General features: G+C 68.4%; 96 protein-coding genes and 1 pseudogene (2 of these 97 running past the window's edge). 31 read left to right on the top strand and 66 right to left on the bottom strand.

Annotated features, from left to right (window positions below; all coding sequences use genetic code 11):
* The 4 genes from thiS to FZ025_RS14415 all read left to right on the top strand — a co-directional run.
* On the top strand, positions 1 to 48 hold the 3' end of the coding sequence (thiS, locus tag FZ025_RS14430) for a sulfur carrier protein ThiS (protein WP_046981659.1). Its footprint begins 153 nt before the window's first position; the window shows 48 of its 201 coding nt (coding positions 154-201); its start codon lies beyond the left edge, outside the window; it ends in the stop codon at positions 46 to 48.
* A gap of 67 nt (positions 49 to 115) precedes the next feature.
* A complete protein-coding gene (locus FZ025_RS14425) occupies positions 116 to 910 on the top strand; it encodes a thiazole synthase (RefSeq protein ID WP_046981658.1) in 795 nt (264 codons plus the stop codon).
* 8 nt (positions 911 to 918) lie between these two features.
* Positions 919 to 1,704 carry a tRNA (guanosine(46)-N7)-methyltransferase TrmB gene (trmB, locus tag FZ025_RS14420; protein WP_046981654.1) on the top strand — a complete coding sequence of 262 codons (786 nt, stop codon included), beginning with the start codon at positions 919 to 921 and terminating at the stop codon, positions 1,702 to 1,704.
* Positions 1,705 to 1,769: 65 nt separating this feature from the next.
* Positions 1,770 to 3,638, top strand: a complete 1,869-nt coding sequence (locus tag FZ025_RS14415) for an SLC13 family permease (RefSeq protein WP_104558263.1) — start codon at positions 1,770 to 1,772, stop codon at positions 3,636 to 3,638.
* A 20-nt stretch (positions 3,639 to 3,658) separates the two neighbouring features.
* On the opposite strand, the gene FZ025_RS14410 is transcribed toward FZ025_RS14415, so the two are convergent.
* Complete coding sequence (locus tag FZ025_RS14410) at positions 3,659 to 4,003, bottom strand: Rieske (2Fe-2S) protein (RefSeq protein ID WP_104558262.1); 345 nt, start codon at positions 4,001 to 4,003, stop codon at positions 3,659 to 3,661.
* A gap of 198 nt (positions 4,004 to 4,201) precedes the next feature.
* Between FZ025_RS14410 and FZ025_RS14405 the strand changes: the two genes are divergently transcribed.
* From FZ025_RS14405 to FZ025_RS14385, 5 genes are all read left to right on the top strand, one after another.
* Positions 4,202 to 4,477, top strand: a complete 276-nt coding sequence (locus FZ025_RS14405; RefSeq protein WP_104558261.1) for a hypothetical protein — start codon at positions 4,202 to 4,204, stop codon at positions 4,475 to 4,477.
* A gap of 120 nt (positions 4,478 to 4,597) precedes the next feature.
* Positions 4,598 to 5,305 (top strand): fumarylacetoacetate hydrolase family protein, encoded by a 708-nt coding sequence (locus FZ025_RS14400; protein ID WP_046977908.1) that lies wholly within the window; start codon positions 4,598 to 4,600, stop codon positions 5,303 to 5,305.
* 128 nt (positions 5,306 to 5,433) lie between these two features.
* Positions 5,434 to 5,853: a large-conductance mechanosensitive channel protein MscL gene (mscL, locus tag FZ025_RS14395; protein WP_046977907.1), complete on the top strand. Its 420-nt coding sequence runs from the start codon at positions 5,434 to 5,436 to the stop codon at positions 5,851 to 5,853.
* Positions 5,854 to 5,914: 61 nt separating this feature from the next.
* The gene (locus tag FZ025_RS14390; protein ID WP_046977906.1) at positions 5,915 to 7,327 is read left to right on the top strand and encodes a M28 family peptidase; all 1,413 of its coding nucleotides are present in this window, start codon (positions 5,915 to 5,917) and stop codon (positions 7,325 to 7,327) included.
* Between the two features lie 66 nt (positions 7,328 to 7,393).
* Positions 7,394 to 8,464 carry a LacI family DNA-binding transcriptional regulator gene (locus FZ025_RS14385; RefSeq protein WP_046977905.1) on the top strand — a complete coding sequence of 357 codons (1,071 nt, stop codon included), beginning with the start codon at positions 7,394 to 7,396 and terminating at the stop codon, positions 8,462 to 8,464.
* 184 nt (positions 8,465 to 8,648) lie between these two features.
* Here the strand turns inward: FZ025_RS14385 and FZ025_RS22940 are convergent.
* Together FZ025_RS22940 and FZ025_RS14375 are read right to left on the bottom strand one after the other, a co-directional pair.
* Positions 8,649 to 8,714: pseudogene (locus tag FZ025_RS22940) on the bottom strand (hypothetical protein); the annotation flags it as partial.
* 25 nt (positions 8,715 to 8,739) lie between these two features.
* Complete coding sequence (locus FZ025_RS14375) at positions 8,740 to 9,579, bottom strand: TrmH family RNA methyltransferase (RefSeq protein ID WP_046977952.1); 840 nt, start codon at positions 9,577 to 9,579, stop codon at positions 8,740 to 8,742.
* 658 nt (positions 9,580 to 10,237) lie between these two features.
* Here FZ025_RS14375 and FZ025_RS14370 point away from each other — a divergent pair.
* The gene (locus FZ025_RS14370) at positions 10,238 to 11,227 is read left to right on the top strand and encodes a hypothetical protein (RefSeq protein WP_104558260.1); all 990 of its coding nucleotides are present in this window, start codon (positions 10,238 to 10,240) and stop codon (positions 11,225 to 11,227) included.
* A 94-nt stretch (positions 11,228 to 11,321) separates the two neighbouring features.
* Here the strand turns inward: FZ025_RS14370 and FZ025_RS14365 are convergent, their stop codons facing one another.
* The 3 genes from FZ025_RS14365 to FZ025_RS14355 form a co-directional block, all read right to left on the bottom strand.
* Positions 11,322 to 12,782 (bottom strand): alanine/glycine:cation symporter family protein, encoded by a 1,461-nt coding sequence (locus FZ025_RS14365; RefSeq protein ID WP_386269848.1) that lies wholly within the window; start codon positions 12,780 to 12,782, stop codon positions 11,322 to 11,324.
* 508 nt (positions 12,783 to 13,290) lie between these two features.
* Positions 13,291 to 14,130: a C1 family peptidase gene (locus FZ025_RS14360; protein ID WP_046977902.1), complete on the bottom strand. Its 840-nt coding sequence runs from the start codon at positions 14,128 to 14,130 to the stop codon at positions 13,291 to 13,293.
* 576 nt (positions 14,131 to 14,706) lie between these two features.
* Complete coding sequence (locus FZ025_RS14355; protein ID WP_046977901.1) at positions 14,707 to 15,261, bottom strand: GNAT family N-acetyltransferase; 555 nt, start codon at positions 15,259 to 15,261, stop codon at positions 14,707 to 14,709.
* Between the two features lie 214 nt (positions 15,262 to 15,475).
* On the opposite strand from FZ025_RS14355, the gene FZ025_RS14350 reads away from it, so the two are divergent.
* Entirely contained in the window at positions 15,476 to 16,222 is a 747-nt protein-coding gene (locus FZ025_RS14350; protein WP_104558259.1) for a polysaccharide deacetylase family protein, read from the top strand.
* Positions 16,219 to 17,340 carry a glycosyltransferase family 4 protein gene (locus tag FZ025_RS14345; RefSeq protein ID WP_046977899.1) on the top strand — a complete coding sequence of 374 codons (1,122 nt, stop codon included), beginning with the start codon at positions 16,219 to 16,221 and terminating at the stop codon, positions 17,338 to 17,340. The genes FZ025_RS14350 and FZ025_RS14345 overlap by 4 nt, the downstream gene beginning before the upstream one ends.
* 107 nt (positions 17,341 to 17,447) lie before the next feature.
* Here the strand turns inward: FZ025_RS14345 and cysN are convergent, their stop codons facing one another.
* A complete protein-coding gene (gene cysN, locus FZ025_RS14340; RefSeq protein ID WP_046977898.1) occupies positions 17,448 to 19,448 on the bottom strand; it encodes a sulfate adenylyltransferase subunit CysN in 2,001 nt (666 codons plus the stop codon).
* Positions 19,448 to 20,356, bottom strand: coding sequence for a sulfate adenylyltransferase subunit CysD (gene cysD / locus FZ025_RS14335; protein ID WP_208803662.1), 909 nt, complete (start codon positions 20,354 to 20,356; stop codon positions 19,448 to 19,450). Before cysD ends, cysN begins: the two co-directional genes overlap by 1 nt.
* A gap of 204 nt (positions 20,357 to 20,560) precedes the next feature.
* On the opposite strand from cysD, the gene FZ025_RS14330 reads away from it, so the two are divergent.
* From FZ025_RS14330 to FZ025_RS14320, 3 genes are all read left to right on the top strand, one after another.
* Positions 20,561 to 22,432, top strand: a complete 1,872-nt coding sequence (locus FZ025_RS14330; protein ID WP_046977896.1) for an assimilatory sulfite reductase (NADPH) flavoprotein subunit — start codon at positions 20,561 to 20,563, stop codon at positions 22,430 to 22,432.
* A 117-nt stretch (positions 22,433 to 22,549) separates the two neighbouring features.
* Positions 22,550 to 24,271, top strand: a complete 1,722-nt coding sequence (cysI, locus tag FZ025_RS14325) for an assimilatory sulfite reductase (NADPH) hemoprotein subunit (RefSeq protein WP_104558257.1) — start codon at positions 22,550 to 22,552, stop codon at positions 24,269 to 24,271.
* On the top strand, positions 24,268 to 25,008 hold the full coding sequence (locus FZ025_RS14320; protein WP_046978557.1) for a phosphoadenylyl-sulfate reductase: 741 nt from the start codon (positions 24,268 to 24,270) through the stop codon (positions 25,006 to 25,008). The genes cysI and FZ025_RS14320 overlap by 4 nt, the downstream gene beginning before the upstream one ends.
* A 282-nt stretch (positions 25,009 to 25,290) precedes the next feature.
* Here the strand turns inward: FZ025_RS14320 and FZ025_RS14315 are convergent, their stop codons facing one another.
* From FZ025_RS14315 to FZ025_RS14305, 3 genes are all read right to left on the bottom strand, one after another.
* The gene (locus tag FZ025_RS14315; protein WP_046978558.1) at positions 25,291 to 26,760 is read right to left on the bottom strand and encodes a PepSY-associated TM helix domain-containing protein; all 1,470 of its coding nucleotides are present in this window, start codon (positions 26,758 to 26,760) and stop codon (positions 25,291 to 25,293) included.
* Positions 26,760 to 28,820, bottom strand: a complete 2,061-nt coding sequence (locus FZ025_RS14310) for a TonB-dependent receptor (RefSeq protein ID WP_046978559.1) — start codon at positions 28,818 to 28,820, stop codon at positions 26,760 to 26,762. Before FZ025_RS14310 ends, FZ025_RS14315 begins: the two co-directional genes overlap by 1 nt.
* A gap of 68 nt (positions 28,821 to 28,888) precedes the next feature.
* Positions 28,889 to 29,281, bottom strand: a complete 393-nt coding sequence (locus FZ025_RS14305; protein WP_046978560.1) for a DUF2946 family protein — start codon at positions 29,279 to 29,281, stop codon at positions 28,889 to 28,891.
* A gap of 365 nt (positions 29,282 to 29,646) precedes the next feature.
* Here FZ025_RS14305 and FZ025_RS14300 point away from each other — a divergent pair, with 365 nt between their 5' ends.
* The 3 genes from FZ025_RS14300 to arsH are packed head-to-tail and all read left to right on the top strand — an operon-like array spanning position 29,647 to position 31,170.
* On the top strand, positions 29,647 to 29,982 hold the full coding sequence (locus FZ025_RS14300) for an ArsR/SmtB family transcription factor (RefSeq protein ID WP_046978561.1): 336 nt from the start codon (positions 29,647 to 29,649) through the stop codon (positions 29,980 to 29,982).
* A gap of 35 nt (positions 29,983 to 30,017) precedes the next feature.
* The gene (gene arsC, locus FZ025_RS14295; protein ID WP_046978562.1) at positions 30,018 to 30,443 is read left to right on the top strand and encodes an arsenate reductase (glutaredoxin); all 426 of its coding nucleotides are present in this window, start codon (positions 30,018 to 30,020) and stop codon (positions 30,441 to 30,443) included.
* Positions 30,418 to 31,170, top strand: coding sequence for an arsenical resistance protein ArsH (gene arsH, locus FZ025_RS14290; RefSeq protein WP_046978563.1), 753 nt, complete (start codon positions 30,418 to 30,420; stop codon positions 31,168 to 31,170). The genes arsC and arsH overlap by 26 nt, the downstream gene beginning before the upstream one ends.
* 360 nt (positions 31,171 to 31,530) lie before the next feature.
* On the opposite strand, the gene FZ025_RS14285 is transcribed toward arsH, so the two are convergent.
* From FZ025_RS14285 to FZ025_RS14270, 4 genes are all read right to left on the bottom strand, one after another.
* Entirely contained in the window at positions 31,531 to 33,789 is a 2,259-nt protein-coding gene (locus FZ025_RS14285; protein WP_104558256.1) for a methyl-accepting chemotaxis protein, read from the bottom strand.
* Positions 33,746 to 34,156, bottom strand: coding sequence for a type 2 periplasmic-binding domain-containing protein (locus FZ025_RS14280; RefSeq protein WP_046978565.1), 411 nt, complete (start codon positions 34,154 to 34,156; stop codon positions 33,746 to 33,748). The genes FZ025_RS14285 and FZ025_RS14280 overlap by 44 nt, the downstream gene beginning before the upstream one ends.
* A 26-nt stretch (positions 34,157 to 34,182) precedes the next feature.
* Positions 34,183 to 35,280 (bottom strand): porin, encoded by a 1,098-nt coding sequence (locus tag FZ025_RS14275; RefSeq protein ID WP_046978566.1) that lies wholly within the window; start codon positions 35,278 to 35,280, stop codon positions 34,183 to 34,185.
* A gap of 464 nt (positions 35,281 to 35,744) precedes the next feature.
* Entirely contained in the window at positions 35,745 to 36,728 is a 984-nt protein-coding gene (locus FZ025_RS14270) for a LysR family transcriptional regulator (RefSeq protein WP_046978567.1), read from the bottom strand.
* 168 nt (positions 36,729 to 36,896) lie between these two features.
* On the opposite strand from FZ025_RS14270, the gene cobA reads away from it, so the two are divergent.
* From cobA to FZ025_RS14250, 4 genes are all read left to right on the top strand, one after another.
* A complete protein-coding gene (gene cobA / locus FZ025_RS14265; RefSeq protein ID WP_104558254.1) occupies positions 36,897 to 38,111 on the top strand; it encodes a uroporphyrinogen-III C-methyltransferase in 1,215 nt (404 codons plus the stop codon).
* Between the two features lie 36 nt (positions 38,112 to 38,147).
* The gene (gene cysK, locus FZ025_RS14260) at positions 38,148 to 39,107 is read left to right on the top strand and encodes a cysteine synthase A (RefSeq protein ID WP_046978570.1); all 960 of its coding nucleotides are present in this window, start codon (positions 38,148 to 38,150) and stop codon (positions 39,105 to 39,107) included.
* 503 nt (positions 39,108 to 39,610) lie between these two features.
* On the top strand, positions 39,611 to 41,359 hold the full coding sequence (locus FZ025_RS14255; RefSeq protein WP_046978590.1) for a peptidase S10: 1,749 nt from the start codon (positions 39,611 to 39,613) through the stop codon (positions 41,357 to 41,359).
* A 50-nt stretch (positions 41,360 to 41,409) separates the two neighbouring features.
* Complete coding sequence (locus FZ025_RS14250) at positions 41,410 to 41,823, top strand: hypothetical protein (protein WP_046978571.1); 414 nt, start codon at positions 41,410 to 41,412, stop codon at positions 41,821 to 41,823.
* 74 nt (positions 41,824 to 41,897) lie between these two features.
* Here FZ025_RS14250 and xdhC read toward each other — a convergent pair whose 3' ends face one another.
* From xdhC to FZ025_RS21875, 21 genes are all read right to left on the bottom strand, one after another.
* Entirely contained in the window at positions 41,898 to 42,956 is a 1,059-nt protein-coding gene (gene xdhC / locus FZ025_RS14245) for a xanthine dehydrogenase accessory protein XdhC (protein ID WP_104558253.1), read from the bottom strand.
* Complete coding sequence (gene xdhB, locus FZ025_RS14240; protein WP_046978572.1) at positions 42,946 to 45,273, bottom strand: xanthine dehydrogenase molybdopterin binding subunit; 2,328 nt, start codon at positions 45,271 to 45,273, stop codon at positions 42,946 to 42,948. Before xdhB ends, xdhC begins: the two co-directional genes overlap by 11 nt.
* Positions 45,266 to 46,735: a xanthine dehydrogenase small subunit gene (gene xdhA, locus FZ025_RS14235; protein WP_046978573.1), complete on the bottom strand. Its 1,470-nt coding sequence runs from the start codon at positions 46,733 to 46,735 to the stop codon at positions 45,266 to 45,268. The genes xdhB and xdhA overlap by 8 nt, the downstream gene beginning before the upstream one ends.
* Before the next feature lies 1 nt (position 46,736).
* Positions 46,737 to 47,069 (bottom strand): hydroxyisourate hydrolase, encoded by a 333-nt coding sequence (gene uraH / locus FZ025_RS14230; RefSeq protein ID WP_046978574.1) that lies wholly within the window; start codon positions 47,067 to 47,069, stop codon positions 46,737 to 46,739.
* Positions 47,066 to 48,487, bottom strand: a complete 1,422-nt coding sequence (locus FZ025_RS14225) for an FAD/NAD(P)-binding protein (protein WP_046978592.1) — start codon at positions 48,485 to 48,487, stop codon at positions 47,066 to 47,068. The genes uraH and FZ025_RS14225 overlap by 4 nt, the downstream gene beginning before the upstream one ends.
* 17 nt (positions 48,488 to 48,504) lie before the next feature.
* The gene (gene uraD, locus FZ025_RS14220; protein WP_046978575.1) at positions 48,505 to 48,996 is read right to left on the bottom strand and encodes a 2-oxo-4-hydroxy-4-carboxy-5-ureidoimidazoline decarboxylase; all 492 of its coding nucleotides are present in this window, start codon (positions 48,994 to 48,996) and stop codon (positions 48,505 to 48,507) included.
* Positions 48,993 to 49,373, bottom strand: a complete 381-nt coding sequence (hpxZ, locus tag FZ025_RS14215) for an oxalurate catabolism protein HpxZ (protein WP_046978576.1) — start codon at positions 49,371 to 49,373, stop codon at positions 48,993 to 48,995. The genes uraD and hpxZ overlap by 4 nt, the downstream gene beginning before the upstream one ends.
* The gene (gene puuE, locus FZ025_RS14210) at positions 49,370 to 50,260 is read right to left on the bottom strand and encodes an allantoinase PuuE (RefSeq protein WP_046978577.1); all 891 of its coding nucleotides are present in this window, start codon (positions 50,258 to 50,260) and stop codon (positions 49,370 to 49,372) included. Before puuE ends, hpxZ begins: the two co-directional genes overlap by 4 nt.
* On the bottom strand, positions 50,257 to 51,453 hold the full coding sequence (locus FZ025_RS14205; protein WP_244292540.1) for a pyridoxal-phosphate-dependent aminotransferase family protein: 1,197 nt from the start codon (positions 51,451 to 51,453) through the stop codon (positions 50,257 to 50,259). Before FZ025_RS14205 ends, puuE begins: the two co-directional genes overlap by 4 nt.
* Before the next feature lie 52 nt (positions 51,454 to 51,505).
* Positions 51,506 to 52,726, bottom strand: a complete 1,221-nt coding sequence (locus FZ025_RS14200) for an allantoate amidohydrolase (protein ID WP_244292539.1) — start codon at positions 52,724 to 52,726, stop codon at positions 51,506 to 51,508.
* A 387-nt stretch (positions 52,727 to 53,113) separates the two neighbouring features.
* Positions 53,114 to 54,166 carry a purine-nucleoside phosphorylase gene (locus FZ025_RS14195; protein WP_104558251.1) on the bottom strand — a complete coding sequence of 351 codons (1,053 nt, stop codon included), beginning with the start codon at positions 54,164 to 54,166 and terminating at the stop codon, positions 53,114 to 53,116.
* Positions 54,167 to 54,819: 653 nt separating this feature from the next.
* Positions 54,820 to 55,848, bottom strand: a complete 1,029-nt coding sequence (locus tag FZ025_RS14190; RefSeq protein WP_046978580.1) for a cysteine synthase A — start codon at positions 55,846 to 55,848, stop codon at positions 54,820 to 54,822.
* A gap of 10 nt (positions 55,849 to 55,858) precedes the next feature.
* The gene (gene sseA / locus FZ025_RS14185; RefSeq protein ID WP_046978581.1) at positions 55,859 to 56,710 is read right to left on the bottom strand and encodes a 3-mercaptopyruvate sulfurtransferase; all 852 of its coding nucleotides are present in this window, start codon (positions 56,708 to 56,710) and stop codon (positions 55,859 to 55,861) included.
* 203 nt (positions 56,711 to 56,913) lie between these two features.
* The gene (locus FZ025_RS14180; RefSeq protein ID WP_046978582.1) at positions 56,914 to 58,752 is read right to left on the bottom strand and encodes an ABC transporter ATP-binding protein; all 1,839 of its coding nucleotides are present in this window, start codon (positions 58,750 to 58,752) and stop codon (positions 56,914 to 56,916) included.
* A gap of 90 nt (positions 58,753 to 58,842) precedes the next feature.
* Positions 58,843 to 60,285, bottom strand: a complete 1,443-nt coding sequence (locus tag FZ025_RS14175) for an FAD-binding oxidoreductase (protein ID WP_104558250.1) — start codon at positions 60,283 to 60,285, stop codon at positions 58,843 to 58,845.
* A 3-nt stretch (positions 60,286 to 60,288) separates the two neighbouring features.
* Positions 60,289 to 60,888 (bottom strand): VOC family protein, encoded by a 600-nt coding sequence (locus tag FZ025_RS14170; protein ID WP_053057191.1) that lies wholly within the window; start codon positions 60,886 to 60,888, stop codon positions 60,289 to 60,291.
* A gap of 50 nt (positions 60,889 to 60,938) precedes the next feature.
* Entirely contained in the window at positions 60,939 to 61,598 is a 660-nt protein-coding gene (locus tag FZ025_RS14165; RefSeq protein WP_046978583.1) for an alpha/beta hydrolase, read from the bottom strand.
* Complete coding sequence (locus FZ025_RS14160) at positions 61,595 to 62,467, bottom strand: NAD(P)-dependent oxidoreductase (RefSeq protein WP_208803659.1); 873 nt, start codon at positions 62,465 to 62,467, stop codon at positions 61,595 to 61,597. Before FZ025_RS14160 ends, FZ025_RS14165 begins: the two co-directional genes overlap by 4 nt.
* Positions 62,468 to 62,643: 176 nt before the next feature.
* Positions 62,644 to 63,948 (bottom strand): MFS transporter, encoded by a 1,305-nt coding sequence (locus FZ025_RS14155; RefSeq protein ID WP_104558249.1) that lies wholly within the window; start codon positions 63,946 to 63,948, stop codon positions 62,644 to 62,646.
* Between the two features lie 78 nt (positions 63,949 to 64,026).
* A complete protein-coding gene (locus FZ025_RS14150; RefSeq protein ID WP_208803657.1) occupies positions 64,027 to 66,219 on the bottom strand; it encodes a TonB-dependent receptor in 2,193 nt (730 codons plus the stop codon).
* Positions 66,194 to 66,478, bottom strand: coding sequence for a hypothetical protein (locus tag FZ025_RS21875; RefSeq protein ID WP_167523859.1), 285 nt, complete (start codon positions 66,476 to 66,478; stop codon positions 66,194 to 66,196). Before FZ025_RS21875 ends, FZ025_RS14150 begins: the two co-directional genes overlap by 26 nt.
* A 105-nt stretch (positions 66,479 to 66,583) precedes the next feature.
* On the opposite strand from FZ025_RS21875, the gene FZ025_RS14145 reads away from it, so the two are divergent.
* Complete coding sequence (locus FZ025_RS14145; RefSeq protein ID WP_053057193.1) at positions 66,584 to 67,381, top strand: transposase; 798 nt, start codon at positions 66,584 to 66,586, stop codon at positions 67,379 to 67,381.
* Between the two features lie 218 nt (positions 67,382 to 67,599).
* Here FZ025_RS14145 and FZ025_RS14140 read toward each other — a convergent pair whose 3' ends face one another.
* The 8 genes from FZ025_RS14140 to FZ025_RS14105 all read right to left on the bottom strand — a co-directional run bounded on the left by FZ025_RS14140 (position 67,600) and on the right by FZ025_RS14105 (position 80,688).
* Complete coding sequence (locus FZ025_RS14140) at positions 67,600 to 68,511, bottom strand: LysR family transcriptional regulator (RefSeq protein ID WP_046978598.1); 912 nt, start codon at positions 68,509 to 68,511, stop codon at positions 67,600 to 67,602.
* Between the two features lie 202 nt (positions 68,512 to 68,713).
* The gene (locus FZ025_RS14135) at positions 68,714 to 70,294 is read right to left on the bottom strand and encodes a gamma-glutamyltransferase family protein (protein WP_046978586.1); all 1,581 of its coding nucleotides are present in this window, start codon (positions 70,292 to 70,294) and stop codon (positions 68,714 to 68,716) included.
* Positions 70,294 to 71,748 (bottom strand): AtzE family amidohydrolase, encoded by a 1,455-nt coding sequence (locus FZ025_RS14130; protein ID WP_104558248.1) that lies wholly within the window; start codon positions 71,746 to 71,748, stop codon positions 70,294 to 70,296. Before FZ025_RS14130 ends, FZ025_RS14135 begins: the two co-directional genes overlap by 1 nt.
* Before the next feature lie 328 nt (positions 71,749 to 72,076).
* Positions 72,077 to 73,174 (bottom strand): nucleoside hydrolase, encoded by a 1,098-nt coding sequence (locus FZ025_RS14125; RefSeq protein ID WP_046978588.1) that lies wholly within the window; start codon positions 73,172 to 73,174, stop codon positions 72,077 to 72,079.
* A gap of 105 nt (positions 73,175 to 73,279) precedes the next feature.
* Positions 73,280 to 75,613, bottom strand: a complete 2,334-nt coding sequence (locus FZ025_RS14120) for a TonB-dependent receptor (protein ID WP_046978599.1) — start codon at positions 75,611 to 75,613, stop codon at positions 73,280 to 73,282.
* Between the two features lie 803 nt (positions 75,614 to 76,416).
* Positions 76,417 to 77,544: a nucleoside hydrolase gene (locus tag FZ025_RS14115; protein ID WP_104558278.1), complete on the bottom strand. Its 1,128-nt coding sequence runs from the start codon at positions 77,542 to 77,544 to the stop codon at positions 76,417 to 76,419.
* Between the two features lie 185 nt (positions 77,545 to 77,729).
* A complete protein-coding gene (locus FZ025_RS14110) occupies positions 77,730 to 79,295 on the bottom strand; it encodes an adenosine deaminase family protein (protein WP_104558247.1) in 1,566 nt (521 codons plus the stop codon).
* 88 nt (positions 79,296 to 79,383) lie between these two features.
* Complete coding sequence (locus FZ025_RS14105) at positions 79,384 to 80,688, bottom strand: NCS2 family permease (RefSeq protein WP_046978514.1); 1,305 nt, start codon at positions 80,686 to 80,688, stop codon at positions 79,384 to 79,386.
* A gap of 557 nt (positions 80,689 to 81,245) precedes the next feature.
* Between FZ025_RS14105 and FZ025_RS14100 the strand changes: the two genes are divergently transcribed.
* The gene (locus FZ025_RS14100; protein WP_046978513.1) at positions 81,246 to 81,803 is read left to right on the top strand and encodes an O-acetyl-ADP-ribose deacetylase; all 558 of its coding nucleotides are present in this window, start codon (positions 81,246 to 81,248) and stop codon (positions 81,801 to 81,803) included.
* A gap of 312 nt (positions 81,804 to 82,115) precedes the next feature.
* Here FZ025_RS14100 and FZ025_RS14095 read toward each other — a convergent pair whose 3' ends face one another.
* From FZ025_RS14095 to FZ025_RS14070, 6 genes are all read right to left on the bottom strand, one after another.
* Complete coding sequence (locus tag FZ025_RS14095; protein ID WP_046978512.1) at positions 82,116 to 83,120, bottom strand: class I fructose-bisphosphate aldolase; 1,005 nt, start codon at positions 83,118 to 83,120, stop codon at positions 82,116 to 82,118.
* A gap of 236 nt (positions 83,121 to 83,356) precedes the next feature.
* Complete coding sequence (gene pyk / locus FZ025_RS14090) at positions 83,357 to 84,823, bottom strand: pyruvate kinase (RefSeq protein ID WP_046978511.1); 1,467 nt, start codon at positions 84,821 to 84,823, stop codon at positions 83,357 to 83,359.
* Positions 84,824 to 85,232: 409 nt separating this feature from the next.
* On the bottom strand, positions 85,233 to 85,874 hold the full coding sequence (locus FZ025_RS14085; protein WP_046978510.1) for an HAD-IA family hydrolase: 642 nt from the start codon (positions 85,872 to 85,874) through the stop codon (positions 85,233 to 85,235).
* Positions 85,871 to 87,049 (bottom strand): phosphoglycerate kinase, encoded by a 1,179-nt coding sequence (locus FZ025_RS14080; protein WP_046978509.1) that lies wholly within the window; start codon positions 87,047 to 87,049, stop codon positions 85,871 to 85,873. Before FZ025_RS14080 ends, FZ025_RS14085 begins: the two co-directional genes overlap by 4 nt.
* A gap of 188 nt (positions 87,050 to 87,237) precedes the next feature.
* Entirely contained in the window at positions 87,238 to 88,605 is a 1,368-nt protein-coding gene (locus tag FZ025_RS14075; protein WP_104558246.1) for a DUF3999 domain-containing protein, read from the bottom strand.
* On the bottom strand, positions 88,602 to 91,277 hold the full coding sequence (locus FZ025_RS14070) for a DUF2339 domain-containing protein (RefSeq protein WP_046978507.1): 2,676 nt from the start codon (positions 91,275 to 91,277) through the stop codon (positions 88,602 to 88,604). Before FZ025_RS14070 ends, FZ025_RS14075 begins: the two co-directional genes overlap by 4 nt.
* 259 nt (positions 91,278 to 91,536) lie before the next feature.
* Between FZ025_RS14070 and FZ025_RS14065 the strand changes: the two genes are divergently transcribed.
* Positions 91,537 to 91,767, top strand: coding sequence for a hypothetical protein (locus FZ025_RS14065; RefSeq protein ID WP_208803655.1), 231 nt, complete (start codon positions 91,537 to 91,539; stop codon positions 91,765 to 91,767).
* 589 nt (positions 91,768 to 92,356) lie between these two features.
* Here the strand turns inward: FZ025_RS14065 and FZ025_RS14060 are convergent.
* Positions 92,357 to 92,602, bottom strand: a complete 246-nt coding sequence (locus FZ025_RS14060) for a DUF2274 domain-containing protein (RefSeq protein ID WP_046977689.1) — start codon at positions 92,600 to 92,602, stop codon at positions 92,357 to 92,359.
* 515 nt (positions 92,603 to 93,117) lie between these two features.
* On the opposite strand from FZ025_RS14060, the gene FZ025_RS14055 reads away from it, so the two are divergent.
* The 6 genes from FZ025_RS14055 to FZ025_RS14030 all read left to right on the top strand — a co-directional run bounded on the left by FZ025_RS14055 (position 93,118) and on the right by FZ025_RS14030 (position 100,764).
* Entirely contained in the window at positions 93,118 to 94,296 is a 1,179-nt protein-coding gene (locus FZ025_RS14055; RefSeq protein WP_046977690.1) for an efflux RND transporter periplasmic adaptor subunit, read from the top strand.
* Positions 94,297 to 94,307: 11 nt separating this feature from the next.
* A complete protein-coding gene (locus FZ025_RS14050; protein WP_046977691.1) occupies positions 94,308 to 97,460 on the top strand; it encodes an efflux RND transporter permease subunit in 3,153 nt (1,050 codons plus the stop codon).
* Entirely contained in the window at positions 97,457 to 98,857 is a 1,401-nt protein-coding gene (locus FZ025_RS14045) for an efflux transporter outer membrane subunit (protein ID WP_046977692.1), read from the top strand. Before FZ025_RS14050 ends, FZ025_RS14045 begins: the two co-directional genes overlap by 4 nt.
* 72 nt (positions 98,858 to 98,929) lie before the next feature.
* The gene (locus tag FZ025_RS14040; RefSeq protein ID WP_158185572.1) at positions 98,930 to 99,076 is read left to right on the top strand and encodes a hypothetical protein; all 147 of its coding nucleotides are present in this window, start codon (positions 98,930 to 98,932) and stop codon (positions 99,074 to 99,076) included.
* A gap of 178 nt (positions 99,077 to 99,254) precedes the next feature.
* Entirely contained in the window at positions 99,255 to 99,872 is a 618-nt protein-coding gene (locus tag FZ025_RS14035) for a TetR/AcrR family transcriptional regulator (protein ID WP_158185571.1), read from the top strand.
* Between the two features lie 85 nt (positions 99,873 to 99,957).
* Positions 99,958 to 100,764, top strand: coding sequence for a MipA/OmpV family protein (locus tag FZ025_RS14030; protein ID WP_104558244.1), 807 nt, complete (start codon positions 99,958 to 99,960; stop codon positions 100,762 to 100,764).
* Between the two features lie 68 nt (positions 100,765 to 100,832).
* Here FZ025_RS14030 and FZ025_RS14025 read toward each other — a convergent pair whose 3' ends face one another.
* From FZ025_RS14025 to FZ025_RS13955, 15 genes are all read right to left on the bottom strand, one after another.
* Entirely contained in the window at positions 100,833 to 101,057 is a 225-nt protein-coding gene (locus FZ025_RS14025) for a DUF2274 domain-containing protein (protein WP_046977695.1), read from the bottom strand.
* Positions 101,054 to 102,343, bottom strand: coding sequence for a TraB/TrbI/VirB10 family type IV secretion system protein (locus tag FZ025_RS14020; RefSeq protein ID WP_046977696.1), 1,290 nt, complete (start codon positions 102,341 to 102,343; stop codon positions 101,054 to 101,056). The genes FZ025_RS14025 and FZ025_RS14020 overlap by 4 nt, the downstream gene beginning before the upstream one ends.
* Positions 102,344 to 102,345: 2 nt before the next feature.
* Positions 102,346 to 103,329 (bottom strand): P-type conjugative transfer protein TrbG, encoded by a 984-nt coding sequence (trbG, locus tag FZ025_RS14015; protein ID WP_046977697.1) that lies wholly within the window; start codon positions 103,327 to 103,329, stop codon positions 102,346 to 102,348.
* A complete protein-coding gene (gene trbF, locus FZ025_RS14010) occupies positions 103,326 to 104,030 on the bottom strand; it encodes a conjugal transfer protein TrbF (protein WP_046977698.1) in 705 nt (234 codons plus the stop codon). Before trbF ends, trbG begins: the two co-directional genes overlap by 4 nt.
* Before the next feature lie 12 nt (positions 104,031 to 104,042).
* Positions 104,043 to 105,419 carry a P-type conjugative transfer protein TrbL gene (trbL, locus tag FZ025_RS14005; RefSeq protein ID WP_046977699.1) on the bottom strand — a complete coding sequence of 459 codons (1,377 nt, stop codon included), beginning with the start codon at positions 105,417 to 105,419 and terminating at the stop codon, positions 104,043 to 104,045.
* Positions 105,416 to 105,709: an EexN family lipoprotein gene (locus tag FZ025_RS14000; protein WP_046977700.1), complete on the bottom strand. Its 294-nt coding sequence runs from the start codon at positions 105,707 to 105,709 to the stop codon at positions 105,416 to 105,418. Before FZ025_RS14000 ends, trbL begins: the two co-directional genes overlap by 4 nt.
* Before the next feature lie 10 nt (positions 105,710 to 105,719).
* The gene (gene trbJ, locus FZ025_RS13995) at positions 105,720 to 106,400 is read right to left on the bottom strand and encodes a P-type conjugative transfer protein TrbJ (RefSeq protein WP_425509711.1); all 681 of its coding nucleotides are present in this window, start codon (positions 106,398 to 106,400) and stop codon (positions 105,720 to 105,722) included.
* A gap of 44 nt (positions 106,401 to 106,444) precedes the next feature.
* Positions 106,445 to 108,877, bottom strand: coding sequence for a conjugal transfer protein TrbE (trbE, locus tag FZ025_RS13990; RefSeq protein ID WP_046977702.1), 2,433 nt, complete (start codon positions 108,875 to 108,877; stop codon positions 106,445 to 106,447).
* 10 nt (positions 108,878 to 108,887) lie between these two features.
* On the bottom strand, positions 108,888 to 109,160 hold the full coding sequence (locus FZ025_RS13985) for a VirB3 family type IV secretion system protein (protein ID WP_046977703.1): 273 nt from the start codon (positions 109,158 to 109,160) through the stop codon (positions 108,888 to 108,890).
* Positions 109,157 to 109,543 carry a TrbC/VirB2 family type IV secretion system protein gene (locus FZ025_RS13980; RefSeq protein ID WP_046977704.1) on the bottom strand — a complete coding sequence of 129 codons (387 nt, stop codon included), beginning with the start codon at positions 109,541 to 109,543 and terminating at the stop codon, positions 109,157 to 109,159. The genes FZ025_RS13985 and FZ025_RS13980 overlap by 4 nt, the downstream gene beginning before the upstream one ends.
* The gene (gene trbB / locus FZ025_RS13975; RefSeq protein WP_046977705.1) at positions 109,540 to 110,568 is read right to left on the bottom strand and encodes a P-type conjugative transfer ATPase TrbB; all 1,029 of its coding nucleotides are present in this window, start codon (positions 110,566 to 110,568) and stop codon (positions 109,540 to 109,542) included. Before trbB ends, FZ025_RS13980 begins: the two co-directional genes overlap by 4 nt.
* Positions 110,565 to 111,041: a ribbon-helix-helix protein, CopG family gene (locus FZ025_RS13970; RefSeq protein WP_046977706.1), complete on the bottom strand. Its 477-nt coding sequence runs from the start codon at positions 111,039 to 111,041 to the stop codon at positions 110,565 to 110,567. Before FZ025_RS13970 ends, trbB begins: the two co-directional genes overlap by 4 nt.
* Positions 111,038 to 113,032, bottom strand: a complete 1,995-nt coding sequence (locus tag FZ025_RS13965; RefSeq protein WP_046977707.1) for a conjugal transfer protein TraG — start codon at positions 113,030 to 113,032, stop codon at positions 111,038 to 111,040. The genes FZ025_RS13970 and FZ025_RS13965 overlap by 4 nt, the downstream gene beginning before the upstream one ends.
* A 220-nt stretch (positions 113,033 to 113,252) precedes the next feature.
* Positions 113,253 to 113,516 (bottom strand): EexN family lipoprotein, encoded by a 264-nt coding sequence (locus FZ025_RS13960; protein ID WP_046977708.1) that lies wholly within the window; start codon positions 113,514 to 113,516, stop codon positions 113,253 to 113,255.
* Positions 113,513 to 114,456, bottom strand: the 3' portion of a protein-coding gene (locus tag FZ025_RS13955) for a LysR family transcriptional regulator (RefSeq protein WP_104558243.1). It continues 1 nt past the right edge of the window; 944 of the gene's 945 nt are visible here — the last part of the coding sequence; only part of the start codon is in view: it crosses the right edge, with 2 bases visible at positions 114,455 to 114,456; it ends in the stop codon at positions 113,513 to 113,515. Before FZ025_RS13955 ends, FZ025_RS13960 begins: the two co-directional genes overlap by 4 nt.

Raw genomic sequence — 114,456 nt, 5'->3', positions numbered from 1 at the left:
CGCGACGGCGACCGGATCGAGATCGTGCACGCGCTGGGCGGCGGCTGAATCCCGCGCGGCGCGATGCGCGGCGCCCGACTCGGCAGCGCCGGGTGCGATGGGCGATAATCCGGCGATGAACGCTCCCGCCCCCCACGATGCGCTGCTGATCGCCGGCAAGCCCTACCGCTCGCGCCTGCTCACCGGCACCGGCAAGTTCGCCGACCTCGAACAGACCCGGCAGGCCACCGAGGCCGCCGCCGCGCAAATCGTCACCGTGGCGATCCGCCGCTCCAACATCGGCCAGAATCCGGGCGAGCCCAATCTGCTCGACGTGCTGCCGCCGGAGCGCTACACCATCCTGCCCAACACGGCCGGCTGCTACACCGCCGAAGACGCGGTGCGCACCTGCCGCCTGGCGCGCGAACTGCTCGACGGCCACAACCTGACCAAGCTGGAAGTGCTCGGCGACCAGCGCACCCTGTTCCCGGACGTGGTGCAGACCCTGAAGGCCGCCGAGATCCTGGTCGCCGACGGGTTCGAGGTGATGGTCTATACCAGCGACGACCCGATCCTGGCCAAGCGCCTGGAGGAGATCGGCTGCGTGGCGGTGATGCCGCTGGCCGCGCCGATCGGCTCCGGGCTGGGCATCCAGAACCGCTACAACCTGCTGGAGATCATCGACAACGCCAAGGTGCCGATCATCGTCGACGCCGGTGTCGGCACCGCCTCGGACGCGGCGATCGCAATGGAACTGGGCTGCGACGGCGTGCTGATGAACACCGCCATCGCCGGCGCGCGCAACCCGGTGCTGATGGCCAGCGCGATGCGCAAGGCGGTCGAGGCCGGGCGCGAGGCGTTCCTGGCCGGTCGCATCCCGCGCAAGCGCTACGCCAGTGCGTCGTCGCCGGTCGACGGGCTGATCGGCTGAGGCCGCGCATGACCGATCCGTTCTCCAGCGCCGGCGCCAAGACCCCGCCCAAGCCCTTCACCATCGAGGAAGGCCGCCGTCAGGTGCGCAGTTTCGTGCTGCGCCAGGGCCGCTTCACCCCCGCCCAGCAGCGCGCGTTCGACGCGCTGTGGCCGCGTTTCGGCCTGGACTACGCCGGCCAGCCGCGCGATCTCGACGCCACCTTCGGCCGCACCGCGCCCAAGGTGCTGGAGATTGGCTTCGGCAACGGCGAGGCGCTGCGCTTCGCCGCACGCCACGACCCGGCCCGCGACTACATCGGCATCGAGGTGCACGCGCCCGGCGTGGGCCGCGTGTTGAACGCGCTGGCCGCCGACGCCAGCGAACACGTGCGCCTGTACCACCACGACGCGGTGGAAGTGCTGGAGCACGAGATCGCCGACGGCGCGCTGGACGAGGTGCGCATCTACTTCCCCGACCCGTGGCACAAGAAGCGCCACACCAAGCGCCGCCTGCTGCAGCCGGCGTTCGCCGCACTGCTGGTGCGCAAGCTGCGCGCCGGCGGCCGCCTGCACGCGGCCACCGACTGGGCCGACTACGCCGAGCAGATGTGGGACGTGCTCGATGCCACCGCCGGCCTGGTCAACCGCGCCGGCCCGCGCGGCCACGTGCCGCGCCCGGACTGGCGCCCGCAGACCCATTTCGAGACCCGTGGCCAGAAGCTGGGCCATGGGGTGTGGGATTTGCTGTACGACCGGGAATCGGCCCTAGGGAATGGGGAATCGGAACAGCAACCGCCCCCGGTATCCGCATAGCGCCAACTGCGTCAGACCGTCGCTTCTGCCATTCTCCATTCCCGATTCCCCATTCCCGGCCCCGCATGGACACCGCGCTGACGCTGACCACCGATATGAAGCTCGTGCTCGGGCTGGTCGGCTTCACGATGGCGATGTTCGTGTTCGAGCGCATCCGCGCCGACGTGGTCGCGCTGGTGGTGCTGGTGGTGCTCGGGGTGACCGGGCTGATCGCGCCGGAGGAGCTGTTCAGCGGCTTCTCCGGCAACGCGGTGATGAGCATCATCGCCACCACCATCCTCGGCGCCGGGCTGGAGCGCACCGGCGCGCTGAACCGGCTGGCGTCGTGGCTGCTGCGCCGCGCGCACGGCGTGGAAGAGCGGCTGATGCTGCTGACCACCGGCATCGCCGGGCTCAATTCCTCGTTCATGCAGAATCCCTCGGTGATGGCGCTGTACCTGCCGGTGGCCTCGCGCCTGGCCGCGCGCACCGGGCTGACCCTGCAGCGGCTACTGCTGCCGATCGCCGCGGCGATCGTGATGGGCGGCGCGCTGACCATGGTCGGCAACTCGCCGCTGATCCTGCTCAACGACCTGCTGCAGTCGGCCAACAACAACCTGCCCTCGGGCATGGCCACGATCGAGCCGCTGCGCATGTTCGCGCCGCTGCCGATCGGCGTGGCGCTGCTGCTGGCGTCGCTGATCTACTTCCGCGTGCGCGGCGACCGCACGCTGATGGAAGAGGAGCAGCTGATCAACAACGGGGTCACCCCGGCGCGCACCGAGAGCTACTTCGCGCGCACCTACGGCATCGAAGGCGATGTGTTCGAACTGATCGTCAGCGCCGACAGCCCGCTGGTCGGCATGACCCTGGGCGAGGCCGAGACGGTGCACGACGCGCCGCTGCTGCTGGCCCTGAAGACCGGCAACGACACCCGCCTGGCGCCGCCGGCGGACATGCGCATCTGGGTCGGCAGCGTGCTCGGGGTGATGGGCGCGCGCCAGCAGGTGGCCGATTTCGCGCAGAACCAGTTCCTGCGCCTGTCCTCGCGGCTGCGCAATCTCGGCGACCTGTTCAATCCCAGCCGCGCCGGCATCTCCGAGGCGGTGATCCCGCCGACCTCGCGCTTCATCGGCAAGAGCGCGGCCGAGCTGCGCCTGCGCAAGCAGGCCGGGATCAGCCTGCTGGCGATCAACCGCGACAAGCAGGTGATCCGCGAGGACGTGCGCAAGGTGCCGCTGCGCGCCGGCGACATGCTGGTGTTCCACAGCATCTGGCAGGACCTGGCGCAGGCCTCGGAAAGTCGCGACTTCGTGGTCGTCACCGATTATCCGAAGGGCGAGCACCGCCCGCACAAGTTCAAGATCGCGATGACGATCTTCGCCCTGACCATCCTGATCGCGCTGACCAGCAAGCTGCCGGTGGCGCTGACCCTGATGACCGGCGTGGCCGGCATGCTGCTGACCGGCGTGCTGCGCATGGACGAGGCCTACGCCTCGATCAACTGGAAGACCATCTTCATGATGGCCGGGCTGATCCCGCTGGGCTGGGCGATGGACAGCAGCGGCGCGGCGGCGTGGGTCGCCGGCCATACCATCGCGCGGCTGCCCGAAGGCGTGCCGGTGTGGGCGCTGGAGATCGCGCTGGCGCTGCTGACCACCGCGTTCTCGCTGGTCATCAGCCACGTCGGCGCGACCATCGTGATGGTGCCGATCGCGGTCAACCTGGCGCTGGCCGCCGGCGGCAATCCCACCGCGTTCGCGCTGATCGTGGCGCTGTCGGCCTCCAACAACCTGATGACCGCGTCCAACCCGGTGATCTCGATGATCACCGGCCCGGCCAACTACCAGCCGCGCGAACTGTGGCGCGTCGGCACGCCGCTGTCGCTGATCTATACCGCGGTGGTGGTGCTGATGGTCAACCTGATGTCGATGGCCTGGTGGGGCGCATTCTAGCGCTCCGGCCGCATCACTACTCAGGCCAGCACCACCTGGCCCTCGCGCACCGCCACCGGCACCGCAAGCAGGCTCTGGCCGCGGCACGGCCCGGACACGCAGCTGCCGTGCTGCAACTCGAATGCAGCGCCATGCGCGGCGCAGACCACGTGTCCTTCGCGGCTCTTCAGGAACTGCCCCGGCGCCCAGTCGAGCCGGCGCCCGGCATGCGGGCACACGTTCGCCCAGGCGCGCACGCCGTCGCCATCGCGGTACAGCAGCAGCGATGCGACCTCGCCGCCAAGCGTGGCCTCGGCTTCGACCAGACTGCCGGGTTCGATCTGCTCCAGCTGCGCCAGCACGGCGGGCGACGATGACTCGGTCATGGACGACGGCGGCAACGCGGAAAGGGCCGCCATTCTTGCATGTCCGCGATTCGCTACCCGCACCGCGCTTCACCCGGCAACGGCATGCAACCCATTGAACAGGGAAGTGTTAATTTTTCGCTTAACGAACTTTTCACTCCGTCACAGAAGACAGCGCCGATACTGCGCCCTCGGTTCCAACTGACACAGACTTCTGCCATGCGTACACGCGCCTTCAATTTCGATCAGTTCCGGCATGTCTTCGCGCCGCGCAAGCCGCGCCATCCGCTGGTGAAGCTGGCCGTCGGATTGCTGGGCCTGGCGATCCTCGCCGGGCTGGTGTTCGTCAGCGTGTTCGTCGGCGCGGCGATGATCCTCGGCGGCATCGCCATGAAGCTGCTGAGCCAGCGCGGCAGCAAGCGCCCGTCCGCGGCGCGCCAGCAGGTGGTCGATGGCGAGTACCGCGTGTTGCGCAAGCCGGCGTTGCCGTTGTAAGGCCGGGATTGGGGATTCGGGATTGGGGATTCGTGAAAGCGACATCCGCACGCCTGCCGGAGTCGGGTCGAACCTGACGCGCTAAACTGCTGCATCCCGTTCTTCTCTGGATGCGTGCCCATGAAAGACCTTTTCGCCGCTGCCGAAGCTCCGCGCGTGCCTGTGCGTGGGCTGGGGTTGTTTCCGGTGCATCGCATCTACTGCGTGGGCCGCAACTTCGCCGACCATGCGCGCGAGATGGGCGCCAGCGCTCCTGCCTCGAAGGCCGCGCGCGGCCAGCCGACGTTCTTCATGAAGCCGGCCGATGCGCTGGTGATCGGCGACGACGCCATCCCCTACCCGACCGCAACCCAGGACCTGCACCACGAAGTGGAACTGGTGGTGGCGCTCGGCCAGGATGCGCCGGCCGGCGTGCTCGGCGTCGAGGATGCCGCCGCACTGGTGCTCGCCTACGGCGTCGGCCTGGACCTGACCCGGCGCGACCTGCAGGCCGCGGCCAAGGCCAAGGGCCTGCCGTGGGACATCGCCAAGGGCTTCGACCATTCCGCGCCGATCAGCGACCTGATCCCGGCCGGCGAAGTCGGTGCGCTGGAGGCGCTGAACCTGTCGCTGGAGGTCAACGGCCAGGTGCGCCAGCAATCGCTGCTCGACCAGATGATCTGGAACGTGCCGGAGATCCTGCACGAGCTGTCCAAGCTGTTCGCGCTGCGCGCCGGCGACCTGGTGTTCATGGGCACGCCGGCCGGCGTGGCCGCGCTGCAGCCGGGCGATCGCTTCAGCGCGCGGCTGGAGAACGTCGCCGAGCGCCACGGCACGATCGTCGCTTGAGCGACCAGCGCATGCGCGTCGCCGCGCGCTGCGCAACGTGATCCGCGAACGACGGCGACTGCGCGACTGCGCGACTGCGCTAGGCTTGCACGGCGGCGACAGGCCCGCGCAACGATTGAGGAGCCCCGATGGGCATGATCCGCGAGTTCAAGGAATTCGCCATGCGCGGCAACGTGCTGGACCTGGCGGTCGGCGTGGTGCTCGGCGCCGCGTTCGGCAAGATCGTCACCGCGCTGGTGGAGAAGATCATCATGCCGCCGATCGGCATGCTCGCTGGCGGCGTGGATTTCTCGCGCTGGGCGTGGACGCTGCAGGCGGCGACGGCGGATGCGGCGGGCAAGGACGTGCCGGCGGTGGTGATCGGCATCGGCGATTTCCTCAACACCATCCTCCAGTTCGTGATCGTGGCCTTCGCCATCTTCATGCTGGTCAAGGCGATCAATCGCCTCGCGCGCAAGGAACCGCCCGCGCCCAAGGCGCCGAGCGAGGAAGTGCTGCTGCTGCGCGAGATCCGCGATGCGTTGAACAACGACGCCGCGCCCAAGTAGGCGGCGCGCATGCCAGCCACGCGCTGCTAAGCTCGCGGCTTCCCCTGTTGCGGAGTCCTCCATGCGCCGTCTTGCCGTCGTCATCGCCGCCATGCTCGCCACCGCGTCCGCCGCCGCGGCCGAGACCACCCGCATCCCGGCCGCGGCGCTGTCCACCGCCGCCACGCTGCGCGAGCAGGCGCTGGCCGACGACACCGGCTGGAAGGTGGTCGAATCGCTGACCACCGAGGTCGGCCCGCGCATGGCCGGCAGCGAGGCCGATGCGCGCGCGGTGGCGTGGGCCACGGCCAAGTTCAAGGCGCTGGGCTTCGACAAGGTGTGGACCGAGCCGGTGACGTTCCCGAAATGGGAGCGGCGCAGCGAGCACGCACAGGTGCTGGGCGCAAACGCGCAGCCGCTGCGCGTCACCGCGCTGGGCGGCAGCCCGGCCGGCACGGTCGAGGCCGAGGTGGTGCGCTTCGCCGATCTGGCCGCGCTGCAGGCCGCACCGGCCGATGCGCTGCGCGGCAAGATCGCCTTCGTCGATTACCAGATGCTCAAGGCACGCGACGGCAAGGACTACGGCAACGGCGGCGCGGTGCGCAGCAAGGGGCCGTCGGAAGCGATACGCAAGGGCGCGATCGGCTTCGTAATGCGCTCGGCCGGCACCGATTCGCACCGCGTGCCGCATACCGGCATCACCCGTTTCGAGGAAGGCCTGACCCCGGTGCCGGCGGCGGCACTGTCGGTGCCCGACGCCAACCAGCTGGCGCGGCTGCTCGCGCGCGGCCCGGTGCGCCTGCGCCTGGCGCTGGACTGCGGCTGGGACGGCCAGGCCACCTCGTACAACGTGATCGGCGAGATCACCGGGCGCAGCAAGCCCAAGGACGTGGTGGTGATCGGCGGTCATCTGGATTCGTGGGACCTGGGCACTGGCGCGATCGACGATGGGGCCGGGGTCGGCATCAGCATGGCCGCCGGACACCTGATCGGCCAGCTCAAGCGCGCGCCCAAGCGCACGATCCGCGTGGTCGCCTTCGCCAACGAGGAGCAGGGGCTGTACGGCGGCAAGGCCTATGCGCAGGCGCATGCCAAGGACGTGGCCTTGCACCAGATCGCCGCCGAGAGCGACTTCGGCGCCGGCCGCATCTATGCGTTCAACACCGGCTCGGGCGACGCGGCGGGCTCGCGCGAGGCGACCCGGCAGATCGCCGAGGCGCTGGCGCCGCTCGGCATCGACTACGCGCCGGACAGCGGCGGCCCCGGCCCCGACGTGGGCCCGCTCGCGGCCAAGGGCGGCGCCTGGGCGTGGCTGGCGCAGGACGGCAGCGACTACTTCGACCTGCACCACACCGCCGACGACACCCTGGACAAGATCGACCCCAAGGCGCTGGCGCAAAACGTCGCCGCCTACGCGGTGTTCGCCTACCTGGCCGCGGAAGCCGACGGCGGCTTCGGCAGCCAGGCCAAGACAGTGCAACCGCCCAGGGAGTAAGCTGGCCGGCCTGCCGCGGGGATGCGTGCAGGCTTTCCCCCTTTCGCAGCATCGCCAGGACCCACGATGGGCAAACGGCAAGGTCGTGCAGGCTCCGCGGTGACGCTGCTGGATGTGGCGCGGCACGCGGGTGTCTCGCCGATGACCGCCTCACGCGTGATCAACCGCCACCCGCGGGTGGGCGCGGCGATGCGCGAGCGCGTCGAGGCCTCGATCAAGACGCTCGGCTACCGTCCCAACCTCGCCGGACGTTCGCTGCGCACCGCCAGCCTGGCGCGGATCGGCGTGCTGTACAGCAATCCCAGCGCGGCCTATCTCAACCAGTTCATGCTCGGCGTGCTCGAGCAGAGCAGCCTGGACGGCAGCCAGGTGCTGGTGGAAAAGAGCGACGACATGGGCAGCCAGCGCGCCGCCACCGAGCGCCTGCTCGACGCCGGCGTGGACGGGGTGATCCTGCCGCCGCCGCTGTGCGACTCGCGGCAGACCATCGAGGAACTGGACGCGCGCGGCATCCCGGTCGTCGCGGTAGCCACCGGCACGCCGATGCAGGGCGTCAGTTCGGTGCGCATCGACGATTACCAGGCGGCCTGCGCGATCACCCGCCACCTGATCGACCTCGGCCACCGCGACATCGGCTTCATCAGCGGCGATCCCAAGCACACCCCGAGCGCGCTGCGCAGCCGCGCGTTCTTCGACACCATGGCCGCGGCCGGCCTTCCGGTCGCCGCCACGCGCGTGGCCGAAGGCCTGTTCACCTATCGCTCCGGACTGGTCGCCGCGACCGCGCTGCTGCACGCCGCGCCGCGCCCCACCGCGCTGCTGTGCAGCAACGACGACATGGCCGCCGCTGCGGTCGCCATCGCCTACGGCCTGCGCCTGCGTGTGCCCGAGGACCTGTCGATCGCCGGCTTCGACGACACGCCGGTGGCGACCACGATCTGGCCCGAGCTGACCACCATCCACCAGCCGGTCACTGCGATGGGCCGCGCGGCGGTGGCGCTGCTGCTCGGCGAGATCCGCCAACGCCGCGACGGCCTGCCCAGCCGCGGCATCCACCAGGTGATGAAGTACACGCTGGTGACGCGCGGCTCGACCGCGCCGCCGGCGGATGCGCCGTTGCCGCAGGCGGCCGGCTAGGGCGTGTCATCGATTCCCGAGCAGGTCGCGTTGGGACAGACCCAACCCGCAGGGCAGCGCTTGTGCGCGCACACGGTGCGGTGTCATCGCTCCAGCTCACTTCCTCCCGCTCTCCCTGCCCCATGCACGCGCAAGAACGGCGCGCCGGGTCGCCGCCGAAGCGGGCGATGTTGTCGCGCACCCAGCGCCGCGCCGCGATCTGGTCGAGCAAGGCGCAGTTGCCGGAGGCATGGCGCCCGGCAGCAGGCACAGAAGCGCCGGCAGCGCCGCCGGCTTCACCGTGTCGCCTCCGACGCCGCGACGCGGCTGCGCCAGGCGCCGAGCAGCACCGCCGTGGCGGCGGCGACGTTGAGGCTTTCCACCGCGCCGCTGCCGGGGATCGACAGGCGCAGTTCGCAGGCCTGCGCGAACGCGCGGTCCATGCCCTCGCTCTCGGCGCCCATCACGTAGACCAGGCGCGGCGGCAGCGCGGCGGCGAACACATCGTCGCCGCCGTCCACCAGCGTCGCCGCCAATGCGAAGCCGGCCGCACGCAATTGCACCAGCGCCGCCTCCGCCGGCGGCAGCCGCACCAGCGGCAACGCCTCGGCGCCGCCCTCGGCCACGCGCGCGGCGGCACCGGACAGGGCCAGCGTCGCCGTGTCCGGCAGCAGGATCGCGGCGGCGCCGAAATGCGCGGCCGAGCGCAGGATCGCACCGAAGTTGTGCGGGTTGCCGACCCCGTCCAGCCACAACGCCAGCGCCGGACCCGGCGCCAGCATCTGCAGCCACGCCGCCAGCGGCAACGGTTCGGCGCGCACCACGTCGGCGACCACGCCCTCGTGGTGCGCGCTGGCCGCGAGCTTGTTCAGATCGGCCTCCACCACCACGCGGTAGCCGATGCGATTGGCCGCGCACCACTTGAGCAGGGGCTGCAGCGCCGGAATCCGCGCCTCGGCCAGGTACAGCTTGCGGATCGCCTCGGGCCGGCGCGCGTATACCGCACGCACCGCGTTGAGTCCGTACAGGCGCAGTTCGCCGCGATTGGCGTCGGCCGCACGCGGCACGGGCGCGGAGCGTTCGGGCGGCGCGGGCGGGCGCGGGCCGCGCGGACGGTTGCCCCAGGGATTGTTCATCGCGGCACGCTCGGCAGTGCCGCGCACGCGGCGGCGGCAACGCACGGGGAAGAAAGGTCATGACACATGGGCAAGCTCTCCTGGAGCGCAATGGCGACGCACCGTACCGGCGCGACCCGGCGATTTTCGCTCATCCCGGCACTGCAGGTGCGGTTGCCGTCGTGCACGCGGCAACGCCTGCGCGCCTGCGCTCGGTCGGCGCGGCCGGCACCGGCATTTCCGCCCGCCATGGCGACGGCGTCCGGCGACGGCGCATGGATTGTCTACCCACCGCGCCGAGAACGAGAACAGCGATCCGATTGCGACCGTGAAACCGTTTGCCATTCCTGGGCGCCATGCCGAATTCACCGCAAAAGGCGACGAATTTTCACAATCGCCTCGCTCCGGCGTGGCTCATCGTCGCCTCGGCACGGCACGGCACGGCAACGGACGTGGTTATCGACAACAACCACGACCGCACCACCCGGCTTCGCAGTGCCGGCCCCCTCGCCTCGAAACCAAGACGACTGCTCCGGTACAAGCGGACGCAGGCTGCAGCACCGAGCCGAGCGGGATCCCGCAGCAATCCTCCCTGTCTCATCACCACAAGGCGATCCCAATGAGATCCTCTGTCTGTATCGCACGATCGACACTGCGTCGTTGTTCCAGCGCCGCACTGATGCTACTCACCCTGCTCGGTGTGGCCGGCGCCGCATCGGCGGCGACCCAGGATGGCGCGCCGGATGCCAGACTCGCCCGGGTCGGCAGCCTGCGCGCAGAACACAAGCCGGCAGGCGTCCCGAGCAGCTACGTCATGACCCCGTTCGGCTCCTTTGCGCCGGAGTGCGTGCATCACCTCGGCAACGGCGAGCGGATCCTCGACGACGGCGGCATCCAGCGCGCCGATGGCCGGCGCGAGCAGCCGCTGCTTTGCACGCAGGACAATTTCACCCCGGACGGGATCAGGGTAAGGCCGGACGGTCGCGGCGTCGAAGGCCAATTGGTGCGCAGCGTTGCCGTGCCCGCGGCCGCGCGCCGGCAATCGGTCGAAAAGCCCATCGACTCGGGGTGGATCCAGGCGTCCGGCTATACCACCGGCGTGCCGATCGGGCGCATCGTGGCCAGCTGGAAAGTGCCGCCCAGCCCGAGCAATGCGGCCGACCAGACCGTCTACTTCTTCCCGGGCCTGGTAGGCGAGACCATCCTGCAACCGGTCCTGGGCTATCGCGGCTACAACAACAGTTGGGACCTCAGCAGCTGGAACTGCTGCAAGGACGGCACCGTGTGGTTGAGCGATTCCATTTCCGCCAAACCCGGCGACCAGATCGTGGGAGACACTTACTCGACGTGTGCCGCAGGCGTCGTCTGCTCCAAATGGAACATCGATACACACAACGTGACCAGCGGACAAAGCGTCAGGCTGACCAGTGTTCCTTACGGCAATACGGATCAGGTGGTGGGCGGCGCACTGGAAGTGTATTCCGTGGACAGCTGCGACCAGTATCCGAGCAGCGGCACGATCACCTTCAGCGACATCGCGGTCTATGACCGCAACTTCAACCGGGTGACGTCGCCGCCATGGGAGTCGATCAGCGACAGCTCCGATATCAGCCCGCAATGCAACTACGCCGTGGACACCACCGCCACCTCGGCGACGATCTCCTACTGATTCCTACTGAGCGCGTCCGGCCCCTTTGGGCGCGACACCGCTGCCGGCCGCAGGCCGGCAGCGCGTCATCGCGGCACGCGCGAGCGCGCGGCGATCATTCGCTGCGCGGCGCTGGCGGCAACAGGCGTTCGCGCCACAGATCGGCGTTCTTGATGCCCAGCGGCAGCGGATCGAATACCGGATCCAGGCCGGCCTTCTTCTGCCGCTCGTAGTCGCGCAGCGCCAGCAGCGCCGGCTTCTGCAGGATCAGGATGGCGATGATGTTGAGCCAGGCCATCAGGCCCACGCCGATGTCGCCCAGCGACCACGCCAGCTTGGCGTCGTGGAACGCGCCGAACACCACCATGCCGAGGATGCCCAGCCGAAGCACCAGCACGCTGAACGGACGGCGGCGGTTGCCGTTGATGTAGCTGAGGTTGGTCTCGGCCATGTAGTAATAGGCCATGATCGTGGTGAAGGCGAAGAAGAACAGCGCCAGCGCCACGAAGCCGGCGCCCCAGCCGGGCAGGATCGCGTCCACCGCGGCCTGCGCGTAGCCCGGGCCTTCCTGCACGCCGCGCAGGCCGGCGAACAGGTGTTCGCCGCCGTCCGGCGCATACACGTTGTACTTGCCGGTGGCCAGGATCAGGAACGCGGTCGCGGTGCACACCATCATCGTGTCGAAGTAGATCGCGAAGGCCTGCACGTAACCCTGCTTGGCCGGATGCGAGACCTCGGCGGCGGCCGCCGCATGCGGGCCGGTGCCCTGCCCGGCTTCGTTGGCGTAGATGCCGCGCTTGACCCCCCACTCCACCGCCAGTCCCAGCAGCGCGCCGAACGCGGCGTGCGCGCCGAACGCGCTGCGGAAGATGATCGAGAACATCTCCGGCACCCGCTCGGCGTTGAGCACCATCACCACCACCGCCATCAGGATGTAGCCCAGCGCCATGAACGGCACCACGATCTCGGCGAAGGTGGCGATGCGCCTGACCCCGCCGAAGATGATCACCGCCAGCAGCAGCGCCACGCTCGCGCCGATGCCCAGCTTCAGCGCCTGCACCGCCGGCAGCCCCAGCCACACCCCGTCGAGCGGGCCGCACAGCGGGCCGCCGCGGCAGGCGTTGACCACGCTGTCGGCGATCGCATTGGCCTGCACGCCGGGCATCAGGAAGCCGGTGGCGACGATGGTGGCGAACGCGAACAGCAGCGCGTACCACTTCAGCCCCATCGCCTTTTCGATGTAGTACGCCGGGCCGCCGCGGTAGCGCCCGTCGGCGTCCTTGACCTTGTAGATCTGCGCCAGGGTCGATTCGATGTACGAGGTGGCGGCGCCGAAGAAGCCCATCACCCACATCCAGAAGATCGCGCCCGGCCCGCCGAAGGCGATGGCGGTGGCCACGCCGGCGATGTTGCCGATGCCGATGCGCCCCGCCATCGACATCGCCAGCGCCTGGAACGAGGACACGCCGGCATCGGATTTCTGCCCGCCGATGGTCAGCCGCAGCATCTCGACGAAGCCGCGCACCTGCATGAAGCGGGTGCGGAGGGTGAAGTACAGGCCGGCCGCCAGGCACATGAAGATCAGCGCCTTGCTCCAGATCAAGCCGTTCAATGCCGTGATGATCGATTCCACGCAGTTCCCCGAGGCGCTAGAAGGTCGCCCCGCGAACGGGGGCTGCCTCGATTGTGCATGAATCGGCGCTGACTGCGAAACGCATCTCGCTCCAGAGGTGCACGCGGCGAGCGGGCGCCACCGTGCTAGCACGAGCTGCGCGCAGGCCGCCGTCGCGTCCTCGTGCGTCCGAAGGGTGCCTGGCGCTCAACCAGCTCGCGCGATCCGGCCGCATGCGCATGCGCGGCGAGACGGGATCGGAATCGTGCTCGCGGCAAACCGCCGCACGAACGCTCACCGAACCAGCATGAGTCTTCCGCGCGAGACAGCGCAGGACTGCCCCCGATCACGGCTCCGGCATGACCGACCGGACGGAAGGATCGTGCCTGCGCCGATCCTTCCGCATCCAGCATGTACAGCGTGTACTCAGCACGTTGCTCCGGTGCGCAATGCACCAGCCGTGGCATTCACTTCAATGATTCGCTGTGGCGACGATTGCCTGACCGACATCGTGCTCCACCACGCTCCAGGCGAGGATGCCGTAGCCCTTGTTGCCCCACTGGGTGCCCCAGTGGTTCTGGATGAGCAATCCATCGGCGTTGTAGCCGACCGCGAGAACTTCATGATAGCCCTGGATCTTGCCGCTGTTGTCTCTATCGACCGGGTTGCTGGGGGACATATTGTCGAATCCAGGACGCACCGCAAAGCTGATCGCGACCGGCTGATGATTCGCCAGCGCCACCTTCAGCGCGTTGCTGAGCGCACTGCCGCCGTTGGCGTTGCCGTCGGAGAACAGCACGGTATAGTCCTTGAACAACTGCGGCTTGAATCTTGCCGCATTCGCGCGCTCGGCGTCGGTAGGCAGATCTTTCCAATCGTAGTTGCCCTGGAAATAGTCCTGCTCGGTATCGATCCCCTGCTTGATCGAGAGACGAAACGCGTCCATCGGATCAGCCCCCTCGTCGACGCCGCCGTTTATCTGGGAATAGACGTACATCGGGGCGAACAGGTTGACGCTTTTCCCATTGAAATTGGCATACCAACCGGCGAGGTCATGGGCGACGGTCCACCCCACGCATGAGTTGACAGCTCCCTGATCCCCGATCGCCACCGCCCAGCGGCTCAGGTCGACGCTGCTCGGCGGTGCCGACGCGATGTTCGCGGCGCTCACCTCGGGCATGGTCACCGGCTGCCGCAGCTTCGGCAACATTGCGCCCATGCCGTGCCGCGCGTTGTCGGCCATCGCCAGGCCCGCGCAAGACAAGCCCGCGAGGCAGATGAGGCCGGACCAAATCAGGCGTGTGTTCTTCATTATGTTCTCTCCGTTGAAAAGTCATTGTTTCGACAACCGGCGGCTGCCAGATGAGGTGTGGCGATCGCAACGGCCATGCATGTCCTCGTCGCCGAGCGGCGCACATGGCCGGCGCCGCGAAGCGTGGCGGAAGCGCGAAAGGAAGGATTGGCCGAATACGCGTTGAAACGCGATAATTCAGCACAACTTCCGCAAATCGAGATGTCGTCACGACAACTTCGCAACTGGCGTCACGCCTATGCGAAACAAACCGTAGACAAATGCCACGGCCGCGCTCGCCGCAGGCGGCAACCGCCGTGCTCGCTTGAAGTCGCGCGACACCACAACAACGGACAGCACTGAACCGGCACGCGACGGGCGCAAGTGGCAATCCCAGCATCTCGGCAGGCGCACCGGCGAACTGTCCGCATGCGATCGCCCGCCACAGAAGCCTCCGCGTCACGCGGGCGACGCGCGCCGACCCTAGATGCCTCTGGCACCCGTGGCCACGACCATGCGCCCTCGCCAGCCGCATAGCGTGCCGGAAAACCCGCATCCACGCGTCCATCATCGCCGGCGGCGGTACGGCGCGCCGCACTAAGGCGCCTGTATGCGGCCGAACAGGTGCAGGTCGTGCAGGCGCCCATGCTTGCGCAGCGCGCCGCGGCGGATGCCTTCGCGCACGAAGCCATTCTTCTCCAGCACCCGCGCCGAGGCCGGATTGCTGTCCAGCACGCTGGTCTCGATACGCAACAGCCCGAGCGCGGGAACCGCCCAGTCCAGATACGTGGCGACGATCCGGGTCATGCGGCCCTGGCCCCAGTGCCGGCGCCCCAGCCAATAGCCCAGTTCGGCGACATGCGTGCGCTCGCCGCGCCCGGGACGCACGGCGATGCTGCCACAGGCCTCGCCATCGATCTCGATCGCCAGCAGCGGATGGTCTAGATCGACCACCCGCCCGCTCAGGAACGCCTCGCCGTCGGCACGCGTATACGGATGCGGGAAGCGCTCGCTGAGGCCCCGCACCACTTGCGCATCGTCGGCATGGCGCAGCAGCGCATCCAGATCGTCGCCGCGCCAACGGCGCAGCTGCATCCCGTCGATGCTCAGGCGCAGATCGCGCCATGCCGTGGCGCTGGGGTCATCGGGCATCGGCCGTGCTCCTGCAGGCGGGCAACCGAGCATAACCGCGGCGGCGCGCACGCGCAGCGCCGCCCGATGCATGCGCGCGCCGCGGAGAAGCGCGGCGGCACATGGCCGCCGCGACATCCGCCGTGGCGCCAGCGCACACGACAGGCCGGCGAAAGGTTTGCACGCGCTAATGCAGCGCGCCCTCCCTCCTCCGCAACCGTCCCGAGCCGTCCCGATGCATTCCGCGACCTCCGCCGCTGCGGCACGTATTCCGATCTTCATGTACCACAACATCGCGCAGGCGCCGCGGCAGTTGCAGGTGTACCGCAGTCTGTACGTCGCGCCGGCGCGCTTCGCGCGGCAGATGCGCCTGCTGCGGCGGCTGGGCTACCGCGGCGTGTCGATGTCCGACGCCATGCCCTACCTGCGCGGCGAACGCCACGGCCGGGTCGCCGTGGTGACCCTGGACGACGGCTACCTCGACAACCTGCATGCGGCGCTGCCGGTGTTGCAAGGCCTGGGCTTCAGCGCCACCGTGTACGCGGTCAGCGGCAGCATCGGCCGCCACAACACCTGGGACGCGCAGAAACTCGGTATCGAAAAGCCGCTGATGAGTCTGGCCGAGCTGCGCCAATGGCGCAGCGGCGGCATGGAGATCGGCGCGCACACGCGCTCGCATCCACGCCTGACCGCGTGCAGCGATGCCGATCTGCGCGAGCAGATCGGCGGCTGCAGGCGCGAACTGGAAGATCGGCTCGGCGCACCGGTCACCCAGTTCTGCTACCCGTACGGCGACGTGGACGCGCGCGTGGCCGCGGCGGTGCGCGAGGCCGGTTATGTCGCCGCGACCACCACCCGCCGCGGCCGCGCCGTGCCCGGGTCCGATCCCTGGCGCTATCCGCGCATCCAGGTGGCGCGGCACCACCTGCTGCCGCAGTTCGCGCTGCGCGCGCTGACCGGCTACGAGGATCGGCGCGCATGAAGTTCCTGTTCGTCGGCACCAATCCGGAGAACACCGGCGCGGCGACGCACTTCGTGGCGCTGGCGCAGGCCCTGACCGGCGCCGGCCATCGCGTCGAGGCGATCGCCTGCACAGGCGGGCTGATCGCCGAGGAACTCGGCCGCAGCGGCATCGGCGTGCACTTCGGCCATTTCCGCAACGCGCTGGATCCGGCCGGCTACGCGCCGCTGCTGCGCCTGGCGCGGCGCCTGCAGCCGGATTGGCTGGTCGGCAATTTCGGCAAGGAATACTGGCCGCTGCTGCTGGCCGGCCGCGCGCTCGGCATCCGCGTGGCGCTGTTCCGGCACCGCGCGCCGGCGATGCGCGCGTGTTCCGGCTATGCGATCCCGCGCCTGGCCTCGCGCTTCTTCGCCGTGTCGCGCTATGCGCGGCAGGCCTACCTGGACCGCGGCGTGCCCGAGGCGCTGGTGCAGGTGCTTTACAACCCGGTGAACATGGAGCGCCTGCGTGCGGATCCGCGGCGCGGGCGCGAGATGCGCGCCCTGCTCGGCCTGCCCGAGGATGCGATCGTGGTCGGCTACAGCGGCCGCCTGCAGCGCGGCAAGGGCATCTTCCCGCTGCTGGAAGCGGTGTCCGCGGCGATGGCGAGCGAACCGGCGTTGCATTGCCTGTGGCTGGGCGATGGCCCGGATGCGGCGCGCCTGCACGCGCAGGCCGGCGCCCAGGCCAGTGCCGGACGGCACCGCTTCGTCGGCTGGGTCAACGACACCACGCCGTACTACAACGCGATGTCGATGCTGGCCTTTCCCTCGCTGGCGCCGGAAACCTTCGGCCGGGTCTCGGTGGAAGCGCAGGCCAGCGAAGTGCCGGTACTCGCCAGCCGCGTCGGCGGCGTGGCGGAGACGCTGGATGCGGACGTCAGCGGCGAACTGCTGCAGCCCGGCGACGTGGCGGCCTGGCGCGATGCGATCCTGCGCCTGTGCGATGCGCAGCGCCGCCAGCGCATGGGCCAGGCCGGCCGCCAGTTCGTGCAGCGCCACTTCGCCGGCGCGGTGATCGCCGCGCAGTTCGTGCAACTGCTGCAGGCGCCGCGGCGCGCGCCGCAGCGGCTGACGCAGACGCAGCCCGACGCGCACTGAAACCAGCCGCCGGTGCCTGCTGCGCCCGCTTCAAAGCGCGGAAACGACGAAGCGAACACCAACGCCGGGAACGGCAGCGACCCGGCAGCCCTGCCGGGCCGCTGCGATCAGCCCTGCAGATCCAGCAACGTCAGCACCTGCGCCGCCAGCACCTCGGCGTTGTCGCCGTCGGCGCGCAGGTGCAGCTCCGGCTGCTCCGGCGCCTCGTACGGTGAATCGATGCCGGTGAAGTTGGGGATCTGCCCGGCGCGGGCCTTGGCGTACAGCCCCTTCACGTCGCGCGCTTCGGCCACGTGCAGCGGCACGTCGACGAACACCTCGACGAAGTCGCCCGCGGCGAAGCGCTCGCGCGCCATCCGCCGTTCGGCACGGAACGGGGAGATGAAGCTGACCAGCACGATCAGCCCGGCGTCGGCCATCAGCCGCGCCACCTCGGCGACGCGGCGGATGTTCTCCACCCGGTCCTCGTCGGTGAAGCCCAGATCGCGATTCAGCCCGTGGCGCACGTTGTCGCCGTCGAGGATGAAGGTGTGATAGCCGAGCGCATGCAGGCGCTTGTCGACCAAATTGGCGACGGTGGACTTGCCGGCGCCGGACAGGCCGGTGAACCACAGCACCTTCGGCGTCTGGCCCTTGATCCGCGCGCGTGCGGCGCGATCCACCTCCAGGTGCTGCCAGTGCACGTTGCCGGCGCGGCGCAGCGCGAAATCCAGCGTGCCGGCGGCGACGGTGGCGTTGCTCTGCCGGTCGATCAGGATGAAGCCGCCGAGCGCGCGGTTGCGCGCGTATGGCTCGAAGACGATCGACTCGTCCAGCGACAGGTTGCAGTAGCCGACCTCGTTCAATTCCAGGCGCTTGGCGGCCAGCCGCTCCTGCGTGTTCACGTCGATGCGGTGCTTGATCTCGCTGACGCTGGCCGACACTGTGCGGGTGCCGATCTTCAGCCAGTACGGACGCCCCGGCAGCAGCGCGGCATCGTCCATCCACAGCACATGCGCGGCGAACTGGTCGGCCACTTCCGGCGGGTCGGCGGCGGCGGCGATCACGTCGCCGCGGCTGATGTCGATCTCATCGGCCAGGGTCAGCGTCACCGCCTGCCCGGCCACCGCCTGGTCCACATCGCCGTTGCCGTCGAGCACCCGCGCCACGCTGGAGCGGCGCGCCGACGGCAGCACCACCACCGCATCGCCCGGTCGCACCTGGCCGGCCGCGAGCGTGCCGGCGAAACCGCGGAACTGCTGGTTCGGGCGGTTGACCCACTGCACCGGCAGGCGCAGGCCGCTGTCGGCATCGCGCGCGGCCAGGTCCAGGCGCTCCAGGTGTTCGAGCAATGCCGGGCCGTCGTACCAGGGCGTGCGTGCGGAACGCTGCGACAGGTTGTCGCCGTCCAGCGCCGACAGCGGGATGCACTGCACCTGGGCGATGCCCAGCTGCGCGGCCAGCGCCGCGTAGCTGGCGGCGATCGCATCGAAGGTGGCCTGGTCGAAATCGACCAGGTCCATCTTGTTCACCGCCAGCACCACGTGGCGGATGCCGAGCAGGGCGACGATGTAGCTGTGCCGACGGGTCTGGGTCAGCAGGCCCTTGCGCGCATCCACCAGCACCACCGCCACGTCGGCGCTGGACGCGCCGGTGGCCATGTTGCGGGTGTACTGCTCGTGGCCGGGGCAGTCGGCGACGATGAACTTGCGCTGGTCCGTATCGAAGTAGCGGTAAGCCACATCGATGGTGATGCCCTGCTCGCGCTCGGCGGCCAGGCCGTCGAGCAGCAGCGCGTAGTCGATCTCGCCGCCGCGGGTGCCGTGGCGCTTGCTGTCGGCGCTGAGCGCGGCGAGCTGGTCGTCGAACAGGCGCTTGCTGTCGTACAGCAGGCGCCCGATCAAGGTGCTCTTGCCGTCGTCGACGCTGCCGCAGGTGATGAAGCGCAGCAGCGGCTTGTGTTCGTGCTGCTGCAGGTAGGCGGCCACGGCGTCGCCGCCATCGCCGGGAATGGGGAATGGGGAATGGGGAATGGAAACAGCGGTCTCCCACGACTCATCCGGTGGCTGCGATGCTTCTTGCTTTTGCACTTGCGATTCCCGATTCCCTATTCCCCATTCCCGGCCCATCAGAAATACCCCTCCAGCTTCTTCTTCTCCATCGACGCGCCCGGATCCTGGTCGATCACCCGCCCCTGCCGCTCCGAGGTGGTGGCCAGCAGCATCTCGGCGATGATCTTTTCCAGCGTATCGGCCTGCGACTCGATCGCGCCGGTCAGCGGATAGCAGCCCAGGGTGCGGAAGCGCACCTGCCGCAACTGCGGCACTTCGCCGTCGCGCAGCGGCAGCCGCGCGTCGTCCACCAGGATCAGCGCGCCGTCGCGCTCCACCACCGGGCGTTCGGCGGCGAAATACAGCGGCACCACCGGAATCGACTCGCGGTAGATGTACAGCCAGATGTCCAGCTCGGTCCAGTTGGACAACGGGAACACGCGCACGCTCTCGCCGGCATGGACCCGGGCGTTATAGAGGTTCCACAGCTCGGGGCGCTGGTTCTTCGGGTCCCAGCGATGCTTGTCGTTGCGGAACGAAAATACCCGCTCCTTGGCCCGCGCCTTCTCCTCGTCGCGGCGCGCGCCGCCGATCGCCGCGTCGAATTTGCCCTGATCCAGCGCCTGCTTCAGGCCCTGGGTCTTCATCACGTCGGTATGCACGGTGGCGCCGTGCGTGAACGGGCCGATGTCCTGGGCGATGCCGTCGGGATTGATGTGCACGCGCAGGTCCACCCCGGTTTCGGCGGCGCGGCGGTCGCGGAAGGCGATCATTTCGCGGAACTTCCAGCGCGTGTCCACGTGCAGCAGCGGGATCGGCGGCGGCGCCGGCGCGAACGCCTTCAGCAACAGGTGCAGCAGCACCGAGCTGTCCTTGCCCACCGAATACAGCAGCACCGGATTGCGGAACTCGGCGGCCACCTCGCGCAGGATGTGGATGCTTTCGGCCTCGAGCCGGTCGAGGTGGGACAGGGCGGAAGAACGCATCGGGGACAACGCAAGGCTCATTGGAAAGGGGGATGCCGAGGGTAGCAGCGCCCGCGGCCTGGGACGACCGGGGCTGGCAGTGTGTGATGCGCCTGGCAGGCACTGAAATAAGCGGGGGGCATAAGCCGATAACCCCTGCTCCTTTCTATGCCGCGCAACGAATCCCTAACATCGATCATCCCTTACTTCCCACCCGGACCGGTCATGACCGCCGCCTCGCCCGCGTTGCCGCCCAGCCCCTTGCCCGACGAGCGCAAGGCGCTGCTGGCGCGGACGGTGGAGGGGCTGGATGCGGCCAGCCTGTGGTGGCTGTCCGGCTATGCCGCCGGCCTGGCCCAGGGCCAGGGCCATGCACCGCCGTCGCTGGCGGTGCTGCCCGGCGGCGCCGCGGCCAGCCACAGTCCGCAACGGCTGAGCGTGGTCTACGGCAGCCAGACCGGCAATGCCCGCCGCGCCGCCGAACAATTGGCCGCCGAGGCCGAGGCCGCCGGGCTGAGCGTGCGCCTGCTGCGCGCCGATGCCTACCCGACCCGCGAACTGGCCGGCGAACGCCTGCTGTACGTGGTCATCAGCACCCAGGGCGAAGGCGATCCGCCGGACGACGCGATCGGCCTGGTCGAGTTCCTGCAGGGCCGGCGCGCGCCGAAGCTGCCCGAACTGAAATACGCGGTGCTCGGCCTGGGCGATTCCAGCTACGCCGACTTCTGCGGCATCGGCAGGCGCATCGACGCGCGCCTGGCCGAACTCGGCGCGCAGCGGCTGCTGCCGCTGGGCGAGGCCGACCTGGACATCGACACCGTGGCGGCGCCGTGGCGCACGCAGGTGCTGGCGCAGGCGCGCGAGTTGCTGAAGAATCCCGCCGTGCCGTCGGCGACGGTGACCCCGCTGCGCGGCGCCGCCGCGGCCGGCTGGAGCCACGAGCGCCCGTTCGCCGCCGAGGTGCTGGCCAACCAGCGCATCAGCGGCCGCGACTTCAAGGGTCCGCGCTACGCGGCGCATGGCCAGGCCGACAAGGACGTGCGCCATCTGGAGCTGTCGCTGGCCGGCAGCGGCCTGCACTACGAGCCGGGCGACGCGCTGGGCATCCGCCACCGCAACCCGCCGGCGCTGGTCGAGGCGGTGTTGACGGCGACGCGACTGGACGGTCATGCGCACGTCACCGTCGGTGCGGACACTCTACCCCTGCACGAGTGGCTCGCCACGCATCGCGAACTGACCCGGGCATCGCGGCCGTTCCTGGCCGCGGTCGCCCGCCGCGCAGCCGCCGTGGCGCTGGACCAGCTGCTCGACCCTACCCAGACCGCCGGTCTGGCGGCGTTGCTGGCCGATCACCAGGTGATCGACGTGCTGCGACGCTGGCCGGCGGATTGGGACCACAGCGCGCTGCTGGACGCGCTGCGGCCCCTGGCCCCGCGCCTGTATTCGATCGCCTCCAGCCGCAAGCGGGTTGGCGACGAAGTCCACCTCACCGTCGACGTGCTGGCCTACCAGGCGCACGGCCACGCCCATGGCGGCGCGGCCAGCGGCTATCTGGCGGCCCTGGCCGAAGGCGACAGCGCCCCGGTCTACATCGAACCCAATGAGCGTTTCCGGGTCCCGGCCGACGCCAGCCGCGACATCCTGATGATCGGCCCCGGCACCGGCGTGGCGCCGTTCCGCGGCTTCGTCCAGGAACGCGCCGAAAGCGGCGCCAGCGGCCGCAACTGGCTGTTCTTCGGCGCCCGCCACTTCAACCAGGATTTCCTGTACCAGGCCGAGTGGCAGCAGGCGCTGCGCAGCGGCGAGCTGCAGCGGCTGGAGCTGGCGTTCTCGCGCGACCTGCAGCCGCTGCGCGACGGCAACCTCCCGCACAAGGTCTACGTGCAGCAGCGCCTGCGCGAGCATGGCCGCGAGGTCTACGACTGGCTGCAGAACGGCGCGCACCTGTACGTGTGCGGCGCGATCGGCATGGGCAAGGACGTGCACGCCACGCTGCAGCAGATCGTGGTCGAGCACGGCGCGCGCAGCGCCGAGGACGCGGCCGCCTACCTCACGGCGCTGCAGCGGGAGGGGCGGTATGCGCGCGATGTGTATTGAAGCCGGGAATCGGGAAACGGGAATCGGGAATGGCAACAGCCGGCTCCGACACGATTTCCGTAGCCCGATACAGCCGCACTTGCCATTCTCCACTCCCTATTCCCGATTCCCGCCCCGATGAGCAACGTCGAAGACATCAAGGCCGAAAGCCGCCGCCTGCGTGGGTCGCTGCTGCAGAGCCTGGCCGATCCGGTCACCGGCGCGCTGCGCGAGGACGATCAGACCCTGATCAAGTACCACGGCAGCTACCAGCAGGACGACCGCGACCTGCGCGACGAGCGCCGCCGGCAGAAGCTCGAGCCGGCCTACCAGTTCATGATCCGCACGCGCACGCCGGGCGGGGTGATCACACCGGAGCAGTGGCTCAAGCTCGACGCCATCGCCACCACCTACGGCAACCACTCGCTGCGCGTCACCACCCGCCAGGCGTTCCAGTTCCATGGCGTGATCAAGCGCGAGCTGAAGGCCACGATGCAGGCGATCAACGCCGCGCTGATCGACACCCTGGCCGCCTGCGGCGACGTCAACCGCAACGTGCAGGTCGCGGCCAACCCGCTGGCCTCGCGCGCGCACGCCACGCTGTACGCCGATGCCGCGCGCGTGTCCGAGCACCTGCTGCCCAATACCCGCGCCTACTACGAGATCTGGCTGGACGAGGAGCGCGTGGCGGGCAGCGGCCAGGAAAACGAACCGATCTACGGCGACACCTACCTGCCGCGCAAGTTCAAGATCGGTTTCGCACTGCCGCCGGTCAACGACGTGGACGTGTTCGCCAACGACCTCGGCTTCATCGGCGTGCTCGGCGCCGACGGCGCACTGGCCGGCTACAACGTCAGCATCGGCGGCGGCATGGGCAGCACCCACGGCGACGCCGAAACCTACCCGCGCGTGGCCAACGTGATCGGCTTCATCGAACGCGGGCACCTGCTCGACGTCGCCACCGCGGTGGTCACCACCCAGCGCGATCTCGGCAACCGCGAGGTGCGCAAGCGCGCGCGCTTCAAGTACACCATCGACGACCATGGCGTGGACGTCATCGTCGCCGAGATCCAGCGCCGCGCCGGCATCGCGCTGCAGCCGACCCGCGCGTTCGCGTTCGAGCACAATGGCGACCGCTACGGCTGGAGCGAAGGCGAGGACGGCCGCTGGCACCTGACCCTGTCGCTGCCGGCCGGGCGCATCGCCGACCACGCCGGCGGCGCGCCGCACCTCAGCGGGCTGCGCGAGATCGCCCAGCACCTGCAGCGCGATGGCGAAGGCGCGCACTTGCGCATGACCTCGAACCAGAACCTGGTCGTCGCCGGCATTCCCGCCACCCAGCGCGAAGCGATCGACACCCTGGTGCGCGCGCACGCGCTGGACACCGGCAACCAGGCGCGCACTGCGCTGGCGCGTGCAGCGATGGCCTGCGTGGCGCTGCCGACCTGCGGCCTGGCGATGGCCGAGGCCGAACGCTACCTGCCGGAGTTCTCCGACAAGCTGGAACCGCTGCTCGACCGGCACGGGCTACGCGAGGCGCCGATCCTGCTGCGCATCTCCGGCTGCCCGAACGGCTGCTCGCGGCCGTACCTGGCCGAGATCGCCCTGGTCGGCAAGGCCCCCGGCCGCTACAACCTGATGCTCGGCGCCGACCACCGCGGCCAGCGTCTCAACACGCTGTATCGGGAAAACATCACCGAACCGGAAATCCTCGACGCGCTCGACCCGCTGTTCGCGCGCTATGCCGGCGAACGCGCGCACGACGAAGGCTTCGGCGATTTCCTGCACCGCAGCGGCCTGGTCGACCTGCCCGCCTACCCCACCCACCGCCATCTCATTCCTTCGGAACTGCACCCATGAGCGCCCTGCCCGCTTCCGCCCAACAAGACTCCGCCAACACGCCGGCGACGGCCTGGGACCTCGACGCGGTCAACGCGCTGCTGGCGCCGATGAGCGCACCGCAGCGCGTGGCCTGGGCGCTCGCGCATGGTCCGGCCGAGGCCGCGCTATCGTCCAGCTTCGGCGCGCAATCGGCGGCGACGCTGCACCTGCTGACCCAGCAGTTGCCGGACATCCCGGTGATCCTGATCGACACCGGCTACCTGTTCACCGAGACCTACCGCTTCGCCGACGCACTCACCGACCGGCTCAAGCTCAACCTCAAGGTCTACCGGCCGCTGGTCAGCCGCGCCTGGATGGAAGCGCGCCACGGCCGCCTGTGGGAACAGGGCATGGTCGGCATCGAGCAGTACAACAGCCTGCGCAAGGTCGAGCCCATGCGCCGCGCGCTGGACGAACTGAAGGTCGGCACCTGGTTCACCGGCCTGCGCCGCAGCCAGTCCGACAGCCGCGCGCAGACCCCGTTCGTGCAGAAGCGCGGCGAGCGCTACAAGGTCAGCCCGATCGCCGACTGGAGCGACCGCGACCTGTGGCAATACATGCAGCAGCACGGCCTGCCCTACCACCCGCTGTGGGAAGAAGGCTATGTGTCGATCGGCGACTTCCACACCACCCGCCGCTGGGAACCGGGCATGCGCGAGGAAGACACCCGCTTCTTCGGCCTCAAGCGCGAGTGCGGGATCCACGAGGACGTCTGAGGCGCGGCCCGCGCACAGGCCTCAGCAGGCCATCGCACGCTCCTTGTGGGACTTCAGTCGCGACGAACGCAGCGATGCACCTTCGGCTTCGGATGCGGTCGGGGCTGAAGTCCTCCTACAGTGCACCCGGCCAGTGCCTAAGCGCAGCTCCCTGTAGACGCTGTTTCAACCGCGACAAAGCGCAGAGCGCAGCCGCTACGGCGCCAGGCCGCGCAAGCGGTCGGGGTTGAAAACCCCTCCTACAGCGCATTCGGACAGGGCAACGGCCCAGCCAGCCCCACCTCACTCCCGCCGCAGCACCCACCACCAATCCAGCGCCAGCATCAGCAACAGCGACACCCCGACCAGCGGGAACAGCGCGCCGCCGATCGCCAGCAGCGCGAGCACGCCGCGCATGCTGCGCCGGTCCGCTGGCGGTGGCGGCACGCCCAGCCCGCCGACCGGGCGGCGTTTCCACCACATCAGCGCGGCGCTGACGCACAGCAGCAGGATGCCCAGGCACGAGGCGATCAGCAGCAGCTGGTTGAACGTGCCGTACTGCTGCCCGAGGTGCACGTTGATGCCCCATTCCAGTGCCTTGGCCAGCGGCCCGTAATCGGCGTAGCGCATGTCCAGCAGCACCTTGCCGCTGTACTGGTCCAGGTGGATCACCCGCTGCTGCGCCAGGTCCGGCGGATATACCGACGCGGTGTACACGCCGCGCACGCCGCGCGGCTGCGCCACGCTGTAGCCGGCGGCGATGCCGCGCGCCTGGAAGCGCGCCACCGCCGCGTCCAGGCCGATCGCGCCGGCTGCCGCAGGCTGCGGCGGCATCGCCTCCATCGCCATGCCGCCATGCGCGGCATGCGCGTCGTTGCCGTTGTCCGCGGCGCTCGGCACTGAAGGCGCGCCTGGCGCCACGATTGGCATCGACATCGGCATCGACGCAGTCTTCGGCAACTGCGACTGCGGCAGCCGCGCCTGGCGCAGCGACCAGGCCGGCACCTCTTCGTCGCTCAGGCGCTGCGTGGACATCGGCAGGTCCACGCGCAAGCCGGCCGGATAGCCGTAGTGATGGCCGTTGACGAGACGGTTGACCTGCGCGCCCCAGAACCACGACCACGGCATCCCGGTCAGCGCCAGGAACAGCAGCATCGCGCCGACCACGCTGCCGGTCAGCGCATGCGTATCGCGCCAGAACACGCGCTGCGGTGGCCGCCCGCGCACTGTGGTGACGCCGCCGCGGCGGCCGCGCGGCCACCACAGGTACACACCGGTCAGCACCAGCAGGATCGCCCAGCCCGCAGCCACTTCGATCAACGCGCTGGCCCATGGCCCGACCAGGGCCAGGCTGTGCAGGCGCCGGATCGTCCACGCCACCGTGCCGTGCTCGGGCAAGCGACCCAGCACCCGCGCCCGGTACGGATCCACGTACACCACCACGCGGCGGCCGTCAGCCGTGCCCACGGTCACTTCCGCCGACGCATCGCGCCGCGGCGGCGTGGTGTAGCGCAGCGCCTGCCCCGGCTGCGCCGCCAGCGCGACGGCGACCAGCCGCTGCGGCGTAGCCGCCTGCGCCTGCGCCGGCACCGCAACCGTCTTCAGCGCGCGGTGGAAGTAGCCGTCGATCGGCTGCTGGTAGACGAAGGCGGCGCCGGTCAGCGCCAGCCAGGCCAACAGCGGCAGCACCAGCAGGCCGGCGTAGAAATGCCAGCGCCACACCGCGCGATAGAAGCGCGCCGGCGCCGCCGCCGCCGGGTTCGGCATGGCCATCACCAACCCCAGCTGAGGCTGGCGTACAACGCGCGGCCATCGCCCGGCGAGTAGCCGGAGGAACCGCTGTCGTACCAGGCGTAGACGTAGTGGCGGTCGCTCAGGTTCTTCAGCTGCAGCGACAGCTCGCGCTGCGCGCGCCACGCCCAGGTCGCCCCCAGGTTGGCCAGCGCATAGCCGCCGTAGCGGCCCAGCGTATTGCTGCGCTCCACGTAGTAGTCGCCCTGCGCATTGCCCCAGGCCGACAGCTTCAGCCGCGGCGTGGCCTGCCAGTCGATGCCGGCGCTGGCCAGGTAGTGCGGCACGTTCTCGATCTCCTTGCCGCGCGTGGCCGGCGCGCTCGGATCGGGGGTGACGATGAGCGCGCGCTGCCGCGAATACGCCAGCCACAGCGTCCAGCGTTCGTCCGCACGCAGGTTCAGCTGCGCATCCCAGCCGCGACGCAAGGTCTTGCCGACGTTGCCGACCTCGCCAGTGCCGACCGTGCCATCGACGCCGAGGATGGTCGCCACCTCGTCGGAGGCGCGCTGCTCCCAGTAGGCGATGCGCGCATCCAGCCGCCTGCCGTCGGCGAACTTCAATCCGGCTTCCCAGCCGTCGTTGTAGGACGGCGCCAGGTTGCCGGGCTGGCTGCGGTAGGCGCCGTTGCCGCTGCCGATCTGGAAGGTGCGGCCGAGGTTGGCATAGACGCTGCTCTGCGCGGTCAGCGCGAACACCGCGCTGAGCTTGGGTTGCTGGATCGCGCCGTAGGCGTAGGCCGGATAGCGCGCGCCGCCGAGCCGATCGCGGAAGCTGCCGTCGACCCAGTCCACACGGTAGCCCGGCACCAGCTGCAAGCGCTCGAACGGGCGGATCACCGCCTGCACGTAGGCGCCGCGCGTGTCCAGGTCGAAATCCCAATCGCGCAACGGCGCGGTGCGCACCCGCGCCACGGTGCGATAGCGTTGCGAGGTGTTGTCCTGCCATTGCGCGTCGATGCCGCCTTCCAGCGCGAACGACGTCGCCCAGTCCACCTCGGGACGCCAGCTGGCCTTGGCCAGGAAACCGCGCTGGGTTTCGTCGGTATCGCGTTCCTGCTGCGCGCCGGCGGCGGTGAAGCGCACCCAGCGCTGGTTCTGGTAGCGATTCCAGTACAGCTTGGCGCTGCCCTGCACGGCGTCGGCCAACTGTGCGTCCAGGTGCAGGCTCAGCTGCCCGGTCTGGCGCCCGCTGCGGTCGTCGCGCGCATAGTCCGGCGAGCTGCGCGGCGCGCGTTGCGCGCTGGCGTAATCCAGATAGCCCGCCTCCAGCGCGGCGTTGCGGTAATAGCGTGCGCTGAGCCCGGCGCGCCAGGCTAAGTCCGGCGCGGTATAGAACCATTTGCCGGCGAACGCGCGCTTGCGCGCGTCGGCGTGATCGCGGTAGCCGTCGCTGTCGCGCCAGGCGGCGAAATAGTTCTGGCTCCAGCCGCCGCGCTCGATGCCCTGGCTGGCCTGCACCTCACGGGTGCCGAAGCTGCCGGCGGTGACGCTGGCGCGGCCGTCGTTGCCGCCGCTGCGGGTCAGCACATCCACGCTGCCGGCGATGGCGTCCAGCCCGTAGCGCGGATCGTTGGTGCCGCGCACGATCTCGATCGCGGCGATGTCCAGCGGAAACACTGCGTCCAGGTACGGCATGCCGCCGGCGTTGTCGTTGCTGGGAACCCCGTCGATCAGCAGCTTGACCGCGTTGACCCGGCCTTCGCCGTTGAAGCCGCGGAACGAGAAGCGGCCGGCATCGGTGCCCATCTTGAACTGGGTGACCTGCACGCCGGGCGCGCGCATCAGCAGCTCCCAGCTGTAGTCCACGTGCTGGTCCTGCAACAGGTCGCCGCCGAGGATGTCCACGGAACTCAGGACGCTGCGCGCGGTGGGCAAGGACAGCGGATTGGCGCTGACCTGGACCTTGCCCAGGGTCAATGCGGAATCGCCGGCGGGCGGCTGCACGCCGCTATCGGCAGCGTAGCTCGGCGCGGTCACGCTGGCCGCGACACAGACGCAGCCGTACGCCGCCATGCGCGGCACGGAAAAGAAACGGATCATCGATGACTCCATCAGCACGAAGACGTGCCGCGGCGACGCCGCGGCACGAAAGAACAGCGGTTCGTGTTTCAGGAGTGCAGTGGAGGCCCACGTGCGGCGTGAGCGCGCCAGGTGCCCGTGTCCACCACCGGCGGGCGCGGCGAGGCCAGCGGCGCGCGCTGGCGCAACCAGGGCAACACCAGCCACAGCAGCGCCAGCAAGGGCAGCAGGCGCGCGGCCAGCAGGCAGTAGTCGCAGGCCTGCTCGTGCAGCATGCCGCCGTCGTCATGGGCGCCGGCGTGGTGGGCAGGCAACCCCACGGCCGGCAACGGCAGGATCGATTGCAGGCCGCGGCTGGTGCACAGCGCCCCCGCCGCGGCAGCGGCCCAGTCGCCGGACCGCGCCTGCCGCCAGCGGCTCAGCAACGGCACAGCCAGCATCAGCACGATCGCCAGCATGGCGAGCGTTCCCCAGAGCAACATCGGGCGGCGGCGGCGAATCACCGCCGCAGTCTAGTCGAGGCCCCGCGCGGCGCCAACGCGACATAAGCGCGCATCCCGGCCGCGCGGAACGGCCGCCGACGGCAGGCCGCCAAAATCGGCCGCGATCGCCATCCGCCGGCTTGCCCCCCCGCAACTGCAACGACAGACGGCCCGGCGAGCGGATCGAACGGCACCTTCGGCGACGCAGCCCTGTCGGTCGCACGCCACGCAGTGTTCGGCGCGCATGGCCGGCCCGGGCATGCCCCGCCGCATCGCATCCGACGGGACACAGCGCTGCACATGTCGGCCGCAGCGGTTCTAGCTGCCGCTTGCCTAATTTCGTAACTTCTGGAAATATCGAAACGATGGACGCCAACCACACCGTTGCCGCCTTGCGCGCGCTGGCTCACGCGCACCGCCTGGCCGCCTACCGCGCCCTGGTCCAGGCCGGGCCGGACGGGATGGCGGTGGGCGAACTGCGCGCCGCGTTGGGGCTGGCGCCGGCTACGCTGACCGCGCACCTGCACGTGCTGCGCGGTGCCGGCCTGATCGCCGACGAACGCCAGGGCCGGGTGATCCGGCTGCGCGCCGACTACGCGCGCATGGACGCGCTGATCGGCTTCCTGACCGAGAACTGCTGCGGCAACGGCACCTGCCCGCTGCCCGACGCTGCAGCGCCCAGCGCCGCGTGCACGGCATAGCGCTGCGTCTTCCTTAATCGCACCGAGTCCCCCCGATGAGCCCCATCACGATCTACCACAACCCCGCCTGCGGCACCTCGCGCAATGTCCTCGGACTGATCCGCAACAGCGGCGCGGAACCGAGCGTGGTCGAATACCTGAAAACCCCGCCGGACCGCGCCACCCTGCAGGCGCTGATCGCGGCGCTGGGCATTCCGCTGCGCGAGGCGATCCGGCACAAGGGCACGCCCTACGCCGAACTGGGCCTGGACGACCCGGCGCTGGACGACAACGCGCTGCTGGACGCGATGCTGCAGCACCCGATCCTGATCAACCGGCCGATCGTGGTCACCGCGCTGGGCACGCGCCTGTGCCGGCCGTCGGAAACGGTGCTGGATATCCTGCCCTCGCCGCAGCGCGGCGCCTTCGCCAAGGAAGACGGCGAACCGCTGATCGATGCGGACGGCCGCCGTGTCGGTTGACCTGTCCGAGCTGCCGAACCTGGACCCGGCCGCGTTCGTGCGCCCGGATCCGCTGGCGCTGAGCGCCGCCCGCGCCGCGCATCCGCCGCGCCTCCTGCTGCTGTACGGCTCGCTGCGCGAGCGCTCCTACAGCAAGCTGCTGGCGCTGGAAGCGGCGCGGCTGCTGCAGGCGATGGGCGCGGAAACGCGCCTGTTCGATCCCACCGGCCTGCCGCTGCCCGATGCCGTGCCCGACAGCGATGCGAAGGTGCAGGAACTGCGCCAGCTGGCCCTGTGGAGCGAAGGCATGGTCTGGTCGTCGCCGGAACGGCACGGCGCGATGAGCGCGGTGCTCAAGGCGCAGATCGACTGGATCCCGCTCAGCCAGGGCGCGTTGCGCCCTACCCAGGGCAAGACCCTGGCGCTGCTGCAGGTGTCCGGCGGCTCGCAGTCGTTCAATGCGCTCAACCAGATGCGCGTGCTCGGCCGCTGGATGCGCATGCTGACCATCCCCAACCAGTCGTCGGTGGCCAAGGCCTGGCAGGAATTCGACACGCCTGGGCGGATGCGTCCGTCGGCGTACTACGACCGGGTGGTGGATGTGATGGAGGAACTGGTCAAGTTCACCCTGCTCACCCGCGACCTGGCGCCGCACCTGGTCGACCGCTACAGCGAGCGCCTGCCCGGGAGCGAGACCCTGGCCGCGGCATCCGGCGCCGCCCCGGGCGCAGCCGCCGCGACGGCATGAGCGCGGCGGCGCCAACACCCGTGAACCATGTCCCATGCCCTGGACCGCGCGCCCGATCGCCGTCGCGCGCGCTGCATGGCTACGCGATCCTGGAAACGCGCGCGCGCCGGCATTCGACCGCAGCATCCGCCGGCGGCGCTGATTGGCCAGATCCCGATCGCGGCGGTCAAGCCGATCGACAGCGGCCCCCCAGTGATGCAAGCGTGGAACCAGGCAGTGTCGAGGCGTGCAGCCCGCGGGACCTGGGCAGCCGCTGCGTGGCGACGCTGCCACCGCCCGCTGCGCCTGCCACAGCCGGCCAACCCGATCGGGATAGCCGTGAATGCCGCCGTCGTTCGCGGCCATGCCGGTTTGGCGCCGTCACGATGCCATCGGCATCGCTCTGAGCGCGCCGGCGTCGGACGTGGCGCCCTGCAAACGGAAACGCGCTACCGTCTGCTCCAGTAGCTGCGCGCGCTCGCGCAAGGTATCGCTGGACGCGGCCACCTCCTCCACCAGCGCACTGTTCTGCTGATTCACCGCCTCCAGATCGGCGACCGCACGGCTCAACTCCTGCAGCCCTTGCGATTGATCCTGCGCCGCCGCCGCCGCCGCGCGCGACAGCACCGCGACGCGTTCGTTGGTCTGGTTGATCGCCTGCAGCTGGCTGCGCGTCGCGTTGACCAGCTCCGTGCCTTCGGCAACGCGCTGGTTGGACTCGCCGATCAGCCCGCGAATCTCCTTGGCCGAGGCCGCGGTACGGTGCGCCAGATTCCGGACCTCGCCGGCCACGACCGCAAAGCCGCGGCCGTACTCGCCCGCTCGCGCGGCCTCGACCGCCGCGTTCAAGGCCAACAGGTTGGTCTGGAACGCCACCGAGTCGATCAGCCCGACGATATCGCCGATCCGCTTGCTGGACAGGTTGATCTCTTGCATCGAATGCCCGGCTTTGCCGACCACCTCGGCGCCATCGCGAGATCCGCTCAACGCGCTCTGGGTAAGCTCACTGGTCTGGCGGCTGTTGTCGGCGGCCTGCCGCGAGGATTCCAGCAGACTGCCGATGCTGGCCGTGCTCTGTTCCAATGCCGCCGCCTGACGTTCGGTGCGCACCGACAGGTCGGCATTGCCCGCGGCGATCTCGTTGACGCCGAGGCTCACGTCCGCTGCGGTCTCGGCCACTTCGCAGATCACTTGCCCCAGGCTGTCGAGCGAACCGTCGAGGCTTTGCGCCAGTTCGCGCAGGGCCCCGGAGTAGGTACCGCGCATGCGCCGGGTCAAGTCGCCTTGCGCCAGCGCGTGCGTGGTCGCGGTGATGTCGGCGAAGGCCTGATCGAGCCCGTCCAGCGACTGGTTGACCGCCTGCTTGAGTGCGCCCAGGTCGCCGGGCAGGTCGGTCTCGATGCGCTGGCTGAAGTCGCCCGCGGCGGTCGCCGACAGGCTGCGCTTGAGTTGCTCCAGCGACTCCTGCAGCAGGCACATCGCGCGGTCCACCTTGGCGCTCGATTCTCCTTGCACGTCCTGGCTCATGCGCACCTCGAAATTGCCGGCGGACAACGCCTCCATCACCGCGTCCAAGGCATCCATGGTCCGCTGCACGCTGTCGGCGCCAGCGTTGACGCCGCGCTTGAGCTCGGCCAGGTCGCCGGGCAGGTCGGCGCGTACGCGTTGGCCGAAGTCGCCGCGGCCTACCGCCGCGAGCACATGATTGGTTTCGCCGATCGCCGCATTGAGCGCTACCAGCAGGGCATTGAACGAGCGACACATGGTGCTGATCGCATCGCGCCCGGCGTCTTCCACGCGTACCGTGAAATCGCCGCGCGCGACCTGGCCGATCGCCTGGTTCAGGCGCTCGATCGGCTGCCTGATCGCGGCATCGATCAACAGCGCGGCGAAGGCCGTCAGCAACAGCAGCGCCAAGGTCGTCCACACGCCTATCCATGCCGCGCGGTTGGCTTTCCCGGCCGCATCGTCCAGCGCGTTCTTGAAGCTGGATTCGCTGTCCGCGCCCAGCCTGGTCAAGGCTTCGTGGACCTTCCGGTAGGCCGCCTGCTTGTCGCCGACCAGCGTCTGGAACGCACTCATGTCGCCGTCGCCACCGATCACGCCAGCGACCGCCAGCCGGCTTTTCTCGACATAGCGGTCCCATATCGCCACCAGCTGGTCGATCCGCTGCGCATAGGAAGGATCCTTGGACTTGATCGCCACGATCTTCGCCCGCGTGGCCTGCCCGGCCTTGATCGCATCCTCGAGCAGGAACTCGTCCTTGTCGCCCAGCGCCTGGGTGAACGTGGCCTGGGTCTCGACCAGCCCCTGGCTGGCCTGCGCGGCCAGCGACATCACCGGCAGCGCATGGTCGGCGAAACGTTCGAGCGTTTGGATGTTGCCGCGCGACACCACCATCGTATGGATGCTGTAGCCGACCAGACCCAGCAGGGCGATGGCCGGCAGCAGCAGGATCTTGGCGCGGATGGACAGATGGCGCAGGCGCCCGGACAGGCGCCCATTGAAACGTGCAATCGCGCCTACGCCGGGCAGGAACAGGCGTCTTGTCGTTGCTGACATCGGATATCTCCCCAATTGTTGACCGAGCGGCGCTTCAATACTTGAGCAGTACCTTGACCGAGTCATCCACCGCCGCATCACTGATATAGCCGACCGCCGCGGGATTGCCCTTCAGCTTCGCCTTGACTGCGGCATCGTCGGCCACCTCGGTCGGCGCCGTGGCCTTGCCGGTGAATATCAGCTTGGACCAGTAGCCGGCGAGATCGGCGCCGGTCTTGCCCAGCACCTTGGTTTCGAACTCGCCGCGCACGGCTGGATTCTTCTGGTAATGCAGCAGCAGGGTCTTGCCGCCGCTGCTGGCCTGGCGGCCGAGGAACACTTTCTTGGCCTCGTCCACGTTGGCGATGGTGACCGGCGAATCTTTCGCCGCCACGATCGCACCGGCGACGGCGCTCAACGGTGCCAGCAACGCCAAACCGGCGACGGCGATATGGATCTTCTTCATGGAAATCTCCGCAGGTGGTAACGGCGTTAGAACACGAAATCGAGTGCCAGGGCGAAGACATTGACCTTGCCGTCGAAGCCCGGCCTGATGTCGTTGAAGCTCACACCCGGGGTCCCATGCGTATCGACCATGTCCCATTGCCCCTTCAGCGCGAAGGAGCGATGGAAGTCCCAGCGCAGTCCCAGCGAGGTGGTGGTCTGGCGGCCATTGCTGGGAGCCGCGCCATCGGCCGGGTCGAGCTTGGCGTAGCTGACGAACGGCTGGAAATCGCCGATGCGGTAGCCGCCGAGGACGTACCATGCATCGGCGTCGATCAACGCGGGCAGCTTGTCCGAGCGGCGCATCACATATTCGGCCTGCAGCAGCACATTGCTGTGGTTCAAGACCGCGCCGAAACCGTCGAACGTAAAGACCTCGTTGTCGGCGCCAAAGAACGCAGGCAGCTGCGGACGGCCTTGCACACGCCCGGCGCGCAGGCTGAGCCAGTCGTTTTCCCATTGCAAGCTGGCGCCGCGCAGGCGCTTCATGTCCTGCTTGTAGATCACCCCGCCCGTCTCGAACGTGAATTGCGAGCTGCCGGCCAGCACAGTGAGCTTGACGGTACCGCCGCCCAGATCGTGGGCATAGCTGGCGTCGACGCCGGTGAGCCGATCCACGAACGCGATGCCGTATACCTCATTGGGCGCATGGATCCATGGATTGGCGTAACCGATGCTGCGCGAGTCGGAAATGGCGAAGGTCGGCAGCGTCGTCAGGCCGGCACGCACGCTCAGGTTTGCGATCGGTTGTACTTTCACGAAAGCCCAATCCACCTGCGTGGCGTTGTAGGCATCGGAACGGCGTTTGGTGACGGTCTGCACGGTCGCCGACAGCCAATCGTTGGCCTTGCCGGTGAGCTGCAGGCCGAAATTGGAATCGGTCGCAAAATTCAGCGCATCGCCAGCGCCTCGGTTCTGCGATTCGCGGATGTAGCGGGCATCGTCGGTATCCGTGCGCAGCGCGGCAAGGGTTCCGAAACCGCTGAGCGTGAAATGCTCGCCGAGTTCGACGGCGAACGCCGGCGACAGGCAGGTGCTCAACGCCAGGAAGACGATCGAACGAGGCAAGGTGGGACGGCAGGCCATGAGCTTCTCTCCGAGCTAAGCGGCGCTTTGTGCGTCGCAGTGGAATCTGTAACGACTGTGTCGGGGCGAACTTGACGGCCGTTGACAGATGCCCTCGCAACTCCCCTACAGGGGCTGCGGAAGTTCCTGACAGGAGCGCGATGAGAATCATTCAATTTCTTGAAATTCCCATCGAAAACAATTGCTTGGCACAAGCACTAGATGTTGCGCCGCAACAAAATGGCTGCCGCGCGACCTCGCGCAAGTGCTGGACGCAAGGTGGGGCGCCACGCGAGGCAGCGCAGCGCCATGTGCGGACCGGCCGCCTGCCAACGATGCCCGTCACGCGCATGCGGTCAGCGCGATGGAACCCTGCAGCCATCGCGTCGGAAGCAGCGCTCCTGCGCCGTGCCCGCCGCGGGCCGGCCGTGCCGCTGCCGCGCAAGGCGACTAGGCGCGCCGGCGCCGGCCCAGGCGGCGGCGCCTCAGCTGGTGATGGTCTGGGTCAGTTCTTCCCAGCTCGGCGGGGTCGGCCAGTCCGGTTCCTGGTTGCCCTCCATGACCCGGCGCAGGTCGCGGGTATCGATCTGCGGGGCCAGCACATGCACCAGCTCCAGCGCGTAGTCGCGCAGCACGCGGTCGCGCGGCAGCACCGCCCAGGCGATGCACTCGGGGATCTCCGGCGGCGCCGGCCAGGCGCGCAGGTCGGTGTCGCCGGCATGCACCGCCATCTCCGCGAGCAGGCCGACGCCGAGTCCGGCGCGCACGTAGGTCTTGATCAGGTCGGCGTCGAGCGCGGTCAGGGCGATGCTCGGCTCCAGCCCGAGCCGGCTGAAGGCGCGCTGCAGCGAGGAGCCGGAACGGGTCGAGGATTCGTAGCTGATCAGCGGCTGCGCCGCCAGCGCGGCCATGTCCGGCACCCGCTTCGGCAGGTCCAGCGCATGCCCGCGCGGCACCAGTACCAGCCGCCGCCAGCGGTACAGCGGCACCGCGATGCCGGCCCCCGGCTCGCTGCCGGCGGTGCTGACGATGGCGATGTCGGCATCGCCCTGGCTGAGCAGGTCCAGCGCCGCGCTCTCGGCCGCCTGCTGCAGGTGCACGCTGACCTGCGGATACGCCTGCTTGATCTGCGCCACCGCCGGCGGCAGCACGAAGCGCGCCTGCGTGTGGGTGGTGGTCAGGGTCAGCTGGCCCTGGCTCTCGCGGCGCTGGTTGGCGGCGTAGGTGCGGATGTTGCTGGCTTCGGCCAGCACCGCACGCGCGCGCTCGATCACTTCGCGGCCGGCCGGGGTCACCGTCTCCAGGCTGCGGCCCTTGCGCACGAACAGCAGGAAGCCGAGTTCGTCCTCCAGCTGCTTGAGCTGCTTGGACAGCCCCGGCTGGGTGGCGTGCACGCGCGCCGCCGCCAGGGTGATGTTGAGATCGGCATCGGCGATGGCGACGAGGTAGCGGAGTTGGGTCAGCGTCATCGGAGCGAGGGCGGCGCTACCGGGCGGGAGCAGCCACGACTGTAGTGGAGAAATGGGACTTCCACCTTATAACCGAAAGCTATCTGACAGATGCATGAAGTCATTTCCGGGCGCTATAAGCCGGCGCTACGGTCACCCCTTCCTCCTCCTTCCTACGCCGCGACCGCCGTGAGTCCTGCCCCGATTGCGTTGTATCCGGACCTGCGCGAGCGGCCCGTGCTGGTGGTCGGCGGCGGTGACGCCGCCGAGCGCCAGGTGCAGGCATTGCTCGCGGCCGGCGCCGCGCCGCGGCTGGGCGCGCCGGCGCTGACCCCGGCACTGCAGGCCTGGGCCGACGCCGGACGCCTCCGGTGGCTGCGCGGTAGCTTCGATGCCGCCTGGCTGGACGCGGTGTGGTACCTGATCGCCGCCAGCGACGAGCCTGCACTGAACCGGCTGGCGCTGCAGGCGGCCGCCGCGCAGCGGGTGCTGGCGCAGACCGCGCCCGGCGCGGCCGCTCCGGCCGCCGCGCCCGCGGCAGGCGACGCGCAGCTCGACATCGGCGCATCCGCCGTCGCGGCGCTGGCGCCACCGATCCGTCCCGGCACGGTGACCCTGGTCGGCGCCGGCCCCGGCGATCCCGGGCTGCTGACGCTCAACGCGCTGCACGCGCTGCGCAGCGCCGACGTGGTCCTGCACGACCGCCTGGTCAGCGCCGCGATCCTGGACCTGCTGCCGGGCACCGCCGAGGCGATCGAAGTCGGCAAGTCGGCCAGCGGCCACAGCGTGCGCCAGGAGCAGATCCACGCGCTGATGCTGGAACACGCGCGGCGCGGCCGCCGCGTGGTGCGGCTGAAGGGCGGCGATCCGTTCGTGTTCGGCCGCGGCGGCGAGGAACTGGAATATCTGCGCGCGCACGGCGTGCCCTACGCGGTGGTGCCGGGCATCACCGCGGCGCTGGCCTGCGCGGCCTACGCCGGCATCCCGCTGACCCACCGCGAGCATGCGCAGTCGCTGCGCCTGGTCACCGCGCACTGCAAGGAATCGTTCGACACGCTGGACTGGGCCGCGCTGGCGCAGGAACGGCAGACCCTGGCGGTATACATGGGCGTGGCCGGGCTGGACACGGTGCGCGCGCGCCTGCTGCGCGCCGGCCGCGCCGCCGACACCCCCTTCGCGCTGGTGGAGAACGGCGCGCGTCCGCAGCAACGGGTGGTGGTCGGCACCCTGGCCGACCTGCCCGATACCGCCCGCGCGCATCAGGTGCGTTCGCCGGCGCTGCTGATCCTGGGCGAGGTCGCCGCACTGGCGACCACCCTGCACTGGTTCGGCGCCGCGCCGCTGCCCGCACCGCCCTCACCTTCCCCGAAGCCGGCCGTGCCTACCCTGGCCCACGCCGCCTGACCCGCATCCCCGCATCCCTTTCCGGAGACCCTGCGCATGGCCATCTACGACAACATCCTCGACACCATCGGCCACACCCCGATCGTCAAGCTGCAGCGCCTGCCGCCCGCGCACGTGAGCCTGTACGTCAAGGTCGAGGCGTTCAATCCCGGCGGCTCGGTCAAGGACCGGCTGGCGCTGGCGATCGTGCTCGACGCCGAGGCCAAGGGCCTGCTCAAGCCCGGCGACACCATCGTCGAAGCCACCTCCGGCAATACCGGCGTGGCCCTGGCAATGGTCGCCGCCGCGCGCGGCTACAAGTTCGTGGCGACGATGGTGGAGACGTTCTCGATCGAGCGCCGCAAGCTGATGCGCGCGTTCGGCGCCAAGGTGATCCTGACCCCGGCCGCCGAGCGCGGCAGCGGCATGGTGCGCAAGGCCGAGGAACTGGCCCAGCAGCACGGCTGGTTCCTGGCCCGCCAGTTCGCCAACCCGGCCAACCCGGCCTACCACCGCAGCACCACCGCCGCAGAAATCCTGCGCGATTTCGCCGGCCGCCGGCTCGACCATTTCGTCAGCGGCTGGGGCACCGGCGGCACCCTCACCGGCGTCGGCGAAGTGCTGCGCCTGGTGCGTCCGGAAGTGCGCATCACCGCCACCGAGCCGGCCGGCGCCGCCCTGCTGCAGGGCCAGGAATGGAAGCCGCACAAGATCCAGGGCTGGACCCCGGACTTCGTGCCCGAGGTGCTCAACCGCGAGGTCTACGACGAGGTGCTGAGCGTGGAGGACACCGATGCGATCTCCGTTTCGCGCCGACTCGCCGCCGAGGAAGGCATCTTCACCGGCATCTCCGGCGGCGCCACCGTGGCCACCGCGCTGCGCGTGGCCGAGACCGCCGCACCCGGCTCGGTGATCCTGGCGATGCTGCCCGACACCGGCGAGCGCTACTTCTCCACCCCGCTGTTCGCCGACATCAACGAAGGCTCCGACGACGACTGGCTGGCGGGCCTGCCGTAACGCCGCCAGTACGCAGTACGCGGCGCGCCTGCGATCGCCGCGGGTGCCGAGGAATTGCCTCGAACGGGACGCTGGGCTGCGGTCGGTCCCCGGCCGCGCCGGAAGCAACGGAACGATGCAATGCCATCTGCGGAAATTGTTCCGCAGCGCATGCAAGACCGGACTTTCTCATGCGCTCGCAGAAACCGTCGCGGTCGCCGCAATCGCAGCAAGCATCCACACGCCGGAGCGCGGCGGCGTGCCCTTGGAACACGCATCAGCCGCTTGCCAGGAACGCCACAGATGCGATAAATGACGGAAGGATCTCATAAAGGAACACCGGATCCGGGCACGATGCGCAGCGTCGCCCGAGGACAAACCGGAACCGTTCCGGGATGCAGAGGGGCGACATGTCCTGCAGCATGTCGATCGAAGCACCTGTGCCCAATTCCATCGCGCGCTCGCGCTACGGGCGCCAGCGGCTGGATGCTGGCATCGCCCTCTCCCGTTCGCAAGGATCCGTCATGATGTCTCGCAATGCCCGCGCCGCGGGCTGCCGCGTATCGTTTGCCGCCGCCGGTCGCCTGCTCGCCGTTGGCCTGCTGCTCGCCGGCGCCCAGATGCCCGCTGGCGCGCAGCAGCATGCGCAAGCGACGGACAGCCCCTACATCGATCGCATCGCCTATTCCTCCAAGGCCGATGCGGGCCTGGATCCCAGCTTGGCCAACGAGCGTGCGGCGCGGATGCACCATGTCTGGCACGCAGGGCAGCCGCCGCTCGACTACATCACCCTCACGGGCCACCTGATCGCGCGGGATCCGTCCGGGCGGCCGCAGGCTTCGATGTCCTACGTGGCCTATAACGCAGCGCCGCATGACGGCAGGCCGCGACCACTGACGTTCTTCTACAACGGCGGCCCCGGGGCCGCCGCGGCGCTGCTGCACCTGGGCTCGTTCGCACCGACGAGGCTGGCCACCTCTGATCCGGCCTTCGGCAGCTGGCCCAACTACCCGATGGTCGAGAACGCCGAAAGCCTGATCGCCACCACCGACATGGTGTTCATCGATCCGCCCGGCACCGGCCTGTCCGAAGCGATACTGCCCAACACCAACCGCAGTTTCTGGGGTTGCGACAGCGATGTGCGGGTCATGCGCGACTTCATTCGCCGCTACCTGCAGGTCAACCTGCGTCAGGACGCGCCGCTGTACCTGTATGGAGAATCGTACGGCACCACACGCACCGATATGTTGGCATTGGCGCTGGAATCGGCTGGCGTGCACCTCACCGGCATCGTGCTGCAATCGTCGATACTCAATTACTTCAGCGACACGCTGTTCAGCGGATCGCTCTACTACCCGGACTACGCCAAGGGAATGAAGTACAGCGGCGATACGATCGGCGCGTACTTTCCCAGCTACGCAGCGTCCGCTGCGTATCATCAGCAGACCGACGTCAGCGCCAGCGACGAGTTCTATGCGCTGCAGATGCGTGCATTCGTGACCGTCGCGCACAACGAGTTCCAACCCTACGGCCCGAGCTGGACGCTGAGCCAGTACGGCTTTCCCACCGTGCTGGGCAAGCCGGTGCTGCCAGGCGCCGCGGTCCTGGAGCGGTGGCGGCCGCTGTCCGGCCTCAGCGCGCAGGCGTTGCACGGCTACTTCAGCATGCAGCCCTTCAGCGATGCGCTGCTGCCAGGCCGCAGGATCGGTCGCTACGACGGCCGCACCAGCCTGCGCAGCGACGATCCACGGCTCGAGCACGATGACGACCCCTCCAGCGTGCTGATCGAACGCCCGCTGATCAACGCGCTGCAACGGCAGTTCCCCGACTACCTCGGCTTCAGCGCGCCCAACGCCAGCTACGTCTGGTTGAACATGGACACGGTCGACCAATGGGACTTCTCCCATGCCGGCAAGCGCGCACCGGACAGCATTCCGGACCTGCTCGGCGTGCTGCGGCTCAATCCGGCACTGAAGGTCCTCGCGCTCAGTGGCTACCACGACCTGGCCACTCCCTTCTACGCCACCGAAAAGCAGTTGGCGCGGCTGCGCACCGTCCGCGGCCTGAAGGCCGACATCCTGGTCAGCAACTACGCCGGCGGGCACATGATCTACCTGGACGATAGCTCGCGGCCGAAGATGCAGGCCGATCTCCGCGATTATTACGCCGGCAAGCCGATCCGCGGCGCCATCCCGCTGGCCCTGCTGGATGCGCCCTGGCCGGACAACCGCGGCGTCGACGCGGCCACGGCCGCCGACGGCGCTACGCATTGAATCCCGTTGCAGCCGCGACTCGCTTGCTTCACCCAAGGACCCCCATCATCATGCGTTCCAGCGTGTATTCCCGCTATTTTCCAGCGCTGCTCGTGCTACTGACCAGTGCCGCCGCTGCGCAGACCCTGCCCATCCAGGCCATCGCGGAGATCGCGCCGGCGACGACCCCGCACGGCGGCATCGACGGCCCCTTTGCGCCATCCGCACAATCCGGCGCGGCCGACACCACGCCGCAGACGACCAGTAGCGGCGACGCCCTGGAGGACGAAGCGCAGCAACGCCTGGACGCCGCCTTGGACGCAGATGGCAGCTTGGCGCACGGCGCGGCGATCACCAAGCAGCAGGCGCGCAGCGGCGGCCTGGGCTACATCGTCCAGCACTTCGAGCAGATCGACATCCTGCACAACGATCACGTCACCCTCGACGACGTCAAGGCCTACACGCGGCGGCAGCAGCCACGCTAGGGCGTGTCATCCATTGCAGATGATGTCGCTTGTGGGAGCTCAAGGCGAAGCGCAGTGCTTCGTCGGGATGCACGCTATCGCGCGACCGCCAGCGGCGTGCCCGGCTGCGGCGCGCGGCCTGCCTGCTGTGCGCCGCCGGCACGCTGCGCGGGCAGCACCGATGCGTGCAGCAGCAGCTGCGCGACCACCGCGACCGCGATCACCGCCGGTGCCTTGCCGTCGATGCCGGGCAAGCCGATCGGGCAGGTCAGCCGCGCCTGCGCAGCATCGTGCAGGCCGTCGTGGCGCAGCCGCGACAGGAACCGCGCGCGCTTGGAGGCCGAGCCGATCAGGCCGACGAAGCCGGCGCGGCCGGTCAGCGCGGCGGCGGTGAGCCGATAGTCCAGCGCGTGGTCGTGGGTCAGGATCAGCAGCATCGCCTCTGCCGGCGCCGCGCCGGCACGCGCTAGCAATGCGGGGTCGTGCAGATGCTCCGCGCCGGCGGTAGCGGCCAGGTCGGCACGCGGATCGGACCACCACAGTTCGAACGGCAGGCCGTGCAGCGCGCGCGCGATGGCGATGCCGACGTGGCCGGCGCCGAACAGGTACAGCGGGGTGCGCCGCGGGCCGATCGGCATCGCCAGCGATGCGCCGGCCAGCGGCGCCGGCGCACGCAGCGACAGCGCTTGCGCCGGCGCATCGCCGATGCGGTGTTCGAGAGTGCCCGGCAGCAGCCGGGTCAGCAGGGTGCGCCCCAGCGTCGCCTGCCGCAGCCAGTCGCTGTGCGCCGGGTCCAGCCGTTCCAGCAGCAGGCGCACGCGGCCGCCGCAGCACTGGCCGAGCAGGTCGTCGGCCTGCGCGTGCGCCGCGCATTGCCCACAGCTGCCGTTGCAGCGCGCCGCTGCAGCCGCGCCCAGGGTGTAGTCCTGCACCTGCCAGCTGCCCGGCGGCTGCGCCAGCAGCGCGCGCGCCAGCGCGCAGGCGCGCCACTCGAGCACGCCGCCGCCGATGCTGCCGATGCTGCCGTCGGCACTCACCAGCATGCGCGTACCGGCCTCGCGCGGGGTCGAGCCTGCGGTGGCCAGCACCGTGATCAACGCGGCCGCGCCGCGCGCCAGCGCCGCTTCGGCGTGCAGGCTCCAGTCAGCGCGCATCGGCGCGCCGTGCCGCGATCGCGGCCAGGATCCGCTCCGGCGTGGCCGGCGCGTCCAGCGCCGGCACGTCCGCGCCCGGCGCCGCCGCGGCCACCGCCTGGGTCAGCGCGCAGAACACCGAGATCGCCAGCATCAGCGGCGGTTCGCCGACCGCCTTGGAGCGATGGATGGTCGCCTCGCTGTTGCGGCCGGCTTCCCACAGGCGGATGTCCATGCGCGCCGGGCGGTCGCTGGCGGTGGGAATCTTGTAGGTCGATGGCGCATGCGTGAGCAGCCGGCCGTGCGCGTCGTAGACCAGCTCCTCGGTGGTCAGCCAGCCCATGCCCTGGATGAAGCCGCCCTCGATCTGGCCCAGGTCGATCGCCGGATTCAGCGAACGGCCGACGTCGTGCAGCACGTCCACCGCCAGCACCTTGTGCTCGCCGGTCAGCGTGTCGATCACCACTTCGCTCAGCGCCGCGCCGTAGGCGAAGTAGTAGAACGGGCGACCGCGGTGGCTGGCGCGGTCGTAATGGATCTTCGGCGTGGCGTAGTAGCCGCTGGCGGCCAGCGAGATGCGCGCCATATGCGCCTGCCGGCACAGTGCGCCGAAGTCCAGCGCCAGGCTGCCCGCGCTGACCTTGCCGGCGGCGAAACGCACCTGCTCCGGCGCCACGCCGCCGCGCTCGGCGGCCAGCGCGGCCAGGCGCGCGCGGATCGCGCTGGCCGCGTTGTAGGCGGCCATGCCGTTGAGGTCGGTGCCCGAAGACGCCGCGGTGGCCGAGGTATTGGGCACCTTGTCGGTGCGCGTGGCGGTGATGCGCACGCGCTCCGTCTCGATGCCGAACACGTCGGCAACGATCTGCGCGACCTTGATCATCAGCCCCTGGCCCATCTCGGTGCCGCCGTGGTTGAGCTGCACCGAGCCGTCGGCATAGACCAGTACCAGCGCGCCGGCCTGGTTGAGGTGGCTGGTGGTGAAGCTGATGCCGAACTTCACCGGGGTCAGCGCCAGGCCCTTCTTCAGCACCCGGTGGCGCGCGTTGAACGCGGCCACCGCCGCCTGCCGCGCCACGTAATCGGTGCGCGCGGCCAGTTCCTCGATCAGCGCCGGTGCGACGTTGTCCTCCACGGTCATGCCGTACGGAGTGACGTTGCGGTCCGGCGCCGCGTACAGATTGGCGCGGCGCACCGCCAGCGCATCGCGGCCCAGCGCGGCGGCGACCGCGTCCAGCACCCGCTCGATCGCCAGCATGCCCTGCGGCCCGCCGAAGCCGCGGAACGCGGTGTTGGACACGGTGTGCGTGCGGAATCGGTGCGAGACGATCTCCACCACCGGCAGCCAGTAGCAGTTGTCGGCATGGAACATCGCACGGTCGTTGATCGCCAGCGACAGATCGGTGGTGGCGCCGCAGCGCGAGGCCAGTTCCAGGCGCAGCGCCAGGATGCGGCCGTCGTCGTCGAAGCCGGCGCGGTAGTCGACCAGGAAGTCGTGGCGCTTGCCGGTGATGCGCATGTCGTCGTCGCGGTCGTAGCGCAGCTTGGCCGGGCGCCCGGTCAGCGCCGCGACCAGCGCGCAGGCCGCCGCCGGCGCCGCCGCCTGGGTCTCCTTGCCGCCGAACGCACCGCCCATGCGCCGCACTTCCACGGTCACGTCGGCGCTGCCCAGCCCGAGCAGGTCCGCGATCAGGTGCTGCACCTCGCTCGGGTGCTGGGTCGAGGACAGCACATGCAGCTGGCCCTGCTCGCCGGGCAGGGCCACCGCGACCTGCCCTTCCAGATAGAAATGCTCCTGCCCGCCGATCTCCAGCGCGCCACTGCAGCTTCGCGGCGCCGCCGCCAGTGCAGCCTCGACGTCGCCGCCGCGCGCCATGCGCTGCGCCGGTTCCAGCACCGCGCCGGCGGCGCGCGCCTGGGCGATGCTGAGCAGCGCCGGCAGCGGCGCGTACTCGACCCGCGCCAGGCGTGCCGCGCGCCGCGCCGCGGCATGGCTGTCGGCGGCGACCACGAACAGCGGCTGGCCGTGATAGAGCACTGCGTCGCTGGCGAACAGCGGATCGTCGTGCGCGACCGGGGCGACATTGTTCTCGCCGGGAATGTCGGCGGCGGCGAACACCGCCACCACGCCGGGCGCCGCGCGTACCGGCGCCAGGTCCACGCGCAGCAGCCGCGCATGCGCGTGTTCGCTCAGGCCGAACGCCAGATGCAGCAGGCCGGGCGGCTCGGGCAGGTCGTCGATGTAGCGCGCCTGGCCGCTGACGTGCGCCTGCGCGCTGTCGTGGCGCAGCGAGCGATGCACCTGCGGCGGCGATGCGGCGGCGGCCGGGCCGTCAGCCATCGACCAGCTCCAGCGCCAGCACCGACAGCGGTTCGTGCGGATGCGCGTGCCCGATCCACAGCCGCCGCAGCAGGTTCGCGGCCACAGCGAGGCGATACGCCGCCGAGCCGCGCGCATCGCTGAGCGGACTGAAGTCCTGCGCCAGCGTGGCCGCAGCGGCCTCGATCGTCGCCTCGCTCCATGGCTGCCCGAGCAAGACCTGTTCGGCGCCACGCGCGCGCTGCGGAATGCCGGCCATGCCGCCGAAGGCGATCCGCGCCTGGATCACCACCCCATCATCGATGTGCAGCGCGAACGCACCGCAGACCGCGGAGATGTCGCTGTCGAAGCGCTTGCTGAGCTTGTCCACGCGGTACAGCGTGGCGGCCGCCGGGCGCGGCACGTAGACGCTTTCGACGAACTCGCCCGGCAGCCGCGCCTGGCGGCCGTAGGCCAGGAAGAACTCCTCAAGGGGCAAGGCGCGTCGCGCATCGCCATGGCGCAAGGTCAGCATGGCACCGAGCGCGATCAGCGCCGGCGGCATGTCGCCGATCGGCGAGCCGTTGGCGATGTTGCCACCGATGGTGCCGGCATTGCGCACCTGGGTCCCGCCGATACGCCGCAGCAGCTCGCCCAGCGCCGGGTGCAACGCGGCCAATGCGGCATGCGCTTCGCTGTAGCGCACGCAGGCGCCGATGTTCAGGCCATCGGGCGTGTCGTGCAATTCGCGCAACTCGGGGATGTCGCCGATGAACACCACATCGTCGAGCACGCGTTGTTGTTTGGTGACCCACAGGCCGACATCGGTCGCGCCAGCGACCAGGCGCGCGTCGGGACGTTCCAGCAGCAATGCGGCTAGTTCGTCGGCGCTGCGCGGGGCGACGCTGCGGCGCACGCGGCCGGCGGCCGCATCGGCATGCGCCTGCGTCAGTGCGGTGCGGCGGCGCAGCGCGCGCAAGCCGATCAGCGTGTCCGCATCGTCGCGCGGCGCGAGCGGCACCGCCGCACCGGCCTCCAGGATCGGGCCATAGCCGGTGCAACGGCACAGATTGCCGGCGATCACGTCGGCCACCGCCGCCTGCTCGGTGCCCAACGCGCCGATACTGCGCGCGTACAACGACATCACGAAGCCCGGCGTGCAGAAGCCGCATTGCGAGCCGTGACGTTGCACCAGTTCGTCCTGCAGCGGATGCAGCGCACCGCCGGTGGCCAGGCTCTCCACCGTCAGCAACGCCTTGCCGTCGAGCATCGGCACGAACAGGATGCAGGCGTTGAGCGCGCGCCAGCGCACCCGCTCGTCGCCATCGGCGCCGGCCAGTTCGCCGACCAGCACCGTGCACGCGCCGCAATCGCCCTCGGCGCAACCTTCCTTGCTGCCGGTACGGCCGAGCCGGTAGCGCAGCAGATCGAGCACGCTGGCGGTCGGGTCTCCCGCATCCAGTTCCAGCAATTGCCCATCGAGCAGGAACCGCACCGCGTCCATCTCAGCTGCCCCGATAGGTGGAATAACCGAACGGCGAGACCAGCAGCGGCACGTGGTAATGCGCGGCAGCGGCCAGGCCGAACGCGATCGGCACCACGTCCAGGAACGGCGGCTCGGGCAAGGCCACGCCCTGGCCGCGGAAGTAGTCGGCCACTACGAATTCCAGCCGATAGCATCCCGCCGCCAGGCTCAATTCGCGTAGCGCCGGGCAGCGCCCATCGGCATCGGTGACGCCGGCGTGCAGCAGCGTCTGCCCGGCGAACAGGCGCAGCGCGACGCCGGCGGCGGGCACGCCGCGGCTCAGGTCCAGCACATGGGTCGATAGCGTGCTCATCCGACGCATTGCTCCGGTTGCGGCAACGGCCATTGGCCGACGAATTCGGGTTCGGCGTAGTCCAGGTAGGCGCCGACGATCGCCTCGCGCTCGTCCAGGAACAACTGATCGGCGACCGCCTTCACCAGGCGCGGCAACGCGTGCTTGAGACCGGACAGCGCCGCTGCCGACAGGCCCAGGCTCAGCAGCGCCGAATAGTTGAATGCGAACAGGCCATGCAGCGCCGGCGCATGCGCGGGCGTGCGCGGCAGCAGTTCGAAGCCCGGCCCCAGGTAGGGGTGCGCGTCGAGCAGCGGCACGCCCTGCCCTTGCGGCGGCCGGTAGCGGTCAGACCAGCGCACGATGCCGTCGGCCACCGCGGCCAGTTCCGGGCGCAGCGCCGGATCGGTGACCAGGCCGGTGGACAGCACCACGAAATCGAACTGCAGGCACGCGTGCGGCGTGGTCACCGCCACGCCGTCGGCGTCTTCGGTCACGTGCTGCCAAGGACTGCCCAGATGCAGGCGGAAATTGGGCCAGGCCGCGGCGCGCTCGAAGGTGTCGTTGGTCGGCGGCTGGTTGTGGCGGAAGAAGCTGGCCATCATCGCGTACTTGTCGGCGTCGGGCAGCGCGGCGAAGCGCGGGATGATGCCGCTGCGCTCCATGTGCCGGATCGGATTGACCCGCGGCAGTTCGGCGCGGCGCAGGAACACGTGCACCTCGCCGACGCCTGCGGCCAGCGCGTGCTGGGCGTTGTCGAAGGCCGAGGCGCCGCCGCCGAGGATGCCGATGCGGCGCCCGGCCAGGGCCGCGTAGTCGATCGCCTCGGAGGTGTGCGCGTAGCGCGAGCGCGGCAGCGTCCGCGCCACCAGCGGCGGCACGTGCCATTGCCCGCCGCCCTGGATCCCGGTCGCCAGCACCACCTTGCGCGCGAGCAGGCTGTCGCCGCCGGCCAGGTGCAGCCGCTGCAGGCGCTGCGCCGGCAGCGGTTCGATGCGCAGCAGCCGCGCCTGGTTGCGCACCGGCAGGCCGAGCACCTCGCGGTACCAGCGCAGGTAGTCCATCCAGTCGGCGCGCGCGATCTTGCCCAGCGCGTCCCAGGCGGCCGCGCCGTGGCGCGCTTCCCAGTAAGCGCGGAAGGTCAGCGACGGCATGCCGAAGTCCAGCGCGCTCAGTTCCTTCGGCGTGCGCAGGGTGACCATGCGCGCGTAGGTGACCCACGGGCCTTCCTGGCCGGCCGGATTCTCGTCGATCACCAGCAGGTTGGAGATGCGCTCGCGCAGCAGCCCGAACGCCGCGCCCAGACCGCTCTGCCCGCCGCCGACGACGACCACGTCGTAGACATGTTCGGCGCCGTGCCGCTGCGGGCGGGTCCAGTCGGGGCCGCCATGGCCGAGCCACTGCAGCTCGCGCGCGACCTGCGCCGACAGCGCCTGCAAGCCGCCGGCCGCGGCGCTCACCGCAAACCCTCCAGGCGCAAGCGCACGATCTTGCCGATCTCGTCGAGCGCGGTGGCGATCTCGGCGTCGCGCGCGTTCGCCAGCCGCGCCTGCATCGCCGCGAGAATCCCGGCCTTGTCGGTCAGCCGCACGCAGATCACGAACGGGAAATCGAAGCGCGCGCGGTAGGCCGCATTGAGCGCATGGAAGCGCGCGAACTCCTCGGCGGTGAGCCGGTCCAGCCCGGCCTGCGCCTGCTCGGCGGCCGAGGCCGCGGTCAGGCTGCCGTCGATCGCAGCCTTGCCGGCCAGTTCCGGATGCGCGCGGATCAGCGCCAGCTGCTCGTCGGCGCTGGCCGCATGCAGCACCTGCAGCAGGCCCGCATGCAGATCGGCGAACGGACGCCGCGCCGCCGCGCGTTCCACCACCCACGGCGAATGCTCGAACAGCGCGTGCAGGCGGGCGACGAACGCGGCAGAGGACAGCGCATTCCAGTCGGCGGCGTTCATGCGTGGTCGCCCTGCAGCGACACGTGCGCCGACACCACCTTCCAGCCGTCGGCGAAACGCACCCAGCTCTGGCTCTGGCGGCCGCGGCGGGTGGCGCCTTCGCGCAGGAACTCGGCATCGGCGGTGGCGAAGTCGCGCCCATAGGCGACGATCTGCACCCGCAACAGCTGACGCTGCGGCGAACCGCCACGACCATGGCGGAACGCGCGGATCGCCTCGGCGCCGTACAGCGTTTCGCCGACACCGTAGCGCACCGTGGTCGGCGCATCGTGGAACAGCCGGTCCAATGCGGCGACATCGTCGGCCATCAGCGCGCGCTCGTAGGCGGCGAACGCCGCCTGCACTTCGGCCAGCACCTCGGGCGCGTCGACGATCATGCCGGGTGCACCTGCTGCCAGTGGTGGGCGATGTCGATGCGCCGTGCGATCCAGGCCTGGCCGCTGGCCAGCGCATGATCGACGAAGCGGGCCAGCGCCAGCGCCCGCGCCGGGCGCCCGGCGATGCGCCCGTGCAGGCCCACTGACATCATCCGCCCGCCTTCGGCGCACAGTTGCTCGAAGCTGTCGCGCAGGTAGCGAAAGAACGGTTCGCCGTCGGCGAAGCCGTTGTAGGCGACGAACTTCATGTCGTTGGCATCCAGCGTGTACGGCACCACCAGCTGCGCGCGGCCGTGGCGGCGGTCGTAGTACGGCAGGTCGTCGGCGTAGCTGTCGGCGTCGTAGACGAAGCCGCCCTCCTCGGCCACCAGCCGCGCGGTATTGGGACTGGTGCGGCCCTGGTACCAACCCAGCGGGCGCGCGCCGGTGACTTGCGTGTGCAGCGCGATCGCTGCGGCGATATGCGCGCGCTCGGTCGCCTCCGGCACCTGCTGGTAATCGATCCAGCGCCAGCCATGGCTGGCGATCTCCCAATCGGCGTCGCGCATCGCCTGTACCGCTTCGGGATTGGCGGCCAAAGCCTGCGCCACACCGAACACCGTCACCGGCACGCCGCGCGCGGCGAACAGCCGCTGCAGCCGCCAGAAACCGGCACGGCTGCCGTATTCGTACAGGCTCTCCATCGCCATCGCCCGCGCACCCGGCTGGCTATGCGCGCCGACCATCTCCGACAGGAACGCCTCCGAGCCGGCATCGCCGTTGAGCACATTGTTCTCGGCGCCTTCCTCGTAATTGATCACGAACTGCAGCGCCACCCGCGCACCGCCCGGCCACTGCGGGTCCGGCGGCTGCGCGCCGTAGCCGACCAGGTCGCGCACCGCGCTCACCGCTGCGCTCCGTCGGCGTGCCAGGCGGCCAGCGCCGCATCCACCCCGGCGCCCGGCGCGCAGGCGTAGCCTTCGGCGCGCAGCACCGCTTCCAGCGCGCCCAGGGTGATCAGCACCTTGTGCTTCATCGCGTTGTAGCCCATCGCGCCGATCCGCCACAGCTTGCCCTGCAGCGGCCCGAACGCGGTGCCGATCTCGATCTCGAAATCCTCGCGCATGCGACGCCGCACCGCCTCGCCATCGATGCCCGCGGGAATCGCCACGCCGGTGACGTTGGGCATGCGGTAGCGGTCGTCGCCGAACACCTGCAGGCCCAGCGCGCGCGCGCCGGCGGCGACCGCGCGGCCGGCCGCGGCGTGCCGGGCGAAGCGGGCGGGCAGGCCTTCCTGCAGGGCAATGCGCGCGCACTCGCGCGCCGCGTACAGCATGCTGGTGGCCTCGGTGTGGTGGTTCAGGCGCTTGTCCGACCAGTAGTCCATGACCATCGCCAGGTCGAAATAATTCGAGCCGATGCGCACGCCGCGGCCGTTGGCGATGTCGTCGCGGACGATGCCGCGCTCGACGTGGCGGCGCGCGAAGATCGCCTCGGCGGCGCGCGCGGACACGGTGATCGGCGCCGAGCCGGACGGCCCGCCCAGGCACTTCTGCAAACCGCCGGTGACCACGTCCACGCCCCAGGCATCGCTGGCGATCGGCATGCCGCCGATGGTCGCGGTGGCATCGACGTAGGACAGCGCGCCGGCGGCGCGGCACAGCGCGCCGAGGCCGTCCAGCGGCTGCGCCATCGTGGTCGAGGTGTCGCCGTGCACGCAGGCCACCAGCTGCGGCGCGAAGCGCTCGATCGCATCGGCCACCGCCTCCATCGGCAGCACCTCGCCCCACGGCGCCTCCACGTTCTCGACCACGGCGCCGATGCGGCCGAGGATCTCGCCCAGCAGCAGGCCGAAGCGGCCGAAGTTCAGCACCAGCACGCGATCGCCCGGCGCCACCAGCGACACCAGCGCCGCCTCGATGCCGGCGCGCGCGGTGCCGTCGACCAGGAAGGTCCAGCGGTTCTCGGTCCCGAACAGCGGCCGGTACAGCGCCATCACCTGGTTCATGTAGCCGGTCATTTCCGGATCGAACTGGCCGAGCAGGTCGGCGGACATCGCGCGCAGCACGCGCGGATGCGCGTTGACCGGGCCCGGGCCCATCAACAGGCGTTGCGGCGGATCGATTTCGCCGAACAGCTCGGCATGCAGCGGGTCAACGGACAAGGGTGTCTCCCAGGGACTCGATGAAATGCAGCATCGCCGCCACCGCCAGATCGGCGTCGGCGGGATCCACGTGTTCGGCCGGGTGGTGGCTGATGCCGCCGGCGCAGCGCAGGAACAGCATCGCGGTCGGGCACAGCGCCGCCATCACCATCGCGTCGTGGCCGGCGCCGGACACCAGCCGCCGCGGCGCCAGGCCCTGCGCGGCGATCGCCGCGTCCAGCGCGGCGACCAGGCGCGCAGCGCAAGGACTGGCCGGCAGGTCCTGCACGCACTGCAGGTCCAATTGCACGCCGCGCGCGGCGGCGATGGCATGCAGGCGTTGCGCGATCGTATCGGCCGCCGCATCGCGCACGGCGTCGTCGCCGGCGCGCACGTCGATCGAGAATTCGACCCGCCCCGGCACCACGTTGACCGCCCCCGGCGCCACCTGCAGGCGCCCGACCGTGGCCACCAGGTCCGCCGGGCCGGCGCGCGCCACCTGCTCCACCGCCAGCACGCATTCGGCGGCGGCGGCCAGCGCATCGGCGCGCAGGTCCATGCGCGTGGTGCCGGCATGGCCGGCGCGGCCGGTGAGCAGCGCGCGGTAGCGCCGCTGCGCGGCAATGCCAGTGACCGCGCCCAGCGCCAGGCCCTCGGCCTCCAGCACCGGTCCCTGTTCGATATGCGCTTCCAGATAGGCCAACACAGCGTGCGGTGCGCGCGCCGCGCTCGGCAGCATGGCGATGTCCAGGCCCCAGGCGGCCAGCGCATCGGCCAGCGTCACGCCGTCGCCGTCGCGCACCTGCAGCGCCGCCGGATCCAGCGTGCCGGCGACGGCGCGGCTGCTCAGCATCGACGCCGGGAAGCGCGAGCCTTCCTCGTCGCCGAACCCGATCACCTCGATCGCGAACGGCAGCCGGCGGCCCTGCGCCTGCAGCGCGGCCACGCATTCGATGCCGAGCATGACCCCGAGCGGGCCGTCGTAGCGGCCGGCATCGCGCACGCTGTCCAGGTGGCTGCCGATCAGCAGCGCCGGCGCCTGCACGGCGAGACCCTCGTAGCGGCCGAGCAGGTTGCCGGCCGGATCGATGCGGGTGTGCAGGCCGGCCTCGCCCATCCATTCCGCCACGGCCGCCACGGCGGCGCGATGCGCCGGGCTCAGCCAGCCGCGGAACAGGCCGTCCGCGCTGTCGCTGTAGGGCGCCATGCCCAGCGCATCGCAGCGCGCCACCGCGCGCGTGCCAGGCGAGGAAGCCGGCATCGGCATGCGGTGCTCCGGCTCAGGCCCGACCGCAGTCGGAACCAGGGGATCGATGGGAGTCGCACATACATGAATTCCGCTTGGGTTGAAGGGTTCCGCCTGGGGAGGCGCCGTCATCGCAGCCCGGCGGCAAAACCGTTGGCGGGATATTCCAGCCGGCGCGCACGCGCCGTCCTCTCGCGCCGAATTCCTTGCAAATGAAGTGTTTGCGAGCGCCCCGCGCGCCGCAGCCGGGGTGCGATCAATATACGAAGAGCGACTCGGCCCGGCAAACACCGTTTTCGCGGCCGGCCATTGCAAAAAACGCAATGCGTTTCCATTCAATGTGCGTATTCGTGCAGTTCGGCATCGCGGCCCTTACCGAGGCACCCCGATGCGCCATTGCTCCCAATGACCGACGATTTCCGCGGCCAGGGCGTTGCCGACCCGGTAGGCATTGTCCACCGCCAGCGCGAAACCGCCGCTGTCGGCGAGCATCGAGTCCGCCGCGGTCTGCGCTGGCGCCTCGCGATCGAAGTTGGAGCCCGTGCGTAACAGCGCGATGCGCGCGAAACGCAGCCGGCCGGCCTCGGCGCCACGCCGCAGGGCGGTCAGCGTGGCGTTGTCCTCCATCTGCGTGGTGCAGTAGCGGCCGCTGCCGGCGGTCGCCAGGGTCACATAATCGGCCAGCGCCTGCGCGGTCAGCGAACCATGCCAATAGGTGTCGCCGGACAGCGTGTCGCAGATGCTGACCGCCGGCGGCGCCCGGCCGGGGCCGGCCGGGTAGCGGGCACGGTAGGCCTGCGCGGCGGCGCTGTCGCGCAGCGCGGTGCCCACGCTGAGCCGGTAGGCGCGTTGCAGCAAGGCCTCGTCGAGCCGGTACAACTCGGTGCCGGCCTTCCACTTGCCCGGCTGGCCTGGCCGGCTGGCGCCGAACATCACCACCCCGGAACGCCAGTCGGCCGGAATCTGCCGTGGGTCGATGCTGTGGATGAGGCCGCCGTCGATCGCGTAGCGCGCCCAGTGCGCCGAACCCAGCGTCCCCTCGCCCGGATCGACGCCGCCGATGCCGGCGATCAGCACGTAGCTGTCGCGCAGGTCGAAGCGATCGGACTGCACCAGCGCGGCGATGGCGCTGGCGGCGTTGGCATAGCCCATGCCGGTGGTCGCCAGGCACAGGCCGGCGCGCGTGCAGCCGACCTGCGGATAGTCCGGCGACAGGCCGGGCACCGGCACCTGCACACTGAAGTCCTGCGCCTGGCGCCACGGCCTGGCCTCGGCCTCGAACATGGTGATGACCAGCACCTTGGGCGCGATCGGCGGGTCCGCCGCGGCAGCGGCGACCCAGGGCGACAGCAGCGTGGCGCAGAGCAGCGCCAGACACCAGCGGGCCAGGCGCACGACCAGCGACCTGCGCCGCGCCGCGCTCATCCGATGCCTGCCCCGCGCGCGGTCATCTGCGGGACGCGCCGCAACCGCGTCCCCGGGGCGCAAATGGCGCGTGGCGCGCTGGATCGTCATGCCGCCTTCTCCTCTGGGTGTCGAACGTTGCGAAAAAAGCGCCTGCGCCGGCAGCCCGCGCGCAGCGATCGGCGCCGCATCGGGACGATGCGGGCAACGCGGTGCGATGCGGATCGATGTGGGCGGCGGCGGCGCCTGCGCCCAAGCGCACTGCATCGGCACGCGCCACCATAGGCGGCCCACTTGCGTGCGTGCAAACGTGTTTTTTGCGCAAGCGCGTTGCAAAATTGTGCGCATGGCCAGGCACCGCTTTTGCGGGAGGGTCGGCGCATGGCCTCGCGCGGCCATCAATGCCGACGAAGCTTCACCGGTAACGCGGCATTGTTGGGCGAGTCCTTGAACAGCGGCCACAACAGCAGTGATGGCGACAGCGACAACGAGGCGAGGCTGTTGCTGGCCATGCCCGGTGGCGCGTCATCGGCGCAGCGGGCGGTGACGACCCTCCACGCCGGTAGCGAAGTGGCCGAAGCTGCGGCGCCGCTCCGACCGGTCGCGGCGGTCGGCCCGGCGGCCCAACGGCGCGCACGCTCCTCCGCGAACCGCGCCGCGCCCGCCCCCTTCCTTCATCGGGCCGGCTCCGCGGCCGCGCCACGCTCCAGCCACGCCGGCACCGGCAAGCCCTTGCCATGCAGGAAAGCCGGGTTGAGCAGCTTGCCCTGGTAGCGCATCCCACCGTCGGCCAGGATCGTGACGATGGTGTGGCCCGGGCCCAGCAGGCGCGCCAACCGGATCGCGCCGGCGAGGTTGACGCCACTGGAGCCGCCGAGGTTCAGCCCTTCATGGACGATAAGATCGTGGATCAGCGAGACCGACTCCGCGTCCGGGATCGACCAGGCCAGGTCGATCGGCGCTGCGGCGAAGTTGGCGGTGACCCGGCTGGAGCCGATGCCCTCGCTAATCGAGCTGCCCTCGGCCTTCAGTTCGCCGGTATTGACGTAGCTGGCCAACGCCGAGCCGGCCGGGTCGGCCAGCGCGATCCGCAGCTGCGGCTTGCGCGCTTTCAACGCCCGCCCCACCCCGGCCAGGGTGCCGGCGGTGCCGGTGGCGCAGACGAAGCCGTCCACCGCGCCACCGGTCTGCTCCCAGATCTCCACGCCGGTGGTGCGCTCGTGGAAGTCGAGGTTGGCGGTGTTGTCGAACTGGTTGGCGAACCAGGCGCTGCCCGGTCGCACCGCGTTCATCGCCTCGGCCAGCCGACGCGCCACGTGCGCGTAGTGCGCCGGGTCGGCATAGGCCACCGCCTGCACCAGCCGCACCTCGGCGCCGGTGGCGCGCAGCGCGTCGATCTTCTCCCGGCTCTGGGTGTCGGGCATGGTGATGCTGCTGCGATAGCCGCGACTGGCGCCAAGCATCGCCAGGCCGATGCCGGTGTTGCCGGCGGTGCCCTCCACGATCGTCGCGCCCGGGCGCAACTCGCCACGCACCTCGGCATCGAGAATCAGCCCCAGCGCGGTACGGTCCTTGATCGAGCCCCCGGGATTGAGGAACTCGGCCTTGCCCAGGATCGTGCAGCCGGTCAGCTCGGAGGCGCGGCGCAGCTTCAGCAAGGGCGTGTGCCCGACCAGGCCGGTGATGTCCGGGAACGTGCTCATCGGACGCGTCTCATGCGCCCAGTGCCTTGGGCGTGTCCTCGCGCCCGCCCCACTCGGTCCAGGAACCGTCGTATAGCGCGCCTTCCGGCAGGCTCGCCGCCTCCAGCGCCAGCAGCAGGATCGCCGCGGTCAAACCACTGCCGCAGCTGGTCACCACCGGCCGCGCGCCGTCGGCCCCGCGCGCGGCGAACAGCGCGCGCAGCGTCGCGGCCGGCTTGAGCCGTCCATCCGCCTCCAGCAACTCGGTGAACGGCAAGCTGGCACTGCCCGGAACGTGGCCCGGGGCGATGCCGGCGCGCAACTCGGGAGCCTCGCCGGTGAAGCGCGCGGCCCCGCGCGCATCCAGCACCAGCTCGCGGCCGCTGTCGATGTTCGCCCACACGTCGCCGAGTCCACGCAGCAGCGCCGGGCGGAACGCGACCTGCAAGCGGGTCGGCGCGGCCGGCGCCGGCTCGCCCAGCGCGGTCGCCAGCCCGGCCCCGGTCCAGGCCGGCAGCCCGCCGTCCAGCACCGCCAGCCGCGCGTGGCCGAACAGCTTCAGCAGCCACCAGGCGCGCGCAGCCGAGAACAGCCCCTTCTGGTCGTACACCACCACCCGCGCGTCATTGCGCAACCCCAGTTCGCCGGCCAGCCGGGCGAAGCGCCCCTGCGAGGGCGCCATGTGCGGCAGCCCGGTCTCTGGGTCGGAGAACAGTTCGATGTCGAAGAAGCGCGCGCCGGGGATGTGCGCCTGCCGGTACAGCGCGCGGCCATCCCTGCCCTCGGCCGGCAGGTAGGCGCTGGCATCAAGCACAATGAGGTCGTCCTCGCCCAGGTGCGCGCGCAGCCAGCCTACCTCCACCAACGGACCGAAATTGCTCATCGTCGCTTGTCTCCTGACGGTTGGGGCCTGTGAACGCCATCGGCAAAATCATGAGGTTGCTTAGGTCGGATCAGACATGCCAGGATCCAACACTGCACTACCCGCTCAGGTCTGCATGAAGCCCTGCGACAGGCATCGGAACTCCGACCGCCGGCGTTCCAGGCATCCGGAAACCGGGATGCTCGACCTGGCAGCGCAGCTACTCACGCCTCAGCTGCCGTCGTCGCCAGAAACCCCCCGGCCTGACGCGACCACAGCCGCTGGTAGAGACCGCCGCATGCCAGCAATTCGGCATGGCTGCCATCCTCCACGATGCGCCCACGGTCGAACACCAGAATACGATCCAGATGCGCGATGGTGGACAAGCGGTGGGCCACCACGATCGCGGTTTTGCCGGGCATCAGCGTATCCAGGCTGTTCTGGATGGCCTGCTCGGTAACCGAATCCAAGCTCGACGTCGCCTCGTCCATGACCAGAATCGGCGCGTCCTTGAGGACCACCCGCGCGATCGCGATGCGCTGGCGTTGGCCACCGGACAGCTTGACACCGCGCTCGCCCACCAGCGCGTCGTAGTGCTGGTCCATGTCGGTGATGAATTCATGCGCATGGGCCACGCGGGCGGCATGCTCGACTTCTTGCAAACTGGCGTCCAGGCGACCGTAGCGGATGTTTTCCAGCAGGCTACGGTGGAACAGGCCCGGGTCCTGTGGGATCAGGCCGATCTGGGAATGCAACGATTCCTGCTTCACCGTGGCGATGTCTACGCCGTCCAACAGCACCTGCCCGGCCTGCGGGTCGTACAGGCGCAGCAACAGGTTGAGCAGGGTGGACTTGCCCGAACCGGAGTAGCCCACCAGCCCCACCCGCTGGCCGGGTTCGATGCGCAGGTTCAGCCCGCGGAAGACCCAGCTGCCGTCCTCGTAGGCAAAATCCACGTCCTTGAACTCGATCCTGGCCCGATGCACCACCAGCGTGGCGGCATCGGGGGCGTCGGTGATTTCGTGCGGCTGCACGATCGTGCGCACACCGTTCTCGATGTTGCCGATGTACTCGAAGAACTCCAGAAAACGACGACTGAGATTGCGTGTCTCGGCGATGACCAATAGCGCGACGCTCACGCTCATGACGAACTCGCCAACCCCGATCGCCCCACGACTCCACAGCAGCACAGCGATGGCGACCACGCCCACTTTCAGCAGCACCGCCGCGCCGAACTGGAAACGCAGGATCTTCTCGTTGTAGCCCATTGAGGCGCGGAAGGTCTTCACCTCGCGGGCAAGCGACTGGTCCAGGTTGCGTCGTTCGAAATCCAGCCGCGCGAACAGCCGCACGCTGGACAGGTTGGACACCGTGTCCACGACCTTGCCGACCGTCTCGGCGCGCGCCTCGGCGTGGCTGCGCGCATACGTCCGGCAGCGCCGGGCCAGCATGTAGGACACCGCCACGAAGGTCAGCGACCATGCCAGCGCGAACCCGGCCAGCGTGGTGTTGGCATGCGCCAGCAACAGCACCGACACGCACAGCGCGATGGCGATCGGCAGGAACTCGAACAGGATCGTCCAGGTCGCCATGTTGACGCCCACGGCGGTCTCGGAGATGCGATTGGCCAACGCCCCGGCGAAATTGCTGCTGATGAACCGCAGCGAATGGTGGTGCAGGAACGCGTACAACTCGGCAGTCGCCTGGGTACGCTGCAGCGGCGCCACGTGGACGCGGCAGGCACCGCTGGCCCGGGCCAACACCGCCTCAAGCAGGTTCAGCGTGGCGAACAGGCCCAGCCACTGCAGCAGGCCAACGGTCAGCGGTCCGGCCGGACCGGACACCTGCTTGACGATGCCGCCAATCGCATAGGGCGCGCACATGCTGCTGGTGGCTGCACCGATCTCCAGGAACACGATCAGCAGATACCAGCGGCGATAGCGACGCAGGAAGTGCAGTGCGAACGCCAGGGGACGATCCGGTAGCCGGAACACCGCCGCGGGAGCGGGAGCGCGCGTCTCGTTGCCGGCAACCGCGGACGCGTCAAGGGCAGATAGGCTCATTGCGCGCGACAGCGACGGTCTGCGCCCGTAACCGGGTCGGAAACGGCATGCAGCCACCCACAGGTATGCAGGCGCTGCGGCGGCGAACCATCAATCATCGGCCAATACCTTGCCTGGATTGAGGATTCCCTTCGGATCCAGCGCCTGCTTGAGTACGCGCATGGCGGCGATCTCCGCGGCACTGCGCGAGATGTCCAGATAGCGGCGCTTCTCCTCGCCGATGCCGTGTTCGGCCGAGACCGAGCCGCCGAACGCGGCCAACGGACGATAGAGAATCTCCTCCACTTCGGGACGCGCCTCCTGGTCGGTACCCGGCGGACGCACCGCGAAATGAAGGTTGCCATCGCCCAGGTGACCGAAGGTCCATAGATGCACGTCCGGCCAGCGCGCGCGCAGGGCCGCGTGCGCATCGTGCACGTAGCGCTCCATCTCCGCGACCGGCAGGGAAACGTCGAACATGTACGCCGTGCCGTGACGGTTGGTCTGCAGCACGTCGTCGCGCAGCGACCACAGCGCGGTGCGCTCGCGTTCGGAAGCGGCGATGACCGCATCGGCCAGCAGGCCATCCTCCAGCGCAGCGGCCAGCACGTCCTGGAACACCTGCCCGTCGCGCGCAATGTCGCCGCCCTGGGACTCGACCAGCACGTACCAGCCGTGCCCATGCGGCAACGGCGCACTGCCTTTTGCCGGAGGCCGGGTCACCAGTTCGTAGAAATCGCTCCACATGACCTCGAAGGCCGACAATGCACCGCCAAGAGCGCGGTCGAAATACTTGAGCAGCGCGATGACCTGCTCGAAACGGTCCACCGCCAGCAGCGCCAGATTCTGGCTGCGCGGGCGTTCCAGCAGCCGCAGCACCACCCGCGTGACCACGCCCAGGCCGCCCTCGGTGCCGATGAACAGCTGCTTGAGGTCGTAGCCGGCGTTGTTCTTGATCATGCGATTGAGCGAGGACAGCACGCTGCCGTTGGCCAGTACTGCCTCCACGCCCAGCACCAGGTCGCGCGTCATGCCGTAGCGGATGACCCGGTTGCCACCGGCGTTGGTGGCGACGTTACCGCCAAGGGTGGCGCTGCCGCGCGCGCCCAGATCCAGCGGGAAGAACAGATCCTGTTCCGCCACGGCGTCCTGCAATGCCTGCAATACAACGCCGGCCTGGACCACCGCGATGCGCTGCAAAGGATCGATCTGTTCGATCCGGTTCATACGCTCCAGCGACAGGATCAGTTGATCCGGGCGCGCGTCGCTGCCGTGCACCAGCCCGGTCCGGCCGCCTTGCGGCACCACGCTCTGCCCGTGCGCATGGCAAAGCCGCAGCACTTGCGCGACTTCATCGGTACTGCGCGGGCGTACCAGCAGTCCGGCCTGCAAGGCATCGTCGCGAAACGCACCCGCGCTGCGTTGCGCGATGTCGACCGCATCGAGCAGGCCGTCCGGCCCGACGATCGTCAGCAGCGCCTGGCGCAGCGCAAGCAGTTCCGCCGTGGCGGCGTGTTCGTGCTGTTGCGGCTGTCTGGCGGGATATGCAGCCATGATTCAGGCCACGGACTCGGGGATGCCCCGTGCCAGACGCGCTTCCTGTGCGTGGCGCATCCTGACCTCGTTCTCGCGATGGCGACGCTCGCGTTCCTCGGCGGACAGCTGCGGCCCAGGCAGTTTGTCGTGCGCGGACTTGAGCTGTCGCTTCAGCGGCGGCACCCAGCTGACCTCGAACAGCAGGCCGTCGTAGTCGGTGCCGTAGACGCGCACGAAGCCCTCTCCGTCCTCGCCTTCGTGCACGTTGCCGAGACGGCCCTGACGTTCGAGTTCGTCCTTGATGCGGTAGATCTCCTCGCGCGTCTCGACCTGGTAGGACACGTGGTAGAGCCCAGCCTTGGGCGCCGTGGGATCCTGCTGCTCGAAGCGGGACTTCCATGGCCCGGAACGCTGGCCGCCGCCGCCGGTGGGGAAGAACGCCAGATCGTGATTGTCATCGTTGTCCGAGGCGTCGAACTGGGTGAACACCGGCGTCGGCTTGTCCGGATCGACCGGCGTGGTCGGCACGAGGCCACCCCCAAGCAGCTCCTGATACCAGCGTATGCTGCGCGCAGGATCCGGAACATACAGGACGATGTGACTGATTCTGCGAATGCCCATGGAGGTTCTCCTGATTCGGTTGCAGTAATGAAGGGTGGATGTGCGGATCTTCAACCGGCCAGCGGCTCGGCCACAGCCAGGCTGCGCCGTATCGCGTCGATGCCGATGCCGATGCCTTCGGCGGTGATGTCATGGCCGACGCCCTCGAGCAGGTGCACGTCGACCGGATGCCCGGCGGCGCGCAGGGGCGCCGCGTCGGCGCTCAGTCCCTCGCTGCCGGCATCGGCGGTGCCATAGAGAATGGTCAGTGGCGTGGGCGCGGCCGCGGTCGGCACGGTGGCCAGACGACCGGAATAGACCAGTACCCTCGCATGGGCTTGCGTGGACACCGCCGCATGGTGCAATGCCAGGATCGCTCCTTGCGAGAAGCCGGCCAGCACCAACCGCTCCGGCGCTACTCCGGCGAGTTCCAGTTCCTGTCCGATCAAGCGCAGCAGACGCGGATACACCGCCTGCAACCGCTGCAGGCGCAGTTCGGGGGTGATGCCGCTGCGGCTGAACCATTGCCGGCCCGGATGGTCATCGCCCTCGTAGGGTTCGAAGCCGTCGGGGGCGAAGAAGGCGGCCTGCGGAAACGCCCGCGATAGCGGTTCGGCCAGCCGGGCCTTGATGTTCTCGCCCGATCTGCCGTAGCCGTGCAACACGATGACCAGCGCCTCGGGGCCGTCCACGCTGCGCCGCCAGCCATTTTCAACGGGATGCCAACTCATGCGCTTTCCTCCTGCGGTGATGGGGTGTGACTCCAGGTCGCGGCCGCGTGGTCTTCGGCCCGCACCCGGTTGCTCAGTGGCTCGCCGGCCTGCCAGGCCCGCAGGTTGTGCAGGAAAATCGCCAGCACGTTGTCGAACAGGTCCGGGCTGGCCCCGGCGATGTGGCTGGACAGGCGGACGCCCGGATGGCTGCGTAGCGGATGCTCTGGCGGCAGCGGCTCCGGCTCGGTGACGTCCAGCGTCGCCACGCCGATGCGGCCGTCGTCCAGCGCAGCCAGCAGCGCGGCATGGTCGAGCAGCCCGCCGCGCGCGACGTTGACCAGGTGCAAGCCGGGCTTGGCGGCTTCGAGCAGCCGGGCATCGACCATGCCGCGCGTGGTCGGCGTCAGCGGTACGGCCAATACGATGTGATCCGACTCGGCGAACAGCTGCCGGAGGTCATCCGCACGGACGGCCTGCGGCAGGTCCAGCGGCAACGCGGAACGCCGCACCACCTGCACATGCGCGCCAAGCGCGATGGCCTTTTCCGCCAATGCCCTGCCGATGGCACCATAACCGACGACGCCGATGCGGCTGCCCTGCACCGAGGCCAATTGCGGACGCGGCAATCGGGGCGCATCGGGTGTACCCATCCGCCAGACTGCCGGCAGCTGCTTGGCAGCCGCAAAGATCGCCGCCAGCGCGAACTCGGCGATGGCCACTGCGTTGCTGCCGCGGCCGGTGGCAACCGGCAGGTCGAACAGCCAGTCGGGGTAAGAATCGATGCCGCTGGAAAACACCTGAATCCAGCGCAGGCCGTAGGGCCAGCCGGCGGGGGCGTGATCGGGCACATCACGGCCATGGATACGCATGGGGCCGGCGAACAGCACGCTGGCCTCGGCAGGGAGATCCACTGGTGCTCCTGGCGGGATCGGCACGATCCGGGCGCCAGGCAGATGGCGCGCCAGCGCTGCATTGGCGTGCTGCGGCAATTGACTGGCGATGACGAGCTGGCTCATGGAAGGCATGCGCTATCGGGCAATGGAGGGAGTGCGGCGCCAGGGGTTCAGTAGTAGGCCGATTGGCGCGAACGGCTGGCTTTCCACCAGACCAGGAACACCAACCAGACCAGTCCGGCAGCCAGGTAGCCCGCTGGCGAAATCAGGATCGCGTTGTCCAGTCCGTAGGCATCCGAGGCGACCCCGAAGCCCTGGGCGACCACGATTCCGAAGATCCCCTGCACCGGCACGAACAGGAAGGTCGCGTAGGGACGCAGCGACGGCGGTACGGTTTCCATGGTCAGGGTGGTCATCGGCCCCATGCCCAGCCCGAACGTCGCGGTCCCCGTGCCGATCAGCCAGTGGGCGAGTCGTTCGTCGCCTAGCGTATAGGCCATGAACAGCTGCGCGCTGGCCAATGCCATCGTGGCGATCATGAAGGCCGGAAAGACCCATGCCCGGGAGCGCAGGTAGCGCCCGGCCAGAAAACCGCCTAGCAGGCCCGCCGGCAGTGTGTAGAGCAACACCTGGGCCAGGAACAGCGACGCCTCCTGGTTGGCGGTGCCATAGGTGCGATGCAGGTAGGCCGGGATCCAGCCCTGCCCGATCATGCCCGCGAAGAAGAACAACGTGGCTACCGTGTGGATCACGAAACCGGGATAGCGCAGGACCGACAGGCCCTCCCTGAAACCGACTCGCCGCGGCCCGACGCCGCCAAGCCGCAGCCCATCCGTGACGCCCGCCGACGGCTCCTTGGCCTGCAGCAGCAACAGCGCCACCAGCAGGCCCGGGACGCCGGCAATCAGGAACGCAGCCTCCCAACCCCAGCGAGTAGCGGCCCAGCCTCCCAACGCCAATGCCACGGCGGTTCCAATCTTGTTCTTCACCATGTAGGCGGCCATCACCAGCGGCCGCGCCTGCGGCCGATACAGGTCGGCCAGCCAGCTCGGCGCCAGGCCGTTGTAGGCGGCCTCGCCGAAGCCGGTCAACGCCCGCCATAGCAGCAGGCTCGCCAGGCCACCGGCGCCGCCGGAGGCGATCGAGCCGATGCTCCAGATGATCGCACCGATCACGATGGTGGTCCTGCGGCCATGCCGCGAGGCGAACCATCCGAACAGCGGCGCACCTACCATGCCGGCAAAGCTAAACACCGAAGACAGCCGCGCCAGTTGCTCGTCGCTGAGCAAGAACTCCTGCTTGAGCGGGGTGATCAGCGCGCCGATGATCGCTGCGTCGATGATGCCGATCAAGCCCAGCAGAAGCATCACCGTCAGCGACCAATGGGTTTCCCAGGCGCTCCCGTCCGCGGGTGCGGAGGGTGCTGCAGCGGTTCGGGCGTCGGATTCGGCGACGCTGCTGACGGGAATCGACATGGATGGTATGCCTCGCTTTGGGGAATATCCGCCGGCCAGGGACGGCGACGCCGTCGCTGGCCGGAAGACAGGACTTGCCTAGAAGCGCGTGGTGAGGGTGACGCCGTAGGTGCGCGGATCGCCCAGACGGGTGACGTAGAAACCATTGGAGTACAGCTGGGCTTGAATCTTGTAGACCTTGTCGGTCACGTTGTTCGCGTATACGCCGACATTGGTCCGACCACCGTTGAAGTCGTAGCCGGCCCGCACCGTGCCCAGCCAGTACCCTTCCTGCACGACGTACGGATCGGTCCTGTCGGTGACGTTGAAGTTGTGCCTGCCGGTATAGGACCAGTCGGTGCCCAGCTTCAGCGCGCCGCTGCCCAGCGGCAGGCTGTAGTCCAGGCCGATCAGCCCCGTCTCGTTGGGCACGCGGGCGAAGTTGTAGCCCTTGTAGCTGGTCGTGCCCGTGACCAGCTCGGTGTATTTGGTGCGCAGCGAGCTGATGTTGCCGTGCAGGACCAGGTGATCGGTGAGCAGCGCGCGAACTTCCACTTCCGCTCCCTTGACATGGCCCTGCCCCGCGTTGGCCAGGATCGAGCGAAAGGTTCCGTCGATGATGCGGTTGACGGTCAGCTGGATGTCCCGATAGTCGTAGTAGTAGACCGCGCTGTTGACCGAGAGCCGGCCGTCCAGCCATTCGCTCTTGTAGCCGATCTCGTAGGCAGTGAGCTTTTCCGGATTCACGACTACTGGTGGCGAGCTGACGCTCGCGCCGCCAGCGTAGTTGCCAGAGCGATAGCCGCTGGCGATGCGGGCATAGGCCAATTGGCTGTCGCTAATTTGATAGCGCGGCGTGACGTCGAAGCCGAGGTTGTTCCAGCTGCGGTTCTCATGCAGCTGCTGAACCGACTGCAGCGCAAGCGGCGACTGTTCCACCCGCCACCAGGTGCCGGCGCTGAACGGCACCGTCCCATCGACCGTCTTGCGCGAGGAGAGCGTTTCCAGGTCGATGCCAACCTTCTCGGAGGTATAGCGCAGACCGGCGGTCAGGGCGAACCTGTCCGTGATGTCGTAGGTGGCGCTGCCGAACACCGCGCTGCTCCTGGTGGTCTGCCGGTATCGGCTGTAAGTCAGCGCGCGATTGGTCGTGCTGACCGGGTATACCGTCGCGCTGGCCGAATCGTTGTGATTGAGATCGTCGAAATAGTAGGCGCCGACGATCCAGTTGAAACGCTCTTCGCGCGGCGAAGCCAGGCGCAGTTCCTGGCTGTACTGGCGGGCGCTGTTCTTGCTGTAGGAGTACGAGTACGCCTGTGGCGTGTAGCCGGAATCGCCCACCGGCGTCTCCCGCTTGCCGTCGTCATAGGCGCTAATGGAGGTCAGCAGCAGGTCGCCGATGTTCCAGTCGACCTTGAGGTTGGCGCCCTCGGTATCGACATCGGTGTCCACATCGTCGCCGCTGTAGTCCACCTTCGTGCGATCCCCGGTGAGCACATAGGGCGAGGTATACCCGTCGATCGTCGCCACGCCCGGGCGGGTGACCGGGTAGCTGGGCGTGGAACTGCCGCTGAAACGCCGGACATGCACGTTCAAACTGGCCGTCGTGTCGGCATTGAGGTTGGCCAACAACTGGTAGCGCAACGCCAGGTCCCGCAGCCCGCCGATGTTCTGTCCATTGCGGCGGTTGCTCGCCCAACCGTCGCGCTCGTCGTCGTGGACCGAGAAGCGCTGTGCCAGTACGCCATCGAGCAGCGGGCCACCCAAAGCTCCCTCGAGCAGTCGCTGGCCATAGTCGCCTACGCCGACCTTGGCATAACCGCCCGGCGTCACGCTGGGGGCCTTGGAAATGAAGTTGTAGGCGCCGCCAGTGGTGTTCTTGCCCCAGAGGGTACCTTGCGGACCGCGCAGCACCTCGACCCGTTGCAGATCGAACAGCGGCCCGCCGAGGAACAAGCTGTTGAGGTAATAGACCTCGTCGAAGTAAATGCCGATGGGCTGGACGGCGTTGTTGGTGGCCTCGTTGGAGCCGATGCCGCGGATAAAGAAGCGCGGACGCGCACGGTACTCGGCATTCCACGAGGTCGCCCCTGGAACCTCCTTGGCGATGTCCTTGGTAGTGCGCAGCTCGTCGCCCTGGATCTGCTCGCCGAGCACCGCGGTCACCGCGGAGGGCACCCTCTGGATGCTCTCCTTGCGCTTCTGCGCGGTCACGGTGACGTTGTCGAGCGTCACCGTCGAGGTACCGGCATGGCCGTCCGTCTCCTCAGCATATGCCTCCACGGCGGCCACGGCAGTCAGTGCCGAAACGTGAAGGGTCGCCAGCGCCAGCCGCGACAAGCGTGTTGCGCAAGTTGTACGAATCATGATGGCCTGTCGTGGGGAGAGTCGGGAACTCCACCGGCCAGACATCGCGCAAACAGGCCGGTGCGCCATTACTCATCCCCAGCAGGTCCAAAATCAAAGAACACGTGTTTGTGTTCATATAGGGATTTGTCATGTTCCACTGGCCAGCCTCACCGGGTATGCTCCCCATCAGCATCAGCGCCATGAATAACCCCTCCTTTTCAGCCATTTCCTCTCTTTTCCCAAACTACGCCCCTGGTTCGTCAGCCCCCAGAAACGCTGCCCCGCCGCACTTGAATGAACACTACAAGTGAACACTAAACTCCCGACCTGTCGGCTTGGCGATGAGGAATTCCTCCTGGTTGCGCACTTCCTGCCGCAGGAACGAGGCAATGTCAAACTTTCCGGCCGCCTCGTACTCGAGGCAGTGCTGCACGTCATGGAAACCGGATGTCCCTGGAAGGAACTCCCGCCCGAATACGGCCCGTGGCACACCGTTTACACCCGTGCGCGCCGCTGGTCGCACAGTGGCGTACTGAGAAAGGTCCTGGATGCCCTGCAGTCGATGCCACTGCACCAAGAGGCGTCGGACACGACAATGCGCAGCTCGTCGCCCTCCCGTCCCCGGGTGGTCCCCCGCATGGCCACGGCGGAAGTCCCCGATCAACATCTGCTTTCCCTGGCGGACGAAATGAGACCGATGATTTTCAATCTGACCAGGTGTCTGATGATGGAGCGCAGCGACGTCGGCATTTCCCAGTTGGAAGTCGCCATTCTCATGCGTGTCGAGGCCCGCCCCGGCATCGGTATCAGCACGCTCGGGACCCAGATCGAGCAGCATCCGGCAACAATCGGCCTCGCGGTTCGCCGACTGGTCCAGCAGGGTCGTCTATCGTCCGGTCCGCGTGCTCCGATGGACAAGCGCCGCGCCGCCCTGACCATCTGCGATGCAGGTCTCCAGGCACTCAGCAAGGTGAGGTCCAGCCGAAGCTGGCAGTTGATCCGGCAACTGCGCACGCTGCCGCCGGATGATGTCATTGCCATCGAGCACGCGCTCGGCCCCTTGCAACAGGTATTACTAGGACTGCGCCGACTTTTTGCGATATAGCTGCGCTATTCCGGCCCAATCATGTAGGGCATGTCGTCACTCCCCGAGCAGGCCGCGCCGCGCATGCGCGTGCATGCGGCAAGGAAGAGGCAGGAAGTGGACATCGGTCCACGCCCGAGCGATGACGCGGTGGCGTGCGCGCGCAAGCGCGGCCCTGCGGGGCGGGTCTGGCAGGCCGCCAGATCCAACGCGGCCGACTCGAGAATGGATGACACGCCCTAGCGATCGCCCAGGATGCCTTCGACCCGCGGCGCCAGCGCCTTGAGCATCGTCTGCGCGGCCTTGGACAGCTGCCGCTGCGGCGCCACGCACAGCGACAACGTCATCGGCTTGGCCAGGCCTTCGCGCAGCGGCACGAACGCCAGCCGGCCCTCGGCCAGGTCGGCGACCACGTCCAGTTGCGACAGCAGCCCCACGCCGACGCCCTGGCGGACCAGCGAGCGCAGCGTCCGCACGTCGTTGCAGCGGATGCAGCGACGCGTGTCGATGTGCTGGCGCTGGTACACCACCTTGGCGTGTTCGTTGACGATCAACGGCGCGGCCGGCAGCAGCAGGCGGTAGTCGAGCACCTCGTTCAACTGCAGGCTGGTCCTGCCGCCGAGCGGATGGCCGACCGGCATGCAGATGCCCAGCGGGATCTCGGCGAAGGCCAGCACCTCCAGGTCGACGCCGCTGACCGGGTCCAGCAGCAGCCCGAAATCCACCTCAGCAGCGATGACCTTGTCGGCGACCTTCTGGTTGTCCTCGGTCTGCAGGCCGAAGGTGATCCCCGGATAGTCCTCGATCAGTTGCGCGATGACCTCCACCACGATGCCTTCGCTCAATGCATCGATCATCGCGATCTCGACGTGGCCGCGGCGCAGGCCCTTCAGCTCGTCGAACTGCTCCAGGACGCGCCGGTAGCTCTTTTCCCAACGGCGCGCGTCGACCAGCAGCAATTCGCCGGCGCTGGTCAGGCGCAGTCCGCCGGGCAGGCGCTCGAACAACTGCACGCCGAGCTTTTCCTCGGCCTTGAGGATCTGCCGGTCGATCGCCGAGGCCGACACGTGCAGCGCTTCGGAGGCGCGGCGGATGCTGCGCCAATGCGCCACTTCCATGAAATAGCGGGTGAAGCGGGAGAAGGTCGGCATAGCGGCATCGGTTCCTGTCTGGGCCTGGCGCTCGGCGCGTCGCGCCGTCTTCGGTGCGCAGGCGCCATAGTACGGAAGCGTCGGCGAGGCGGGCGCATGCTGCGGATCCGTCGGCGCCGCCTCCGCCAGCGCTCCGGCGCGGGCGCGAACTGCGACGTTGCGGTCGCTCGCCATCGTCTGCGGCCGCTACGCAAGCAACAGACTACCAGCCGGCCACCGCGCCATCGCTGCGCGGGTCGCTGGCGCCGCACAGGGTGCCGTCGGCCTCGCGCAGCACTGCACCGGCGTGGCCCATCAGCGACGTGAACGGCGGCAACAGTTCGACGCTGTGGCCGCTCGCGCGCAATGCCTGCACCACGGCGGGGTCGAAACGGTCTTCGAGCTTCAACGTGGTGCTGTCCTCGCCCCAGGTGCGGCCGAGCAGCCAGCGCGGCGCGCTGAGCGCCTGCTGCAGCGGCATGCCGAAGCGCGCGTAGCGGCTGAACAGCGCCGCCTGGGTCTGCGGCTGGCCTTCGCCGCCCATGGTGCCGTAGGCCATGAGCCGGCCGTCGTCGAAGCGCGCCAGCGCCGGATTGAGCGTGTGGAACGGCTTGCGCCCGGGCGCCAGCGCATTGCAGCCGCCGGCGGCGAGACGGAAGCTGCAGCCGCGGTTCTGCCAGACGATGCCGCTGCGCGGCAGCACCAGCCCCGAACCGAATTCGAAATAGGTCGACTGGATGCAGCTGACCGCGCGGCCGGCGCCGTCGATCGCGCCGAACCACACGGTGTCGCCGGCCTGCGAGGGTTGCGGCCACGGCAGCGCGCGGGCCGGGTCGATGCGTGCGGCCATGGCGTCGAGCGCCGCGGCGTCGTCGAGCAGCGCCTGCGCGTCCAGGGTCATCCAGGCCGGGTCGCCGACGTGCGCGTCGCGCACCAGGAACGCCTGCTTGGTCGCTTCGATCAGCCCATGCAGATGCGCGTAGCCATCGGCCTGGTCGACGGCCAGGCGATCGAACAGCGCCAGGATCAGCAGCGAGGCCAGGCCCTGGGTCGGCGGCGCGTGGTTGTACAGGCGCGCGCCGGCGATCGCCACCGACAGCGGCACGCTGGCCTCGGCCTGGTGCGCGGCCAGATCGGCGGCGCGCAGCGGACTGCCCAGGGCCTGCAGATCGGCGGCGATGTCGGCCGCCAGCGCGCCGCGGTAGAAATCGTCCAGGCCGGCCGCGGCCAGGCGCTGCAGCGTGGCGGCCAGCTGCGGCTGGCGCAGCAGTTCGCCTTCGCGCAATGGCCGGCCGGCGGCTTCGAAGATCGCCGCATAGGCGCCGGGCTGGTCGCGCAGCTCGGCGCTCTTGGCCGCGGCGATGGCGGCGCCGCCGAGGGTGACCGGCACGCCGGCCACAGCGTGATGGATGGCGTCGTCGAGCAGCCGCGACAGTGGCAGCTGCGCGTCGCTCCCCCGCAGCGCCAGCGCCCAGCCGGACACGGTGCCGGCAACGGTGTTGGCCGCGCCCGGGCCGCGCCAGGGGATCGCCGCCAGTCCGGCGTAATGCTCCGGCGTGGCCGCCTGCGCGGCGCGGCCGCAGGCATCGATCGCATGCACCCGCCCATCGGGTTCGGCGATCAGCCAGAAGCCGTCGCCGCCGATGCCGGTCATATGCGGGTAGACCACGGCCAGGCAGGCGGCGGTGGCGACCGCGGCGTCGATGGCCGTGCCGCCGTCGCGCAGCACGTCGCGCCCGGCCTGCGCGGCGAGGTGGTGCGGGGCGACGACCATGCCGCGCCGGGAGCGCAGGGTGTGCAGCATCAGCGCAGCGCCTCCGCTGCGCTGTAGCCGATCGGTCCATCCTGTTCGAGCCTGGCGGCGAGCGCGAACAGGCGGTCCTCGCGGCCGGGCGCGGCGATCAACTGCACGCCCAGCGGCAACTGGCCGGGACGCCTGAGCGGGGCCGCCAGCACCGGGCAGCGGGCCAGACCAAGCGGCTGGGTGAACAGGCCGAGGTTGGCGCGTGCGGACACCGGCTGGCCGTCGATCACGATGCTCTCCTGGTCGATGCGCGGGGCCACGCAGGGCGCTGCGGGCGCGACCAGCACGTCGACCTCGTCCCATAGCTTGCGCATCGCAGCGTCGAACCACGCGGCGAAACGCTGCGCGTCGGCGATCGCCGCGGCCGGCAGTTGCAGCCCGGCCAGCAGGCGGTCGCGCGTTGCCGGGTCGAAGCCGGCGGCATCCTTGGCGAGCGCGGCGCGGTGCCGGAACCCGCCTTCGGCGGCGGTCATCACGAAGGCCGCCGCGCGCGCGCGCGGGGCATCGGGCAGCTCGCGGGTGGCGGCGACGCCGAGGTGGCTGGCGAGTGCATCGAGGCCGGCGGCGAGGGCGGGATCGAGATTGCGTGCGAACCAGCCGCCGAGGCGGGCGATGCGCAGCGCGGAGGCGTCGCAGGGCGGCAGCGATGCGCCGCTCATGGCCTCGTGCGCGAGGCGCAGGTCGGCGACCGAGGTGGCGAACGGGCCGGCGACGTCGAACGCATCGACGAACGGGAACACCCCGTCCAGCGGCAGGCTGCCGTGGCTGGAGCGCAGGCCATAGATGCCGCACAACGCGGCCGGCACGCGGATCGAGCCGTTGGTGTCCGAGCCGAGCGCGAACGGCACCAGCCCGGCCGCGACCGCCGCCGCCGAGCCGCCGGACGAGCCGCCCGCGAGGCGCGCGGTGTCGTGCGGGTTGCGGGTGGTGCCGTAATGCGCATTGACGGTGGCGAAGCCGTAGGCGAACTCGTCCATGTTGGCGGTGCCGACCAGGATCGCGCCGGCCTCGGCCAGGCGCCGGACGAGGCCGGCGTCGTGCGTTGCCGGGGCGGCGTCGGCGCGGATCGCGGCGCCGGCGGTGGTCGGCAGACCGGCGACGTCGAACAGGTCCTTCACCGCGAACGGGACGCCGGCGAGCGTGCCGCCATCGCGGCCGCCGGCCAGGCTGGCCTGTACGCGGGTGGCATCGGCGTGGGCGCGTTCGGGGAGAAGGCGGGTGAAGGCGTTCAGGCCGGGATTGGCGTCGGCGATGCGCGCGAGCGTGCGTGCGGTATGGGCGTGCGCGTGGCCGGGCGTGGTGCGGGTGGCTTCGACGATCGCGGCGATCTGGCCGGGGCCTGCTGCGGGCCGGGGTTCGGCCGGCGCGGTGAAGTCGTGCAGCAATCGGGCGTAGCCGTCGAGCAGTCCGGCGTTGCGCTGGATGCCTGGCTGGTATTCGGCGGGAATGTACATCGGTCTCGTGGTCCTGGCGTCGTGGCGGCGGCTCTGGGTGGGCTTCGGGTCGGCAACCGCGATGGGGCGTCCCCTGCGCCTGCGCTATCCGAGTCTACGGGTTGAAGCAACCGCGAAGGCAAAGGCTTGCGCCATTCGGGCGAATTCCTTTTTCCTTATGGCTTGCGCAAAAAAACCACGCGAAAGAAAGCCACGTGCATGCACGTACATCGCATCATCGCTGCGAGGCGTTTCCCGCCGGCTGCGCCGCTGCGGACAGGCCCCTGCGCAGCGAACGGCAATGTCGAGATCACCCGCGACCGACGGCAACGGCCAGGCAGCGCGGCGCTCAGGCCATCGGCAGCGGCGCCCCCACCGATGGCGGGTGCGGTGCGCTGAGGCGCTCGACCAAGAGCGCTTCCACCGCCGCCACGTCCATCTCCAGCACCACGCTCTGCGCCTGTTCGCCCAGGCCCGGCTGATAGCCCGGTGCCCACGACAGCGTGTCGCCGTAGCCGGGGCCGAACTCGGTATTGGTGTCGACGTAAAGCGTTTCGGCGACGCTGGCCAGCTGCGGACGCAGCCAGACCGCGGTGGCCAGCTCGTCCCACAGCGGGAAGCCCGGCTCGCGGCGGCGCAGGGCCTGGCCCATCGGGGTGTCGGCGGCGCCGATGCGCGCGACCAGATCGGCGGTCAGTTCGGTGGCGGTGGACGGATCGACCGGCACCATCACGATCTTCTTCCACGGCGCGCGCTGCACGATGCGGGCCGCTTCCGGGTCCCAGCGGATGTTGAACTCGCGCCGCGGCGAATTGACGAACTCGCGCGCGAACTGGTCCGCCGAGACGCTGTCCCGCCGGCGCCGCGGATTGAGGCTGCCGCCCATGTAGACCAGTTCCTTCGCCAGCGTGGCGAACTGCGGATCCAGCGACTGCGCCAGGGCGAGGTTGGTCAGCGGGCCGGTGGCGACGATGCTGACCTGGCCGGGATACTGGCGGACCATGCGCAGCATGAACAGCGCCGCGTGCTCGTCGGACGGACGCACCACGCTGGGATTGCCCAGCGCCAAGTCGGGCACGACGTCGTGGGCGTGGTAGCGCGGCGAGCTCTGCACGGTGTCGGCGTCGATCCATTGCCTGGTCCAGGCGCCCTTCCACACCAGTTTGCCGTACAGCGCCTCCCAGCGCTCGGTGGCGGCTTCGGAGTTGAGCAGCGGGAACACCGGGCCGGGCAGGACCGGGATGTCGGGACGGCCGGCCAGTTCGAGCAGGCGGCAGCTGTGGGCGAGGACCTCGTCGCGCCAGATGTTGCCGCTCACGGCGCAGATGCCGAGCACTTCGACCTCGGGCGATTGCAGCAACAGCAGGTGTGCGGGAGTGAAGCCGTCGATGTCGTCTTCGAGGATCACCAGGCGTTTGCCGGAAGCGGAGCGATGCGATTCGGTCATTGGGTGGACAAATAAAGGGGGCGGGCGGGGCCGGTGCGGCACACCGGATCGGAAACAATCCGGCCGCCCGCGCAACCCGCGGACGGCCGGGAGCCGCCGTGCTGCTTATAGCGCGATCGAGCCGCCGAAGGTCACCATCACGGTGCGGTCCTGCAGCAACTGCCACGAGGCGCCCGCGGCGGTGGTGGCCAGCGAGGTGGTGGCCGAGTAGTTCAGCGCCTGGCGATTGCCGAGGTTGAACAGGTTGACCTTCAGGTAGGGCTTCTTCAGACCGCCGAAGTCCTTGAAGTTCCAGCCGCCATTGAGGTTGACCACCGAGAAGCCGCCCGAGTACGAGCCGGCCGCGTTGCTGAAGGTGCCCCAGATGCCGCTCTGCACAGTGGTGCTGAGGCTGGCCCAGAACGGGCCCTGGTCGTAGTTCACCGACACGTAGCCGGAATTCTTCGGTGCGTTGACCAGCGTCTTGCCCTGGGTCCGGTAGGTGGTATTGCCCAGCGCGACGTTGTCCTGCATCTCGCTGGTGGCATGCGCATAGGAGGCATAGGCCGACCAGTGGTCATCGAGCTTGTAGTTCAACTCGGCATTGACGCCGCGCATCTTGACCTCGCCCAGCGAAAAGTAGACCGGCGCCGAGGTCGCCGGGTCGGAACCGCTGAACTGCTTGTTCTTGAAGTCGGTCGCGTAGGCATCGATGGAGGCGCTCAACTTGTCGCCGTAGAAGCGCCAGCCCAGGTCGAACGTGGTCGCCTTCTCCGGCGCGGCGTCGCCGACCGACGCCGACTTGCCCGCCGCCTGCGCGTAGGCCGCGCCCCAGATGTCGTACAGGGCCGAGGTGTTGATCGCCGCGCGGTAGGTCTCGCCGAAGCCCAGGTAGAACTGGTTGCGCTCGTCGAGCTGGAACTTCAGGCCGGCGGTCGGGGTGAACCGCTTGTAGGTGCGCGCGCCGGAGGCGTACAGCTCGCTGGAGGACGCGCTGGCCAGGTCGATGCCGTTGCCCGAGTCCGGCCAGGTCGAGTACCAGCCCTTGCGCTGCACCCAGGTGTAGGCGCCGCCGATGCTGACGGTCCACTGGTCGTTGGGGGTCCAGGTGTTGGTGGCGAAGACGCGGTAGGTCGGCGTGGTCGAGTAGTAGGTGTAGCCGATCCTCGGCGTGCCGTTGGCGTTCTTGTAGTAGTGGGCGCTCTCGTGGCCCCAGATGTCGGACGGATTGCCCTGGCCGTCGGCCGGCAGGTAGGGGTTGGAACCCTGCTGGCGCGGACGTTCGGCCAGGAAGCCGTACTCCAGGCTGTCGTTCAGGCCGAAGTCCTGCTTGAACTTGACGTGGAGGCCCGGGCGGAAGGTGTCGGAGGTGTAGAACACGTAGGTGTTGGCGTAGCCGTAGCTGCCGCCGCCGTAGCCATAGACGAAATACGGCACCACCGACAGATGCAGGCTGTCGCTCAGGGCGAACTCGCCGTCCAGGCTGACGATCGCGCTGGTGAACGGATTGACCTCGGTGCCGACCCAGTCGCCGGCGTTGCTGGACTGGTAGGGCTGGAGGTAGCCGTAATGGTAGCCGTACCGCGCGATCTGCGCCTTGGTCAGGTTGCGGTAGTTGTTCTTGACCTCGCGGTTGTACTGCAGCGAGGCGGTGACCGAGTTGTCCGCATCGATGGTCCATACCGACTTGCCGTCGACCTTGGTCACCTTCGATTCGCCGGCGCCGCGCCACAGGTCGGTCTCGTTGTGGGAATAGGAGATCCACGAACGCACCGGACCGAGGTCGCCCGTGTTGTAGCGCACGAAGCTGCGCTTGTAGTTGTTGCTGCCCAGGCTCTGGCTGATGTCCACGCCGGCGTCGTGGGTGGGATCGACGCTGACCCAGGCGATGTTGCCACCGGCCGCGCCGATCACCGGTGAGGTCACGCTCGGGAAGCCCTGCTCGACGGTGATGTCGCCCATGTTCTCGGTGTCGCCGTACTCGGTGGCGTATATCTTGTAGTTGCCCGAATCGTTGATCGGCACACCGTTGACGGTCACGCCGATTTCGTCGGCGGGGAAGCCGCGCACGCTGAAGTTGCCGTCGTTGAGGCCGGTGACGTCGTTGGTGGCAGAGATCGCACCGGGGATCGAGGCCAGCATCTGGGTGAAGTTGGCGCCCGGAGCGGTCTTGAGGATCGCCTCGCGGCCGATCGTGGAGACCGCCTTCGGCGCGACCTGCACCTGCATGTTGCCGCCGCCCAGCGACAGCGACTGCGCGCTGACCGAGACCGCGTCCAGCTGTTGCACGCGCTTGGTGGCGTTGGAGTTGGTGGTGTTGGAGGTGCTGCTGACGCTGGACCGCAGCGCCGCCGCCGTGGCGTCGGATTGCGATTGCGCGAAGGCGGCGGAGGCCGGAATACAGAGAACGGCGCACACGGCGACGGCCAGTGCGCTGCTGCTGAGGGGGAGGGTTTTCATGTGGGTGCCTGCGTGGGAGAGGAGTAGCGGATGAATCGGCTGAAACGTACGTGCGGTCTCGCCGGCGATGCCGGACCAGCCCGCGCTGGAGGGCATTCCCGCCCCGGACTGGGTGATCTCCTGACGTTGCGTCGCTCCGGCTTGCGCACCTTCTCGCCTGAGCGGCCCAGTGCGTGGGCAGCTCCGGCCCGCGCCCCGAAACAGCGGCGCCGGGTCATGCTGCGCTCCCTGGAATCTGCGCCCGGTGGCGCGCCCGGTGGGCGCGGATTTCATGCACGACCGGCACGCCGACGCGGTCGTTGGCCTGGCAGGCGGCGATCTGGCCGGGCGTCTCGTCGCCGATCGTGGCCAGTGGGCCGACGCCGGGCGGCGGCTGGCAGGATTGCGCGCGGTGCGCAGCGCCAGCACGCGCTGCGGATCGACCAAGCCCGCGCCGGCAGAGCGCTCGATGCACTGGGCGGCGTTCCGGCCCTGCAGGTTGCGCATCGCGTTGCGGCGGGCGCCGCGCACGGCACCGCGCACGGCCATGGTCCGGCGCAGCCGTTCGCGTTCGACCCGGCACGGGTACTCGTCCGGCTTGTCGCCGGCGTCCTCGCCGTTTTCGGAATTGGCCAGGACTGCCATCCGCGCCACAATGCGCCGGACCGGCAGCGTCCGCATGGCCCGCGCACAGCGTCACGCACAGCCCCGGGACTGCGATCCGACCAGGTTTCATCGACCCCATTGCGCACTCACCCCTATCCTTGCGAACCAGCAAAACGTCTCGTCCGTGCCGCGCTTCGGCGCCGCACGGCACGCTACGGTCACGGCACCGCCACGCCGACCGCCGGCGCCGCCGGACGGGTCGACAACCGCACCAACATGCGTTCGAACCGCGGCACGTCGACCTCGCGCACCACCGCCTGGCGCTGCTCGCCCAGGCCCGGCGCATAGCCGGGCGCCCACGAAAGCACGTCGCCGTAGCCCGCGCCGAACTGGGTATTGGCGTCGACGCACAACGCATCGGCACGCACGACCAGCGTCGGCTCCAGCCACACCGCCACCGCCAGCTCGTCCCACAGCGGGAAGCCGGGCTGGCGCCGCTGCAGCGCGCGCGCGATCGGCGTATCGCCGCGGCTCATCCGCCGCAACAACGCAGGCGTGAGTTCGGTGGCGGTGGACGGATCCACCGGCACCATCACGATGCGGCGCCACGGCGCGCGCATGACGATGCTGGCGGCTTCCGGATCCCAGCGGATGTTGAATTCGCGGCGCGGCGTATTGGCGAACTCGCGGGCGAACTGGCCGGCGGCGACGCTGTCGCGCCGCTGCTGCGGGTTCAGGCTGCCGCCCATGTAGACCAGCTCCCTGGCCAGCGTGGCGAACTGCGGATCCAGCCGCTGCGCCAGTGCCAGGTTGGTCAGCGGGCCGGTGGCGACGATGCTGACCTGGCCGGGAAACTCGTGGACCTTGCGGATCAGGAACATGGCGGCCAGTTCGGCGGACGCCGGGACGACGCTGGGATTGCCCAGCGCCAGGTCCGGCACCAGTTCCGGGCCATGATGGCGCGGCGCCGCCTGCAGATTGCTTTCCACCCACTGCTTCATCCATGCGCCTTTCCACACCAGCCTGCCGTACAGCGCCTCCCAGCGTTCGGTCGCCGCCTCGGTATTGAGCAGCGGGTAGACCGCGCCAGGCAGCACCGGAATCCGCGGCTGTCCGGCGATCTCCAGCAGACGTCGCGCATGCGCCAATGCCTCGTCGCGCCAGACGTTGCCGCTGAGCACGGTGATGCCGAGCACTTGCACGTCCTCGGCCTGCAGCGCCATCAGCTGCGCGGGGCTGAAGCCGTCGATATCGTCGTCGAGGATCAGCAGACGCTTTTGCGCCGCCGCCGAGCCTGTGCCGACCACACCCAGGCACAGCAGCAGCAAGCGCAGGCGCGCCGGCATGCGGCGGCTGGCGGCCGCGGCACGCGCGGCGGCGGCAGCGGGTACGGCAGCGGCCGCCACCGCGCGGCGGCGAAAAACCGCACAGGCGCAAAGCGCACGCAGCGCGCCGGCCAAGCGCGGCGGCGACGCCACGGCGACCGGGTTCGCTGCGACAGCGCGCGGGCGGACGGGCGGCCACGCACGCATCAGTAGGGACTGCGCAATGCGCGCGCTTCGAACGCGGCGAAGTCGGCTTCCAACTGCCATTGCAGACGCGCCTTCTCGCTCGCCTGCAGCAGCGCCGCGCATCCCGCGTCGGCCTGCGCGGCCGCCAGCGCGGCCGCGCAGGCCGGCAACGGCGTGCTGCCGTCCTCGCCCCACAGGCTGTCGCCAGGCAGGAACGCATAGCTCACCCCATTGCGCGCGATCTGCTTCAGCGCCGGATAGTCCAGGCCCTGCTCCTGCACCGCGCGCTGATATTCGTGGGTCATGTCGCTGCGCGAGACCCCGGCATCGTCGGTCGACAACAGCACCGGCACGCCGGCGTGCAGATACATCGACAGCGGATGCTGTGCACCCTTCACCGCGAGGATGAGGTCGTTGCTGGTCAGGTTGATCTCCACCGCGACGCGCTGGCGCCGCATCTGCGCCAGCAGCGACGGCGCAGCGTCCTCGTAGGCGATGTCCACGCCATGGCCGATGCGCCGCGCGCCCGCCGCCACCGCCTCGCGGATGTGGAAGCGCAGCTCGGCCGGCGGCACCAGTCCCAGGGTCAGCTCGCCGGCATGCAGGCTCAGGCGCACCTGCGGATCGCGTGCGGAGAAGAAGCGGAACATCGCCATGTGCGCACGGTAGTCGGCCAACGCCACCGGGTTGTCTTCCGGATCGACGATGTTGACGCCGACGAAGCGCGGATCGGCCTTGACCAGCGCGTAGCCCAGCGCGATCTGTGCGAACGCGTACGCCTGCGGCATGGCGCGGTCGGCATACGGCAGATAGCGGTAGGCCACCGCGCACCCCGGACGCGCCTGCGCGGTGTCGCATTGCAACAGTGCGCGCAGGCGCGCCTGGACCTGGTCGAATTCCTGCATCGAGGCGCTTACCGCCGCCGGCAGCGCAGCGTCGAGCTGGCGCAGTGCGGCGGCATAGTCGCCGGGCTGCCACGGCCGCTGCAGCGCCAGCGCGGCCAGCGCCGTGGCCGCGGTCGGATTGACGATCAATTCGACGTAGCCGACGCGGTCGCGCGCCGCCTGCTCCAGCACCAGCGCCAGCGCCTCGGCCCGGCGCTGGCTCAGCGCCTGGAACTTGCCGAAGGTCGAGAAGAAACGCTCGTGCCCGGACGCTTGCGGCTGCCCGGGAACGAAATTGCGCATCGACAGCGCATCCACGGTCCGTGCGTACAGCCCCGGATCGCGCGCAGCCAGCCCGCGCGCCGGCGCCTGGCCCTCGCTGCACGGCGGCGCCCGCAACGTATAGTCGGCCAGCGTCACGCAGTCGCCGTCCTTGTCGGCCCAGCGCAGGAAATCCTCGGCATAGACACTGCCGGACAGATGATTGTGCAGGTCGCCGCCCTTGGGCATGGCCTGCAGGAAGCTGCGCAGCCGCGGCGGCTGCAGGCGCAGTTCGCGCAGTTGCGCCGCCACGCTGGCCTGGCGTGCGACAGCGGCAGGTCCGCCGGCGACCGGCTTCGCCGCGGCGGCAAGCGCCGCAGCGGCCAGCACCACCGCAAAGAGCAGCCCCCCCAGGCTCACCGTTTTGCTCGATACATCCATCGTTGCCCTTTGCTGGAATGAGTGACTGGATCCGCCGCCCGCGCCCGCCGACCACCGCCGATGCAGGTGCGGCGGCCTTGCACGCCGGCTACAGCGCGTACCGCAGCCCGAACAGCGCCGCGATCACCCAGCTCGCGACATGCACCTGGCGCCAGCGCCCGCTGCCCAGTTTCAATGCGGCATAGGCGACGAACCCAAGCGCCAGGCCATCGGCGATCGAATAGGTGAACGGCATCGCCAGCGCGGCGAGTGCCGCCGGCAGCGCTTCGGTCAGGTCCTGCCAGTCCACCTCGACGAGCTCGCGCAGCATCAGCGCGGCCACGTAGATCAGCGCCGGCGCGGTCGCATAGGCCGGCACCATGCCGGCCAGCGGCGAGAACAGCAGCGCGAGCAGGAACAGCGCCGCGACCACGACCGCGGTCAGCCCGGTGCGTCCGCCGGCCTGCACCCCGGCGGCGCTTTCTACATAGGCGGTCGTGCTGGAGGTGCCGAGCAGCGAACCGGCCAGGATCGCCGAACTGTCGGCCAGCAGCGCGCGATCGAACTGGCGCCGCTGCTCGGGCCGCGCCAACAGTCCGGCGCGCTGCGCCACGCCGGTCAGCGTGCCGGTGGCATCGAACAGCTCCACCAGCAGGAACACCAGCAGCACGTGCAGCAGCGCCGTCGCGCCGGCGTGCTGCTGCAGCGCGCCGGCCACATCCAGCTTCAGGAAGGTCGGCGCCAGACTTGGCGGCCACGCCATCACCCCGGCATAGCGGACCTTGCCGAGCAGCAGGCCGGCCACGGTGACCGCCAGGATGCCGAGCACGATCGCCCCGCGCACCTTGCGCGCATCGAGGATGCCGATCAATGCCAACCCGGCCAGCGCCAGCAGCGGCTCGGCACGATGCAGATCGCCGAGCGCGAGCAGGGTCGACGGACTGGCCGCCACCAGCCCGGATTTCTGCAGGCCGATGAAGGCCAGGAACAAGCCGATGCCGGCGGCGATACCGCAGCGCAGCGCCTGCGGAATGCCGTCGACCAGCCAGCGCCGCGCACCGGTCAGGGTCAACAGCACGAACAGACAGCCGGACACGAACACCAGGCCCAGCGCCTGCGGCCACGCATAGCCCATGGCGCCGACCACCGAGAACGCGAAGAACGCGTTGAGCCCCATGCCCGGCGCCAATCCAATGGGATAGTTGGCGATCAGCCCCATCAGCAGCGAACCCAGCGCGGCGGCCAGGCAGGTCGCCACGAAGACCGCACCGCGATCCATGCCGGCGGCGGCGAGCACGTCGGGATTGACGAAGACGATGTAGGCCATCGTCAGGAAGGTGGTGGTACCGGCCAGCAATTCAGTGCGGACCGTGGTGCCGTGCTCGGCGAGACGGAAATCCAGCAGCCGCTTCATCGCCCCGCGTCGCCTGCGCAAACCCGCCCGCCGCGGCGCGCGGGCGCGCTGCCGGACCCGGCGGCGGATGCGCGGAGCATGGCGGCAAGCGCCATCGAAACCGGGGAAAACACAGGCTGCATGGGCAATCCGAATGAAGGGCGGTGCTCGAAAACGCCGGCCGCGGTGTACGACGGCCGGCATCAGGACCCAATGTCGTCCTTGCGCAAGCGCCCGAACATCGGAAGAAAGTGCCTGCGAGGATGCGGTTTCCACGCCGAGATCCCCTCGACGCCGTGACAGGCGTCGCACTACGCACCGACTGTAATGAAGTTCAGCGAATGTATTCAATCAGCATTTTTTCACCCGCTCATTGCAAAAAACGCAATGCGGCCACAAACGCCGCAGGCACAGGCCGGCGCACGTGCGGGCGAGGTCACGGCGGCCGCGCCTCCACCTGCCGCAGGCGCCGAGATCAGGACCAGGCACATTCGCCGGTTGAGCCGCCGTTGCACGCACTCGGCCCGAACGCCGTGTCCATCACATTTCCATCATTGGAATCCCATAAAGATCGCGCCATGAAGATCGACATCTGGCAAGGCGACATCACCGAACTGGACGTGGACGCCATCGTCAACGCCGCCAACGAGTCGCTGCTCGGCGGCGGCGGGGTGGATGGCGCGATCCACCGCGCGGCGGGTCCGGGCCTGCTGGAGGAGTGCCGACGCCTGCCCGAGCTCAAGCCGGGCGTGCGCTGCCCGGTGGGCGAGGTCCGCGCCACCGCGGGCTATCGGCTCAAGGCGCGGCATGTCTTGCATACCGTGGGTCCGGTGTGGCGCGGCGGCACCCACGACGAACCGGCGCTGCTCGCCAACTGCTATTGGCGCTCACTGCGCCTGGCCGAGCAGATGGGCCTGCACGCGGTGGCGTTCCCGGCGATCAGCTGCGGCGTGTATGGCTATCCGCTGCACCAGGCCGCGCGCATCGCGGTCGCCGAGACCGCTGCCTGGCAGCGCGCGCATGCGGTGCCGAAGCGGGTGATCCTGGTTGCCTACGGCGATGCCGCATACAAGGCCTGCCAGCAGGCGCTGATGCAGGCCTCGCTGCTGCAGCCGGCACCGCCGCAGGTGGCTTGAGCCGCCCTTGTCCCCGCACGCGATGGGCGGCCGCAAGCGTCCATCGCATGGCGCACGCCTGCGCGAGGCGCACCTGCCTCCCACTGCCTGCTGCAGACGCCGCTTCCGCAGGCGTTGCGTGGCCGCACCCCCACGCCGCGGGTCGGCAGCACCTTGCCGGGGGCGCTGCCGGGCACGCCAGGGACGGCCTCGCCACGCATGCGCCCCGATCAGGTGCCGCCGCATGCGGCAGCGCCGCAACCCGCATTCGCCTTCACCCAATAAAAGAACGCCGGCGATGCCGGCGTTGCTCATGCGCGATGGCAGGCAGGGTCAGTCCTGCCACTTGCCCAGTGCGGCCAGGCCGTTCTCCTTGGCGCGCTCGTAGACCACCTGCTGCGCCTTGGCGAAGTTGCCCTTCATGTCCTGCGCCCACAGCTTCAGCGCGGCCTGCTGCATCGCGCGGCCGTAGGAGAAGCTCAGCGGCCACGGCAGGGTGCCGAGCTGGTTCATCGCGTTCAGATGCGCGGTGGACTGCTCGTCGGTCTGCCCGCCGGACAGGAACACGATGCCCGGCAGGATCGCCGGCACGGTGCTCTTCAGGCACATCACGGTGGACTCGGCCACCTCCTCGACGCTGGCCTGCTCGTCGCAGTCCTTGCCGGCGATGACCATCGAGGCCTTCAGGATGGTGCCTTCCAGCACCACGTTCTGCTCGTACAGCGCGCCGAACAGCGAACGCAGCGTGGCTTCGGTGACTTCGTAGCAGGTCTCGATGTCGTGGTTGCCGTCCATCAGCACTTCCGGCTCCACCATCGGCACCAGGCCCTGCTCCTGGCACAGCGCCGCGTAGCGCGCCAGCGCGTGCGCGTTGGTCTCGATGCACACGCCCGACGGGGTGTCCTCGCCGATGGCGATCACCGCGCGCCACTTGGCGAAGCGCGCGCCGAGTTTGTAGTACTCCTCCAGGCGCGCGCGCAGGCCGTCCAGGCCTTCGGTGACCAGCTCGCCGGGCATGCCGGCCAGCGGATGCGCGCCCTTGTCGACCTTGATCCCGGGAATGATGCCGTGCTCGGCCATGTACTTCGCGAACGGCACGCCGTCCTTGGTCTTCTGGCGGATGGTCTCATCGAACAGGATCGCACCGGAGATGTGCTCGCCCAGCTTCGGCGTGGTCAGCAGCAGCTCGCGATAGGCCCGCCGGTTCTCTTCGACATTCTCGATGCCGACGCTGGCGAAGCGCTTGGCGATCGTGCTGGTGGATTCGTCGATCGCGATGATGCCCTTGCCCGGGGCGACCATCGCCTGTGCGGTTTCGGCAAGCTGTTCGATGCTCATGGAATTCCTATGGCACGGGGGGAGGGAGGGGGTAAACCTGAAGTATATCGCGGCAAACGCGACCGATTCCTTCACGAAATGCTTGCAACCGTTTCCATCCGGTGGACGCAATGCGCGACCGCGGACGCAATAGCCTGCGCTGGCAGGTCGCCGGCAGCGCCGCCGCGACAGGCAAAAAAACCGCGCGCTGCGGACGCAGCGCGCGGTCCTGCGCCGACCTGGCGGCGCCGCTGCGACTACAGCTCGCCCAGGCCGCTGGCGCGGCCGTCGAGGCCGACCTCGAGCAGGCGCAGCGTGTTGGTCGCGCCATGGGTTTCCATGTGCTCGCCGCTGGTGAACACCACGCGGTCGCCGGGGCCCATGCGCTCGGCCTCGACCAGCAGGCGGATCGCCGCACGCGCCGCTTCGCGCGGGGTCAGCCCGCGGCTGTCGAAGTTGATCGGGAACACGCCGCGCATCATCGCCATGCCGCGGCGTGCGCCGTCGTGGCGGGTGAACGCGTAGATCGGCATCTTCGAGCGGAACCGCGACAGGAAGCGCGGGGTGCCGCCGGATTCGGTCAGGGTGACCACGCCGCTCAGGCCGATGTGCTCGGACAGGAACATCGTCGCCATCGCGATCGCCTGGTCGGCACGCTCGAGGTTGCGCTGCGCGGCCTCGAAGTCGGTGTCCATCTCGAACTGGCGCTCGGCGCCCAGGCAGATCCGCGCCATCGCCTGCACCGCCTTGACCGGATAGGCGCCGGCGGCGGTCTCGGCCGACAGCATCACCGCATCGGTGCCGTCGATCACCGCGTTGGCCACGTCCAGCACCTCGGCGCGGGTCGGGATCGGATTTTCGACCATCGACTGCAGCATCTGCGTGGCGGTGATCACCACCTTGTTCTGCGCCAGCGACTCGCGAATGATCTTCTTCTGCAGGCCGGGCAGTTCGGCATCGCCGATCTCCACGCCCAGGTCGCCGCGCGCGACCATCACCACGTCGCTGGCCTCGACGATCTCGCTCAGGTTCTCGATCGCCTCGGTGCGCTCGATCTTGGACACCAGCGCGGCCTCGCAGCCGTGCTCGCGGGCGATGCGGCGCGCGTCGTGCATGTCCTGCGCGTTGCGGCAGAACGACACCGCGATGAAATCCACGCCGATCTTGGCGACGATGCCGATCAGTTCCTTGTCGCGCTCGGTCAGCGCGCCCAGCGACAGGCCGCCGCCCTGCTTGTTCAGGCCCTTGCGGTCGGACAGCACGCCGTCGTTGAGCACGGTGTTGACGATGCGCGAACCATCGACCTCGACCACCTGCAGCTGCAGCAGGCCGTCGTCGAGCAGCAACACGTCGCCCGGCTTGACGTCGTCGGGCAGGCCCAGGTAGCTGACCCCGACCTGGTGCGCGTCGCCGGCCGGCGCATTGGCGTCGGCGACCAGGTCGAAGCGCGCGCCGGCCTTCAGCGACACCTTGCCGGCGGCGAAGCGCTCGATGCGGATCTTCGGGCCCGGCAGGTCGGCGAGGATGCCCACTTCGCTGCCCACGCGCTGCGCGGCGGCGCGCACTTCGGCGGCGCGCCTGGCCTGGCCGGAGGGATCGCCGTGGGAGAAATTCAGGCGCACGACGTTGACCCCGGCGCGGAACAGGTCCTCGAGCACGCCGGGCGGATCCGTGGCCGGTCCGAGGGTGGCGAGAATCTTGGTGCGGCGCTGGCGTTCGATCATGACGTGGTTCCCTGGAAAAGCCGTCAAAACTAGCACAGGCACTGCGCCGGCAGGATGGTGAATCGGCATAGGCGACAGCGGATTCATGCATGTCTTGCAGACAGTGCGGGACAGTATGCGGACTCGGCGCCGCGCCGGCGCCACCTCGCCCGCGCCCTACCAGCGGCGCAGGCGCCATCTCAGGCAAGCCCAGACAAGCATGGACTCGCCTATCTTGCACTGTTCCCTGCCCTGTCAGGCGAACCCGCCAAGAGCCGAACAGACGCGCCACATGGCGGTCTGGCGCTACGACCGGCGCACGCGACGCAGGCCGGTCATCGCATCTGGAACCGGGAATGGAGGAAATGCGCGAGTGCCGCAGCGGCACCGCTTTTACCAATCCCTATTCCCCATTCCCCATTCCCAGCCGTCAAGCAACCAACGCCGGCAACTGCGCCGGCACATCGGCCAGCGCACTGGCGCCGGCCTGGCGCAGTTCCGCCTCCTCGCCGAAGCCCCACAGCACGCCGATGCTGCGCATGCCGTGGTGGTTGGCGCCTTCGATGTCCATGCGCCGGTCGCCGATCATCACGCACTGCGCCGGCTGCAGCGACAGCCGCCGCAGCGCCTCGGCGATCAGGTCCGACTTGAAGCGGCGCTGGCCGTCGTCGCTGGCGCCGACGATCTCCTCGAAGTGCGCGGCGAACGGCAGCGTCTGCACGATGCGCCGGGCGAAGCGTTTGTTCTTCGAGGTCACCACCGCCAGCCGATGGCCGGCCGCGGCCAGCGCCTCGACCGCGGCGCCGATCTCCGGGTACACGGTATGCTCGCGCCAGCCCTGCGCGTCGTAGCGCTGCCGATACAGCGCCAGCGCCTGCTCGACCAGCGCCGGCGCGTCGAAGTGGTCGTGGAAGCTGTCGCGCAGCGGCGGGCCGATCCAGGCACGCAGCGCGCCCGGCGCCGGCACCGGCTGCCGCAGCTGTTCGAAGGTGTGCACGATGCCGCCGACGATGCCGGCCTCCGAATCGATCAGGGTGCCGTCCAGGTCGAAGAACAGGCTGTTCGCACTCACGCGCCGCGCGCCTGCAGCGCCGCCACCGCCGGCAAGGTCTTGCCTTCCAGGAATTCCAGGAACGCGCCGCCGCCGGTGGAGATGTAGCTGACCTGCTCGGCGATGCCGTACTTGTCGACCGCGGCCAGGGTGTCGCCGCCGCCGGCGATGGAGAACGCCGGCGAGGCGGCGATGGCGCGCGCCAGGGTCTCGGTGCCATGGCCGAACGCGTCGAACTCGAACACCCCGACCGGGCCGTTCCAGACCACGGTGCCGGCCTTGGCGATCAGTTCGGCGTAGTGCGCGGCGGTCTGCGGGCCGATGTCCAGGATCAGGTCGTCGTCGGCGACGTCGGCCAGCGCCTTCACCGTGGCTTCGGCATCGGGCAGGAACTGCTTGGCCACCACCACGTCGGTGGGCAGCGGGATCGCCGCGCCGCGCGCATTGGCGTCGGCGACGATCTTGCGTGCGGTGTCGAGCAGGTCCGGCTCGCACAGCGACTTGCCGACCGGGTAGCCGGCCGCGGCGATGAAGGTGTTGGCGATGCCGCCGCCGACGATCAGCTGCTCGACCTTGTTGACCAGGTTCGACAGCAGCTCCAGCTTGGTCGAGACCTTGCTGCCGGCGACGATCGCCAGCAGCGGCTTGGCCGGGTGCTCCAGCGCCTTGGCCAGCGCGTCCAGCTCGGCCATCAGCAGCGGGCCGCCGGCCGCCACCGGGGCGAACCTGATCACGCCGTGGGTGGACGCCTGCGCGCGGTGCGCGGTGCCGAACGCATCCATCACGAACACGTCGCACAGCGCCGCATATTTCTTCGACAATGCCTCGTCGTCCTTGCCCTCGCCGACGTTCATGCGGCAGTTCTCCAGCAGCACGATCCGGCCCGGCTGCACCTCCACGCCGTCGACCCAATCGCGCAGCAGCGGCACCTCGGTGCCGAGCAGCGCGGCCAGCCGCGCGGCGACCGGCGCCAGCGAATCCTGCTGCGTCCACACCCCTTCCTTGGGCCGGCCCAGATGCGAGGTCACCATCACCGCCGCGCCCTGCTGCAGCGCGTGGCGCAGCGTCGGCACCGAGGCCAGGATGCGCTGTTCGGAGGTGATCTGGCCGTTGTCGTCGATCGGCACGTTGAGGTCTTGCCGGATCAGCACGCGCTTGCCGGACAGGTCGAGATCGGTCATTCGCAGGATGGGCATTGTCGGTTGCTCGCTATCGTGGGGTTGCTGAGGAAGTGAAGCGGCCGCGCGCAGCATCGGCGCCCGATGCAGGCACGCTCGGGCCGGCGCGCGCTGGCCGCGCAAGGAGCGCATTGTCCGGCGTCCACCGTACAGCGGCAAATCGAGACATCGCGCAGCGTGCGGCCGCGCGGATCGCCGGCGGCCGATCAACCCGCGCCGGGCGCAGCCGGTTTGCGCAACAGGCTGAAGGCGAAGCCGAGCACGCTCAGCGCGCCGCCGACCAGCAGCGCCCACAGCAGCCAGGTCTTCCAGTCGCGCGGCGCTGGCGGCGGCTGCAATGCGGCGGCGCCGGCCAGCGGCACCGCCGCGCCGAGCGTGGCCGTGGCCGGCGTCCATTGCGGCCCGCGCTGCGCACGCAAGGCCTGCAGCGTGGCCGCCAACGGCGCGGCAGCACGTTGGGTGCGCGCGCTGCCGGCGGCCAGCGCATAGGGCGGCGTGCCCTGCGCCAGGAAGATCAGCGTTTCCGGCTGGTAGCCCAGGCGCAGCGCCGGCCGCTGCCGGCCCGGATCCTGCGCGGCCAGCAGCCGCCAGTAGCGATCGCGCACCGGCTGCGCCAGCGCCCGCGGCGGCGAGCGGCTGGCGCCGGCGCCGACCTGGTAGGCCACCCACGGCCCGGCCCGGTCCTGCCACGGCGCCTCGGCGCTGTCGCGGCTCTGCACGCGCCATTCGATCGCGCTGTTGCCGGGCAGCGCGATGTCCAGCTGCGCCACCGGATAGCGGCCGGGCGATGCGAAGTCGAAGCTGTGCTGCGCCGGATCGGCGTGCAGCGCATCCAGTTGCTGCCAGTGCCAGGCGGCGGCGGCGGGCGCCGGCGCCAGTTCGGCCTCCACCCCGGTCAGGCGCGGCAGCGGCGGCGACGACAACGGCAGCAGGCGCAGGTAGCGCACCTGGCGATCGATGCCGATGCGCAGTTGCTGCAGGCGATTGCCCTGGTTGGCCAGGTCGACCAGGGTCGCCTCCGGCACCAGCAACTCCCAATCGCGCAGATCGTCGCTGGCCTCGACCCGGTAGCGCGCCTGCCGCGGCTGCGTATCGGCGGCCCACTGCAGCGACAGCGCGCGCAACGGCTCGCGCAGCGCGCTGGCGTCGATCAGCCAGCCGGCCTCGGCGGCGCTGGCGGTGGTGCCGCTGGCGAGACGGGTGCGGATGCGACGCACGCTGCCGTCGCTGTCGCGCTCGGCGATCAGCTCCAGGTCGTCCGCACCGCCACCGGCCACGGCCGGCAGCGGGAACCACGGCAGCGGCTGCCGGCGCGGCGTGGTTTCGGCCTGCTCGGCGGCGAACAGCGCTGCCGGCAGCGCGTCGCCGGCGGCGTTGAACACCTCCACGTCGCCCAGCGAGGCCAGGTGCGTGCTGCGGTACACCGCATCGTCGAGTTGCACGCGGTAGGCACCGGCGCCCGGATCCTGCAGGGTCAGCGGCCACTGCTGCGCATAGGCGTCGCGCTGGCTGGCCGCGAAGCCCGCGAGCGGCAGCAACGCCAGCAGCACTGCCGCAAGAATCAGGCGTTTCATGGATGGGCCTCCTCGGCCGGTTCGATGGCGCGCGGCGGCGCCGGCGCGAAATAGCCGACCACGGTACACAACAGGCCGTAGGCGATGAACGAGGCGATGCCGGCGACATTGCCGAGGTTGCCACGATCCACCAGCAGCAGCTTGCCCAGCACCACCGCCATCAGCAGCGCGCCGGCCAGCCACAGGCCGCGCTGGCGGCGGCGCGAGCCGAGCACCCAGCCGAGCACGCCGAGCACGCTCCACACCACGGTCAGGCTGGTCTGCGCCACGCCATCGGACAGCAGCGCGTGCCAGGGCACCGCGCTCCAGAAATGCACCGCATGCAGGGTCACGCTGGTGACCCACAGGAAACCCGCGCAGGCCAGCAATTGCAGGCGCTGGCCGCGCAACGGCGCCGGCGCGCTCGGCGACCACAGCCAGCGCGCGGCCAGCGCCACCACCAGCAGTTGGGTCAGTTCCAGCGGATTGATGACCGGCACCCACGGCAACGGCGCACTCGCGCCGGGCACGCACAAGGTCCACAGCCATGCCGCTCCGAGCAGGCCGAAATGACTGCTTTGCAGCGCGCTGCGGCAACGGTCGAAGTCCGCCCCCAGTGGCGCGGCCAGCCACGGCCAGCGCAGCAGCGACAGCGCCGCCGCCAGCAGCCAGGGCGCCAGCAGCAACGCCCACTGCCAGCCTTCGGCCAGGGCGAAGCGCCGCGCCAGCCAACTGCCGAGCAGGCACAGCGCCGATGGCCACACCAGCCACCAGGTGAATTGCGCCGCCCGCGCCACCCAGCCGCCGCTGCCGCGCAGGCAGAGCAGGCTGCGCACGCCGAGCACCGCGAACAGCGTCCACGCCCAGGCGCCATGCCCGGCGAACGGCTGGCCGTGCGCGTGTGCCTGCAGCACCGCCAGCGGCAACGCCAGCAGCAGCCCGCCGAGCGTGGTCGCGGCCAGCGCGCGCGCCGGCCAGCGGCGCTGCGCCTCGGCGGCCAGCCAGCCGCTGAGCGCGACGAAGGCCAGCAACAGGTCGGCCTGCGCCGCGGCCGCGACGAAGCGTTCGATCTCGGCCACGCCGATCCCGCACCACCAGGCCAGGCCCCACAGGTAACAGGCCGGCGCCGGCGTGTCGGCGCCGGCACGGCGATAGCTCCAGGCGCTGGCGAAACCGGCCACGGCCAGCAGCGCACCGCTCATGAAGGTCGCATTGGCCAGCGCCTGGGCGTCGTGCCCGGCCAGATCCAGCCCCAGCACGAAGCCGAGCGCCGCGGCCAGTTGCAGGCCGGCGCCACTGAACTGCGGCAGCCCGCGCTGCTGGCGCAGTCCCAGCCACACCAGCGCCGCGCCTTCCAGCGCGAAGATGCTGGCGGTGGCGCGCGCGGACAGCGCCAGCGGCACCGCCAGCGTGGCGAAGCCCACCGCCAGCAGCGCATAGGCCTGGCCCAGCACCGCGAAGCGTTCGCGCCGGATCAGCGCTGCGGCCAGCAGCGCATACAGCGCCGCCAAGGCCAGCGCGCACAGCGCCAGCGGCAGGCCCTCGCCGCGCAGCAGCCCGGCCTGCAGCGAGAACGCGACCAGCGGCGTGCCGAACACCAGGCTGCCGTCGATCAGCTTGCCGCGCGCGGCCGGCTGGCGCCGCGCGTACAGGATCGGGATCAGCAGGTAGAAGGCGAAGAACAGCAGCAGGAACGGCGCGGTACTGGCGAACTTCGCCGGCTGGTACTGCAGCACGCCCCATAGCGTGCCGATGCCGAAGGTGAAGCCGAACCCGAGCAGGTTGAGCACCCGCCACGGCCGATGCCAGGCGATCGCGAACACCGCCGCGTTCAAGACCGCGTAGTAGGAAAACAGGCCGACATGGTTGCCGCTGCCGGTGGACAGCCAGATCGGCGCCAGGAACCCGGCCAGCGTGGCCAGCACCGCCAGCGTGCGCGATTCCTGCAGCACCGCCAGCACGCACATGCCGGCCACCAGCACGATGCTCAGCGCGAACGCGGCGCCGGCCGGCATCAGCGCGGACAGTTTGAACGCGGCGAACACGGTCAGCAGCAGCACGCCGATCGCACCGCCCTGCAGCGCCAGTGCGAAGCTGCGCTGGCGTTCGCGCTGGCGCCAGCCGAAGCCCAGGCCGGCCAGCGCCGCGGCGGCGATGCCGGCATAGCGCAGTTCGATCGGCATGCGCAGCCAGCCCTGGTCGCCAGCGTACTTCAGCAGCGCGGCGACGCCGGCCAGCAGCACCAGCATGCCGATCTTGACCGGCACGTTGCCTTCGGTGAACCAGCGCTTGGTCCCGGCCAGCAGCCGCTCGATCGGATCCGGGCCGCGCAGGGCGGGCGGCAGCGGCGCGACGCTGATGTCCGCGGCCGCGCCCGCCGCGGCCGGGCGCGCGGCGAACGGCGGCGGCGGCGTAGGCGCGCGCGGTGCGACCGCGACAGGCGCGGCCACGGCGAACGGGCGAGCCGCTGCGGTATCGCTTTCTGCGAACGGCGCATCGCTCCCGGCATCGGCATCGACAGCGGCGGCGTCGAATCGGGCAGCGGCCGGCGCCGCCTGCGGCGCGGCGCCGTGCAGTTGCGCCAGTTGCAGTTCCAGTGCCACCACGCGCCGGCGCACGCCTGCCAGCGCCACCAGCATCACGATCAGCAGCACCGGCACCGCCAATACCGCCAGCACGATCCACGCTTCCATCCGGACGCCATCCCCAAGGCGGCACGGCGCGGTGCGCGTGCCCATGGTCCGGCGGCGCCGGTCCTGGCGCAGATGGTAGACGAGTTCGGCCTCGCCGCGACCGCGCCAGCGGCGGCCGCCAAAACGCGCCTTGACGGTGCCGTTTCGGCGCGCCTAAGCTCGGCACGCATCGCTGATGCGGGCCGAATGCGGATGTGTCAGCATGGTATGGATGGAATTTGGAAATTCAGGCGCAATCACAGGGTAAACGGATATGACCATGAAGCCTTTTCGCACGCTCTGCATCTCGGCCATGCTGGCCGCCTCCTTCGCTGCGCCGGCGTTCGCCGAAAAGGTGGACGACCCGAGTCTCTACACCACCGAAGCGCTGAAGAAGAACCTGATCCTCGGCAAGACGACGAAGGAAGAGATTCGCGCCATTTATGGCGAGCCGGACTATGTCCAAAAAGCCTCAGCCAAGCAAGGCGCATACGATACACATTGGACTTAAAACCTCCTTTGTCAAGTCTTTTTCCTTGCAAGGAAGTAGCCCGCAAAGCTAGTGATGGCGCGGGCTTCCAGGCCTTCGGGCACGCAGCCTAGGTTGGTCTCTTGGAAGGCTGGGAGCCAGCCAGGAGCCAAGCGAGCGGTATAGTTGGAGCAAGCCCGGTGGTGGCCGGGCGAAAATGGATTCGTTAACGAGTCAAGCCAGCCCGAGTGGTGAAACTGGTAGACACAAGGGACTTGAAGCAATTTGAGCCCTCCGGAGGAAACTCCGAAGGTGAAGTCCGTCAAAGTCGGTGAACGCCCTGGACGCGCAAGCGTCCGAGCCAACGCCGAGCCAAGCCCTGAATCGAAAGGTTCGTGGGAAGGTGTAGAGAGCAGACGGCGGGCACCTACGGCCGCAAGGCTATGGTGAAGGCGTGCTCCAGACCACGAACAGCGCATGCGCTGGCGGCGAAAGTCGAAGTGGTAAGAAAATCCCTCGACCTCACGGTCATGCCGGTTCGATTCCGGCCTCGGGCACCAACGCACAAGCCGTTCCCGCATCTGCGGGAACGGCTTTTTTGGTTGGATGAGTGATTCGCAGTCGATTCTTTTTAGCTGACACCAGAAGTCTTGCGTCCGACCGGTTTGATGGCGTCGGCTCTTCTGAAGCCGCGATCCCGCGCTATGAACGCTTCCAGCATGTACGGGATCAGCGTCATCGCATCGACCGCTTCGCCATAGGTCTGCGCATGCAGCGCGGCATAGCGGTCAAGGTTTAGGCGGGCAGAACACGCGAAGGTGAGCTTGACGGTCTCTGTCCTGGGTAGCGGTCCCAGTCGCAGCTTGTTCGCGCTCATCGCGATGTCCCCTTGACGAAGAACAGCGGCTGATACGGCCGCACTTGCCCATGAGGCGCATCAACAGGAATTCGCCGGTGGCCGTGTCGTAGACCGGCTCAGTCACAGTGGCAATCACATCGCCGGCAGATCGGACTTAATGGCGGAGCGGCTCCAGCAAGCGACCGCGCGTGCTCGATTGCGGATTGAACAGCTCGACGACGGCAAAGAGAAGCGCTGATCCGGGGCGGCATGTCGACCACGGTCAATGCGTACGAAACACTTGCGCTGACAGACGTAAGAGCAGCGCCGATTGACTTCCCACGATTCAAAAAAGGGATTCACCCCCGGTTTTCAGGGGCACGATTGGGTGGAATCACGACGTACACGGAGCCGTACTCACGGCCTTTCGCCTCGTGAACCGTCCGAAACCGAGCTTGGTAAGCATCGCGCGCAAAAATAACTTGACAAGAAAAGAGAATGAACGTTTACTCTCGTTTGTCGGTGGCATGGCCGCCTCCTTTAGAACTCGCTCGATGTCCTTGTTTTCTCCCTCTCGTCTGCTTATCGCGGGCCTATTACCCGTTGTTCTCGCCAGTTGCAGCAAGGAGGGCGCGCCCGTAGCTCGCGCAGGCCAGCCGGAGGTCGTCGTCGTCACTTTGCAGCCACAGCCCGTGACCTTGACGCGGGAGCTGCCTGGTCGTGTGGCTCCGTCCTTGATCGCCGAGGTTCGGCCGCAGGTCAATGGCATCGTCGCGCGGCGCCTGTTCACCGAAGGCGGACGCGTGCAGGCCGGCCAGGCCCTCTACCAACTGGACGATGCGAGTTACCGGGCCACCTTCAACAACGCCGAAGCCAACTTGGCGCGGGCGCAGGCCACCGTGGCCAATGCCAGGCTGACGCAGAAGCGTACGGCTGACCTCGCGCGTATCGAAGCGGTTAGCCAGCAGGACAACGACGATGCCCTGGCGTCACTGCGTCAAGCCGAAGCAGATTTGAAGGCCGCGCAGGCCAACACCGATGGCAGCGCCGTCACCTTAGGCTTTGCACGGATCACCTCGCCCATCAGCGGCCAAATCGGCCGATCGTCCGTAACGCAAGGTGCGCTGGTCACAGCCAACCAAAGTGCGGCACTCGCGACGGTGCAGCAACTGGACCCGATCTATGTGGACCTCAGCCAGTCCAGCGCAGAACTGCTAGCCCTGCGCAAGGAATTGTCTTCTGGCTCACTGAAGGACGGCGGCGCGTTGCCTGTCTCGATCCTGCTCGAAGACGGCACGCCCTATGCGCACAGCGGCAAACTGGCCTTCTCGGAGATGACGGTCGACCCAACGACGGGAAGTTTTTCCTTGCGTGTTGTCGTCAAGAACCCGGACCAACTTCTCATGCCCGGCATGTACGTACGTGCCATCGTCGGCAACGGAACACGCCAGGAGGCCCTGTTGGTCCCTCAGCAAGGCGTTGCTCGCGGTCCGAAGGGTGATGCCACCGTTATGGTGGTCGACAAGGGCGGCAAGGTTGAGCAGCGCGCCATCCAGGCAAACCGCACCGTGGGCGACAAGTGGCTTGTGGATGGCGGGCTGGCCGCAGGTGACAAGGTCATCGTGGAAGGTCTGCAAAAGATCCAGCCCGGCATCGCGGTGAAGACGACCGAAGCCAAGGCCGCTCCCGCTCCAGCGGGCTCCCCGGCAGCCAGCGCCGCCGGCGTGCGCTGAGAGGACAGACCATGGCTCGCTTCTTCATTGACCGTCCCATCTTCGCCTGGGTCATTGCCATCATCGTGATGCTCGCAGGTGGTCTTGCAATCTTCACGCTGCCCATCTCGCAGTACCCGACGATCGCGCCACCCACGATCTCGATCTCTGCGAACTACCCAGGCGCATCGGCCAAAGTGGTTGAAGACTCGGTGACGCAGATCATCGAGCAGAACATGAAAGGCTTGGACGGCCTGCTGTACTTCTCCTCGACCAGTTCGGCAGACGGCAGCGCCTCTGTGGTGCTGACCTTTCAGAGCGGCACCAACCCCGACACCGCCCAGGTCCAGGTGCAGAACAAGCTGCAGGCGGCGACACCGCTGCTACCGCAGGAGGTGCAACGCCAGGGAATCAATGTGTCCAAGTCCAGCACCGGGTTCTTGCAGGTTCTCGCCTTCGTCTCCGAAGACGGCAGCATGGACAAGGACGACATTTCGGACTACGTCGGAGCCAACCTCGTTGATCCACTCAGCCGCGTGCCCGGCGTCGGCAACATCCAGGTATTCGGCAGCAAGTACGCCATGCGCATCTGGCTGGACCCTAACAAGCTCAATACCTACAAGCTCACGCCGGATGACATCGCGGCCGCGATCCGCGCCCAGAACGCACAGGTCGCGGTCGGCTCGCTCGGTGGTACACCGGCCACCGACAACCAGCAGATCAACGCGACCATCACGGCGCAGGACCGTCTACATGCACCTGAAGAGTTCAGAAGCATCGTCCTGCGCAGCAACACTGACGGCTCCATCCTGCGGCTGGGCGATGTGGCCCGCATCGCGATGGGGGCTGAGAGCTACGACGTTGTCTCACGCTTCAACGGCAAGCCGGCCGGCGGCATTGCCGTCACGCTGGCGACCGGCGCGAATGCGCTTCAAGTCGCTACGGGCATCAAGCAGCGCCTGGAACAACTGCAGCCTTTTTTCCCAAAGGGATTGAAGGCCTATACGCCCTTTGACAGCACGCCGTTCGTGCGTGTGTCCATCGAGGGCGTGGTGAAGACCTTGGTGGAAGCCATCGCGTTGGTCTTTGTGGTGATGTATCTGTTCCTGCAGAACTTCCGCGCGACGCTCATTCCGACCATCGCGGTGCCAGTAGTGCTGCTAGGCACCTTCGGTGTTCTTGCCGCGCTGGGGTTCTCCATCAACATGCTCACCATGTTCGCGATGGTGCTGGCCATCGGCCTTTTGGTCGACGATGCCATCGTGGTGGTGGAGAACGTAGAGCGAATCATGTCCGAGGAGGGACTGTCGCCGCTGGAAGCCACGCGCAAGTCCATGAGCCAGATCACCGGCGCCCTGGTCGGCATCGGTCTCGTGTTGTCGGCGGTGTTCGTGCCCATGGCCTTCATGTCTGGCTCCACGGGTGTCATCTACAGACAGTTCTCGATCACCATCGTTTCTGCGATGGCGCTCTCCGTGCTGGTTGCCATCGTGCTCACTCCGGCCTTGTGCGCGACCCTACTTAAGCAGCTGCCCAAAGGGCAGCACCATGGTCAACGTGGGTTCTTCGGATGGTTCAACCGCACTTTTGACAGCGGCAGTGCGCGCTACCAACGCTCGATCGGCGGCATCCTGAGCCGTTCCAAGCGGTTCATGGCGATCTTCTTCGCCTTGGTGGCCCTCATGGTGCTGTTGTTCATGCGCCTGCCCAGTTCATTCCTGCCGCAGGAAGACCAAGGCATTCTGTTCTCGATGGTGCAAGCGCCTGTCGGCGCCACGCAGGGCCGCACGCTCCATTCGGTGGAGAAGGTCGAGCAGTATTTCTTGACCAAAGAAAAAGAGGCGGCAGAGTCTGTCTTCACCATTCAAGGCTTCAGCTTCGGCGGCACGGGCCAGAACGTAGCGCTGGCCTTCGTCAAGTTGAAGGACTGGGGAGAACGCAAGACTGAAGAGCAATCGGTCGACGCCGTAGCAGGACGTGCGATGGGCGCGTTTGCGAGCATCAAGGACGCATTCGCGTTCGCCTTCTCGCCGCCAGCCATGCCGGAGCTAGGTACGGCCGCAGGCTTCACCTTCTTCCTTCAGGACAACGGAGGCCAGGGGCGCGAGGCCTTGCTGGCAGCGCGTAACCAACTGCTGGCAGCAGTCGCCAAGGACAAGAGCTTGGTTAACGTGCGTCCCAACGGCATGGAAGACACGCCGCAGTTGCGGCTGAAGATCGACCATGCCAAGGCGTCTGCGTTGGGCCTGTCCACGGCGCAGATCAACGCGACGCTTTCGACGGCCTGGGGCGGCAGCTATGTCGATGACTTCCTCGACCGTGGGCGCGTCAAGCGCGTGATGCTGCAGTCCGACGGTCCGTACCGCATGGTGCCGGAGGACTTCAACCAATGGTCGGTGCGCAACGCCGAGGGCCAGATGGTGCCGTTCAGCGCCTTTGCATCGTCGCAATGGTCCTACGGCTCGCCGCGCCTGGAGCGCTACAACGGCATCTCCGCCCTCGAAATTCAGGGCGAGCCCGCACCGGGAACCAGCTCGGGCCAAGCCATGGCAGCGATTGAGCGCCACGCGGCAGAACTGCCGCCAGGCTTTGGCATTGAGTGGTCGGGGCTTTCCTTTCAGGAGCGCCAGGCTGGTGCACAGACGCCTTTGCTGTACACGCTGTCACTCTTGATCGTCTTCCTGTGTCTGGCCGCGCTGTACGAAAGCTGGACCATTCCGACGGCCGTTCTCCTGGTTGCACCGCTGGGTGTACTGGGGACGGCGCTGGCAGCTTCGCTCACCGGCATGGAGCGCGACATCTACTTCCAGGTTGCGATGTTGACCACCGTGGGCCTGACGAGCAAGAACGCCATCCTGATCGTCGAGTTCGCCAAGGCCAACCTCGAAAGCGGCGCGGAACTTATTGCGGCCACGATGGCCGCGGTACGCGATCGCTTGCGGCCCATTCTGATGACTTCACTGGCCTTTGGTTTGGGGGTGCTCCCCCTCGCGCTGGCATCGGGTGCTGGCTCCGGCGCGCAACGTGCCATCGGGACTGGTGTGCTCGGCGGCATGGTGGTCGGCACGTTGCTTGGGTTGTTCTTCATCCCGTTGTTCTTCGTGGTGGTGGAGCGACTGTTTGTCCAGCGCAAGGCATCCGGCCAAGACCCGCTGATCGTCGCCCCCGCGGGAGAAGTCCCATGAACAAGAACGTGCAAACGCTCATCGTAGGCGCCGTGGTCTCTCTGCTTGCCGGGTGTATGAGTTTGTCGCCATCCGTGCCTGAGGCTCAACCTAACGTCGCCGCACAATGGCCGACGGGCACGTGGGCTGAACTGGCTGCTGATGTTCCTGATGCGGGACCAATCCGGTCCGACGCTGGATGGCGCGAGTTCTTCACAGACATCAAATTGTCTGGACTCATTTCGCAAGCGCTCGAAAACAACCGTGACCTGCGGGTCTCGGTCCTCAACGTCGAGAAAGCGCGTGCCTTGTACCGGGTCCAACGCGCCGATCGCCTTCCGTTGCTGCAGGTCACAGGCGTCGGGGAGCGCACGGGTGGCGATGCTCCAGTGTCGCAGGCCTACAGCGTCGGACTGGGCGTCGCCAGCTTCGAACTGGATCTCTTCGGCCGCGTGCGTGAACTGAGTGCGGCGGCGCTGCTGCGCTATCTGGCCCAGGAGGAGACACAGAGCAGCGTGCAGTTGAGCCTCGTGGCTGAAGTAGCCAATGCCTATCTGACGCTGGTTGCTGACCGTGAGCGGCTGGGCATCGCCAAGTCGACGCTTGCGACCCAGGAGAAATCCTACGACTTGGCCGTGAGACGCCATGCGTTGGGCAACGCTTCTGCGCTGGAGCTCAATCAGGCGCGCACGCAGCTTGAGGCGGCTCGGGCCGAGGAGGCGCAGTACACCGGACAGGTGGAGCGCGACCTCAATGCGCTGACCCTGCTGGTCGGTCACCCGGTGAATCTGGATGGACTTGCGGTCGAGTTGAATGCGGTGACCGTGAACAGCTTGAAACTCCCAGAGGGGGCGCCGTCGGACATCCTGTTGCGTCGGCCGGACATCGTCGCTGCCGAACACCAGATGCGCGCCGCCAATGCCAACATCGGTGCCGCACGTGCCGCCTATTTCCCATCGATCAGCCTGACGGGGTCAGTGGGCACCGCCAGTACAAGCTTGTCGGACCTGTTCGAGAGCGGAAGCCGCGCCTGGAGTTTCGCGCCAAAGGTCAGCCTGCCAATCTTTCAGGCGGGACGGCTGGACGCGAATCTGGCTGGCGCCACGGCAGACCGCGATATCGCACTGGCGGCGTACGAAAAAGCGATCCAGTCTGGCTTCCGAGAGACGGCCGATGCGCTCGCATCCTTGGCCGTCCTGGGGCGGCAGCGGCAGGCGCAGCAGGCTCTAGTGGAAGCCGCGACGCGCACCTACGACCTCTCGCAGGCCCGCTATTCCGCAGGACGGGACAGCTACCTGACTCAGCTCGACGCGCAGCGCACCTTATACGCGGCTCAGCAAGGGTTGATCGGCGTGCGGCAGGCCGAACTGGCCAACCGGGTCACTTTGTACAAGGTCGTCGGTGGAGGTTCGCAATGATTCCGTGGTGTGAGCGAAGCCATTGCACGACGGGTCTTGGCGCCGGGCCGATGTCATCGCGTGGATTACCACATGTCGCTGCCCGATGGTTCGCAAGGGGGCTCGACCATGAGCCTGGGTTACTTCGCCGTCGCGGGGGTCTACGGCATTTTCAGCGGTCTTGAAGTGTTGCTGACTTGGACCACGCTGGAACCCGCTCAGAGCGAGGGCCAGGGCTGAATACAAGCTTGACGACAAGTAAGGTCAGCCATTGACAAAAAGAGAGTGAACGTTTATTCTCAATATGATCAACGCACTGCGAGGCTCTCTGTATTCCAGGTTGAGCAACCGTCAACCAGAGACGCAATGCACCCGGAAGCAACCAGCAGAGTTTGGGGCAATTGAACAAGGAAAAACCATGGCGACGAACACACGACAACGGACTCCCCAAGGCGAAGCGCGGGCGGAGGCACAACGTGAACGAATCCTGGTGGCCGCCCAGCGGTGCTTCATTGAAATAGGACTGAACTCGACCAGCGTAGCCAACATCGCCGAGGCAGCAGAGATGAGCCCGGGCCTGATCTACCGGTACTTTGAAAGCAAGGCCGAGATCACTAGGGCAGTGATACGGCGTCAATTGACGACGACGCTGGAACGCCACAAGACCGAGCGCGAAACACCTGACATCGCAAAAGATTTAACTGAAGCCTTCGCGCGTCCGCACGATCCATTACTCGATGAACTCCATCCCGTTTTCCTGCTGGAAATTACAGCGGAAGCGACCCGTGATCCGGTGATCGCCGAAGCGTTCAAGGAGTACGAAGAGGCGCTGCGCGGAAGTTTTCATCGCGGTATGAGCCGAAGCAAGGCAGAGGGTGGACACGGAATTCCGGAAGAGCTGGTAGCGGAACGCGGTCTGGTTATCGAATTGCTCTATGAAGGTCTGAAGATGCGCCAAGTTCATTCGCCTGATCTTGATAGAGATCTCTTGCTTCGCGCTTTGACCAGAGTTGTGAAGTGCGTCCTTAAATCCTAGGAGACGGCTGCGCCACTGAACCTCTTCTTTTCAATCATCACGTATGCCGTTCTTACGGTAGTCCCTCCCATCTCCCAATATTCTTATGAGCGAATTTTCTATGCGCAAACGTATTCTTAGTGTCGCGATTCTCACCGTGCCTCTAGTGGCAATGGCCCAGGATGGCAAAGTCGAAGATGCCAGTCAGGGCAAATGGAACCTCGGTCTCGGGGTCTCGGCACGCACTGGCACCTACCTCGGGCAGAAAGACAAGGTCATGCCTTTCCCGGTATTGTCGTATGAAGGCGAACGACTGTTCTTGCGTGGCGGCTATGGCGGTTTGCACCTCCTGAACAACGACTCGTTCAGCGTTAGCGCCATCGTGAGCGGCAAGTTCGACGGCCTCGATGTCAAAGACATGAAGGAGTCGACGCTCGCGAAATACGGCTTGTCTCGCAGTCAGTTGGAAGACCGCAAGATGGGCGCTGACGTTGGTATCGAGGCGGCTTGGAAAGGACGCTACGGCGTTTTGGCTGCTCAAGCCTTGACTGATGCGACTGGCGCCAGCAAGGCGGCAGAAGCCAAGCTGAACTATCAGTACTTCTGGCAGGTGGGGAACCGCTGGACGATCGTGCCGAACGTTGGCTTGACTTGGATGTCAGAGAAGCGCGCCAACTACTACTACGGGACGCTCGACAAGGAGGTGGCGCGCGGTGTGGCCTCCTACAAGCCGGGAAGTCTGGTCATCCCACATCTCTCACTTGGCGCAACGTATGCGATCAATGCGGATTGGAAGCTGACCGGCGTTGTTTCGCATCAAATCCTTCCAGACAAGGCGACGGCTAGCCCACTCATCCAGAAGGACAAGGAAGGCGTTACTAATATTTTCGTCGGTGTATCGCGCAGCTTTTGACGAGTCGCACATGACAATCCGACAAAACAATTGAAGCCAATGCCAACAGGGTCGCGTTCTGCCTTGAACTAGGTGCTTGAGACAGGATGTTTTCTGAACCCCCGATCCCGCGCTATGAACGCTTCCAGCATGTGCGGGATGAGCGTCGCCGCGTCGACCGCTTCGCCATAGGTCTGCGCATGCAGCGTTGCATAGCGATCCAGATCAGCCTTCAGGCTCGCCGAACACGCGAAGGTGAGCTTGACGGTCTCTGTCCTGGGCAGCGGCCCCAGGCGCAGCTTGTTCGCGCTCATCGCGATGTTCCCTTGACGAAGAAAAGCGGCTGATAGGGCCGCAGCACCAGATCCCGATTGACGATGATGCGCACCGGCAAGCCTGGTCTGCTGGTCAAGGTCGGCTGGATGTTCATGTTGCGTCGAGTCATCTCCTGGCCGACCTGATTTACGGTGTCCTGCAGACCATCGCGCCCAGCAATGATGACGCGATCGCCGTCTTGGCGATTCTCCGGCGCGGCCAGTTCGGCGCCGATGCCCAGCAGCGTGGTCATCGCCGCACCCGCGAGGATGCGATCCCAATGCCAATCGACCCCATCTTCCAGCCCGGCATAGCCGGCGGGGTCGGAGCCCACCAAGTTGTCGAGTTGGAACGAGGATGTGTCCGGCAGGATGGCCCGGTTCCACACGACCTGCACCCGGCTTTGCCCGTAGCTGACCTGGCTGTTGTACTTGCCCATGAGCCGGGCGCCCTGCGGGATCAGCAGGAACTTGCCGGTGGCCGTGTCGTAGACCGGCTCGGTCACCGTGGCGATCACATCGCCTGGCAGATCGGACTTGATGCCTGTCACCAGCGCAGCCGCGATCACTGTACCGGCCATCACCTGGTAAGGAGATGCAGGCATTTGAAGATTTCCGGAACTACGTGTTTGTGTGGAACCGCCCTTGCTCAAGAACGCTTCCTTCTGATCCTGCCGGTTCTGCACGGCCGTAGGGTCGGCGGGTTGCGCGGCTGTGGAGGCCGGGCCAGCAGCCATCGGGTCGAACGCGGCATTCGCGGCCGGGCCGGCAGCAGACACACCCTGCGCCGATGCCGCGGCGGCCACCTTCGCTCCACCTGCGCGGAAGAACACCGATGAAGCTGCAGCTTCCTCGGCCTCCTTCAGGCGCGCCAGGCGTTCGGCTTCGGCGGGGTCATGACCCGGCTGCTGGTAGCCGTAGCCCTGCGCCTGTTGCTCGGCCTTGTGGATCGGGCCTCCGAGGTCGCCCGGCAGCGGCGCCCCCAATTGCGGCACCGCCGGCGGCAGCTTGGAATAGTCCGCGGGCAATCGGTCGAGTCCTTCGGAACGCGACACACGATCAACGTTGTACAGCTCGGTCGTTTCCGAGCCACCACGACGTTGCGGTTGCAACGACCACATCAGCGCGCCCAGCACCGCGACCGACAGGCCGCCAGCCAGCACGGCCAGCATGCGGCGGTTCAAACGCGTCACCGGGCGCGGCTGGGCGCGCAGCGTCACGTTCTCGGGAGCCACCTTCGGCGGCACATCCGGCACCGGAATATCGGCAGTATCGTCGTCGCTCATGGTCAGTTCCTCTGTCCATCGGTGCGCTCGATGCGCACCACGTCGCCCTTGTCCGCGCCCAGGCGCAGTTCGGCCGCGCCGAACAGCCGATCCACGATGTAGTACGGTGAACGGAAACGGTAGTTGACCAACTGCCCGTCGCCCTGCGCGCCGATCACAAACAGCGGCGGTAGCTCGCCCTGCGCGATGCCGCCGGGAAACTGGATGTAGACCTTCTCGCCATCGTCGAAGGCGCGCAGCGGCTTCCATGGTGGATTGCTGCCGCTGATCGCATAGCGGAAGCGGATCTTCTCCAGCGACAAACCGGCATCGACCGGCGCGGCAACCTGTGCCGCCTGCGCCTGGCGTTGCAAGGCCAGCATGCGGTCCTTCGGATAGTCCCAGGACACCGACGCCATCCATGCCTTCTCGGTCGAGGTCAGTTCGATCAGGTAGGTCCGCCGACTGGTTGTGATGACCAGGTTGGTCTTCAGGCCGCTGCGCGTGGGCTTCACCAACACGCTCACACGCAGATCGGCGCCCGCGCCACTGGACGTGTCGCCCACGATCCATCGCACGGTGTCACCGGCAGCGACCGTCACCAGTTCCTCGCCCGGTTGCAGCGACACGACTGTCACCCGACCTGGACTCGCATAGACCTGATACAGCGCGCCATCGGTGAACGGCCACACCTGGATCGCATTGACGTAACCCTCGCGGGTCGGTGCCATGCGTGCCTCCGCGTTGGCGCGGGACACGCGCACCTTTTCGTCCGTCGGTTCCGGGGAGGCGATGGCTTCCGACTCCAGCGGCAGGGGCTTGAGCTGTGCCGGCAACGCCAGCGGTTGCGGGACGGCCACCACTTCGATTGGCTTGGGTGATTCCGGCAGCGCCTGTGCCGCAACGGGCTCGTCCAGCGTGATGACAGGTGGCGGCTTGCCCTGCGTGGCGCAGCCCGCAAGGGCCAACAGAGACAGAGAAACGTAAATGCGTAAAGACGCTTTCATGGCTTGGCTCCTTCGATTGAGTCGAGTTCACGGCTCCACGACAAGCCGTTGACGTAGATGCCCAGCGGGTTGCGGCGCAGGCGTTCTTCGGTGCGTGGCGTCTGCAGAACGATGGAGACCACCGCCGTCCATCGCTCCAGCCCCGCGGCTGCGCCGTTGACGTAGCGGCGCTCGGTCCAGCGCACGTTGAACGATGCGTCGCTGGCGCGCACAACGCTGGTGACCTGCACCGTCACTGACTCCTTGCCCACCCGCACGAAGGGATCGTTGGTGCGCGCGTAGTCGTTGAGCACGGCCGCGCCGCGGTCGGTGGTGTAGTCGTAGGCATCCAGCCAGTTCTGGCGCACGACGATGGGATCGATGGACAGCGAGCGCACCAGCGTGACGAAGCGCGCCAGGTGATGGGCGGTCTGCGCATCGTTGGGCTTGTACGGCGTGATGGCTTCACCGACGGCGCGCACCTGCCCGCCGTTGTCCACCTCCACCACGAACGGCGTCACGATGGACTGCGCCGAGCGCCAGACCAGTCCACCCGCCATCAGCAATGCAAGCGCCAGGCAACCGAAGGCCATCAGCCGCCAGTTCTTTGCCTGCACACGAGAAGAGCCGATGCGGTCGTCCCAGACCTGTTCGGCGGATTGATACGGGGTGGCAGGTTGCGGCGTGTCGGCGTAGCGCACCTGCGGTCGTTTGAATCGCATGAGCTGTTCTCCTTAGGAAGTCGAGTCGTCGCGCAAGCTGGGACCGCTGCCCGAGCCACCGCCGTCGCCACCGCGCAGCGTGTGGGCGACGGTCGTGGCGGCGTGACTCAGTTGCTGCTTGCGTTGCAGGCGCTTGGCCCACGCGGGTTGTTGCGTATTGGCGGATGCGGCATCGGCACCGCCTTGAGCGGCCGGGCCGTTGCTGGCGCCTGCTGCACCAGCAACGGAAGCGGGGGCGTCAGGCTTGAGGGCCGCAGCTGCCCGCGCCTTCATCGACTGGGCGCCAGCGGCGACCTTCTGCCCGACCGACTGCGCGCCGGTCTTGGCGACATTGCCCAAACCTGCCGCCGCGCCCTTGAGTCCGCCGCCGGCACCTGCGGCACCGGCTTGAAAGGCTGACTTCGCGCTCCCGGCGGTCGAGGCCATCGAGCGGGCACCGCTCGCGGCCATCTTTGCTGCGGTCGGCGCCATGCGTGCGCCCGCCGCGACAGCGCCGCCCACACCGGTGGCGGCGGCACCCACGGCCGCCGCTGTCCCCGCGACGCCCAAGGCCGTACCGGCTACGGCACCCGCGCCCAACTGCGGCGCTCCAGACACCAGTCCGGTGGCAATACCCGGCCCAAAGATTCCAAGTCCCAGCAGCGACAACGAGGCCAGCATCACCACCAGCGCGTGGTCGATAGAAGGTTCGTCCGGGACGGTCTGAAACTCGGAGAACAGCCCTGTGCCGATGCCGACGATGACCGCCAGCACCAGCACCTTGATGCCGGAGGACACCACATTGCCCAGCACCTTCTCGGCCAGGAACGAAGTCTTGTTCCACAGCGCGAATGGCACCAGGACGAAGCCGGCGAGCGTGGTCAGCTTGAACTCGATCAGCGTGATGAAAAGCTGGATCGCCAGCACGAAGAACGTCAGGATCACCACCAGCCATGCAAGGAACAGCACGACGATGACGTTGAGGTTCACGAACACTTCGGGGAAACCCATCAGCTCGTCGATCTGCAGAAAGATCGGCCCGCCGGCATCCAGACCCACCTTGGCCAGGCGCCCAGGTTGCAGGAAGTTCTCCATGCTCAGCATCGAACCGGTGGCTGTCAGGCCCAGGCCGGCGAAGGAGCGGAACACGATGTCCGCCAGCAGGTTGAAGTTGCCGATGATGTAGGCGAAGGCACCGACGTACAGCACCTTCTTGATCAGCTTGGCCATCACATCGTCGCCATTGCCGCTGGCATGGCTCATCGCCCAGAAGAGACCTGCCAGCGTCATGTCGATGACCACCAACGTCGCGGTCAAGAACGCGACTTCACCGCGCAACAGGCCGAAGCCCGAATCGATGTAGGTGGAAAAGACGAGCAGGAAACGGTCGATGATCGCGACGTCGTTCATGGCACATCCCTCGCGGCGGGTTCGTCGAAGCTCGGCGGAATCGGCGGCAGGTCGGCCAACGTGCGGTACTCGTCTGGCCCGCCCGTCCCCGCGAAGAAGCGCCTGCGGAATGCCTCGGCGGCGGTACGACACAGCGCTTCCCCCGCCTTCGCGTGATCGGACTTGCAGTGCTGGCGCACGGCCTTGAGGCGCACCGGGTCGTTCGCCAGCGCATCCACAGACGCGTTCGGCGCCGATTCGCCGCAGGCGGCGAGCAGCAGCGCCACGACGATCGCAAAGGCGGTGTTCATGGCATCGCCCTCAGTCGTTGTAGAAATGCACGGGTTGGGGCGTGTACGGTGTGCCCTCACCGATGAAGCGCCGCCGCACTTCGCGGGCACGTTCGTTGGCAGCCGCCTGACGCGCCTGTTCCACTGCCGCGGTGCGGTCCTGGGTAATCTGCAGTTGCTGCGCCTGGATGGACTGCCGCGCTTGCAGGGCCAGCAGCTGGTTGGTGGCCTGCGTGGCCTGCAATGCACCGACGGCCGATTGGCTCCGATTCACCAGGTCGGTCAGCGTCTGCTCGTCGGAGGCGAAGTTCTGCACCGCTTGCGCCTGCATCTTGGTGGCGGTGCGCAGCGCCTCCAGCGAGTTCTTCCAGCGCTCGCGCGCATCCAACGCCATCTGCGTGCCCGAGATGGCCGCCGTGTACGACTCCGGATACAGACGTCGAAACTCCGTGTCCATCCGCGACACCTCAAAGGCCAGGCCTTGCGCCTCCTGAATCAAGCGGTTGGTGTTGGCCAGCGCCGCGCGCAGTTCGTTCAACGCGCTGAAGTCCAGACTGGTGAGGTTCTTCGCTTGGTTCATCAGCATCTGCGCTTCGTTCTGCAGCTGCCGGATCTGGTTGTTGATCTGCTCCAGCGTGCGCGCGGCAGTCATGATGTTCTGCGTTAGGTTGGTCGGGTCGATCACGACCCACTGCGCGTGCGCTACAGGCATGCCACCGATCAATGCGGCGGCGGCAAGGGCAAGCAAGGTCTTCTTCATGGCGTGTGCTCCTGTGGTGGGTTCGAGGGAAATGACGGAACAAGGTCAGCGGCCCAGTGGAGGCCGCGGTGGCGCAGCCAGGCGGCCGCGAAGTCCGAGGACGGAATGGATGTCGATACGCTGTCGATGTCGCGCTGGTCCTGCGGCGACGAAGCGCCGGCAAAGGCCAGCGCTACCGGCCCCAGATCCAGGTCGAACAGTCGGTTGCCCAGCCGCGATTGGTAGTAGTAGTCACGCTTCGGAATCGCTTCGGCCACGATGTCGATCTGCCGACGATTCAGGCCGAAGCCTTCGTAGATCACCTTGATCTGTGGTTCGGTCGCCTGCGGGTTTGGCAGGAAGATGCGGCTCGCGCAGCTCTCCACGATGGCCGGCGCGATGGACGAGTTCTGTATGTCGGCCAGCGACTGCGTGGCGAAGATGACGCTGACGTTCTTCTTGCGCAGCGTCTTGAGCCACTGGCGGATGCGTGCGGCGAACACCGGGTCATCCAGGAACAGCCATGCCTCGTCGAGGATCAGGAGCGTGGGCGCGCCGTCGAAGCGTTCATCGAAGCGCGCGAACAGATAGCCCAACACGGCCAGTACCGCGGCCTTGCTATGCATCAGCTCTTCCATCTCGAAGCACTGGACTGAGCCAGAGCCCAGACGATCCGAATCCGCATCCAGCAGCTTGCCGTGGGCGCCACCCAGCACATAGGGCTGCAAGGCCTGGCGCAGCGCATTGCTTTGCAAGAGCACCGACAAACCTGTCAGCGTGCGTTGCTCCACCGGTGCGCCAGACAGGCTGCCAAGCGCTGACCAGATCGCCGCCTTCTCATCCGGGCCAACGACGACACCCTCATGCAGCAATCGGCCTTCCAGCCATTCGGCCGCCCAGGTGCGGTAGCGTTCCTGATTGATGCGCGCCAGCGGCTGGAACGCGATGTCGCCATCGGTGCCCAGATCGTATTGCTCACCGCCGAGTCCCAGGATGGTGGCGCGCATCGAGCGCCCCATGTCGAAGACGAAGATGCGCGAACCTGCATACCGTCGGAACTGCAGGGCCAGCGTCGCCAGCAGCACCGACTTGCCCATGCCGGTGGGCCCGACCACCAGGGTGTGTCCCACGTCACCGATGTGCGTCACAAGCCGGAACGGGGTCGCACCATCGGTGCGTGTGACGATCAGCGGCGGGCCATCGAGATGCGCGTTCTTTTCCGGCCCGGCCCAAACCGCAGACACCGGCATCAGGTGCGCTAGGTTCAGCGTCGAAATGATGGGCTGGCGAACGTTGGCGTAGGCGTTGCCAGGGATCGACGACAGCCACGCATCCACGGCATTGAGGGTTTCCGGGATGGTGACGAAGCCACGACCCTGGATCGCGCGCTCCACCCGCCGCAGCTTCTCGTCGGCCGCACCAGCATCGACGTCGAGCACCGTCACGGTTGCGGTGACGTAGCCGAAAGCCACTTGGTCGCTGCCCAACTCCTGCAGGGCTGCATCGGCGTCCGTCGCCTTGTTCGAGGCGTCGGTGTCGACGAGAGGGCTTTCCTGCTGGAAGATGGTCTCGCGCAACAGCGCGACGACGTTCTTGCGCTTGGCGAACCATTGGCGACGCAGCCGGCCCAACTCCTTCTCGGCTTCGGATTTGTCCATGCACAAGTAGCGCGTGGACCAGCGATAGGCGAAGCCGAGTCGGTTCAAATCGTCGAGAAGTCCCGGCCAGGTCGAGGTCGGGAATCCGCGCACGGACGCCACGCGAAGATGCTGGTCACCCAGCATGGGCGCCAGCCCCCCGACCAGGGCAGAGTCGGCCAGCAAGGCATCCAGATGAAACGGATGTTCCGGCACCGCGACCCGATAGCGGCGGGTGGAAACAGTGGCATGCAGATAGGTCAACGTCTCGCTGTCATCGAACCAGTCGATCTCCGGCATCACGCCATCGAGCAAGTCGAAGAAGCGATCCGTCTCCGCGATGAAAGCGGTCAACCGTTCCCGCCAGTCCGCGCCACCCTGCGGCGTGTTCTCGTACAGCAGCTTGGCTGCGCGGGCGCGCGAATCCTCGGCCGGCAAATACACCAGCGTCAGGTGGTAGCTGCTCTCGAAGTGGCTGTGGTCTTCCTCGAACGATGCCCGGCGTTCTTCGTCCACCAGCCAGGACAGCGGTTCGGGAAAGTCGGACTGCGGGTAATGCTCAGCCATGCGTCGCTCGGCTTCCACGAACAAGGCCCAGCCGGAGCCGAGTCGGCGCAGTGCGTTGTTCAACCGCGCGGACGTGGCGATCAACTCGCCCTGCGTCGCGCTGTCGAGGTCCGGCCCGCGAAAGCGCGCTGTGCGCTGGAACGAGCCATCCTTGTTGAGCACGATCCCTGGCGCAATCAAACCGGCCCAGGGCAACCAGTCGGCCAGCAGCGCGGGCCGTTGACGGTATTCGGCAAGATTCATCATGGGGGTGTCCTCACACGTCCAGCAGTGGGCGGTGCTTGATGTGCCGCGCGAACACGGCCATGAACTGCGGATCGAGTCGCGCGCCCCAGACCGCCAGCGAGTGGCCGACGATCCAGAGCACCAGACCGGGAATCCACAGTTGCAGGCCCAGCCCGACGGCGGCGGCCAGCGTGCCGTTCGCAATGGCGACCGTGCGCGGCGCACCGCCCAGCAGGATCGGCTCGGTCAATGAGCGATGCAGCGGCACCTCGAAGCCCGGTGCGAACTCGGCCTGCACGCTCATACGACGGCTCCGCCCGAGAAGCTGAAGAACGACAGGAAGAAGCTCGATGCGGCGAATGCGATGGACAGGCCGAAGACGATCTGAATCAGCTTGCGAAAGCCACCGCTGGTATCGCCGAACGCCAGCGCCAGGCCCGTAGAAATGATGATGATCACCGCCACGATGCGGGCCACCGGCCCCTGGATCGATTCCAAGATGGAGGTCAACGGTCCTTCCCAGGGCATGCTGGAACCCGCCGCTTGCGCGGTCGTCGCCAGGCACAACATCAGGACGCCCAGCAGCAGCCCTTGTTGTGCGGGCCGCAGCAGCGAATGGAATCGCGAGTGGAGTCGCGGATGCGGATTTACGGAAGTACGGAAGGCAGGGATATGGGCATGCGTCATGGCAGTTCTCCAAGGGTGGTTGAGGAAGGAAGCGAAAGGGATGGAAGCGACGGCTCCAGGGCATCCGTCAGGCAATAGCCCGCGCCGTCGAAGCCGACCACGCGGGCGATGTGCTCGATGTGGCGCGAGCGGCCCCGGCCAGCGATGTAGATCACGACGTTGACCGCCTCGGCGATCAGCGCACGCGGCGGGTTCACAGCCACCTCGAGAATCAGTTGCTCCACGCGCAGCAGCGCACCCAGCGCGGAGCTGGCGTGGATCGTGGCGATACCGCCCGGATGGCCGGTGCCCCAGACCTTGATGAGGTCCAGCGCCTCGCCACCGCGCACCTCGCCGACGATCACGCGGTCGGGGCGAAGACGCATCGTGGCGCGCACCAACTCCTGCATGGACACCACGCCCGCGCGGGTGCGCAGCGGCACGTGGTCGCGGGCCGCGCATTGCAGCTCGATGGTGTCTTCGAGCACCAGCACGCGGTCGCCGGTCAGGGCGATCTCGGCCAACAGCGCATTGGCAAGTGTGGTCTTGCCGGTGCTGGTGCCGCCGGCGATCAGGATGTTCTGCCGTTCGCGCACGGCGCGGCGCAGAAAGCCGGCCTGCTCGGCGGAAAGGATGCCGTCGGCCACATAGCGGTCCAGGCCGATGATGCTGATGGCACGCTTGCGCAAGGCGAAGGCTGGGCCGGGCGCGGCTGGCGGCAAGATGCCCTCGAAGCGCTCGCCGGTTTCGGGCAGCTCGGCGGTCAGCAGCGGCTGGCCGCGATGGACTTCCGTGCCGACGTGCGCGGCGACGAGGCGGATGATGCGTTCGCCGTCGGCCTCGGGCATCTCGACGCCCATCGGCGCACGGCCGGTCGAAAGCCGGTCGATCCACAACGTCCGGTCGGGGTTGAGCATGATCTCCACCACGTCCGGGTCGTCCAGCGCGGCGGCAATCAGCGGTCCCATTGCCGTGCGCAACATGCGGATGCGGCGATCCTGGGAAGTCGCAGCGGATGACGGTTCGGGCTTGGGAACGGCGCTCATGAGGTACGCTCCCGCGGTTCGGCCACGGCCGCCGCGTCGTCCAACCGCGTCCCCAATGGATGATCCTGCGGCTGCAGTTCATCCACCACGTCGCGCACCAGGCTGCGCCCCCGCAGCAGGTGACGGCCGAGCTGTTCAACGAACTGCTCGAAGCGGGCCTTGCCCTGGGCCTTCGCCGCGTCCTGATGCGCTTCGGGCACCGGCGTGCTCACGGTCAGGAAGTAGCGGACGAACAGCGCCAGCGTCTCGATCTGGATGTTCTGGTCGCGCTCCAGCCGCTCGAACTGCCGCGACAGCCGATCCAGCCGTTTGGCGATGGCCGCTTCACGCTGGTCGCCCGCGTCGGGCGACAGCCAGGACGCCAATGCCGCCGCAACGATTGACGACTTGGACACGCCCTTCTTGGCGGCCAGTTCGTCCAGGCGCTTGGCATGGTCGGGTTGGACAAAGAGATTGAGGCGCGCCTGGCTCATAGCTGGATTCCGTCGTTAGGGTCGAGGGACGCCAGCCGGGCCGTGCGCTGCATGGCCGGATCAAGCTGGCTCGGGAGGGGAAGCGGAAAGTCGTCGTCATCGAGCAGCGACACGTCGCTAGCCGGGCTCTCCGGCTCGGGGGCGTAGGCGGCGACCTCGGACAACTCCGGCTGCTGGCGCGGGCCGCCTTCATCGGCGTGCCCACCGAAACCGGAAAGCCCCGGGACAGCGGATGGGACCGTGGGAAGGGCCAAGCCACTCCAGTCATCGGCACGAGCAGGCGGCATGTCGGCGTATCCGCCTAACGCGAGCACCGGCGGTGACAGCACGCGGCGCTTGAAGTTGGCGTCGGCGTAGTAGCGCAGCTTCCTGGCCTTGATCGGTGCATGGCCCGAAACCATCACCACGGACTCGTCCGGCGGAAGCTGCATCACCTCGCCGGGGGTGAGCAGTGGGCGCGCTGTCTCTTGGCGTGACACCATCAGGTGGCCCAACCAGGGCGCGAGTCGATGCCCTGCATAGTTGCGCTGCGCGCGCAGCTCGGTGGCCGTGCCCAGTGTTTCGGAAATGCGTTTGGCCGTGCGTTCGTCGTTGGTGGCGAAGGTCACACGCACATGGCAGTTGTCCAGGATCGAATGGTTCTGGCCGTAGGCCTTGTCGATCTGGTTGAGCGACTGCGAAATGAGGAAAGCGCGCAGGCCGTAGCCGGCCATGAAGGCAAGGGTCGACTCGAAGAAGTCCAAGCGTCCGAGTGCGGGAAACTCATCGAGCATCAGCAGCAATTGGTGGCGGCGCTCCACGCCGTCGCTGCCATCAAGCGATTCGGTCAGGCGCCGGCCGATCTGGTTGAGGATCAGCCGGATCAGCGGCTTGGTGCGGCTGATGTCGGACGGCGGCACGACCAAGTACAGCGACACCGGGTGCTTGGCCGAGATCAGGTCGGCGATGCGCCAGTCGCAGCGCGAGGTGACTTCGGCCACCGTGGGATCGCGGTACAGACCAAGAAAACTCATCGCTGTGGACAACACGCCAGAGCGTTCGTTGTCGCTCTTGTTGAGCACTTCGCGTGCAGCGGAGGCGACGACGGGATGTGCGACATCGCCGAGATGACGCGTCGTCATCATCCGATGCAGCGTCACCTCGAACGGGCACGCAGGATCGGAGAGAAAGTTGGCGACGCCGCGCAGGGTCTTGTCTTCGCCCGCATACAGCACATGCAGGATCGCGCCAACCAGCAGCGCATGCGAAGTCTTCTCCCAGTGGTTGCGCTTCTCCAGCGCACCTTCGGGATCGACCAGGATGTCCGCGATGTTCTGCACGTCACGCACTTCATGCGCATCGCGCCTCACTTCCAACAGTGGGTTGTACGCGGCGGACTTCGCATCGGTCGGATTGAACAGCAGGCAGTGCGAGAAGCACGAGCGCCAGCCGGCGGTGATGTTCCAGTTCTCGCCCTTGATGTCGTGGATCACGGCGGATGCTGGCCAGGACAGCAGGGTGGGAACGACCAGGCCGACACCTTTGCCGGAACGCGTCGGCGCGAAGGTCAGGACGTGTTCCGGCCCTTCGTGGCGCAGGTACTGGTCGTTATGCAGGCCGAGAAAGACACCGGCTGGGCTGGTCAGTCCAGCCTTGCGAATCTCAGCGGTATCAGCCCATCGCGCGGAGCCATAGGTCGTGACCAGTTTCGATTGCCGAGAGCGCCAGATTGACATGCCGATGGCGACGACCACCGCAAGGAGGCCACTGCCGCCCGCGATGGCGCCACCGATGTCGAAGATCTTTGGCGCGTAGGCATCGAAGAAGAACCACCACTCGAACAGCCGCCACGGGTGGTAGATCGGTGTGCCGAAAAAGTCGAACCATGGCGTGCCCAGGCGCAGTTGATAACCCAGTGCCGCGGCCGTCCATTGCGTGGCACCCCACACGCCGGCAATGACGATGCCAAACACCGTCATCACCTGACCGAACAGCACACTGGTTCCTTGCATCCCGACCTCCGAATTGCTCCTGCACATCGCAAGCACAAGGACGTGCCGCAGGCGTGAGGTTCGGTGTCGTGTCAGTGCCGGTCAAAGACCGTTATCGGGACAAAGGTCGAGGAGAGAACAAGAATTCGTGCAGAGGCGAGAGCACGGGAAACGCCGCAAGCGGTATCGCATTGCAGCGTGTCGAGAAAGAAATCGCAAGGTTCGGAGCAAACGCCAACGATCAGAACTTCGGCGATTCCTTCGGTTGTGTGTAAGGCACCTTGCCATCGCCATAGAACCGCTTGCGCGTCGCCTCGGCCACCCGGTTGCACAGTTCGTCGCCCAGCTTCGCGCGATCTGTCTTGCACTGCTGGCGCAGCTCTTTCAGTCGAACGGGATCGGCGACCAACTCTTCCACTGTGGGCAGATTTTTCGTTTGGGGTGTTTCGGATTGGCCGCAGGCAGACAACACCACGGCCAGCATGAACGGGAGGGTCTTCCTCATGGCTCTAATTCCTCCTGAGTGTCGAAATGACGGCCTGACGCGGGCCTGTCGGCTTCGGGTGATTCGATGGCCTGCACCCGGTCGATGAAGCGCGCCAGCGTCTCCAAAGGTTCGCCCGTTGGGTGCAACAGGTAGGTGGTGAGCACCGGCGAGCGGCCCGCCAGTGGCCGCGCCACAACGCCTGCTTCCCGGCTCGTGGTGATGTGTGCGGCACCGGTCAGTCCCAGCGCAAACCCGGCCGATACCAGCGCCATCATCAGGTCGCAGGATGCGACCCGCTCAGCAACCAGCGGCTCCGTGTCCGCCTTGCGTAGCACGCGCTCGACTTGTCGTGCGTGGCCCTCGCATGCCTGCGGATCGCACAGCACCAGCGGATAGCGAAGCAGTTCTTCCAGCGGGATGCGCTTGTGGGTCAGCAAGGGATGGCGGGCGGGAACGGCCACCATCAGTGGATCGCTCCAAACGGGCACGGCTGCGATGCCATCGCCGACTTCATTGGATTGGGCAAACCCCACGTCGTACAGATCATCCTGCAGCCCTTTGACCTGCTGCGACAGCGGCACTTCGAAGAACCTGATTTCCACTTCAGGTTCTTCCTGCCGGCACAGCGCCAGCAAGGCTGGCAGACGCGAAGGCGTGATTCCATCGGAAAGCGCAATGCGCAACTGACCGTGATAACCGTTGGCTGCTGCCTTGACGCTACCGCGCGCCTGATCCAGCGCCGCGAACACACGCGGCACATGTTCAAGGAACAGCTTGCCGGCACGGGTCAGCCGCGTGCTGCGTGTGGTGCGCGCGAACAGCGATAAGCCCAAGTCTTCTTCCAATTCCTTGATGGCACGCGACAGTGGTGACTGCTCGATGTGCAGCCGCTCGGCGGCGCGGGCGAAGTGAAGTTCTTCGGCTACGGCTAGGAAACAGCGCAGATGCCGTAGCTCCA

Source organism: Xanthomonas hyacinthi, from assembly GCF_009769165.1.
In the GTDB taxonomy this organism is placed as follows: Bacteria; Pseudomonadota; Gammaproteobacteria; order Xanthomonadales; family Xanthomonadaceae; genus Xanthomonas_A; species Xanthomonas_A hyacinthi.
This window is presented reverse-complemented; position numbering and strand designations above follow the sequence as displayed.

Bases quoted from the DNA above. Each gene is read 5' to 3' on its own strand.
- FZ025_RS14425 (WP_046981658.1), top strand. From the start codon at position 116: ATGAACGCTCCCGCCCCCCACGATGCGCTGCTGATCGCCGGCAAGCCC.
- trmB (WP_046981654.1), top strand. From the start codon at position 919: ATGACCGATCCGTTCTCCAGCGCCGGCGCCAAGACCCCGCCCAAGCCC.
- FZ025_RS14415 (WP_104558263.1), top strand. From the start codon at position 1,770: ATGGACACCGCGCTGACGCTGACCACCGATATGAAGCTCGTGCTCGGG.
- FZ025_RS14410 (WP_104558262.1), bottom strand. From the start codon at position 4,003: ATGACCGAGTCATCGTCGCCCGCCGTGCTGGCGCAGCTGGAGCAGATC.
- FZ025_RS14405 (WP_104558261.1), top strand. From the start codon at position 4,202: ATGCGTACACGCGCCTTCAATTTCGATCAGTTCCGGCATGTCTTCGCG.
- FZ025_RS14400 (WP_046977908.1), top strand. From the start codon at position 4,598: ATGAAAGACCTTTTCGCCGCTGCCGAAGCTCCGCGCGTGCCTGTGCGT.
- mscL (WP_046977907.1), top strand. From the start codon at position 5,434: ATGGGCATGATCCGCGAGTTCAAGGAATTCGCCATGCGCGGCAACGTG.
- FZ025_RS14390 (WP_046977906.1), top strand. From the start codon at position 5,915: ATGCGCCGTCTTGCCGTCGTCATCGCCGCCATGCTCGCCACCGCGTCC.
- FZ025_RS14385 (WP_046977905.1), top strand. From the start codon at position 7,394: ATGGGCAAACGGCAAGGTCGTGCAGGCTCCGCGGTGACGCTGCTGGAT.
- FZ025_RS14375 (WP_046977952.1), bottom strand. From the start codon at position 9,579: ATGAACAATCCCTGGGGCAACCGTCCGCGCGGCCCGCGCCCGCCCGCG.
- FZ025_RS14370 (WP_104558260.1), top strand. From the start codon at position 10,238: ATGCTACTCACCCTGCTCGGTGTGGCCGGCGCCGCATCGGCGGCGACC.
- FZ025_RS14365 (WP_386269848.1), bottom strand. From the start codon at position 12,782: ATGTGCCTGGCGGCCGGCCTGTACTTCACCCTCCGCACCCGCTTCATG.
- FZ025_RS14360 (WP_046977902.1), bottom strand. From the start codon at position 14,130: ATGAAGAACACACGCCTGATTTGGTCCGGCCTCATCTGCCTCGCGGGC.
- FZ025_RS14355 (WP_046977901.1), bottom strand. From the start codon at position 15,261: ATGCCCGATGACCCCAGCGCCACGGCATGGCGCGATCTGCGCCTGAGC.
- FZ025_RS14350 (WP_104558259.1), top strand. From the start codon at position 15,476: ATGCATTCCGCGACCTCCGCCGCTGCGGCACGTATTCCGATCTTCATG.
- FZ025_RS14345 (WP_046977899.1), top strand. From the start codon at position 16,219: ATGAAGTTCCTGTTCGTCGGCACCAATCCGGAGAACACCGGCGCGGCG.
- cysN (WP_046977898.1), bottom strand. From the start codon at position 19,448: ATGGGCCGGGAATGGGGAATAGGGAATCGGGAATCGCAAGTGCAAAAG.
- cysD (WP_208803662.1), bottom strand. From the start codon at position 20,356: ATGCGTTCTTCCGCCCTGTCCCACCTCGACCGGCTCGAGGCCGAAAGC.
- FZ025_RS14330 (WP_046977896.1), top strand. From the start codon at position 20,561: ATGACCGCCGCCTCGCCCGCGTTGCCGCCCAGCCCCTTGCCCGACGAG.
- cysI (WP_104558257.1), top strand. From the start codon at position 22,550: ATGAGCAACGTCGAAGACATCAAGGCCGAAAGCCGCCGCCTGCGTGGG.
- FZ025_RS14320 (WP_046978557.1), top strand. From the start codon at position 24,268: ATGAGCGCCCTGCCCGCTTCCGCCCAACAAGACTCCGCCAACACGCCG.
- FZ025_RS14315 (WP_046978558.1), bottom strand. From the start codon at position 26,760: ATGGCCATGCCGAACCCGGCGGCGGCGGCGCCGGCGCGCTTCTATCGC.
- FZ025_RS14310 (WP_046978559.1), bottom strand. From the start codon at position 28,820: ATGATCCGTTTCTTTTCCGTGCCGCGCATGGCGGCGTACGGCTGCGTC.
- FZ025_RS14305 (WP_046978560.1), bottom strand. From the start codon at position 29,281: ATGTTGCTCTGGGGAACGCTCGCCATGCTGGCGATCGTGCTGATGCTG.
- FZ025_RS14300 (WP_046978561.1), top strand. From the start codon at position 29,647: ATGGACGCCAACCACACCGTTGCCGCCTTGCGCGCGCTGGCTCACGCG.
- arsC (WP_046978562.1), top strand. From the start codon at position 30,018: ATGAGCCCCATCACGATCTACCACAACCCCGCCTGCGGCACCTCGCGC.
- arsH (WP_046978563.1), top strand. From the start codon at position 30,418: ATGCGGACGGCCGCCGTGTCGGTTGACCTGTCCGAGCTGCCGAACCTG.
- FZ025_RS14285 (WP_104558256.1), bottom strand. From the start codon at position 33,789: ATGCGGCGGTGGATGACTCGGTCAAGGTACTGCTCAAGTATTGAAGCG.
- FZ025_RS14280 (WP_046978565.1), bottom strand. From the start codon at position 34,156: ATGAAGAAGATCCATATCGCCGTCGCCGGTTTGGCGTTGCTGGCACCG.
- FZ025_RS14275 (WP_046978566.1), bottom strand. From the start codon at position 35,280: ATGGCCTGCCGTCCCACCTTGCCTCGTTCGATCGTCTTCCTGGCGTTG.
- FZ025_RS14270 (WP_046978567.1), bottom strand. From the start codon at position 36,728: ATGACGCTGACCCAACTCCGCTACCTCGTCGCCATCGCCGATGCCGAT.
- cysK (WP_046978570.1), top strand. From the start codon at position 38,148: ATGGCCATCTACGACAACATCCTCGACACCATCGGCCACACCCCGATC.
- FZ025_RS14255 (WP_046978590.1), top strand. From the start codon at position 39,611: ATGATGTCTCGCAATGCCCGCGCCGCGGGCTGCCGCGTATCGTTTGCC.
- FZ025_RS14250 (WP_046978571.1), top strand. From the start codon at position 41,410: ATGCGTTCCAGCGTGTATTCCCGCTATTTTCCAGCGCTGCTCGTGCTA.
- xdhC (WP_104558253.1), bottom strand. From the start codon at position 42,956: ATGCGCGCTGACTGGAGCCTGCACGCCGAAGCGGCGCTGGCGCGCGGC.
- xdhB (WP_046978572.1), bottom strand. From the start codon at position 45,273: ATGGCTGACGGCCCGGCCGCCGCCGCATCGCCGCCGCAGGTGCATCGC.
- xdhA (WP_046978573.1), bottom strand. From the start codon at position 46,735: ATGGACGCGGTGCGGTTCCTGCTCGATGGGCAATTGCTGGAACTGGAT.
- uraH (WP_046978574.1), bottom strand. From the start codon at position 47,069: ATGAGCACGCTATCGACCCATGTGCTGGACCTGAGCCGCGGCGTGCCC.
- uraD (WP_046978575.1), bottom strand. From the start codon at position 48,996: ATGAACGCCGCCGACTGGAATGCGCTGTCCTCTGCCGCGTTCGTCGCC.
- hpxZ (WP_046978576.1), bottom strand. From the start codon at position 49,373: ATGATCGTCGACGCGCCCGAGGTGCTGGCCGAAGTGCAGGCGGCGTTC.
- FZ025_RS14205 (WP_244292540.1), bottom strand. From the start codon at position 51,453: ATGGGCCCGGGCCCGGTCAACGCGCATCCGCGCGTGCTGCGCGCGATG.
- FZ025_RS14195 (WP_104558251.1), bottom strand. From the start codon at position 54,166: ATGAGCGCGGCGCGGCGCAGGTCGCTGGTCGTGCGCCTGGCCCGCTGG.
- FZ025_RS14190 (WP_046978580.1), bottom strand. From the start codon at position 55,848: ATGAGCACGTTCCCGGACATCACCGGCCTGGTCGGGCACACGCCCTTG.
- sseA (WP_046978581.1), bottom strand. From the start codon at position 56,710: ATGAGCAATTTCGGTCCGTTGGTGGAGGTAGGCTGGCTGCGCGCGCAC.
- FZ025_RS14180 (WP_046978582.1), bottom strand. From the start codon at position 58,752: ATGAGCCTATCTGCCCTTGACGCGTCCGCGGTTGCCGGCAACGAGACG.
- FZ025_RS14175 (WP_104558250.1), bottom strand. From the start codon at position 60,285: ATGGCTGCATATCCCGCCAGACAGCCGCAACAGCACGAACACGCCGCC.
- FZ025_RS14170 (WP_053057191.1), bottom strand. From the start codon at position 60,888: ATGGGCATTCGCAGAATCAGTCACATCGTCCTGTATGTTCCGGATCCT.
- FZ025_RS14165 (WP_046978583.1), bottom strand. From the start codon at position 61,598: ATGAGTTGGCATCCCGTTGAAAATGGCTGGCGGCGCAGCGTGGACGGC.
- FZ025_RS14155 (WP_104558249.1), bottom strand. From the start codon at position 63,948: ATGTCGATTCCCGTCAGCAGCGTCGCCGAATCCGACGCCCGAACCGCT.
- FZ025_RS21875 (WP_167523859.1), bottom strand. From the start codon at position 66,478: ATGGCGCTGATGCTGATGGGGAGCATACCCGGTGAGGCTGGCCAGTGG.
- FZ025_RS14140 (WP_046978598.1), bottom strand. From the start codon at position 68,511: ATGCCGACCTTCTCCCGCTTCACCCGCTATTTCATGGAAGTGGCGCAT.
- FZ025_RS14135 (WP_046978586.1), bottom strand. From the start codon at position 70,294: ATGCTGCACACCCTGCGCTCCCGGCGCGGCATGGTCGTCGCCCCGCAC.
- FZ025_RS14130 (WP_104558248.1), bottom strand. From the start codon at position 71,748: ATGTACATTCCCGCCGAATACCAGCCAGGCATCCAGCGCAACGCCGGA.
- FZ025_RS14125 (WP_046978588.1), bottom strand. From the start codon at position 73,174: ATGACCGAATCGCATCGCTCCGCTTCCGGCAAACGCCTGGTGATCCTC.
- FZ025_RS14120 (WP_046978599.1), bottom strand. From the start codon at position 75,613: ATGAAAACCCTCCCCCTCAGCAGCAGCGCACTGGCCGTCGCCGTGTGC.
- FZ025_RS14115 (WP_104558278.1), bottom strand. From the start codon at position 77,544: ATGCCGGCGCGCCTGCGCTTGCTGCTGCTGTGCCTGGGTGTGGTCGGC.
- FZ025_RS14110 (WP_104558247.1), bottom strand. From the start codon at position 79,295: ATGGATGTATCGAGCAAAACGGTGAGCCTGGGGGGGCTGCTCTTTGCG.
- FZ025_RS14105 (WP_046978514.1), bottom strand. From the start codon at position 80,688: ATGAAGCGGCTGCTGGATTTCCGTCTCGCCGAGCACGGCACCACGGTC.
- FZ025_RS14100 (WP_046978513.1), top strand. From the start codon at position 81,246: ATGAAGATCGACATCTGGCAAGGCGACATCACCGAACTGGACGTGGAC.
- FZ025_RS14095 (WP_046978512.1), bottom strand. From the start codon at position 83,120: ATGAGCATCGAACAGCTTGCCGAAACCGCACAGGCGATGGTCGCCCCG.
- pyk (WP_046978511.1), bottom strand. From the start codon at position 84,823: ATGATCGAACGCCAGCGCCGCACCAAGATTCTCGCCACCCTCGGACCG.
- FZ025_RS14080 (WP_046978509.1), bottom strand. From the start codon at position 87,049: ATGCCCATCCTGCGAATGACCGATCTCGACCTGTCCGGCAAGCGCGTG.
- FZ025_RS14075 (WP_104558246.1), bottom strand. From the start codon at position 88,605: ATGAAACGCCTGATTCTTGCGGCAGTGCTGCTGGCGTTGCTGCCGCTC.
- FZ025_RS14070 (WP_046978507.1), bottom strand. From the start codon at position 91,277: ATGGAAGCGTGGATCGTGCTGGCGGTATTGGCGGTGCCGGTGCTGCTG.
- FZ025_RS14065 (WP_208803655.1), top strand. From the start codon at position 91,537: ATGAAGCCTTTTCGCACGCTCTGCATCTCGGCCATGCTGGCCGCCTCC.
- FZ025_RS14060 (WP_046977689.1), bottom strand. From the start codon at position 92,602: ATGAGCGCGAACAAGCTGCGACTGGGACCGCTACCCAGGACAGAGACC.
- FZ025_RS14055 (WP_046977690.1), top strand. From the start codon at position 93,118: ATGTCCTTGTTTTCTCCCTCTCGTCTGCTTATCGCGGGCCTATTACCC.
- FZ025_RS14050 (WP_046977691.1), top strand. From the start codon at position 94,308: ATGGCTCGCTTCTTCATTGACCGTCCCATCTTCGCCTGGGTCATTGCC.
- FZ025_RS14045 (WP_046977692.1), top strand. From the start codon at position 97,457: ATGAACAAGAACGTGCAAACGCTCATCGTAGGCGCCGTGGTCTCTCTG.
- FZ025_RS14040 (WP_158185572.1), top strand. From the start codon at position 98,930: ATGTCGCTGCCCGATGGTTCGCAAGGGGGCTCGACCATGAGCCTGGGT.
- FZ025_RS14035 (WP_158185571.1), top strand. From the start codon at position 99,255: ATGGCGACGAACACACGACAACGGACTCCCCAAGGCGAAGCGCGGGCG.
- FZ025_RS14030 (WP_104558244.1), top strand. From the start codon at position 99,958: ATGAGCGAATTTTCTATGCGCAAACGTATTCTTAGTGTCGCGATTCTC.
- FZ025_RS14025 (WP_046977695.1), bottom strand. From the start codon at position 101,057: ATGAGCGCGAACAAGCTGCGCCTGGGGCCGCTGCCCAGGACAGAGACC.
- FZ025_RS14020 (WP_046977696.1), bottom strand. From the start codon at position 102,343: ATGAGCGACGACGATACTGCCGATATTCCGGTGCCGGATGTGCCGCCG.
- trbG (WP_046977697.1), bottom strand. From the start codon at position 103,329: ATGAAAGCGTCTTTACGCATTTACGTTTCTCTGTCTCTGTTGGCCCTT.
- trbF (WP_046977698.1), bottom strand. From the start codon at position 104,030: ATGCGATTCAAACGACCGCAGGTGCGCTACGCCGACACGCCGCAACCT.
- trbL (WP_046977699.1), bottom strand. From the start codon at position 105,419: ATGAACGACGTCGCGATCATCGACCGTTTCCTGCTCGTCTTTTCCACC.
- FZ025_RS14000 (WP_046977700.1), bottom strand. From the start codon at position 105,709: ATGAACACCGCCTTTGCGATCGTCGTGGCGCTGCTGCTCGCCGCCTGC.
- trbJ (WP_425509711.1), bottom strand. From the start codon at position 106,400: ATGCCTGTAGCGCACGCGCAGTGGGTCGTGATCGACCCGACCAACCTA.
- trbE (WP_046977702.1), bottom strand. From the start codon at position 108,877: ATGATGAATCTTGCCGAATACCGTCAACGGCCCGCGCTGCTGGCCGAC.
- FZ025_RS13985 (WP_046977703.1), bottom strand. From the start codon at position 109,160: ATGAGCGTGCAGGCCGAGTTCGCACCGGGCTTCGAGGTGCCGCTGCAT.
- FZ025_RS13980 (WP_046977704.1), bottom strand. From the start codon at position 109,543: ATGACGCATGCCCATATCCCTGCCTTCCGTACTTCCGTAAATCCGCAT.
- trbB (WP_046977705.1), bottom strand. From the start codon at position 110,568: ATGAGCGCCGTTCCCAAGCCCGAACCGTCATCCGCTGCGACTTCCCAG.
- FZ025_RS13970 (WP_046977706.1), bottom strand. From the start codon at position 111,041: ATGAGCCAGGCGCGCCTCAATCTCTTTGTCCAACCCGACCATGCCAAG.
- FZ025_RS13965 (WP_046977707.1), bottom strand. From the start codon at position 113,032: ATGCAAGGAACCAGTGTGCTGTTCGGTCAGGTGATGACGGTGTTTGGC.
- FZ025_RS13960 (WP_046977708.1), bottom strand. From the start codon at position 113,516: ATGAGGAAGACCCTCCCGTTCATGCTGGCCGTGGTGTTGTCTGCCTGC.